Raw genomic sequence first — 115343 nt, forward strand, 5'->3', positions numbered from 1 at the left:
CTTTCGTTTGATAATGAGAATGTATTTTTACGTTTTCACTATAGCAATGAGGACAGTTTTTCTTGAATAAGGCATCCTCTTTATCTTGGCACAAGCCAACATCATTCAGGATTTCCATAGAGCTTTTCTTTAATGTTGACATTGTTTTCTGTTTCCTTCTTCTTTGATATAATGACAATAATAATAGTATAATAAAAACGGGCCGATGTCTAGTCTTAAACTATTTTCCTATTTTCTCAAAGCCTTACACCATAACTTTTTCCAACTTTGATCAGACGATACCAGTTCCGCCACATCAAAACTGGCTATTAACGTTTGAGTGCCGTGACGAATATATTCAAATTCTCGACATTGAATCTTCCCCTGAGACATCGGAAGGTCTGGTGCTTTCCGCTCTAATGCTTGAATTCCCGTCATTTCATCTAGAGAAATAGTCTTTTCTCCCTTTTCCTCTCCTAAAATTGCACTCTCATAGGCTTGGCAGATATCATTCACTTTTTCCCCAAAATTTGGGTCAGGGGGGGGGATTCAGCCAGTATCCTGACTGATGGGGTTTAATATCTGCTTCTTCCCATAATCTTCCTACCTGTCGAGGAGATATACTTTCCACTATTCCTTGCTTTACTAATTCCTCGGCTAATTCTCGTCCTGTCCAGTGACTTATCGGACGCTCATAATTCGGCACTGGTATCGTCTAGCTAGAAGCTACAAACGTTGCAATACGAGAGGTTCAAGAAATCAGGCGAATTTGGAGTAAGTCCTCCCAAGTTAACCCCTTTTCAATTATACCGAGAGCTACAGCAGGAACTTCTCTAGTCGTAAAATGGCTGCGAACAAAGTTATGAACCATCCAGAAAATATCTAGGACTCGCTGTAATCCCACAACCGATTTAGCATAAGTATTTGTACGACGACGAAAGGCGGCTAAATAGCGTCGGATAGCACTATTAAATGCCTCAACGTGGTTGGCATGGACGTCCTTTTCTTCTGGTTTTTCTGTTGTCTCTGGATGTTCTGGTTTCGGAGTTTCTACTTTCTTTAGTTTACCCTCAGAATCTCGACGTTTACTACTCTTATTTTTTAGTCTTACTACAAGACCCTTCGGTAATACTTTGGTGGGACGACCTCGCTTTCCAGTCCTTAATACTTCGTGACAAATATCAAATGGCAGTTGACTATATCGCTTTTCTCCATCTGTAAATAGGGCTTGCTGAAAAAGTCAAAAAACGAAAGAAATGTGGGTTAGGGAAGTATGGACTGAAAAAGCATAGATAACTTATCCTTATGGAAACAAATCAAAATACAGATTTTGTTTAATCTATTGTTCCTTTCTGTCTAAAAAGGTCAACACAAATCACTCCTCACAAAAGAGAGGAAAATTAACACCATTTTTCACAAGAAAAACGACTCTACAACTTTTTACTTTTTGTCTTCTGAAGTAGAGTAGAAAGATTCATTACCAAAAAGTTCATCGCAATTACCGTTTCCGAGGTCTCAGGTAGTTTGGCCATCACTCGACCAAGACTAAATTTCCTCTTTCCCTGTCCGAATTTACCCTCAATGGCATTACGCACTCTTTCATCTGAGCGTGCCTCTTTCTTTTTTTCTTTGCTCACCTCTTTCGGCGGTCTTCCCAATCGGGGACCACTCATTCTTATATCCCTTTCTTTACAATAAGCTCGATTCGCTTTTGTTCGATAGATTTTATCCACATGAACCGATTCCGGATAACATCCTGTTTCCCTTTTATATTCTTCTATTCGCGCTTGTAAATCTCCCGATTCGTTGTAATTATCCCAACTTAATTTGTCTAAGAAGACAAAGCCATTCACATTACTTGCCGATATTTTAGCTCCAAACTCTACTGCTTTTCCCGCTTTTCCACGCACTATTGGACGCACGTGAGGTTGGCTTACACTCACAATTCTGTTTTCTACTTTATTTGTCTTTTTTTCATACATTTCTAACTGTTGCTCATACACTTTTCCTATCGTTACAAGCTCTTCTTGCTCTTTTTTCGTTAGTTTTTCTAACTTTGCTCCCTCTTCTATCATTTTTTCTATATCAGACAAGTTTCTTTTTATATATCCTAGTTGTTTTTTTGTTCCTTTTCTTCTTTCTTTTTTTGACACACGACGTTTTTTTGCTATGGCTAAGTACTCTTTTCTTGCCACTTCCCTATAAGTCCTCGGCTTTTCTTTCCTTTTCTCTTTTATTTCTTCATACAGCTTATCTATTATTTTTTCTGTTTTTTCTCTGGCATCATTCAATATTCCTATATCCGTTGGATATTTTATATCTGCTGGTGTACAAGTCGCATCTAACAATAACTTTCCTTCATTTTCTTTTTTTTCTGACGCTACACCCGTCGCTTTTTTTTCTATTTCTTTATTAATTTTATTTATTAATTCCATTCCTATTTTTTTACGAAAATGAACCATCATTGACGCATTAAATGCTTCTTTGCTACTATAGCTTTCCATTCCTATAAAGTACTGTAAATAAGGGTTCTCTTTTATTTGTTCTACTGTTTCTCTGTCACTTTTTCCTGAAATTTCTTTGATAATTAATGCTCCTAATGCCATTCTAAATGATTTGGCTGGGGCTCCTTTTTTTTCTGTGAAGTTTTTTGCATATTCTTCCTCATATTCTTCCCAAAGAATCATTTTTGACATTTCTATCCAACGATTTTCTTCGTCTAACTGCCCGCCGAACAGATTTTTCAAGTTTTCTGGTGTTTCAATTGAGTACTGTTGCTTTCGGTACATCTGCTTTCTCTCTTCTTAATGCAATGGTTTTGAGGCATTCTACCCTATTTTCGTGCATTCTAGCGGTTCTTAATTCGCCTACTATTTTTCTCCGTAAAGGTTTCAGCTTTTTTCAGCAAGCCCTAAATAACTGGAGAGATTCTGCACTCCTTTCAAATAATTCCGCTACCGTCATCATTGCTTCTAGAAATAATTTCTGCTCTTTTCGACCACATTTTAAATGCCAAATAAAGCGGCTAGCCCTGTCCATGAGCACGATTGTCCACCCCTCAGAGGCACTTGCTTCTTTATTTTTTCCAACTTTTGTGTATAGTTCATCCCCTTCTATTACTAATTTAACAAATTCATTTACTAAGGCGTATAAAAATAATGTCTCTTGTAATCCTGATAATTTCTTTTCCCAATTCAATATTGTTGTTTTCGCGTAGCCGAATACTCGGGCTGCTGCATTTAATCCTATTCCTTCCATTCTGGCTTTTAATACTTTTACAATTTCACTTAATGGGGTTTCTAAGCCAGCGATTACGCTACCATAAGTCTCAGCAAAACAAGAACTACATTCTTGACAAATGAACATTTTACGTTCCCCGTTACCTTTCGTTTGATAATGAGAATGTATTTTTACATTTTCACTATAGCAATGAGGACAGTTTTTCTTGAATAAGGCATCCTCTTTCTCTTGGCACAAGCCAACATCATTCAGGATTTTCATAGAGCTTTTCTTTAATATTGACATTGTTTTCTGTTTCCTTTTTCTTTGATATAATGACAATAATAATAGTATAATAAAAACGGGCCGATGTCTAGTCTTAAACTATTTTTCTATTTTCTCAAAGCCTTACACCATAACTTTTTCCAACTTTGATCAGACGATACCAGTGCCCATAATTCTTTGGGTCATCACAGGCTAATTTGAACAACTTCAAGATTTGTTCGCGTTTAAACTTGGCGGGTGCTCCACTACGTTCAGCATCTTTGATTCTTTCTGTTATTTCTATTTCACTTTTCTGTCCTGCTATCCATCTTTCTCTCCATTGACTTGCCATTTTTCGGCTGATTTTTAATTTTCTAGGGCGTGTCATCAATCAGCAAAAATAAATTCAGAACGATTTTGCGTCGTTTCAGCGATTCACCAAATTGTCAAGAATTGTAAAGTCCTCTTGGTGTAAGGTTTTCAGAGCTATCAAGTTTTGAATTTGGAATTGCTGGTCATCAATCAGGGCAAACGCATCTTATTTTTGAATGATAGGCTAGGTAAAGGTTTCAGCAATCATTATTGATTTTTTATGAAATGCTAAAAGGCTTGTCAAATAAAGAGTCTAGAATTTTGATGCGTTTGCCCTGATTGATGACACGCCCTAGTCCTTAATTGCATTTTGTAAAACATCATTAAATTTATCTGCTGATGCTTGAAGTTTCCGTCCACTAAAATTGGGGTCTTCCTGGGATAGCCGATATTGTAAGGCAAAATTAAGCAGAGCTAATCTCCGTTCTAAGCGATCTTGAGCTGTCCTTTTAAGCTCTGTTTTGTCTGTACTTAAAGACCATTTTTCATTTTTATAGATAAGGCCACGTGCAGCCAAAAAACGATGAAATGGCGGGTTTTCATTCAGCTTATTTAGACAATCACTATCATCTCCACAGTAATTTATAAACAACTTTTTAAATTGCTTCTTATTTGCGATGTCGGCAACGGACTGCCGATCCTCAGTGGCTAGGAAACGGAGCAAAATATCTGTCAGAGATAAGGGACGATTGTTCTTTAATAACTCATCATAACCAAGATCATTAATTGCTTGTTGAAAGCTAGTTTCTGGCTTAAGGGTTTTAACATCTTCCTCAATTTGCTTGTACGAATCTTGCATTAGCTCACGCTTTTTGTCTATTTCTCTATTGATCTTTGCCATTGCCTCAGCCATCGCAGTGGCATTTTGACTAGATAGCTGAATTCCCCACATCTGCATATTGATACCAGGACGAGGAAGATCGAGCAAAGCTAGAATTTGCTTTAATGTATTTTTCTCAACATCAGGGCCATAAAGAATGACACTATCTTTTGAGACTTGTTGAATAGTTGTACACGAAAGAGATGCTGCCGTTTTAATGTCATCTAGCAATTTGACTACTGCTTCAGATTGTCTAAAATAAGACAAAGGTAAGTTTTCAGCGCGTTTAACCTTATCTGCACAAGGATCCTTTGGTGATGAAGCAGGGGGAGGTGGAACAACCTTAAATTCAATAGAACCAGTCTGTGCCTGGGCTGATAATTGACCCACAAGTAACGCCGCACTAAGACCAACGGCAAACGGACAAACTAACTTTTTCATAGATACTCCTGTGAATAGCCGTTCTGTTTGAACTATACTGAACACGGTCACAAGTTGCGAATTTTAAAAATAAGAGATAATATAGTAAAAATAGAAAAAGTAGTCAAGAGGCTGAGAAATGATTAAGTTAGAATTTACGGAAGAAGACAAAAGACTGTTGTCTTACGGTCGGTTTAATCACCCGCATCCTAGAGTACAGCTAAAGATGGAAGTTTTATGGTTAAAAAGTCAGGGATTATCTCATCAAAAAATTGCTCAATTCGCAGGAGTTTCAGTAAATACGGTGACAAGCTATATCCGTGATTATCAAGAGGGCGGGATAGAAAAACTAAAAGAAATAAAATTTAATCGCCCGAAAAGCGAGTTAACAGAGCATCAAGGGACAATTGAGGCATATTTTGAGTCAAATCCACCAGCAAGAATAAATGAAGCAGTAAAAAGAATAGAAGAATTAACGGGAATAAAAAGAAGTCCAACGCAAGTCAGAAAATTTTTAAAGTCAATAGGAATGAGGTGTCTAAAGGTGGGAACAATTCCATCAAAAGCAGATGTAGAAGCTCAGGATAGCTATAGAGAAAAAGAGCTAGAACCAAGGCTAGAAGAGGCAAAAGCAGGAAAAAGGGCAGTTTTCTTTGTAGATGCCTCTCATTTTGTAATGGGAGCATTTGTAAATTTTATATGGTGCTTCAAGAGGATTTTTATTAAGTCACCATCAGGGAGAAAACGTTTTAATGTGTTAGGAGCATTAAATGCAATTACCCATGAAGTAATTATGGTAACGAACAGTTCTTATATTACGGGAACTCAGGTTTGTGAACTCCTAGAAAAGATAGCAGAATTAGGACTATTAATACCGATTACGTTGGTATTAGACAATGCTCGTTATCAAAAATGCCGAATTGTGCAGGAGTTGGCAGAATCATTAGGAATAGAGTTACTGTACTTACCTCCTTATTCTCCTAACTTGAATTTAATTGAAAGACTGTGGAAGTTTGTGAAGAAGAAGTGTTTATACGCAAAATATTATGAAGATTTTACGCAGTTTTCTGCAGCAATTTCAGGATGTCTTGAAGATGCTAACGTAAAATATAAGGAGGAGCTTGATTCTTTGCTCACCTTACGATTTCAACGCTTTGATAAATCTCAGATTATGAACGTTTGAAGTATAAGAACACATTAAGGTGAATAAATTGAAAAAACAAGCGAAAAAAGTCTGGTTTTCTGTTGAAGCAAAAATAGGAAAAAGTCTGATTAAGCCCATATTCCGTACTATTTAGAAGAAAATAAATAATTTAAAATTTACACGCTATATGCAGGCATCATTAGCCATCACAACACTAGATATAGACGGAGAAGGAAAGACTATAGTAGTGCGTTTATCAGTGCTTTTGTGCTGCATAAAGAGGCGTACTTTTGTTGATCAGCAGATTGTGATTCCTGAAACCTTTGTGGGGAAGCACTTCTGCTAATCTAGACTTATTCGTATTTATTAAAATTCTTGTTGCCAAGTACGGAATGTGGGATTAAAGATTAGTTGTCCAGAACTAATTAAAGCCAAAAGCTGACTAAATCATCAATACAACTCTTGCTTAATCTTGAGGCTAAAACTGTAATGGCTCCCTTGAAATTTCCTCCAACCCTGCCGAATTGAGAAAATTAGTCCAAATATCAGTTAAACCATTATCCTGGGGCTTAGTGCGTCGGACTTCCGCTAAAGCCGCGATCGCATCGTACCAAATTCCCTGTTCGCCATACCAGGCAGCTTGCTCTAAAATGGTTCCTTTTTTCAACGGTTGCATCGGCGCAATACGACGTACCCAAGCCGCGATCGCCGGATCATTAGGACTTGGTCTGGCTCCACAAATTAAGACCACTGCCCATTGATAAGTCTTGCCGATTTCTAGAGCAGGGCCAGTAGCAGGTAACTGAAAGCCAACCACACCAGAATCTTCAGGCGTTGGTAAATAGATCTGGGCGTGATCTTTTATTCCTGCCTCCCTGATGCTCAAGACAATCTGTTTTGCAGTGGTTTTAGGTAGATAAATCCAAAAAGTAGGACGTTCTGCGAGGGTTAATCCTGTATTAGTATTGGGAACCAGGGCCATCAGCGATCGCTTGGCTGTTGTTTCACTCAACAAGGGATCCTGAGGACAAGATCCTCCTCTCGATCCAGCCCCAGTCGTTTTATGGGGTTCTTGAGCATCAGCAGGCGGTTTGAAAAAGATGGTTGGTAAAGGCCCATCACTTCTAGTCAAGCCCATAGGAGTTTGAGCATTGCTTAACAGAATCCCCGTTATGAAGAGAGCGATCACTATCAACTTAAAGAAATAACGATTATTTAACATATTTATTTCTCCCCAAATTTATAACCACTTTATATATTACCTAGGGCTTGCTGAAAAAAGCTGAAACCTTTACGGAGAAAAATAGTAGGCGAATTAAGAACCGCTAGAATGCACGAAAATAGGGTAGAATGCCTCAAAACCATTGCATTAAGAAGAGAGAAAGCAGATGTACCGAAAGCAACAGTACTCAATTGAAACACCAGAAAACTTGAAAAATCTGTTCGGCGGGCAGTTAGACGAAGAAAATCGTTGGATAGAAATGTCAAAAATGATTCTTTGGGAAGAATATGAGGAAGAATATGCAAAAAACTTCACAGAAAAAAAAGGAGCCCCAGCCAAATCATTTAGAATGGCATTAGGAGCATTAATTATCAAAGAAATTTCAGGAAAAAGTGACAGAGAAACAGTAGAACAAATAAAAGAGAACCCTTATTTACAGTACTTTATAGGAATGGAAAGCTATAGTAGCAAAGAAGCATTTAATGCGTCAATGATGGTTCATTTTCGTAAAAAAATAGGAATGGAATTAATAAATAAAATTAATAAAGAAATAGAAAAAAAAGCGACGGGTGTAGCGTCAGAAAAAAAAGAAAATGAAGGAAAGTTATTGTTAGATGCGACTTGTACACCAGCAGATATAAAATATCCAACGGATATAGGAATATTGAATGATGCCAGAGAAAAAACAGAAAAAATAATAGATAAGCTGTATGAAGAAATAAAAGAGAAAAGGAAAGAAAAGCCGAGGACTTATAGGGAAGTGGCAAGAAAAGAGTACTTAGCCATAGCAAAAAAACGTCGTGTGTCAAAAAAAGAAAGAAGAAAAGGAACAAAAAAACAACTAGGATATATAAAAAGAAACTTGTCTGATATAGAAAAAATGATAGAAGAGGGAGCAAAGTTAGAAAAACTAACGAAAAAAGAGCAAGAAGAGCTTGTAACGATAGGAAAAGTGTATGAGCAACAGTTAGAAATGTATGAAAAAAAGACAAATAAAGTAGAAAACAGAATCGTGAGTGTAAGCCAACCTCACGTGCGTCCAATAGTGCGTGGAAAAGCGGGAAAAGCAGTAGAGTTTGGAGCTAAAATATCGGCAAGTAATGTGAATGGCTTTGTCTTCTTAGACAAATTAAGTTGGGATAATTACAACGAATCGGGAGATTTACAAGCGCGAATAGAAGAATATAAAAGGGAAACAGGATGTTATCCGGAATCGGTTCATGTGGATAAAATCTATCGAACAAAAGCGAATCGAGCTTATTGTAAAGAAAGGGATATAAGAATGAGTGGTCCCCGATTGGGAAGACCGCCGAAAGAGGTGAGCAAAGAAAAAAAGAAAGAGGCACGCTCAGATGAAAGAGTGCGTAATGCCATTGAGGGTAAATTCGGACAGGGAAAGAGGAAATTTAGTCTTGGTCGAGTGATGGCCAAACTACCTGAGACCTCGGAAACGGTAATTGCGATGAACTTTTTGGTAATGAATCTTTCTACTCTACTTCAGAAGACAAAAAGTAAAAAGTTGTAGAGTCGTTTTTCTTGTGAAAAATGGTGTTAATTTTCCTCTCTTTTGTGAGGAGTGATTTGTGTTGACCTTTTTAGACAGAAAGGAACAATAGATTAAACAAAATCTGTATTTTGATTTGTTTCCATAAGGATAAGTTATCTATGCTTTTTCAGTCCATACTTCCCTAACCCACATTTCTTTCGTTTTTTGACTTTTTCAGCAAGCCCTACTTAAGGCCAAGGTCAGTAACGGATCTTTGGAGTAGAGTCCAGCATAGTCACTAATTTGATCCGTTCCTGTACGGAGCGAAAAAAGAATAATACAAGTGAAAGCTCCCAGGTTCATGAACAGGTAAATTAGCAGGTAAAAGACCATACTGGCATACCCTTCATCGGTTCCTGCCGTTAAACCAATCATCACAAAACCGGCTTGGCCAATGGAGGAATAGGCTAACATCCGTTTCATGCTGGTTTGAGCCAAGGCTACCACGTTACCGAGGATCATGAAAAATTAGCCTAGTGGTCTGTCAATTTTCTATTTGTGGATAAAGACGCTTGAGACGGATACGAGCCTCAGCCGTCGTGAATTGCCAATCTACCGACTTTTGGGAATGATTGCGCTGAGTGTACCAAGCCGTTGTTTCTTGCTCTAAAGTTTCCCGATCTGGAATTCGACGAGCTAGGCATTGCCGAGTCATTGCGGACAGCTCGTTTTCAGCAATATTAAGCCAACTGCCATGTTTTGGGGTATGGTGAATTTCCAACCGTTCGACTAGACGACGAGCCGTGGAAGGCTCAAATGCTTCATATAGTGAGGCAAGTTTGTGAGTATTTAGCTGATCACATACTAAAATGACTTTGTCGTTATCAGCATAGTCGTTATCGAGTAAATTCTTAATTTCTGTTGCCCAGTCAACCGATGTTCTACGTTCACTGACAACTGTCTTTCGCCACCCAGACAAGGGTTCTGTAAACATAAAGATATTGGCTGTTCCATTGCGTTCATATTCGTAATCATGCGCCTCTGGCTGTCCAGGTTTGGCTGGTAGAGGAAGGCGGGTTTCTTTGACCAATTGTATAGGTTGCTCATCCATGCAAATCACTGGACAATTGGGGTCATAGGGTCGGTGATAAATTTCTAGAACATCTTCCATGTTAGACACAAATTCGGCACTCTTTTCTGGTGGAATCACGTACATCTGTCGCAGATGAGGTTTTAGTTCGTTTTTTTTAACACTTGACGCACGGTTTCGTGACTAATTGCTGGCACAATTTCTAACTCGACCGCCTTGTCGGCTAGTAACCTCAATGTCCAACGGGCTTGACCAGCAGGCGGTTCTCCACAACGTAAGGCGATTAGTTTTGCTTCTACCTCTCCATCAATAATCGGTTGACGAGGCGGCGTTTTGCGGGGCTTGCGGCTTAATGCTGACTCCACACCTTCATTGACCAATCGCTCCCTGAGATTGGCGACTGTGTTACGGTGACAACTAAAGGCGGCGGCAGCTTCCTCATCCGTCCATCCTTGTCCATTCACATCAATGTTTAACAGAATATTGGCGTGCTTAATTTTGTAAGCCGCTCCCAGGGCGAACGCATCTTATTTTTGAAAGGTAGGCTGGATAAGGGTTTCCGAGAGCATGATTGATTTTTTATGAAACGCTGAAAGTCTTATCAGATAAGGAGTCTAGAATTTAGATGCGTTTGCCCTGAAGCCGCTCCTTTGCCGATGGATACCAAATCTTTTAGGGTCTGACGTTCTTCTTGACTTAATCGGACAATATAGGTCTTGAGCATGGTTACTTATTACGATATCTGTTGAGGTAATGAATAGCCTCTCCATTTTCCTTCAACCCATATCCCGTACTAATTTTGAAAAAATAAAAATAGATTCAAAAATAGCAACAGAATAGTTAAAATAAAAAAGCTAACAAACCGAGGAGAAAATGACCCAATTAAACGTTAAAAATCTCGACCATTTAGGAATAATCGCGGCCGTAGTTGATGAACTAGGTCTAGTGGATTATATCAATGAACAGTTACAAGAAAATGACCGTGCGAAAATCAGTGCGGGTCTGGTGGTTAAAGCCATGATTCTCAATGGCTTAGGATTTATTAATTCTCCCTTGTATTTATTCAGGGAGCATCTCACCTTTGCAATAAGTAGAAATACTTAACGAGGTAAATGAAAGAGTCAAAAAAGGTAATCATTTAAATAGGAACAGCGATGACGAAGGACTTGTGGTACATTGTCAGAATTCCAACTCGCACCAGTAATTTTAAGACGATGACCAATTTGTTTAACTTGAGATTCGACAGAGCCAGAGCCAATGGAAATGCCCTCTGCCTGCAAATAACCATAATTGACAATCCGATGTTTATGCTTGTTTAAATAAATGATAAAATTCTCAGCTTGAGGCTCTGACCATCCCTCAAAATAGGAGATAGCGGCATCCACTTCACCCGTCCAAAGAAAAGACTTGACCTCCTCAATTCGCTGGAATGACCCCCCAACTTTATAGAGGTTTTCAATTAAGTGATACCAGTCCAAAATTTCAATTCGCTCATGTTTCTGTCCTATCTCACGAAATAAGTTCCAGATACCATCATGTCCATCTCCCAAACAAATTAAAGGCTTAGCCAAAATTTGAGAATTAACCAAATCTAATAAAGCCGAGTTATCTTGAAAAAAGGCAGCTACCCCCAATTGATGAAAACTGACTCCTTTATAATCACGCCAAATTAAGGGTTCTCCCTTGGGAGTTCTGAGTCGTACCTTCCCACCATCTATGCTAATTTCTTCGACTTCTGTGTTAGAGCCCGTATTCCGTACTAGTTTTGAAAAAATAAAAATAGATTCAAAAATGGCTACAGAATAGTTAAAATAAAAAAGCTAATAAACCCAAGAGAAAATGACCCAATTAAACGTTAAAAATCTCGACCATTTAGGAATAATCGCGGCGATAGTTGATGAACTAGGTCTAGTGGATTATATCAATGAACAACTAGGAGAAAATGACCGTGCTAAAATCAGTGCGGGTCTGGTAGTGAAAGCGATGATTCTCAATGGCTTAGGCTTTATCAACTCTCCTTTATATTTGTTCAGTCGTTTTTTTGAAGATAAACCAGTAGAACATCTTTTAGGAAAAGGAATAAAAGCCAGCGACCTGAATGATGACCGTTTAGGGAGAGTCTTAGATTTAATCTTTATGGCCGGCATCAGCCGTTTGTTTCTCGGAATTTGTCTAAAAGCCGTAGAAATCTTCAAAATAGTGATGAAAAGTTCCCATTTAGACTCCAGTTCATTATCGGTACAAGGGGAATATAAATTATCGGTGGAGAGAGAAGACAAAGAAAGCCAAATAATCCATATCACTCATGGCTATTCAAAGGATAAGCGACCAGACTTGAAACAATTTGTCTTGAATCTAGTCTGTTGGGGGGATGGCGACATTCCCGCTTTTCTCGAATTAGGAGATGGCAATCAAAGTGATAAAAAAGAGTTTGCTAAACTCTTGAAAAAGTTCAATGAGCAGTGGCAATTCGATGGTTTGTATATAGCAGATTCAGCCTTATACAGTGCCGATAACTTGCAAAAGTTAACCGGCATATACTGGTTATGTTCTGTGCCGAAAACGATTAGAGAAGTGCAGGATGCGGTCAGTCAATTAGCCTCGGAGCAATTCATCACAACTGATTTAGAGGGCTATCGTCTTACCTCCTTAGAAAGTGAATATGGGGGAGTCAAACAACGTTGGATAGTGGTAGATAGCGAGCAAAAAAAAGCTTTAGACCTCAAACAACTGACGAAGAAGACAGAGAAAGCAACGGCTCAAGCTCAAAGACAATTAGAACAATTACAGCGTCAGGAATTTGCTTGTCGGGAGGATGCTTTAACCGCCCTGAGCCGATGGGAGAAGAGTTTAGAATGGCATCTTCTTCAAGACCTAACTGTCGTCGAAAAATGTCATTACGGTCATCGAGGTAAACCCCGTCCCCATGAACAGCCCATTCGTCGTAGCTATCATGCCCAAGCCACTTTCAGCCTCAATAGTGCGAAAGTTCAAGCTTCAGAGCGGGCAGCAGGACGTTTTGTCTTGGCGACGAATCAGCTAGATGGAGACTCTTTGAGCGATGAGCAACTGCTTGTCCACTACAAGCAACAGCAAGGGGTAGAGCGAGGTTTTCGCTTCCTTAAAGACCCTCTGTTTTTGGCGTCCAGTGTTTTTCTCAAAACCCCTGAGCGGATTATGGCATTGAGTTTCATCATGGTGTTGTGTTTACTGGTGTACAGCTTGGGACAACGTAAACTGAGACTGGCTCTGGCAGAGCAGGAGGAGACTGTGCCTAATCAGTTGGGAAAGCCGACTCAGCGTCCGACACTGCGTTGGATTTTTCAGATGTTGAGAGGAGTTCATTGGGTTGTACTGGATAATTGTCCCCAAATAATCAATCTAACGCTTGAGCGAGAGAGGATTTTGCGCTTTTTTGGGGCTACTACTTGTCAGTATTATCTTTTGTCATAATGACTTTTCTTATTTTCTTTGTTCTTTTTTTATGTACGGAATGTGGGCTTCAAATTCACAATCTTTAGCTTGACAGACCACTAGGGCAGTAAAAATCACTTTCCATTCATCGGTGATTACCCCAAAGGCGGTGACTAATAAGCGAATGGCGATCGCAAATCCGGCCGCTTTGGAACCGACCGACAGAAATGCCACCACCGGCGTGGGTGAACCTTCATAGACATCAGGAGTCCATTGGTGAAAGGGAACCGCCGAAATCTTAAAAGCAATCCCCGCAATCACAAATACGAGGGAAATGGCTAATCCGAGGGATTGACCCCCATTTACTGCATCCGTCAATTGGGCCGCGATCGCCTCTAATTGGGTTTCTCCTCCCGACAGACCATAGAGCAGAGAAAGACCGTAAAGAAAAATAGCGGAACTAGAAGCCCCGATTAACAGATACTTTAAAGCCGCTTCATTGGAACGAGGATCACGCTTCATGTAACCCGTCATCAGATAGAACGAAATACTCCGCATTTCCAAGGAAACAAAAATCATCACCAATTCGTTTGCGGCACTGAGAAACATTCCCCCCAACGTCGCCGTGAGCATAATGGCGATAAATTCAGCCAAAGAAGTTCCCGTCTGTTCCACATAACGCACTGACATTAAGATAGTGACCACTGCCGAAAGAGCAATGATCGCCCGAAAAACAATACTGAGATTATCCCCATTAAAGGCTCCCAGAAAACCTATCGGGTCTGCACTATCCCAAGCAAAATAGAGCGCGACAGTAGCTGCCAATAGTCCGGCGATCGCATCCTAAAGTAAAAGTAAAGATAGTTTAATTTTAAGATAATTTCTGTTAGGCTTAGGGAGATTGGCTTAAATAAGGATCAATAATCTCAATTTTGCTCCGTAATTTTATTAAAAAATGCTTCATCAGTCTTGTCTTTTTATCGCTAAATAATAGAACTTAAATCTCTATCAATAATCTAATCTCCCTACTTATTGTTTCAGTATTATGTGTTTAGGAATACCAGGTCAAATTACCGAAATTATCAATCAGGACTTTCAATTAGCCCTAGTAGATATTGCCGGTGTCAAACGGGCGGTGAATATTGCCTGTATTGTAGATGAGCAACATCCCATGGAAAACTGTGTTGGGGATTGGGTCTTAGTTCATGTCGGTTTTGCCCTTAATCGTTTGGATGAAGAAGAGGCCGCCGCTACCTTGCAATTATTAGAACAGTTAGCCGAACTAGAGGAATTTGCCGCCGATGAAGTATTTGCATGAATTTCGAGATCCTCAAAAAGCCGAAGCCCTACTGACTCAAATTCGACAGTTAACGATCGCCCTGGCTCCAACCCATCCGCTTAAAATTATGGAAATTTGTGGGGGTCATACCCATGCCATTTTTAAATCAGGATTGGAATCCCTATTACCTGCCGAGATTGAGTTAGTGCATGGCCCAGGCTGTCCCGTTTGTATTATGCCTAAAGGTCGTCTAGATGAGGCGATCGCCCTGGCTGAAAATCCCCAGGTTATACTGACCACCTTTGGGGATGCCATGCGGGTTCCTGGCTCCAAACACAGTTTATTGCAAGCCAAGGCCCTCGGTGCCGATATTCGCTTAGTCTATTCCCCCCTAGATGTCCTCAAATTAGCTAAGGCCAATCCAAACCAGGAAATCGTTTTCTTTGCGATCGGTTTTGAAACAACGGCTCCCAGTACCGCCCTCACGGTTTTGCAGGCAGAAAAAGAAGGGGTTAAAAACTTTAGTTTATTTTGCAATCATGTTCTGGTGATTCCAGCCCTAGAAGCCCTATTAAGTAATCCCGATTTACAATTAGATGGTTTTGTGGGGCCGGGTCACGTCAGTACTATTATTGGCACGACTCCCTATCAAGTCATTGCCCAAAAATATCATAAACCTCTCGTCATTTCCGGCTTTGAACCCCTAGATATTTTGCAATCGGTTTGGATGGTCTTACAGCAATTAGTAACCCACCGTTGTCAAATCGAAAATCAATATACTCGTCTTGTTCAAGATCAAGGCAATACGGTCGCGCTGGCGGCGATGAATCAAGTGTTTGAAGTGCGAGAAAGTTTTGAATGGCGGGGCTTAGGCGACATTCCCCAATCTGGTCTAAAGATGCGTCCCCGCTATGCCGATTTTGATGCCGAAGCTAAATTTTCCGTTCCCCATCTCTCGATCGCCGATCATCGGGCTTGTCAGTGTGGGGAAATTCTGAAAGGAGTTCTCAAGCCTTGGGAATGTAAGGTTTTTGGCACTGCTTGTACACCAGAAACCCCCATTGGAGCCTGCATGGTTTCATCGGAAGGAGCCTGTGCTGCCTATTACAAATATGGCCGTTTGGCTAAGGGCGATCGCCAATCAGTGCATAAATCTGTCACGTCTCTTCGTTGAAGTTCTGGCTGGCCGGAAAAAAAGGGCTTCACCAATCACCTCTTAATAAGGTATGATGAGAAATTGTGAGTTTTTACTAAAGCGATGAGCCTAAAGCCATGAGCGCACAACTGATCATTAAGTCCATCGAGGCGGAATATCTGAAAACCGATCTGCCCATTATTCACGTTGGCGACACCGTTAAAGTGGGAGTCAAGATCGTCGAAGGTGGAAAAGAGCGTATCCAGCCCTACGAAGGCACTGTCATTGCCATGCGGAATGGCGGTATCAATGAAACCATCACCGTGCGGAAAGTTTTTCAGGGCGTTGGTGTAGAGCGGGTCTTCCTTCTCAACTCACCTCGTATCACTGATATTAAAATTATTCGTCGCGGTAAGGTTCGGAGAGCTAAATTGTATTATCTTCGCGATCGCGTCGGTAAAGCAACTCGGATTAAACAACGTTTTGACCGGGCCCTCTAAAAAATCCAACGACGGCGCACGGACATTAGTGACGAATTAAGTTATTATGATTAAGGAGTTGGGAAAATTCCCTTCTATAACTGCTTAGACTGTGCGTCCTTAGTTCAGTTGGTAGAACGCAGGTCTCCAAAACCTGATGTCGGGGGTTCAAGTCCTCCAGGGCGCGTTGACCACCAATAGCCCTATAGTTCAGTGAATCGGCTCAATACAGCCCAGAGAGTGATCTTGGTTCTGTCGCGACGATATCCTGATATATCACCAGATAACTTCATTTGGAGTGAGAGGTAATACTGTGGCGAAAAAAGAAGCAACCAAACCGGATGTCTCAGATGTGAAAACGGCGATCGCTGGCAATCAGCTTGGCAGTTTTGTTTCGGAGACAAAAGAGGAATTAGCCAAAGTCGTTTGGCCCGCCCGTCAACAACTAATTAGTGAGTCCGTTGCCGTTGTTTTGATGGTAACGCTAGTCGCTACGGTTATCTATCTGGTGGATCACTTCTTCTCGTGGATAGCCAAGCAACCCTTTCTTTTTGGGTAATCCCTGCGATCTAGTGGAGCATTAAGAATATCGAAATGAGTTTTGATGACGATCAATCCCTAGCTGCTGCCCCTCCTCAGGAGAAAACTGCGAAAGCAGCCCGATGGTACGCAGTTCAGGTTGCCTCTGGCTGTGAAAAGCGAGTGAAAGCGAACCTAGAGCAACGTATTCATACCCTGGACGTAGCCAATCGGATTCTACAGGTTGAAATCCCCAAAAATCCGACGGTCAAAATTCGTAAGGACGGCTCTCGTCAACATGGCGAAGAAAAAGTCTTTCCGGGTTATGTTCTAATCCGCATGATTATGGATGATGATGCCTGGCAGGTCGTCAAAAACACCCCCCATGTCATCAACTTTGTAGGGTCTGAACAAAAACGACACTACGGAAGAGGGCGGGGTCATGTCAATCCGCTTCCCCTCAGTATGGGAGAGGTTGAACGCATTTTTAAACAATCAGAAGAACAGGAACCTGTTATTAAGATTGAAATGCAAGTGGGAGACAAAATTATGGTTCTCTCCGGGCCTTTTAAAGACTTTGAAGGGGAAGTGATCGAAGTCAGTCCTGAAAGAAGTAAGCTTAAAGCCTTACTATCCATTTTCGGTCGGGATACCCCTGTCGAATTGGAATTTAACCAAGTGGAAAAACAAAATTAGCAATTAGCAATGGCAAAGAAAGTCGTCGCTCAGATTAAATTAGCCCTGAAAGCAGGTAAGGCCAATCCGGCCCCTCCCGTTGGCCCCGCGTTGGGTCAACATGGGGTCAATATTATGGCCTTTTGTAAGGAATACAATGCTAAAACAGCCGATCAAGCTGGCATGGTTATTCCGGTAGAAATCTCTGTTTATGAAGACCGTAGTTTTACCTTTGTTTTAAAAACACCCCCTGCCTCGGTTTTGATTCTGAAAGCAGCCGGTGGGGACAAAGGTTCTAACGAACCTAACAAGAAAAAGGTAGGAGCCATCTCTCGTGATCAATTGCGAGAAATTGCTCAAACCAAAATGCCCGATCTTAATGCCAATGATATTGAGGCAGCCATGCGGATCGTGGAAGGAACGGCCCGAAATATGGGCGTTACGATTAAGGACTAAAACGAGTTAGCAATTGATAGTTGATAGTTAGCAATTAATAATTATTAATTATTAGTGACTATGGGAATCAACGGATCAATACTGACAATAGTTTAAAGTTTGAAACAAAAATTATTTAGGGGAGAAGTTATTAGCTTCGTTAATACCCAAGGAGAGTAAATCCGATTCATGTCTAAGAAGTTATCGAAACGTTTCGCTACGGCTTTGGCGAAAGTGGATACAAAAAAAGCCTATGACCCGATCGCAGCATTAACGCTCTTGAAGGAGACCGCCACTGCTAAATTTGATGAAACAGTAGAGGTTCATATTCGTTTGGGTATTGACCCTAAATATACTGACCAACAGTTAAGAACAACAGTTTCTCTCCCCAAGGGAACGGGCCAGACAGTGCGAGTAGCTGTTATTGCCAGGGGGGAAAAAGTGGCAGAGGCCAATGGGGCCGGGGCTGATATTTGTGGATCTGAAGAATTAATTGACCAAATTCAGGGGGGCATGATGGACTTTGATGTTCTGATTGCCACCCCCGATATGATGCCTAAAATTGCTAAGTTGGGTAAATTACTAGGCCCCAGGGGCTTAATGCCTTCTCCGAAAGGGGGAACCGTTACGGCGGATGTTACTAGTGCGATCGCCGAATTTAAAGCTGGAAAATTAGAATTTCGGGCTGACAGAACGGGCATCGTTCATGTTATGTTTGGAAAGGCCTCTTTTTCTGTGGATGATTTGCTGGCAAATCTGAAAGCATTACAGGAAACTGTTGACCGCAATCGCCCTTCTGGGGCCAAGGGCCGTTACTGGCGATCCATCTTTGTAGCCGCTTCGATGGGCCCTTCTATCCAAGTTGATATCAACGCATTGCGTGACTACAAACTAGCAGAAAGCTAGGTGTGATTCTTAAACCCAACATTGGCTCTTACCAATGACCGCAGGGGCAACTTGCTTAAATTTGCCTGCCGAGGTTGAAGCCTGAATTCGGTTTTGGATTGTTGCTTTGGACATTTTGGTGTCTCCTGTGATAATTCGACCGTTCTTCAGCCCCGGCGATCGCTTAGGGGTTTTTGTTGTGGGTCAATTGCCGATCAATCCCAAACTGAAGGAGGTGAAAACCGCATGGGAAGAACCAGAGAAGATAAAAATCAGATTATTGCCGAAGTCAAGGAATTGATCGAGTCATCCCAAATGGCGATGGTGATCGATTACCAAGGCTTAACTGTCGCGGAAATTTCTGATCTACGGAACCGTCTGCGCCCCCTAGGGGGAACCTGCAAAATTACCAAAAATACCTTAGTCCATTTGGCTATTGATGGTAATCAGGAATGGAAGCCAATGCAGGAATACCTAAAAGGCACTTCTGCTCTATTACTACTCAAAGATGACTTTGGCGGAGCCATCAAAGCGTATAAAAGTTTCCAAAAAGAAACCAAGAAAACCGAATTGCGGGGCGGTGTCTTAGAAGGTCGTATCCTGACCAAGGCCGAAGTCGAAGCGATCGGGGATCTACCTTCCAAGGAACAGTTAATCGCTCAAATTGCTGGCGCGCTCAATGCTGTCACAGCCAAAATTGCGATCGCTATCAACGAGGTTCCCGCTTCGATTGGACGGGGTATCAAAGCTTATTCTGAAAAAGAATAGGAAATAGTTAAGAGGGAATAGAGAGTAGTTAAGAGAGAATAGGGAATAGGGAATAGTTACTGCTTAATTCTTAGGGTAAATCTATTCACTATCAACTATTAATTATTCACTATCAACTATTCACTATCAACTGTCCATTATTCACTGTCAACAATTTAAGGAGTTTTCCGCATGTCTGCTGCAACCGATAACATTTTAGAACAATTAAAATCTCTCTCCCTCTTAGAAGCGGCTGAATTAGTTAAGCAAATCGAAGAAGCTTTTGGCGTAAGTGCTGCTGCCCCTGTTGCTGTGGCTGCTGTTGGTGGCGGTGCTGCTGCTCCAGCTGAAGCGGTAGAAGAAAAAACCGAATTCGACGTTGTTCTCGAAGAAGTCCCTGCTGACAAGAAAATTGCCATTCTTAAGGTCGTTCGTACCATTACAGGTCTGGGTCTAAAAGAAGCTAAGGATTTAGTGGAATCTACCCCCAAAGCCGTTAAAGAAGCCACTGGTAAAGATGATGCAGAAGCTGTCAAGAAACAACTTGAAGAAGCGGGTGCCAAAGTCAGCGTGAAATAATTTCGCCTTGAACGTTTCAACTTTTAAGCAGATCTGATAATAAAGGTCTGCTTTTTTCTTAGGAGCTTAACCAGGAAGTTAAACCCCTTACCTGAAGATTTTGAATGTCATCACCCATAATGTCTATTATGATCAATTGATGACTAGGCTAATCTCATCGCCTAAATGGCTTAGAAATTGGCGTATTAACCATGGAGGCAAGCATGAAGCATCTTTTTAGAAAACTGGCCGACAACTTCCGAGATGAAGTTTTCTTAGAACGACTTCACTTTTTTGAAAAGCTAGTTGCGAAGATATTAACGATTTGTCTGGTTGTTATTGTTTTTGTTTCATTATTTGATCTAATTAAGATATTAATTGTCGAATTTGCCAACGAACCCTTTGGTTTTTTCAATAAAAGCTTGATCGAGTTATTTGGATTGATTTTAAATATCTTAATTGCCTTAGAATTACTGGAAAATCTGACCGGTTATTTGAAGAAAAATGTTATTCAGGTAGAATTGGTAATTGTCACTGCCATCATTGCCCTGGCAAGAAAGGTTATCATTTTTGATTTTACTAAATATGGGGGAATCGAATTAATTTCCCTCGGATTTGCGATTCTATGTCTAGCGGTTAGTTATTGTCTCCTCAAACGATTTAGTCGCTAGTGTTGGGTCAAGATGTAAGGGAAGAAGAAAAATGAAAATCTGGGGGGTACGAACTACTCGATTATCCCCAGAAACTGTTACAATGAGGCGTTTACTATTTATCCATCCCTATGACTGCGTCATCCCGCTCCTCTTCTGCTGGTTTTTCCCACGATGATTTTGCCAAAGCCTTGGAAAAGCATGATTATCACGCAGATAAGGGACAAATTGTCCGAGGCAAAGTATCTCAGCACACTTCCGATGGAGCCTATGTAGAAATTGGTGGTAAATCCCCTGGTTTTATCCCCCTGCGAGAAATTGGCCTGCATGAGATTGATAATCTAGCGGAAGCTCTCCCTTTAGAGACAGAATGGGAATTTTTAGTGACCAGTGAACAGAATTCTGAGGGGCAAGTACAATTATCCCGTCGTCAGTTGCAGTTACAGCAGGCCTGGGATGAGATTAGTGAAGCAGCAGAGTCTGGTAAAGCGTTACAAATTCGGATCACGGGTATGAATAAGGGAGGGGTTACTGGTGATGTAGCAGGGTTAAGAGGTTTTATTCCGCGATCGCATTTAGTAGAAAAGAATGACCTGGATAGTTTAATGGGTCAACTACTAACAGCCAATATTTTGGAAGCCAATCAGGAAACAAATAAGTTGGTTCTATCTCAGCGCAAGGTAATGCAGGCCCAGGCCATGACCACAATCGCCAAGGGAACCCTCTGTGCGGGACGAATTGTCAAACTACAGCCCTATGGTGTATTTGTTGACCTGAATGGTGTCACTGGATTACTCCACATTACCCAAGTGAGTGGCACTCGCATTGAAGCCCTAGACAAAGTTTTTCAGTATGGGCAGGAAGTTCAAGTGGTTGTTTTGGATATTGATGAGTTTAAAAATCGAATTTCCCTCTCCACTAAAATTCTTGAAGCTTATCCGGGGGAACTACTGGAAAATTTTGAAGCAGTTATGGACAACGCTTCAGAACGATTTGAACAAGCTCAGGCCAAGTTAGCAGAAATGGCCTAAATTCGGTCGATCACCAATACCTCTGAATTAATATCTGAACTCATGTTACCCTTAAGGAAATTCCACCCACCAAGATGGAATCCCTAATTGAAATTCAGTTCTTCAGCTATGTATTTTAGGTTTTCCCAGGATATTGAAGCACTACTCAATCATGTTGCCCATCATTCCCTAACCCTAAAGGATATTCTGGCTGTCACCGCAGAGCGAGGTTTTTGTTTAATTATTGCCCTTCTCGCACTGCCTTTTATTTTTCCGATTCCCCCTGGGCTGACAGGAATTCCAGGGTTAGGCATCTTGCTGTTATCACTACAGATGCTAGGGGGTTATCATCGCCCCTGGTTACCCCAACGAGTTGCTAATTTTCCCTTTCCCCAAGGCATTGCCCAACAATTACTCCGCCAAGTCAAATCTTTAACCCGTATTTTAGAAAGAATTACCCGTCCTCGGTTATTAAGCCTGGCGGGTAATCCCTATATGTGGCGCGTTAATGGCCTTATTATTGCCTGGTTAACGATCCTATTAATGCTACCTATTCCCTTTACCAACCCGCTACCCGCGATCGGAATTTTGTTGTTAGCGGTGGGGATGTTAGAAATGGATGGCCTCTTGATGTGCGTTGCCTATGGTTGGACGGTGGTCATTACCTTGGGCCTTTTCCTGATTGGCTCTAGTCTTTGGGAGGCGATCGCCCATTACTGGCATTAGCGTTTTGAGCAAATTAGGTGTTGGAATATTGAACAACCGCTTGTAGGCTGACCAATTGGCTCCAGGTGAGATCGGAGTCTTGATAACCCCAGGGATTGCGAAGATGGAATTGTCCGGTCGTGCTGTTGTAAGCCGTAATGGTGTAAGCATGGCCATTGACCACTAAACCACCGCCATCACCATAGACGAAACCAGCCGTGAGAATTTGATTAGAGTTGACTAGGTTAATCAGCGAAGTCTGAGTCATCGACGTGGTAGCAGAAAGGGTTTGAGAAGTAGTAGATAACCCCGTTACTTGCTGAATCACCAGATCCATCCAGCCGCTTTCAATCGCTGCATAGGAATTAGTGTTGTAGTAAGCATTATAGTTAGGGCGACTCCAACCGGATTCAGCTAATTGAGCATAGGCCTTTTCAGCCAGGGCGACCCATAGTTCATTACTGGTATTGGTATAGTTACTGCCATAGCTGGCATAGACAAACTTACCATTACTATCCGTCGGTAAATAGCGATCAACAGTAACATAGTCGTTAACTCCATTTTTCAAAAACTTCACGGTAAAGGTATTGTCCCCATTGTCGATGAACATATCTTGAATGTAGGACGGTTTTTCCTGAGCAATGGAAGAAAGGGTGGAGAGATAATAACAATCTCCTACCATGCCCTGTTTGATGTCATTGACATTAACACCGTTTTGGAAAAGTGACCCCTGAGCATACTGATAGCTATAGCTGGTGTCGGGGCAATCTGTACCCAAAAACCATTTATCTACCAAATTTGTCATCTGTGCATCAGTACTGCCTGCAAATAAATTGCCGACACCGGAAGTCGTATTGGCAGTATTGCCGTTAACCAGATTATTAGATAGAACATAAACAAAATCCTGCATTCCTAGCAGTTGTTTACCATTAGTGACCAACGCTTTCAAATCAGTGAACTCAGTGCCATCCACCAAACTGTTGTCCTTGGCACTATTAAACAGATCAATCATGTCTTGACGAGAGAGACTGCCATCGGTGGTTAGGTTACTGCTTAAACTGCTCAGTTCTAGATCTTTAATATTTTGGCTGCACCAATCGGCTAAGGTTGTTACACTAAAACTACCGGAATTTGTATTATTTGCTTCATTACTTTCTGAGACTGTACTGCCACTATCAGCCTGGGCAAAGAGATAATAAGCTCCTTGATTTAAGCTACTGGCTAAGGTCAGGGAGACGGAACGATTGGTATTCGCTCCTGCTGCTAGGCTAGAAACGGTATCCGTTCCAAGAACTGTATCAGCCCCATCTAAAAGAGTATCCGTAGAAAGATAGAATTTAGTTAAATTGGAGGCCGCAGAGGCATTACCGAGATTCGCGATATTATAGTTCAGACTTAAAGATGTTCCACCAACAAGAACACTACTGGGGGCGATCGCATTAATGGTTAGATCGGCCTTGGCAGCGGCATTAATCGTAATGGCTTTGCTAATTAAATTATTACTTTCGTTCGATTCAATAACTTGATTATTACCATCGGCCTTGGCAAAAAGATAATAATTGCCTGGGGCTAAACTACTATTGACCGTCGCTGAAAAGCTAATATTTTTAGATTTACCTGTGGATAAGGAACTAACGGCACTGCTTCCTATGAGGGTATCGGCAGCGTCCAAGCTATTATCGGTGGAAAGATAGAATTGCGTATTATTCGAGGCGGCGGTTGCATTACCTTGATTATTGACTGTATAACTAACGCTAAGCGTGCTACCCGCATTGACCGAGGACGAGGAAGAGAGAGAACTGATCATTAAGTCAGGAATACTGTTGGCGGCGGGTGCTTTGACTTGAACATTCGCACCAATAGACTGAGCAGAAAGACCTGTGATACTATCTGCTGAGTTGAGATTCCTAGGACTGCTACCTGGCACACTCTGATCTGAACCGAAACGATCCAATCGATTATGCACACTGACGCTTGTAGGAGCGACGAACTCACCTAAGTTATCTCTTTGCCCACCATTCAGCACTAACTCAGATTTGGAGTGAATACCCTGTAAGGTATCTTTCCAAAGAGAGAGACTATCTTCAAGACTGGCGAAGGAAGAAACAATGGGAGAAGTCGATTCAGTGAACATAATTTTAACCCTTTAACTTTTTAAGTAGCTCCTAGAAACAGTGTCAAATCATCTTATATTTTAATCTGACAGGTGAAGATCAGAGATAAAGCCGTCGTTGTGTTTGAGATTAATTAGCAATCTTGGTAAATTTTTTAAGTAGCGTGTAATATTGTTACTGTTATGTATATCTTTGTTTGTAAAAGGTATTTTGAAGGGAATTGCCGGTTGAGAAATAATGTAAAAAAATAACCCTATCCTTGATCATAGAAATAATAGGTAAGTGCTTCAAAACGTCATCCTAAAGTCAACTTCATTCGGTACACTTAAGTTTTATCACGGTCTATTAGCAGAAACCGACTGTAGGTTCCCGTAATTTTTTCTCGTTTTTCTAGAAATACTCCGTATTTTTCCTGAGCCACCCTCAAAAAGTTGCTAATCTACGTTTTTGGATCATCTATTTTTTGATCTCAATGGTTCAGTAAATAAGCTTAATACAAACTGTAAATTCCCGTAATTTCCACTATTTTTTCTAGGGATACTCCGTATTTTCCTTGATTGATGGCGATCGCTGTATTCCTTTGAAACTGAATGCCCTTGATCAGCGGGTAGTGATTCGATAGTAGTGGTGGCAGCTTAAGCCTTTGCTCAGTAGCTAGACAAAATTAATTACATAGTTGGTTCCAACTTCTCTTAAGATTTTTTCCAGACATTCTACAAAAGTTTTCCAGTCTTTGTAAGCGTCTAGGGGGAGCCACTCATACTTGATGAACCGCCATAAAATTTCAATGAGATTCAACTCTGTGGCTCTTATCACACTATTAAGAATGGTTCCGCCCATCATGGTAAGCCCAAAAATCTATGTAAAGACTGTGGTCGCCAGTTTGTTATTAACTCTAGTCAGAAGAGAGTTTCAGAACAGACAAAACCATTAATTAATAGGCTCCTACTAGAGCGAATTTCTCTACGGGGAATTGAAAGAGTCACAGGAGTAAGTTGGTCATGGTTACAGAATTATGTTAATGATAAATTTGCTGCGGTACCTCGTCAGATAAGCGTTTCAGAAAAAGCGCGAGGAAAATTGACTATCGAATGTGATGAGCTTTGGTCATTTGTTTTCTCCAAAGAAAATAAGTTTTATGTCTGGTTAGCTATAGACAGAACAACAAGAGACATTGTTGGTTGTTATATTGGGGACAGAAGCCGTGCATCAGCCAAAAAACTTTGGGCAAGTTTGCCTGCTGTTTACCGACAATGTGCCGTTGCTTACACGGATTTTTGGGTATCTTATGAGAAAGTTATTCCCAGTAAACGTCATCGAGCAGTCGGTAAAGAGACGGGACAAACTAATCATGTTGAAAGATTAAATAATACCTTTCGACAACGAATCTCTCGACTGGTGCGAAAAAGCCTCTCTTTTTCCAAAAATGTGGAAAATCATATTGGGGCAATTTGGTACTTTATACACGACTACAATGCCCAATTAGCAAAGGCTTAAGCCGCCACCACTACTATCGAATCACTACCCAAATGGAAACTAGCTCAGACTCTACTTGTGTGTACACACTTGGTCTATGGGGGGAAGTCCGTTTTGCTTGAGGGAATACATCTTATATCTCAATGGCGATTGCCTTATCTTTTATTTCGAGTTTTGTAAAGTAATGTAACAAAGTTGTTAAGCTCTATTGCAATGTCAACAAAAGAGGCGCGATCACCTTTCTTTCCACTAGAAAGCTGTGATACCATGCGATTCGTACTCACTTACGATTTTAAGAGAATTTAGGAGAAAGACTTTGGTACTACGGGTAGCAGTTGTCGGAGGAGGCCCCGCTGGTTCTTCCGCAGCCGAAATTTTAGTCAAAGCGGGAATTGAAACCTACCTGTTTGAGCGCAAACTAGACAACGCCAAACCCTGCGGTGGTGCTATTCCCCTCTGTATGGTCAGTGAGTTCGAGCTTCCTCCTGAGATTATTGACCGTCAGGTTCGGAAAATGAAGATGATCTCGCCTTCCAATATTGAGGTAAATATCGGTCAAACCCTCAATCCTGATGAGTATATTGGAATGTGCCGTCGGGAAGTTTTAGATGGGTTTCTCCGCGATCGCGCTGAAAAGCTAGGCACGAAGGTGATTAATGGCACGGTCTATAAGCTCGATATTCCTAGCAACGATACGGCTCCCTATACCTTGCACTATGCGGATCACAGCAATGGTTCTGCCGATGGAGAAATGAAGTCTCTGAAGGTAGATTTGGTGATCGGTGCGGATGGGGCTAATTCTCGTATTGCTAAGGCCATTGATGCGGGTGACTATAATTATGCGATCGCTTTCCAGGAACGCATTCGTTTACCGGAAGACAAGATGGCCTACTACGAAGACCTAGCTGAAATGTATGTCGGTGATGATGTTTCTCCTGACTTTTACGCTTGGGTTTTCCCCAAATACGACCACGTTGCGGTGGGTACGGGAACCATGAAGGTCAACAAGGCAAAAATCAAAGACCTCCAGCGTGGTATCCGTGAGCGGGCAGCCAAAAAACTAGAAGGTGGCCAAATCATCAAGGTTGAAGCCCATCCTATCCCCGAACATCCCCGTCCTCGTCGAGTAGTGGGTCGTGTGGCTCTGGTGGGTGATGCGGCGGGAACTGTCACCAAGTCTTCGGGTGAGGGCATTTATTTTGCGGCAAAATCAGCGCGGATGTGTGCGGAAACGGTTGTCGCTACCAGTAATAATGGTCAACGGATTCCGACGGAAGCTGATCTCAAAACCTATATCAAGGAATGGGATAAGCGGTATGGCATCACCTATCTGGTGTTAGACATTCTGCAACGGGTTTTCTATCGCACCGATGCGACCCGCGAGGCGTTTGTGGAAATGTGTGCCGATATTGATGTTCAACGTTTAACGTTTGACAGTTATCTGTATAAAACGGTTGTGCCAGCTAATCCGTTGGTGCAAATGAAGATTACAGCGAAAACGATTGGGAGTTTGTTACGCGGCAATGCGTTAGCTCCCTAATTAGTTAATTTTCGGTAAGATGGAAGGGTGGGTTTCGGCCCACTCTTTTTGATAAAATTCTAATCTTCTTATCTGTCTTATTTATTTTGATGAAACCTTAGAAGATTTTAAGGATTATTTGTAACCTAGCTTTTTGTATTTTTAAAAATTTATAAGGAGAATTAATTATGTCTCAAACTATTGGACAAAATTTTTTACAAGATAGTGAAAATTTCTCTGAATTGGAGTTATTATCATTACTTTCTAAGTTACCTAATTCATTAAAATTAGAAATTTTACATTACACAGAATTTTTAGTGAATAAATGCTCCGAAAATGATAGTACAAAAAAGCGTAAGGCTGGTTTACTAAAAGGAAAAATTTGGATGTCAGATGACTTTGATGATCCTTTAGAAGAATTTGAGGAGTATATGTAATATGAAATTTTTACTAGACACTCATGTTATGCTTTGGTTTTTAAATGATGATGCAAAATTAGCACCAGAAGTTCGAGATAAAATTGAAAAGTGTAATCAAGTTTTTGTTAGTATTATTTCTCTTTGGGAAGTTGCCATAAAACTTAATATTGGTAAGCTAAAGCTAAAGTTAGATTTTCGAGATTTATCTAAGGCTTTAGATGATTCAAATATTATAATATTAAATGTTATTGTGAGTGATTTTTCCGCTTATATTAATTTGCCTTTACATCATAAAGACCCATTTGATCGAATTTTGATTTCTCAAGCGATTAACCGTTCTATGACACTGGTAAGCCAAGATTCTATATTTAATCAGTATCCTGTTAAACTATTAGAGTTATAAAAAAGCTAAAATTTTTACTTTTTGTTGTATGATTTTTGAGGGGAAACTAAACAAGTATAACTCACCCGAAGACTAACTCCCTTTATACAGATTTTTTTATCGGAGCTTAACAATGCAATTTTTGTAAACGCTTTTTTTACGAAGTGGCTAACACGGAAATAGAAATCTGTGTTGATGATAAAGATAAATATCCTGTGCGCCATAATACTTATTGGAATATTTATTGTTCACGAAAAGAAAATTCCTGATTCACTTTATGATTGCATATTCGTGAATTTTGGGTAAAATGGAATGGTGGGTCTCGGCTCACTTATTATTTTTATTTTCTTTCTAAATCTTTAAATTATGCGAATTAAGCCGAAAGATATTGAAATTGATCCTAACCTTCCTAAGTATCCTTTTGATAACGATCTGTTAGACCGCGAGGAAGAAATCGAAAATTTAACTCAGATTATTTGCAAGCTTGAAGCGCCTTTAGTCTTAGCGGTTAATGCTCCCTGGGGGACAGGAAAAACCACGTTTATTCGGCTGTGGTGTGCTTATTTAGAACAACAAAGTTTAGATTTTATTTGTTTTAATGCTTGGGAAACCGATTTTGCAGAAGATCCCCTAATTGCTTTAATATCTAAATTAGATAAATGGGTTACTAATAATGGAAAATCTCAGAATGCAAAATGGGATAAGTTTAAAAAAGATATATTACCTAAAATTCTAAAACGGTCTCTAATTGCAGGTGCAAAAGTGGCTACTGTTGGAGCTTTAGATATGGAAAAAGACTATGAAAAAATTATCGCTGATTTCTCAGGAGATATCACAGGAGATTTAATAGATAAATTCAATGAAAAGTCTCAAGCAATTACACAATTCAAGGATGTAATTAAAAAAATTCTGGATAAATTACCAAAGGAACAAAAAAATCTAATTATCTTTATTGATGAATTGGATCGCTGTCGTCCAACCTATGCAATTGAGTTACTAGAAAGAGTTAAACATTTATTCGATATTGAAAGATTAGTTTTTATTCTTTCTACTGATCTAGGGCAACTTTCTCATAGTATTTGCGCTGTTTATGGAAATAATTTCGAGTCTAAAAAATATCTCAAACGTTTCATAGATTTAGATTATTCTTTAAAAGAACCTGATCTTAAGAAATATATTGATAGTCAATTTAAAACATTACAGATTAATACAAATTATTACGATCTTGTTGGTTTAACCCTCTGTATTACAAAAATATTTGGGTTTAAACTGAGAGATATTAATTTTTTAGTGACAAGAATGAAATTGCTATTTCTTCCTATGTCTTCAAATCAATTTGAACCAATATATATAACCCTCATTGCTCTAAAACATTCCAACGAATCTCTCTACCAAGAATACATACTCAATGCTGAAACATCAAATAAAATAATTACCTTGCTGATTGAAGGAGTATCAAAAAATAAAGATTTACATTTTGATTCTGGAGTCCTAATTTCAATATTCTCATATTTCATAATTTTTGAAGAAAATCCACAACAAGAGAAAGAATTAGTTGATAAGTGCGAACTATTTTTGTTATCATTAAATAAAGAAAATAATAATAGCTATTATCACTCTGAAGAAATAGCTACTTATGTTGGTCGTCTAAGAAGCGAGTTACGCTGTTATACTCTTCGTCGTTACAATGTCATGAGAACAATCATCAGACATATTGAGTCATTGAATCGTATCAACATAAATTAATTGAACTAATTTGTAAAATTTAGGCGTAGGGTGAGCTAGAGAACCGTAACCCACCATAAAATTAATTTATACAATCGACCTTTAAAATAAACAAATGTAAAAAATCTTCAAGAAATTCGACAACATTAAAATGTTTAACTGTCATATTTGCTATTCAGAAGAATCTCATACCGAATATGTTAACGAGATTTTTGAAATTGACAGACAGTTTCATCTAGTCGAAAATATTCCCGCAACCGTTTGTTCTCGTTGTGGTGAAGAAATCTTTAGCAATGAAACCACAGAAACTATTCGAGTTATGTTACACAGTCAACAAAAGCCCTTAAGGGCGATCAATAAATAAACAAAAACCCTTAAGAGCGATCGCAGTTGATGTTTTTGCCTATCCTGTCCAAATCTAAAATAAATTCAAATGATCAAACTTTATACACAAATTGCTCTTACAGAAGATCTACCTAACTATGGACTAAAAAAAGGCGATACCGCTATGGTTATCGAACATTATCCAATGCCTGAAGGCCAAGAAGACGGCTATAGCTTAGAAGGCTTTGATATTCCTATTTCAGGCATAACGTTGGAAGTTAAATCCTCCCAAATTCAACCCACAAACTTTAATTTTTAACCAATAAAACTACACCATGAAAACTTATCCCACCTTTCAAGAAGCCCTAGATACCGTAGAATCCCTAACCATTGATGAACAAACCATGCTCATCGAAATTATCCAAAATCGTTTGAGACAACAACGACGACAAGAACTTATAGAAAATGTTACCCAATCCGAACAGGATATGCTCAGGGAAATTTTCATCGCGGCCCAGTAGAAGATTTAATGATAGATTTAGAAGAAAATCAAAACCTCAAAAATTTAAGTCCTTTTACTTGTTCCCTACCCCGACCCTCGAATTTTGATCATTTCCTCCGAATTAGTTTTAGTAATTCCTAAACTACCCAATCTAGCCGATAGTTTGCTCTATTTGACCTATCTTCAAGAAGCCGTTAATTACTTCCAATCGGAACACAAATAATACACTAAACTGGTACACAATTTGCCCACTTTAAGCCGCCACGATTTAAAGTGCATGGTGATTTTACTCAAAGCTCTATAACAACGGACTTAAGCCCCTTGCCCCTATACGTTATAAGTTTAGAAACGGCTCACAGCCAAATCTCAACCATAATCATCAATCACTGACTTTTTCGGCTTAAACTAGGAAGAAACTCAGTGTTTATTGCCAAACTATTACCATGACTACCCATTTTATTACTGCTGAAATCGATCTCAATAATGCCACTATTCCCTTGCAACAGGCTATTAACGAAGAGTTGAGTAAACAGGGAGAACCCCTACGCTGGGCCATTACTGAAGTAAATACCATCACCCAAACGGCTCAGATTGAAGCCATTGTCACCACTGGCCAAGTTCAATCCTAATTCAATGACAAGTTATAACGTTGCTCTGATTATTCCGACGGGTATTGGTGCGGCTTTAGGCGGTTATGCGGGGGATGCTTTACCGATCGCCAGGGCTATGGCTCAGATCTGCGATCGCCTGATTACCCATCCCAATGTGATGAATGGAGCGCAACTCTATTGGCCGATTAACAATGTACTTTATGTAGAAGGTTATGGCCTGGATCAATTTGCCCAGGGGGTTTGGGGACTGCAACCGACTCAACCCAGCCAGCCGAACCGCATTGGTCTGATTTTGGATCAAGGGATTGAATCCGATCTGCGATCGCGGCATCTTCAAGTAGCCGAGGCAACCAGGGCCACGTTAGGACTAACCCTAACCGATTACGTGATCACCGATGCCCCTTTAGCCGTTGAACTGAGAACCTCACCATCGGGGGCCAGTTGGGGAACCATTGGGAATCCCGATAGTTTATTACGAGCCGCCGAAAAATTAATTACTCAAGCCCAGGCAACAGTGATCGCGGTGATTGCTCGTTTTCCCGATCAGGTGGATCAAACGGTTCTGGATAATTACCGTCATGGTTCAGGGGTTGATCCGCTTTCAGGGGCCGAAGCCGTTATTTCCCATTTAATCGTGCGGCAATTCCAAGTTCCCTGTGCCCATGCCCCTGCCCTCAGTCCCTTACCCCTCGATCCCACCATTTCTCCCCGTGCGGCGGCCGAAGAAATTGGTTACACCTTTCTGCCCTGTGTATTAGTCGGACTCAGTCGCGCCCCGCAATTCGTCAAGTCCGAGCAGGGAAACAAGGATACACTCTGGTCAAAGCAGGTTAATGCTTTGGTGATTCCCGCTAGTGCCTGTGGTGGAAGTGCTACCCTGAGTTGGGGGCAAATTCAGGCTCCATTCGCCCCATCACCTTTGATCATTGCCGTCAGCGATAATCAAACCCAGATGCAAGTCCCACCTGAAGCTTTGGCAATCAAAGCAATTAGGGTAAACTCGTATTTAGAAGCCCTGGGCGTTTTAGTGGCCCATCGGGCTGGTGTGAATCTTGATTGTTTTCATCCTACCTTTTCTACAATGCACTGTTTAAGCTAATTTAAACTAAATCTGTGACCCAATCTAACCCGTCTAATTTTGATCCCTTGACCCGCACCCAAATTCTGATGGTCATGGGCATAACCGCCGTTATTCTGCTAGTGATCGCCAAAATCTGGCAGAAGTTAGGAGAAATACCCCTCCTCAGATGGCAAGTAACTTGGCAAGCGGGACTAGAAGGTCTAGGGTTAGCGGCGGCGATCGTCTTAGCCAGTGGTATTATCTATCGACTTTGGCCCGCCTATCGTCACAGTGCGGATGCTTATTTAGAGTTAGTCATTAAACCCTTAGTCTGGCCCGATCTAATTTGGCTGGGACTATTGCCCGGCTTAAGTGAAGAACTCTTATTTCGTGGCATTATGCTCCCGGCCTTAGGTTTAAATTTAACTGCCGTTATTGTTTCCAGTCTTGTTTTTGGCGTATTGCATTTAAGCGGGTTGCAACAATGGCCCTACGTCATTTGGGCAACGATTGTGGGCTTTGCTTTGGGTTATACGGCCTTGGTAACGGGCAATTTAATGGTTCCTATTGTGGCTCATATTGTGACCAATTTAGTCTCTAGTAGTCTCTGGAAGCTCAATCAAGGGCTGAGAAAGCCGCTCTTATGATGAAAATTTTAATACAATGAGAGTTAATTTTTGCAAAAATAGCCTACCTTTAGAGGCTCCTAGTTTTTCCCATTGGTTTGGGACAAATGTGCGGGGTTACGATGTGTTCTCTCGTACGTTATTCGGTAGTCAAGCTGCCCTACAGGTTGTTCTTTTAGCCACCAGTTTATCAGTCTTTATCGGGGTTCCCTTGGGTTTAATCAGTGGTTATTTAGGGGGGAAAGTTGATAAATTATTACTCTTCTTAATGGATACGATTTACACCCGGCCTGGCCTCTTGTTATCCATTACCCTGGCTTTTATTTTGGGACGCGGTATTCTCAATGTGGCGATTGCCCTCCATTAGACACAAGTTATTAGTACTGCTTACCAGAGATTATTCTGTCAAAGATTATTAGAAAAATATTGCTGATAAAGGGGACAACTTGGTTTGGCCTCCTCTCCTGTAAGAAGAATTAACCCCATACTCTCCAAACGATACGTCACCATTGGTTCTAAGGTAATCGCTTGCGGACTATTGACAACTGCTTTCATGCCAGCAGCCAATTCAGGATGAGCTTGTAAACTATTCCAGTAATGACGTAGATGATGGCTATAAATACCGCCTTGGGTCGGAGCTTCCGCTAATAATTGGCTTGGTGTTAGTTGTTCCGTTTTTAACGTTTCTAGGGCCAAACGCAGCAGATAGGGATGCCCCCCCACGAGGCTAATCAGAGCTTCGATAAACCCTTGTAACTCAGTTTGTTGGCCTTCCGTAAAACCGTAGGATTGCAGTAAAAGATTAACCTGAGCTAAATTAAAACCCGTTAACTTAATCTGTTTGCCCACATTAAAGGGAGATTGGTTTGAGTCTAATTTGAGATAAACTTCAGTGGAGTTAGCAATAATCAGGCGCAAATTCTGCCAAATGGGTAAACTATTGCCTTCTTCATGCCAATAACGCAACATCGGAAGGAAATCTTGAGCAATATCAGGATATTCAAAGATTTTATCTAAATTGTCTAATCCTAAAACGAGAGGCTGGGAAAGTTGTTCCAAAAGATAATTTTGAAAATAGGTTTTACAACTAACGAGACTGCCAAATAGGTCTTCATCCCAATAGTCGTCTAGTTGAGGTTTCAGTTTTAATTCACGGCTAATATTGGCACAAAACCAACGCAGAAATTTATCTAAACTGCTGAACATAGCACTCTCCGCTACTTGGAAGTTTAAATAGACACTCTGTAAATTAGCCGTTTCAGCTTGGGAGAGAATTAATTTTAATAAAGCGGTTTTGCCCATTTTTTCTGGGGCTTTGATATGCACTAATCCGCCTGGCTTCAGAATGGATTGTAGGCTTTCCTGTTCAATGGGAGGACGCGGGATATATAGGTTAGCATTCCCATTAAGATTGGTTGTTAAAACAGAATTCGGAATGACCGTTGAGGCGGGAGTACGAGCCTGCTGCCACTGGGGATATTGAACTTCTTTAAACCATTCTCGCAAGATTTGAAATTTTCCTGGCCCTTTACTACTGGGATCAAGTTCAGGACAGCCTTTAGGTTTATCTTTAGCAAAATAGCCATAGATCTGGGTCATTTGCTTTTTATAGGTTTCGTGACTAGCGGCCTCGGCTAATTCCCAAATTTCTGTGTCAGATTTTCGCCAGTTTTCGTAGGCAAAACGGGTTAAAAAGACTTCTTTGTTTTTGCCATGAATGTCGTAATCCTGGGCGATGTCTTGTAAGAATTGATCCCAGCCGGATGGTTTCATGTTCTTTACGATTTAACTAAGCTTGATCAATTTCTGCCAAAATGTCCAAGGATTCTTGACAGAGTTTTTCATGGAAAGAGCCATTACTAGCAAAGATGCCTCCCCACTGACGGACATCGCCTCGATTGTAGGTGACAGGTTCGCCATTAAAGTAGGTGAATTTTCCGCCAGCTTCTGTCAGGATCAGTTCGGGTGCAGCAAAATCCCAGTCTTTAGCGGCCGATTTACCCGATAGGGAAATATAAATATCTGCTTGCTTTTCTAGGATAGCCACAATTTTACAGCCCACACTACCGACATAGTGGCGATCGCTGAAGGGAAGACGCTCAATTAGATCCTGAAAACGTTGATCGCGGTGGGTACGACTGACAACCAGAGTCAGGGAATCAAGAGTCGGTTGGGGGAATAGCTCAATTTTCTGCAATTCTCCCGATTGAGTTTCTACAAAAGTGCCTTGACCTTTCACAGCGAAATATAACTTTTCAGCTTCAGGAACTCCGACAACGGCAAGAACGGGGTGTTGTTGATAAGCCAGGGCAATATGGAGGGCGTATTCTCCGGTGCGATCAATAAAATCCCTGGTGCCATCGAGGGGATCAATAATCCACACCCAATCCTGGGGCAAAGGTTCGCTTCCTTCATGGGTTTCTTCACTAAGATAGCCAAATTGTTCTAGCCCAAAAGCAGCCTGGAGTTTTTCTAAAATGTACTGATTGGCGGCCTTATCGGCGGCGGTGACAGGGCCGTCTTTTTTATTTTCCTGAACATCGAGGTTAGCGGCAAGACTACCGTGATAGTAGGAACGCAAAATCTCCATAGCTCCCCAGCCCACACTACGGACAGTCGGGATCATGACGGCTAAATCGATGGTGGTATGAGTCACAATAATTTCCTAATATTTCCTAGAGATGAGAGGTTAAGGACAAAGATTTTCAAAAAATGCTCAGTCTATAATATCACCCCATCTAAATGGGTCTGGGTCAAAATGGTCTGTTGTAGGTTTGCTCCATTCAGATTGGCCCCACTCAAGTTCGCTCCGGTCAAATCAGCCTGACTGAGATTAGCCTGTTCTAGATTCGCCCTAGTCAGATTAGCATAACGAAAATTAGCCTTCTTCAGATTGGCCCAACGCAAATCTAAGCGATCGCCGTCAATATAGCTAAAATCGGCTTCTAGGGCATAGGCTTGTTGAAAATGGGCCCGCACTAATTTGGCTTGACATAAATTAGCCCGATAGAGATAAATTCCCTGGGCCTCTGCTTCCGTAAAAATACTTTGACTCAGATCGGCTTGATTAAAATTGGCTTCCTGTAAGGCCGACTCACTGAGATTACTGCGTTGTAACAGGGCGCGACAACCGTTAATCCGTCGCAGATTCGCTTGACGAAGATTGGTCGCAATCAGATTGGCTTCACTGAGATCCGCTTCACTGAGATCGGCAAAACGGAGATCCGAGCCGATTAAATTAGCTCTTTGTAAATTAGCGTAGGGAAATTTGGCCTGGACAAGATTGCAATTAGTAAATTGAATGCCAGCTAAATTGCTATGGCTAAATTGATAACCGTGAAGATCCACACCGCTCTGGTGCAGGGGAATTACCTGGCGATCGCCGCGATCTAGATCACGATAAATCAAACTTTTGCCATTCATGATCTCCATTCTTTTAATGTGAATTGCAGCTTAGAACGCGCTTTGTAGTGATTTTGACTCTATTATAGGAGCAAGGGGTAATGCTAATCTCTGAAGTGAATTACTTTAATTCATTAAAAAGTTTAATTAAAAAGAGTTAATTAACGGCCCTCAGACATCGAATAGAGTATATCGCCTTACTCCCCCAGTCTCCCCCTCTCCCAGTCTCCTCTATGGCATTAATTCAATGGTACCCTGGCCACATTGCCAAGGCTGAACGTGAACTGAAAGAACAACTCAAAAAAGTGGATGTGGTTTTAGAAGTGATCGATGCCCGTATTCCTTTGGCTTCTCACCATCCCCAAATTATCGAATGGATCGGCAGCAAACCCCGTCTTGTCGTGCTCAATCGGGTGGATATGATCCCAGAAAAACTGGGCAAGGAATGGTTAAGCTGGTTTCGGAACCAGGGAATTGAGGCCTATGGGGCCAATGCCAAACAGGGAGAAGGGGTGAAAGCGATTAGTAAAGCGGCTCAAGCAGTGGGGATAGCCATTAATGAAAAACGGCGATCGCGGGGAATGCAACCAAGAGCAGTACGGGCCGTGGTGGTGGGTTTTCCTAATGTGGGTAAATCGGCTTTAATTAATCGCTTACTAGGGCGCAAAATTGTGGTCAGTGCTAGAAGGGCGGGGGTAACGCGACAACTGCGCTGGGTTCGTATTTCGGATACTTTAGAACTATTAGACGCACCAGGGGTGATTCCCCTTAAACTGGAAAATCAAAATGACGCGCTAAAATTGGCCATTTGTGAAGATATTGGAGAAGCTGCCTATGAAAATCAACTTGTTGCGATCGCCTTTATTGACTTATTATTCTCCCTAAATTTATCAGCTTTTCTAGAAGATCGTTATCAAGTGCCGCCCCAGGAAATGACCGCCGAATCTTATTTACACCAGTTAGCCAGCGATCGTTTTCAAAATGATTTAGAAAAGACTTCTCGGCAACTACTCAATGATTTCCGTAAGGGTTTAATCGGCACGGTTCCCTTAGAGTTACCTTTCTAGGCAAATTATAGTAAGTCTCATAAAAACCTTATTTTTAATAAAACTTATCATCTCTCCCCTTGCATTTTATCTCGATTTTGATAAACTTTAAAAAAGGCAAATAGAGAAATCAGGATCAGTTGTTATGAAAATCAAGTCAGCCGTCATAAATCTAAGCTTAGGTTTTTTAGGGAGTTTACTGGTTAGTAATTTCCCTCAATATTTAGGATTTAATCCTGAAAAAGCATCTGCTCAAACTCCTTCCTGTCCGCTTTCTGCGGATATTGCTGTTACCTTTCTTAACTCTGAATGTAAGGAAGTTGTATTAGACAAGCCCCAGAATTTTTATCGTTATTTCGGTAATAATGTTTCCAAATATGGCAGGTACTTAACCAGTAATCAATACACAACAAACGTAGATGTAATCAGAAATTTAGCCCTTGATCAAAGTTGGCAACCTCCTAATCCTGCCAGTATGAAAGTGACAGTGACCTTACCGGCTGGAACAACTGTTTATCAGGGAATTGTTGCTCCTCAAAACCCAGCATCTTGTTATCCAGGTGGCGGACAACAGACCTTTATTAAAGATTCAAGAGATCCTAATATTAAATGGTCTGATGGTGAAAGTATTACTGTAAAACCGTTTAGTTGTCCTTAGAATTACCAGAATTCGTTTTACGCAAATTTTATGTCAAGTAAAAAATCAGAATTTATTGGTTTGATTGACTCTGCCATTACCCTATCTCAAGAACTTTCTTTAGAAGAGGAACCTAAACGTTTAGCAACGGTGGTTGATGTCCTTCAACGGCTCAAGCATCAGGTATTGGAGGATAAGTTAGAACCCTCAAAAGGCGTTTTAACCTTGGGGTTATCCCGTGAAGTCGCTGATTGGATTGGGTCATTAGATTCGCCCTTGCTAAAGGCAGTCGGTCTGATCGAGCAGTATTATCAACAATATTTTTAGGTTAATTGACGATATTTTGAACGTTGCTTATTTGAGAGGTTAACAAATTGAATTTACAGCCCTAAAAACTACCTGAGTTAAGGATTTTCCAAAATTAAGCAACGTTTTCTATTTCACTAATCTCCTATTTTCTTCAGGCGATCGCTCTCTGGCATAATAACAGTCAAAAAGCTCGTCGTCTGAACCAACAATAACTTTCCCATGATCAATGAAGCTGTCTCTCAAAAGCTCAAGGAATTTGTCAACTATTGTCACCAGTATATCAAAGGTGATGAAAAAGGCGATGCTCAAGTCTTTTTAGATCGTCTCTTATAGGCTTTTGGTAACGAAGGCGCGAAAGAAGTTAAGGCAGAATACGAAAAACGGATTGCCAAAAGTAGTCAACAAGGACGAACTGGCTATGCCGATTTTGTTTGGCCCTCTCGTGTCTTAATTGAAATGAAAAAACGGGGAGAAAATCTGGATAAACACTATCCTCAAGCCTTTCGTTATTGGACTTATTTAGTACCTGATCGCCCACGTTATGTCATTTTATGTAACTTTGATCAATTTTGGATTTACGATTTTAATCTACAAGTTGATACCCCTGTTGATATTATTGCCCTGGAAAATTTACCTGAACGGGCTAGTGCTTTTCGCTTTTTAGAACCGGCTAATTTTCCTCCTATTTTTCGCAATAATCAGGTCGAAGTAACGGAAAAAGCCGCGAGCCGTATGGGGCAATTATTTAAACTATTAAAAGCGCGTCAAAATCAAAGTAAAGTCTTTGATGAATTGATGGCCCAACGCTTTGTTTTGCAATGTGTTTTAGCGATGTTTGCCGAAGATCGTAAATTACTCCCGAATGATTTATTTGTGGATTGTGTGCAAGCTTGCATGAAAGGTGAAAGTTCCTACGATGTTTTAGGGGGTTTATTTCGCGCCATGAATAGTGCAGGTATTACTCCAGTCGGTCGCTATAAAGGAGTAGATTATTTTAACGGTGGTTTATTTGCAAAGATTGAAGCAATTGAGTTAACAGAAAAAGAATTAGAGTTATTAAATGCAACTGCCTTACAGGATTGGAGCAAGGTTCGACCCGCTATTTTTGGTAGTATTTTTGAAGGAACAGCGAATAGTCAGGAACGTCATACTCATGGTATTCATTTCACCTCAGAAGTGGATATTATGAAAATTGTCCGTCCAACCATTAGTGAATATTGGGAGGATAAAATTGAAGCGGCTAAAAACCTAGAAGAATTAAGTCAATTAGAACAGGAATTAAGAAGTTATCGAGTCCTTGATCCAGCTTGTGGTTCGGGTAATTTTCTCTACATTGCCTATCAGGAACTAAAACGTATTGAACGGCTTTTATTTGAAAAAATCGCTTTAATTTCAGGGGATAATCAGCAACAAAAAATTGGCGTTGTGACACCGATTCAATTTTATGGCATAGATATAAATCCCTTTGCGGTGGAGTTAGCACGAGTAACGATGATGATTGCCCGTAAAGTGGCCATTGATCGCTTTGATTTAACGGAGCCAGCTTTACCATTAGATACTTTAGATCAAAATATTATCTGTAAAGATGCTTTATTTACTCCCTGGCAAACGGCGGATGCGATTATCGGTAATCCTCCTTTTTTAGGTGGTAAAAAACTGCGATCGCTGTTAGGTAATAAATATACCGAAAAAGTTTATAAAGCCTTTCCTGAAGTGGAAGGACAGCCTGATTTTTGTGTATTTTGGTTTAGGAAAACAACTGATTACTTAGGCGAAAAAACGCGAGCAGGTTTAGTGGGAACCAATTCTATCACCCAGGTTTCAGGACGAAGGGCCAGTTTAGATTATGTGGTTAATCATGGAGGCATTATTCATAGTGCAATTTCTACTCAAGAATGGTCGGGAGAAGCTGCCGTTCATGTCAGTATTGTTAATTGGTCGAAGCAACAACCGAAACGTAAGGTTTTAGATGGTCTAGAAGTTGCAACCATTTCTTCTTCCTTAAAAAATGAAATATCCATAGCCAGTGCTATGCAGTTAAAAGCAAATGAAAATATGTCTTTTGAGTCCTGTGCGTTAGGAGGAAAAGGATTTATCATTTCGGAAGAAGAAGCTCAGGAATGGATCAAAGCGGATGCAAAAAACTCGAAAGTGCTTAAACCGATGATTGATGGGAAAAACTTAATTCATTTCTATCAAAAAAAAGATTGGGTAATAGATTTTAATGATATGTCTATTGAACAAGCTTCACTGTATAAATTACCATTTCAACGGGTGAGAGAAAAAGTTAAACCAGAACGGGATAATAATCGTCGCAATGCCCGAAGACTTAACTGGTGGCAGTTTGGTGAAAAGAGACCCGCCATGAGAAAAGCTTTAGAAAGTTTAGACTTCTATTTTGCCTTACCTAAAATTGTCAAATGGGTTATGTTCGCTCGTGTTAATATTAATATTCTGCCCTGTGAAGCCAATATGGTCATTGCCTCGGATGACTTTTATTTACTGGGAATTCTTACTTCTCAGATTCATCAGTTATGGGTTAAAGCTCAACGCTCAACGCTTAAAAGTGATACTCGCTATACTAATACAACTTGTTTTGAAACCTTTCCATTTCCCCAAAATGTTAAATCTAATTTGATTGAAAAAATTCGCATAAAAGCTCAGGAATTAGATCAGTATCGCACTGAACAGATTGAACAAAAACGATGGAGTATCACGAAACTCTATAACGAATATTTTCACGAACCTGCTAGCCAACTTTATAAACTTCATCTCCAACTTGATCGCCTAATAATGGAAGCTTATGATCTGACAACAGAAAATGACATTTTAGCAGAACTTTTAGCTTTAAACTTAGAACTTGCTGAACGAGAAAAACAGGGAGAAACGATCATTGGAGCCAAAAATTTTCGACATTTTAGCCCAAGTTAGACCGCTCTGGGTTAAATCCTTTACACTAAAAGAGTTTCGATCTGTTAAGCCTTGTGTGATAATTTTCCCCTATAAATCTATGTGTTGCCGATCATTACCAGAAACCGTTGGTAGTAGCGGTTTTTGAACTGTTGGATATTTTGCAAGCGGTATCTTTAAGACCTCAGAGTGTCAACGGTTCTTAGCAGATCATAAATTTCATCGGTGTAATTATAAAACTCGGTTTGTCGTTTAATTTTATAATTGCGATCTTCGGGTAAATTAATGGTTAATTCCCGTTGGACGGTTCCTGGTCTAGCACTCAACACATAAATACGTTGGGCTAAAAAGACGGCTTCGTCAACATCGTGGGTAATCATTAAAACGCTACACTTGATTTTCTGCCAAATTTCAATTAAATATTCGTGCATTCTCTCTTTGGTTTGCACATCTAAAGCCCCAAAGGGTTCATCCATTAATAAAATTTTCGGATGACAGGCTAAGGAACGAGCGATCGCCACCCGTTGTTTCATTCCTCCTGATAATTCTTTGGGGTAAGACTGGGCAAATTGAGTAAGGCCAACAATATTCAGATAATAACAGGCTAATTCCCAGCGTTCCTTTGTGGATAATCCCTGTAGTTTTAAGCCAAATTCAACATTTTTCTGTACCGTCATCCAGGGATACAGCGTATAACTTTGAAAAACCATACCGCGATCGGCCCCTGGCCCTTTTACTTCAATGCCATCAACGGTAATTGTGCCAGAAGTCGGTGTATCTAACCCTGCAATCATTCGCAACAACGTTGATTTTCCTGAACCAGAAGCCCCGACCGCGCAGACAAATTCAGCACTATCAACGTGCAAATTAATATCTTTTAAAGCGACAATAGGGCCTCGTTTAGTCGTAAAAATTTTATTGAGTTGGCTAATTTCTAAGTGCATAATGTTCTTTTCCTATCGGGTGCGACCTTTAGTTGATAAAAGCTGTTGTAATCAGGGTTCTACAGGGAACCCATATTGATCAAGTTTTGCCCAAAATTGACTCCATCGTTCCTTGGTCAATACCAAAGCTCGTAGGCTCAAAATAATTCCTGCTCCTTTTTCCTTCCATCGCATCCCTGAACAACATAATCGTTGTTTGACCAACGTCTTACAAGCTGCTTCCGTAACACCTGAACCAATCGGATACTTTTTCTCTATGTATTCAGCATAATCCATTTGATGCTGATGATTCTCGTAATAAGTAATCGCCGCTTGTAGTTTCTCGGTAAGATTCTTAGAATGACTTTTTTCTTCTTTGACTTCTTTCATCAGATTTAGCAGTTCTCCTGCTTTTCCTTTTTCATGCTTGAGTTCTCGACAATTTTCAGTCAACCATTCTTTTTGTTTTGACACGGTATTCGGATGCAACGCTTCTGCCAAGGCACCTAAGTAACCAGAGGCATGATAGAAATCTAATATCTGTTCTTCCGTTTGCTTTTCTAAAAACTTCCAATTTGATTCTGCCCCGTCTGCTATCCCGACCAATGTTGCCTCTGGATAACGGTTTTTCGCTCGCTCAATTTCTCTTTCTAATCTTTCTAGAAAACTCTTTTTTCCATACTCTGGTGCCGCACCTAGATAGATTGTATGTTGACGTTCGCCTTCACTATCGTATAGGGAAACGGTTCCCACCATTGCTTCACGGTAGCCATCCTCACACATCAGCATACAGGTTCCATCTAATCCTATTCCCACTGTTGCAATTTGGCTATCCTCCTTGGGCGGGGCATAACTCCACGCTTCTTCTTTTGCCTGTACCACACTTCCTACTGCTTCACTCAATCTTTGGATATAGGATAGCGCTACTTTTCTACCATGATTTTCTAATAAATCATTTTTCACCTCTTTGCCTGCCATCCCTGACATTTTTGAGGATACCTGTTTTGCCAATAATGGCGTTGATGTTATGATTATCCTTGCTTCTCTTTCTAAGGGGCAATACGTTTTTCCTCAAAGGTGAACGCTGATATACATGACGATTCACTATAACCTCACCATAAGGTGTTTGATATTCTTTCGGTTGCTCTCCCTTACTCTTCCAGATTTCTTCACCGATTTTTAAGGGTGAACCATCTGTATCTAAATATTTCAAGGCTTCTTTGCTGGCGATGCAACCTACTTCGTTTAAGCCTTTTTGAATATTTATTTCTGTATCCAACATTGAACGACTTAGTTCTAATGTTAGTTCTATTTTTATCTTTGAACCCTCTACATTAATTAGTTTTGCTGTCATCATTGTTTCCTCTTTGTCACTTTTCATCCCATGTTAACACTTTTCTTTTCCTTCATCAACTAAAGGTCACACCCTTCCTATCATTAAAAAGCAAAATGAATTAAGATAATTTTTGTAGGGACATAATATATTATGTCCTGGATATTTTAAATTAACGAGTAATTGACCATTTACAAGTCCACCGTAAAAGCAAACGAAAACTCAAATCAAGACCAAAACCAATAATTCCTAAAACAATTAAACAGGCAAAAATTTCATCAGTTCTGAGAAATTTCTGTGCTAACAAAATACGTTTCCCTAAACCATTATCTGCCGCAACTAATTCTGCTACCACCACTAAATTCCAAGCCGCCGCCATATTGACACGAAAGGTATCAATAATATTAGGAATAATATAGGGAGTAATGACTTTAAATAAAACCTGTTTTCGAGTTCCTCCCAAAGTATAAGTGACTTCGATAAGTTCACGGGGAATAAATTTCACTGCATCCATAATCATCAGGGTATTAAAAAAAATCGTCCCGATAAAAATGAGCATTACCTTGGATGTTTCTCCAATGCCTAGATAAATCACCAACAAGGGAATAAAGGCGGGAGCAGGCATATAGCGTACAACGCCAATAATCGGTTCCATTAAACTGCGAATACTGGGAAAAGTTCCCATTAAAATGCCCAGGGGAATAGCAAATAATCCTCCCAGAAAAAAGCCCCCAACTACTCGTAAAAAGCTGGTGACAGTATCTTGAATTAAAAAGCCCTGTTGTGCCAATTTTCCTAAAGCTTGAATAACGGCTAAAGGAGAGGGTAAAAATACCGATTCAATGCCCGCAAAACTAGAGATCAGTAACCACAGAATCAAAGGGACAAGAATGGAGGAACCCATTAAAATCCACTTCAGGGATTCAGGAATATCATCTGTGATCCGCCAAAAAGTTGTTGGAGTGAGAGTTTTCTGTGTTGTGGTCATGGGATTTTAAAAGAAAAGAATAATTTTGATCACTCGTATCACCCAGTTAAAATAAGTTTCTTAAATTCAGTATTTCGTAGGGACATAATATATTAGACTTCTTGCACAATAGCTTTTGATCCCCCTAAATCCCCCTTAAAAAGGGGGACTTTCTTGAATCTGCAAGAAGTCTATTATATCCCCCACAAATATTTAGTTTCTAATCCACAAAATAATAGATATTTTATTTAAGTTTTCTTATCTTCTTTTGCCAATGCTTTGACAAATTGTGGGTCTAAAATGGTAGTTAGATCAGGGACTTTTTTGATAAAGCCAACTCCTTTCATAAATTCCGCCATTTTTTGAGCAGCAAAGGGCATATTCTTCATGGTTTTGCCAGGGCTAAAGGCTTCCAGATTTTGTTTTAAGGTAAAAAATTCAGTTCCTTCTTTATACAAGGCTAATTCCTCTAAGCTGATGCCTGCTCGCTTGGCCATAATTTCATCGGCTTTTTGAGGATTTTTGACCATAAAATCTCGAACCTCAAACCAGGTTTTTACAAGGGCTTGAACCTGTTCTGGTTTTTCTTTGACTAATTTGGCACTGACCACTAACAGATCGGGAATGGCCCCAGGAAAGGCTTTAGAACTGATTAATTCTTTAGAACCTTTTCGTTTGAGAGCCGTTGACCAAAAGGGTGGAAAGGCTCCCACTCCATCCACTTTTCCCGAAGCAAAGGCAGCGGCGGCGGCTCCTGTTTCCATCGGCACAATTTGCACGTCTTTACGGCTCATTCCCTCTTTTTCTAGAGCTAAACTGAGGAGAAAATCATCGACAACACCCTCTTCCACAGCGATTTTTTTACCTTTTAAATCTTTAATGGTTTTAATCTCTTCTGTGACAATAATTTTGTCATTTCCCGATGAATTATCATTAACTAATACAGCAACTTCACCATTGACAGCATCCCCCGCAAAGGCGATCGTATCGTTGAGGGTTTGACTATTACCATCCAGTTGACCTGCGGCCAATGATTGTAAGGATTCCAGATAACCATCAAACCATTTCATCTGAACATTAACGCCGTTTTTAGCAAATAATCCTTCTTCTTCGGCGATCGCCCAGGGCCACCACCCCGCCCAGTTACTATAACCAATGACAATGGGAGGAGTATTACTCACAGAACTACTTGCATTGGGAGTTTGTTGAGGAGCTTGATTACAACTAACGGTCAGTAGTAAGCTACTACAAAAAACGAGAATTAAGGAGAAAAAGTTGCGCCGTTTCATAGGGAATCGTTTTGGGGAATAGCTAATAATAAAACAGGAATAAAATTTTAAAACTGTTACTGATTAACAATTCAATAATATCGGGGCGTTGACTTGGCTTTTTACCCAATTTAACCAGGCTTCTAAGCCTTCCCCTGTTTTAGCGGAAAGGGGAATAATAGTTACATCAGGATTCATGGAACGAACATTTGCTTCTAAACGTTTTAAATTAATCTCTAAATAAGGAGCTAAATCTAATTTGGTAATAATCAAGCAATCGGCTTCTTGAAACATAATCGGATATTTAAGCGGTTTATCTTCTCCTTCGGTAATGCTTAACAGAGCGACTTTGGCGTGTTCTCCTACTTCAAATTCGGCTGGACAAACTAAGTTACCCACATTTTCCACAAACACTAAATCAAATTCTTTGGGGTTGTAATTTTCTTTTAAACGATGGATTCCCCCTGCTACCATTTTGGAATCTAAGTGACAGGAACGCCCCGTATTAATGGCAATCACAGGAACGTCATATTGTCTTAGGCGATCAGCATCCAGTTCAGTCGTCATATCCCCTTCAATGACGGCCATTTTTAATTGATTTTTTAAAGCTGCAAGGGTTTTTTCTAAGAGGACAGTTTTGCCTGCGCCAGGACTACTCATCAGGTTTAAACAAGTAATGCCCCACTCATCAAAATGTTCGCGGTTGTGATCAGCTCCTGCTTGATTGGCATGGAGAAGATTCATTTCCAATACTGCGTCAAAGGTTTGGTGCATTTTAATTGATAATTGATAGTGGATAATTGATAATTAGACTGGTAGGGGCGAATTGCGTTCGCCTAACTCTGAGAATGAATTGCGATCGCCCAACTCTGTTTAAGAAATTAAGGAATATTCAATGTGATCAATTTTTAATTCCCGACCTGAGCGAATATCCTCCATTGGCGATCGGCAGGTTGGACAGGAATATTGCAAACCAATTTGGGGTTTATAGTCTTGTTTGCAGGAATGACAATAGGCAATTAGGGGAATATCTTTAATCACTAATTCAACGCCTGCAAGAAAAGTGTTTGAGGTTTGGACTTCAAAGGCAAATTGTAAACTGACAGGTTCGACACAGGTAAATTCACCGACCATCAGATGAATTTTCTCAATTCTGGGCTTTTCGGGTTGGCTATCATACCAATCTCTAACTGTCATAATTAACGCTTTGGTCATATCAGTTTCGTGCATGAATTTTTACTTTTGATTCATCTGAGTTCTGGGATCAACATCAGTAACTGTAATCTTGAGTACATCTACTTCTTTTTCTTGCAAAGTTCCATTTTTATCCTTGGAAATTGCGCGAATAATCACTTTCATTTCAGGGAGGTTTCCTTTGTCATACTCTTTAAGTAAATATCCTAGATACTGACCAACAGCTTTTTCAGCTTGTTTTTTTGTTTTCCAAAGTCGTGCTATTTCCAATACATTGGTAATGTCAATGTATTCATCCTCTACTCCGTCATCAATAACAGTTTTGGATACATAACCATTGACTTGGGGAAGAATGACCAGTGCATACCCAAGAGTTTTGTTGGCTTGAAAGCCAAATCCTTTAGCCATAATTTCACTCCTACATTGATTTTTACCTATATATTTTCATAAATATAAGGTCTAGTTAAATCCAAGGTTCATCAACGGCCATATTGGCTTCAGGATGAATATAATAAGGCTTTTCTTTGCGCGGTAATTGCCCTGAAATAACCAAATGAGCCATTGCATCACAGATCACACGAGTGGCCATTAAAGAAGTCATATCGCTAATATCATAGGGAGGAGAAACTTCCACCACTTCCATGCCACAAATAGGAGCTTTTTGGATAATTTTTCCTAATAAAGCCAACGCTTCACGGGGTAACAAACCACCTGGTTCTGGCCAGCCTGTCCCAGGGACAAAACCCGCATCAATGCAATCAATATCGAAGCTAATCCAAACGCAATCCGTACCATCTAAAGCCCGTTCTAAGGCGAAATCGGCGGCCGCATCAATGCCCTGTTCTACAATATCGGTGACGGTCAAAATATTGGTTGCTCGCTCGCGGCAAACTTTAACGCCTTGACGGGGAACTTGCCAACCCCCAATCCCCAATTGCACTAAATTTTTGGCAGGAGCATTTTTCATATTTGTGGCATGAAACCAGGGACAAGTGTGCATCCGTTCATCTAAGTCTGTTTCCTGGGTATCCACATGGCGATCGAAGTGAATAATACCGACTTTTTTATCCCCTAAATGCCGACAAATACCGCGCACGGTGGGAAAACCGATGGAATGATCACCCCCTAAAATAATCGGAAATGCGCCCGAACTAAAGACATGGGCAACGCCTTTTGAGATTTGATCAAAGGACTTTTCGTTATTAGCCGGAATGGTGAAAATATCGCCCACATCACAGAGGGTAATTTGCTCCCGTAAATCCACTCCTAATTCAAAATTGTAGGGTGTATAAAGAGCGGAAATACGACGAATTCCCTGGGGGCCAAAACGGGTTCCAGGTCGGTAAGTTGTCCCTGAATCATGGGGAACACCCACGATCGCCACATCATAATTGCCCACATTCCGCACATCTTCCAAATAGGGAGCCTTCATAAAGGTATTAATCCCTGCATAGTGGGGTAATTCGCCCCTGGAAAATGTCGGGATACTGCGATCGCGGATACTGTCAGCCGCTTCGAGACCGTAGGTTAACCCCTGGGAAACTTCCTGTTGCCAACCAGTCAGGGGTAAATGGCGTTCTTTTTCTAATGCCTGTTGAGCCTCAGTTAAATGAGGGGGTTGAAAAGCAGATTGCTCGGACATCATTTTACCTCAAAATACAACAACCCAGGAGCCTTCAACAACACCGCATCAAAACAGTGATTATCAAAGTCTCCCGGGCTTTTATCCCGCCGTGTAGCCAGCTTGGATCAGAAATACTTTAAAAACAAGACTAGCCTGCTTCTCTCGGACCTGTCATTTAAGACTTTAGCTTAAATCGGAACCCTAGATGCAATTCTCCTGAAAGTAAACGATTTTCGTGAAAAAAACAGTATCATAGACGACAAGTCGCTACGTATTTTCCATGCTATAATCCTCAAAAAAGCATTACTTCTTAAGCATATTCTCTCTAGCAAATTTTCCAACAGTATGAAGTCTCAAATTCTTTTGTTAGGTGCTCTCACCACTCTTACCTTAGGGAGTATAGCGGCTCCGAGCCATGCAATTAGTCTCATTGATAACTTCCCTCAAACCAATGACGTTCGTAATACGACAATAGATACTACTGGGAATACTGCGGTTTCCTTTACCATTCCCGCCGGTAACACTAATTATTTCCTTAATTTTGTCACTTTGCGTTTAGGTGGTAATTCTCCAGCGGATACGCCAGTTCTAACCATTCGTCAAGGTGGTGCACTCAATCCTAGTACAAAAGTAGTGGCAAATTTCACGAACCCAGTTGGCCAGGGAACACCAATCGTTAATTATAACTTTACGCCGACTACTAGCTTTACATTTCTGGCAAACACCCGATATTGGTTATATTTATCCGCTAGTACAGGAAGTTTTACCTGGAGGGGATCTAGTGATGGAACGAACAACACGCCTAGTGGTATCGCTACCTTTGGAGCCTATCGTGTGACGACTGATGGTGGAGCGACCTTTTCGGGTAGCACTGTTCGCAACACTTTTGGGATAGATGTTACGGCAGTTCCTTGGGAAACGAGTGATGCGGTCTTGCCCCTGAGTATCATTGGCTTTGGTTTAGTAGCCGGAGGAAAACGTTTTCTTGCGCTAAAGAAAAGTCAGAAATCCTAAGTAGCCACAGACATATGTAGCGGCAGGTACAGAACTGCTGATATTTGTGATCAGAAGCCTCTAAGGTAATAGAGCTTAAGTACTGGTAATGGAGTTGTCACTGGTACTTAAACTTTAAAAATGAAAGAAAATAGAGCGAATCGATACTTTGTAATATTATGTTTGTGTAAGTCCTGATACTAAGACTTACCTTTTTTCGTTGGGCATCTTTTTTTGCAAACACTATTTCGGGTTGTTACTCATACAATGAACATGAAAAAAATTAAAAGGAAGATTAATCTCTTCTTCTCAAATTTGTCAACGAATTTTAGCTTTTTGTTCGGTCGAGTTAGTCTAAACATGGCCCTTGGGAATAACAAGGAACGTCATTTAATTGGCATATTACCCATTGTTGGCTACGCTATTGTTGCGATGTCATTCGTGGATTTTGTCTCTGTTCTTTTTCCCCTCCAACTGCAAAACCCTGATTGGGAACTCAAGACTATCAGTACTTTTGTTGAGCAAATCTGGGCTTTTTTGATTGGTTTAGGATTTATTTTTACTCGTTACTTCCAGGAAAATCAAGGGGATATTCGTTCTGTAGAACTCTTTTTTCTAAGGTTTATTCGTTGGTTTATATTAATAATGGCGATCGCTTTGTTGCTGATGATTCCCCTCGTTCTATTGGATACTCATCGATTGCTATCATTTTTTAATGGACAAATAAGCACACAAAAGAATAACGCTCTTAAACAGGTTTCTCAGTTGGAAACAAGTCTTGCCCAAGGAGATAATCCTGATCAAGTAAGATCTTTTGCTAAAGCTCTCAATTTTCCTCCAGAAGTCTTAAACTTACCGGCTCCCGAACTTCAAAAAATCATTAAAACCAATATAGCCGATGCCAAAACCAAAATTACGCAAGAAGCAGCTCAAACTCAAAAACAGCAATCTATAAATACATGGAAAAGTAGCGTCAAAAGCATTATTGGTATAATAATTACTAGTTTGACTTCTATCATTATTTGGCTCAAAATAGGCAAAGCTTTTAAGTAACCTGTTACAGATGAGATTGATCGCGCCTATATCTATTTTCATTGAATAAAATCTATGATTGAAGTAGATAAAATACTTTTTTGTCACTTTCCCATGAAACGTTAATATTGATCAATAATCCTCATTGACTAGGAATTACAGCCTTTATGACCGTTGCTACCCCTGAATTTTGCCAAGGAATCCAGTATTTTGCCCCCAATTTGTCCGATTTCGACCGTTTTGGACAAGAACCAGCGATCGCCGTTAACCAAAAAGCCATCACTTCTGCCAGCGATCCCCAAGCCGTTTATCAAACCTTATTAGCTGCCGATGCTCTACGGTATTTAACGCTGCAAACTACAGCTAGTAAGGAATCGGGACACCCAGGCGGTTTTGCCAGTATTGCCGACGCGATCGCAGCCTTGGTGATGTTGGGCTACAAAAATACGGTGACAGAGGTTGGACATCATGCCCCAGGCTTCTACAGCAATATGTTTCTGGATCGCTCCCTGGAAGCTATGGGCATTAAAACCGTCAAAGAAATGGGCGATCGCTTTCGGGAAATGCACGGTCTTTTAGGACATTTATCGGGACAAATTCCGGGTTTATTAGCACCGGCGGGGCCGTTAGGTCAGGGTCAACACTTTGCCATGGCGGGAGCAAAATTACACCCAGGCGTACTCTTTCCTGTCACCATTGGCGATGGCGGTTTAGGGGAGCCTTATATCATGAGTAGTTTTGGGCATTTCCATACAGCCTATCCCGAAATTACTAACTTTTTGCCTATCTTAGTTTGGAATGGTTACAGTCAGGAACATCACAGCATGGTTTCGACTAAATCTAATGAAGAAATGATCAATTATTGGCGAGGAAATGGTTTTGAAGAAATTATTTTTGTGAATGCCAAAGACTATGACGATGCGAATCAAGTAGGGGATTATGTTGATAGTACTAAGTTTTCTTTTGCAAAACGTCTCGAATTTACCCAGGCGATTTTAGAAGCCACCGACAAAGCCGCCAAATCTGCATTAGGTGGTAAATTAACGGTCTTAATTGTTAAACAATTAAAAGGGGCGGGAGTTCATAAACGAGGAGCGCAATCCCATAATTTATACCCAGGCGATAATTTAGAAAAGGATTACATTATTTCTGCCTTAAAAGAACGAGCTTTATCTCCTGAAGCTTGGCAATTAGTTCGTACCAACTTTGAGCGATCGGCGGGTGGCCCTGCATCCCAAATTGTTGTCACCGAAAAAGAATTACCTTTACCTGAGTTAAGCACATTACCTTTAACAGAATTTGCCGTAAAAGGCGATAAAAAAGTCGCCACAACCGCGATGGGTGAATTAGTGGTTCATGTGGGCAAAAATGACCCCAATTTTGTGGTAACAAATGCCGATGGTAACGCCGCTTCTGCCATTAATAATATTAATGTGGGTTTAAAAATTGTCCATCCCACAGTTGATGATACCTATTTTCAAGGGCCAAAGGGTCAAGTTTATGAACCGTTAAGTGAAGATGCCTGTGCAGGATTAGCGGTCGGATTAGCTCTGTTTGGAGCCAGGACTTTGTGGTGTTCCTACGAATCTTTTGCAATTAATGGTCTTCCCATTTGGCAAACCGTAACTCAAGCGATGGCTGAATTACGTCGTCCTACCCCTTCAACGATTACCCTATTTACCGCCGGAGCCTTAGAGCAAGGGCGTAATGGTTGGACACATCAACGACCTGAGATTGAAAATTATTTTGCCGCTATGATGCGAAATGGCAATATTTTCCCGCTTTTTCCCTGTGATGCCAATAGTATTCAAATCTGTTATCAATGGGCTTTACAAACGAAAAATAAAGGCATTACCATTACCGCTAGTAAATCTCCTTTACCGATTTACACCACCTTTGCACAAACCCGTGAAGCCTTACAAAATGGCGGTGTAGTCTTACACAACAGCGAAGGTAAGAAAAAAGTGGTTTTTGGGGTCATTGGTGATATGACTTTAATCCCCGTTTTTGAAGCTGCTACCCGTTTAGAAACCCAGGGATTTGGTGTTAAAGTTGTCTCAATTATTAATCCTCGTTGTCTCTATCGTCCTCACGATGTTTTGGCGGAATCTTGCTCAGAAAGTGATACTCATTTCTTAGATAATGCTGGTTTTGAAAATCTCTTTGGTGGTGATGCCTTAATTGGGGTAAGTGGCGGAACCAGTGCCATGTTAGAACCGTTATTATTGCGTTCTACGGCTCCCCGTGATGTCTTTGCTTGGAAGCGAGGTGAAACTACTGCCAGTGCTGGTCAATTGATGGGTTACAACGGTTTAACGGCTCAGGCTTTAGGCGATCGCGCTTTGCAATTGTTAGGTTAAAGTTAGCAAAATGGGAGATTGATGATTTTTCTCCCTATTCTAAATATTTGTCCCCTAACTATACTAAACACGGTCATAGGTTGTGAATTTTAAAAAGAAGAGATACTATGACTAAAATAGGAAAAATGATTCAAAGGGCTGAAAATTATTAAGTTAGAATTTACCGACGAAGACAAAAAACTTTTGTCATACTGGAGATTTAACCACCTGCATCCCAGAGTACAGCTAAAGATGGAAGTTCTATGACTAAAAAGTCAGAAATTATCCGATCAAAAAATTGCCAAATTAGCAGGAATTTCGGCAAATACGGTGACAAAATACATCCGAGATTATCAAGAAGGTGACATATGATAAACTAAAAGAAATAAAATTTAATCGCCCTGAAAGTGAGTTAAAAAAGCATCAAAAAACAATTGAGGAATACTTTGAGCTAAATCCACCAGCAACAATAAATGAGGCTAGTTCCGCAGAAGTTTGTGTCTAGGAGAAAGAAGGGGACGACGACCGTTAAGAGAAGCCGCAATCAAGAGATTCCGTAGCCAATGCTCATGGTAACGAAAACCATTGAGACTCTCAAAGGGAGAAAGTTGTCCCTGCCTCTGAAGACGAGTTTTACGACAATAAGGACGAAAATTCCACAACAAAGCAAGAGAACGAACCGTTAGTCTCGCCGATGTTAAATTGCCGTGAAAATATTGCATGGACTAAACCACTATACACTGAAAGTGCATAGGTTTGATGGGGACTGAAAGTCCCATATCTTAGCTTCGTTATTATACTTTGCACGGTCATAACTTACATTGTTCGTAACTATAATAATGGGGAGTACGATAAAGGCTTAAATTATAGCCGTGTGAAGTATAGCTTACTGAACAACTTCAGCTTCATTTTATCTAAAATTCTAATTCGAGCCATATCTAACCTTAGAAATGTGTAGCAGCTAAAGCCTTGCACTGAAAGTGCATAGTTTTGGACTAGCGTGTTTAGGATAATAAAGGGCTTTTTCTGCCAATTCCACCCTTTCACTCATATACGGCATCACAAAGTCGAAATTTGATAGGCTTCTTTATTGCTCTTTAATTTTATTCGTTTTGTTGTCAGCTTCTGACGCTTTGAGTTAACCAAACCTTGTAATTTATAGCCTTTCTCCATTACTTCGGGGAATATTTCTGGATATTTCTCCCTCATTTTATCTAGTCGCGCTGACGCGCTAAAGGCCGCCAAATGCGGTGTAAATTTGGCGGTAAAGAAGCAAATATTGACAAGCCTCCTGCCGAGTGGCTACAGACTATGGAGGCTCTATGTCGGTTCCTACGTTGGTCTCCACCAGAGCGTATTGTCCTGATTATCGCAGATTCCTGAATGAGTTTTCCAACCGACATATCGGGGGAAGTACAGAGCTTGGCGACTACCAGAATAGACTTTTGAAGGTCTAGGACTTCACTACAACACTCCCTTGACTACGAGAAACGAACTACATAGGGCTTGCTGAAAAAAGCTGAAACCTTTACGGAGAAAAATAGTAGGCGAATTAAGAACCGCTAGAATGCACGAAAATAGGGTAGAATGCCTCAAAACCATTGCATTAAGAAGAGAGAAAGCAGATGTACCGAAAGCAACAGTACTCAATTGAAACACCAGAAAACTTGAAAAATCTGTTCGGCGGGCAGTTAGACGAAGAAAATCGTTGGATAGAAATGTCAAAAATGATTCTTTGGGAAGAATATGAGGAAGAATATGCAAAAAACTTCACAGAAAAAAAAGGAGCCCCAGCCAAATCATTTAGAATGGCATTAGGAGCATTAATTATCAAAGAAATTTCAGGAAAAAGTGACAGAGAAACAGTAGAACAAATAAAAGAGAACCCTTATTTACAGTACTTTATAGGAATGGAAAGCTATAGTAGCAAAGAAGCATTTAATGCGTCAATGATGGTTCATTTTCGTAAAAAAATAGGAATGGAATTAATAAATAAAATTAATAAAGAAATAGAAAAAAAGCGACGGGTGTAGCGTCAGGAAAAAAAGAAAATGAAGGAAAGTTACTGTTAGATGCGACTTGTACACCAGCAGATATAAAATATCCAACGGATATAGGAATATTGAATGATGCCAGAGAAAAAACAGAAAAAATAATAGATAAGCGATATGAAGAAATAAAAGAGAAAAGGAAAGAAAAGCCGAGGACTTATAGGGAAGTGGCAAGAAAAGAGTACTTAGCCATAGAAAAAAAACGTCGTGTGTCAAAAAAAGAAAGAAGAAAAGGAACAAAAAAACAACTAGGATATATAAAAAGAAACTTGTCTCATATAGAAAAAATGATAGAAGAGGGAGCAAAGTTAGAAAAACTAACGAAAAAAGAGCAAGAAGAGCTTGTAACGATAGGAAAAGTGTATGAGCAACAGTTAGAAATGTATGAAAAAAAGACAAATAAAGTAGAAAACAGAATCGTGAGTGTAAGCCAACCTCACGTGCGTCCAATAGTGCGTGGAAAAGCGGGAAAAGCAGTAGAGTTTGGAGCTAAAATATCGGCAAGTAATGTGAATGGCTTTGTCTTCTTAGACAAATTAAGTTGGGATAATTACAACGAATCGGGAGATTTACAAGCGCGAATAGAAGAATATAAAAGGGAAACAGGATGTTATCCGGAATCGGTTCATGTGGATAAAATCTATCGAACAAAAGCGAATCGAGCTTATTGTAAAGAAAGGGATATAAGAATGAGTGGTCCCCGATTGGGAAGACCGCCGAAAGAGGTGAGCAAAGAAAAAAAGAAAGAGGCACGCTCAGATGAAAGAGTGCGTAATGCCATTGAGGGTAAATTCGGACAGGGAAAGAGGAAATTTAGTCTTGGTCGAGTGATGGCCAAACTACCTGAGACCTCGGAAACGGTAATTGCGATGAACTTTTTGGTAATGAATCTTTCTACTCTACTTCAGAAGACAAAAAGTAAAAAGTTGTAGAGTCGTTTTTCTTGTGAAAAATGGTGTTAATTTTCCTCTCTTTTGTGAGGAGTGATTTGTGTTGACCTTTTTAGACAGAAAGGAACAATAGATTAAACAAAATCTGTATTTTGATTTGTTTCCATAAGGATAAGTTATCTATGCTTTTTCAGTCCATACTTCCCTAACCCACATTTCTTTCGTTTTTTGACTTTTTCAGCAAGCCCTACTTAAACAGGTCTCGATCCGCATCAAAGAGACATGGCAAAAGGCTAGAGTTCTTTCAACAGGAGGCTAATAAACTTATTAAGCACCTTTACGGTCTCCTTGTAATACTTGGATTGTTCCCCAACCGACAAAATCTTCATCCCAAGAACCCGATCTCGAAGCTGATGTAGCAGATCACGATCAAGTTGCTTAATACCTGAAAACATATCTAGTTGTTGAGGATTTCCATGATTAGAGAAAGAAGTCTTACCCTCCATGTCCGATAGCTGAAGTCGCAATACTGCCATCTCGTCTTTCAGTTTCTCGTTTTCTTTTTCCAAACTCTCATGTAATACATGGTTTAATGCAAAATGTTCAATCAAATCTGCCCTTGTAATACGCTGTTTGTCGGCTATATTTCCTAGCATTTCCCATGTTGAATCTGTCGCCCGAATGCTTCTGACAGGACGAAGCTCATTAGACTTTTGAATAAATTTACCGTTGTCACCACGAATGCGGGTCATACCGAGTAATACATGAAAGTCAGAGGATTGATTACCGAAAGGATAGCACTATCCATGTATTACTTGATTATTTATTATTTTTCATCTTCAAGATAGAACCGTCCTCGTCTAGCTTGCTCTAAGCGATACCTTGCAAAACTTATTTTTTCAGTAAAGTCAATTGGATTTGGAACATGGTTCGGAGGCAAAACTTGCTTGGCGGCCATTTTTATGGCGTTTATGGGGTGCATCCCGTTTTCTATGTTGTTTGCTGCTGTCTGACAAATCGCAGCATAATCAGCCAAATCAGTAATAGGAAAATAATCACGAAGTAATTCATTTTCACTAACAGGCTTACCTAAAGAAGACTCCAGCCTTTGCCTCATGTCAGAAGCCTTCTCTCCTGTAAGAACAAGATTGACTTCGTTGTGGACTCGTCCAAAGAATATCCCTGTTTCTTTAGAACGTGGGTTGTATTGGTTGGATGCCTCTAAAAACGACTTTACCTGATCTGTCAGTGCTGTCCTGCTAGAATTTTTCAATTTATCACGCATAGCAATCCTGTCTATATCTGCTTCCATCTGAGCAGGAGTATAGCCAGAACCCAACCAAGAATGAATCCAGTCTTCTACGAACAAAGAAAAATCATCGTTGACCCACATCGTAAAACGAACAGCAAGACGGGGATGTATCCATGTCCCCTGATATTTGCCACCTTGCTTTACCTCTATTAATTCCGTTACAGGAATTCCTGTAACGAGAGAAAGCTTATTGATGGCGGACTGTGCCATTTTTGTTTGTAGCCAATTGGACGTATCTTTTCTCTCTCCCGTTATCTCCAGATGTGCCTTACATATCTGGGTTGCATTGACATATCCATCTGTTTCTCGCTGATATATGGCAATTCCCTCAATTTTGCGCTCTATAGTCTTAATTCTAGTGTTCATACTCTAAATTCCTTTGATTAACTGGTCTTTATAAGCTTCAGAGATAATTCTTTCCGTTAATTTATCTGGCTTAATCTCATAACCCAAAAATAGTAGATCACTGAGAAATATACAGGACTTGCCATTCTTTGTGAAAACTGACACCCCTGACAAATCAATGATTTTTGTCTCTGTAACACAATCATAGTCGCTTGCGTCTAATCGCCTAGCGAACTCCAAAATATCATTAGCGAGTGAATCGGGAACCCTGATAACTCTTGTTTTCCCGTGATTCCACTTAAACTTTCCTCCTGCGCCAACACGCTTACCACCTCTAGGCATTTTCTTTCTCCTATATTGACTATGTTACACCATCATTATCATAAGTAATGGAAAATGTCATGTAATACATGGTAAAGTATAGCAAAAATTATCCATGAAATACATGGATAAAGCCAGTGTTATACTCTGAACGGGTTAGAACTTAACTTTTTCAAAATGGCTAAAAGCCTTATTAGCAATGGATTTTAGTCCTTTTTTATAAGTCCATTTTTTAGCCGTTTAGAGTATAGAAAGAGTCATGTTTTAGTGGTGTTAGGTGGTGTCGTCATATCCCTTTTCGGGAATCTTACAGACAATCCCTATCGCGGTCGCCGTAACCATGACATATTTTTTGATTTTCCTATTCCATCGAAAATAGAGAGACGGGCCTTCAGTCTCTTCCGTTGATTCCTCATCATGGCCAATTAAATCCTCTGGCTCCTCTTCTAATTCTCTGAAATAGTCCCGAAGAACACCGCCAACCCCGACTGCTCTTGTACCATGTACCTGTTTAACATACTCCAAAAACCAATCACAATCAGCCACAAGGTCACTTTCCTTGCACTGGTACTTTAAGATTTCCGCAATCAACCCCACTGGTGAACTTTCAGCCTGAACAGCTTTTACGTCCAGAATTGGAGAATAATCAACTCGAAGGCATTGCTTCCATAAAGCGATCCAATCAGTCTTGGATAGATAATCTTCCTTGTAATAGCTATCCTTCAACAGGATTAGACAATGGAGATGAGGATGTGCTGATTGCCCATCGCGTCCCCTTGTAATCTCAACCGACTTTATCCAACCTATCCCAGGGAATGCCTTCAACTGGGTTAACCGTCTAAAAGACTGATTAAGATGATGCAATGTCTCTCTTAAATCGGTCAACTCACAATTTTTCATGGTCAACGTCAGAAAAATCCAACGCCCATCAGGATAATCAGTAACTACCTTTGGTAGATTCTCGTAGGCTTTTGCCTTCCAACGGAGCGATCGTCTCCACTGACAGATCGGACAATGGCGAACCCGACAGAATTTAGCAGAAGCCAACTTTAACCTCTGTTGACCTGTCTTATTATCGGGAACCAGTTTGAATTCTAGTAATTGAGAGCAAAGGGAAACCCTCTCGGCGTGAGAATCCATTCCCCCTTGCTTGTAATAATTAGGGCTTGCTGAAAAAGTCAAAAAACGAAAGAAATGTGGGTTAGGGAAGTATGGACTGAAAAAGCATAGATAACTTATCCTTATGGAAACAAATCAAAATACAGATTTTGTTTAATCTATTGTTCCTTTCTGTCTAAAAAGGTCAACACAAATCACTCCTCACAAAAGAGAGGAAAATTAACACCATTTTTCACAAGAAAAACGACTCTACAACTTTTTACTTTTTGTCTTCTGAAGTAGAGTAGAAAGATTCATTACCAAAAAGTTCATCGCAATTACCGTTTCCGAGGTCTCAGGTAGTTTGGCCATCACTCGACCAAGACTAAATTTCCTCTTTCCCTGTCCGAATTTACCCTCAATGGCATTACGCACTCTTTCATCTGAGCGTGCCTCTTTCTTTTTTTCTTTGCTCACCTCTTTCGGCGGTCTTCCCAATCGGGGACCACTCATTCTTATATCCCTTTCTTTACAATAAGCTCGATTCGCTTTTGTTCGATAGATTTTATCCACATGAACCGATTCCGGATAACATCCTGTTTCCCTTTTATATTCTTCTATTCGCGCTTGTAAATCTCCCGATTCGTTGTAATTATCCCAACTTAATTTGTCTAAGAAGACAAAGCCATTCACATTACTTGCCGATATTTTAGCTCCAAACTCTACTGCTTTTCCCGCTTTTCCACGCACTATTGGACGCACGTGAGGTTGGCTTACACTCACAATTCTGTTTTCTACTTTATTTGTCTTTTTTTCATACATTTCTAACTGTTGCTCATACACTTTTCCTATCGTTACAAGCTCTTCTTGCTCTTTTTTCGTTAGTTTTTCTAACTTTGCTCCCTCTTCTATCATTTTTTCTATATCAGACAAGTTTCTTTTTATATATCCTAGTTGTTTTTTTGTTCCTTTTCTTCTTTCTTTTTTTGACACACGACGTTTTTTTGCTATGGCTAAGTACTCTTTTCTTGCCACTTCCCTATAAGTCCTCGGCTTTTCTTTCCTTTTCTCTTTTATTTCTTCATACAGCTTATCTATTATTTTTTCTGTTTTTTCTCTGGCATCATTCAATATTCCTATATCCGTTGGATATTTTATATCTGCTGGTGTACAAGTCGCATCTAACAATAACTTTCCTTCATTTTCTTTTTTTTCTGACGCTACACCCGTCGCTTTTTTTTCTATTTCTTTATTAATTTTATTTATTAATTCCATTCCTATTTTTTTACGAAAATGAACCATCATTGACGCATTAAATGCTTCTTTGCTACTATAGCTTTCCATTCCTATAAAGTACTGTAAATAAGGGTTCTCTTTTATTTGTTCTACTGTTTCTCTGTCACTTTTTCCTGAAATTTCTTTGATAATTAATGCTCCTAATGCCATTCTAAATGATTTGGCTGGGGCTCCTTTTTTTTCTGTGAAGTTTTTTGCATATTCTTCCTCATATTCTTCCCAGGGAATCATTTTTGACATTTCTATCCAACGATTTTCTTCGTCTAACTGCCCGCCGAACAGATTTTTCAAGTTTTCTGGTGTTTCAATTGAGTACTGTTGCTTTCGGTACATCTGCTTTCTCTCTTCTTAATGCAATGGTTTTGAGGCATTCTACCCTATTTTCGTGCATTCTAGCGGTTCTTAATTCGCCTACTATTTTTCTCCGTAAAGGTTTCAGCTTTTTTCAGCAAGCCCTAATTAGAGATGATGTCGGCATTTTTCCGATGCTTATCCCAAGGCTTATCTTTTTCAGAGAGGGATTCTAAGAATGTATATCCATCTTGATGAATAAAAGATACAATGGGAACATTAGATTTTTGACCGATATTGAGTTGGTCAGGCGCAAAAACTCCGAGTATTTGGTTGGCGTAAGATACCTTCTAGGATACTGGAGTTTTTTGCTATTTGAGATTAATTATTTTGAAGTGCAGGGGATACGGGCAAAACCTCGATCAACGTTATCCCTTAATGATTCTAGTATTTTTGGGGCTTAATGAGAATTAAGCCCCACTTATTGCTGTGACTAATTACACTTCCTAGTCATCTCCTTTTTGATTTTTTATATGGTATCATTACTTTTGATTTAGGCTATTATAGCACTTGTCTGTATAGGTAATTAATTTTGCATGACTACTTACAAGTCGTTTCTAACCTCAGAATCTCAACTCATATCCTTTTCTGTCAAGGGTTTCTATCCTTCTTCTGACAAGCCTTTTAGCCTTTTCTCTCCCATGTTTTGTCAGTCAATCAGCCCTCTATCTGTTGCAAGTATTGGTTTATAGTATTTTTATAACCGTAATGGGATGGTTTTATTTTGCTAGTTTTCAAGGCAATGTGACCACATCTGCGACTAAACTAAAAACCTGAAAATCTAACAATCTAACAAGAAATTTAAATAGTATTTATGCACAAAATTCCCGTCACGGTGGTTACTGGTTTTCTAGGGGCTGGTAAAACCACGCTAGTTCGTCACCTATTACAAAATAATCAAGGTCGCCGTATTGCAGTTTTGGTCAATGAATTTGGCGATGTCGGTATTGATGGCGAATTATTGCGAGATTGTCAGATCTGTGAGCAAACGACAGAAGAAAATACTCAGAATAGCCCAAGTACTCAAATTATTGAATTAACGAATGGTTGTCTTTGTTGCACCGTCCATGAAGAATTTTTTCCGATTATGCAAGAATTACTGCAACGGCGAGAACAACTGGATTGTATTGTCATCGAAACCTCTGGGTTAGCCTTACCCAAGCCTTTAGTTCAAGCTTTTCGGTGGCCAGAAATTCGCAATGGGGCAACCGTCGATGGTGTGATTACCGTTGTGGATAGTCAAGCTTTGGCCAATGGTAATTTAGTAGGAGATTTAACGGCGATTAATGCTCAACGTCAAGCCGATCCTAGTTTAGATCATGAAACGCCCCTAGAAGAGTTATTTGAGGATCAATTAGCCTGTGCCGATTTAGTGTTATTAACGAAAACTGATTTGGTGAGTGATGAACAATTAAATCAAGTTAAAACCTGGTTATCCCAGGAACTCAGACCTGGTATCAAAACTCTGACCTGTCAGCAAGGAGAACTCAATCCTGATATTCTCTTAGGGTTTAATGCGGCGGTGGAAGATAATCTTGAAAATCGTCCGAGTCACCATGATCACGAAGCAGAACACGATCACGATGATGATATTCATTCTGTGCAGTTTATTCAAAACGAAAGTTATGATCCCCAAGTGTTAATTTCCCGTCTAGAGCAATTAGTTCAAGAACAGGAGATTTATCGAGTCAAGGGGTTTGTGAATGTGGCTAAAAAACCGATGCGTTTAGTGTTACAAGGAGTCGGCGATCGCTTTGAGAGTTTCTATGATCGTTTATGGAAAAAAGAGGAAACAAGACTGACCCAACTTGTGTTTATTGGCAAAAATCTAGAAATTGATCAAATTACAGCCTTTCTCAAGTCGTCCGGTTAAATCGAAACCGTTTAAAAATGATAGAATAGAAAAAATTGATGTTCAATAATGATGAACGCGCCCCAACCTATACCCATTTCTGTACAAAAAGCATCTGCTGAAACTTTGCTTGCTGTAAATTTTTCGTTGATTATGCCTGATGTTATCACAGAAGTCTTATCATCCCTTTTCACAGGAAAAGCTATCAACGAATTATTTACAGGTAGAATTTTTATGGAAAAACGAGAGGATCTCGAAAGCTCCAGGCAAGGCGAATCAGGGTACCGGTTAAATCGTAAATAGAATTGGTAATCACGGAAGCGACTATCGGCTCAGATTGTCGGGGTTTGAAGGTTAAATCCCAATATTTCCGTTGGGTTAGCGAAATCATCTCAGCAGCAAATCTACGGCGATCGCTCTCCGCAACCAGAACAATTAAGGGTTTTCCTAGGAGAAATTCGCGGCCCATATTAAAAAAACGGGTTACTGCTTGATTGGCCTCTTCAATAATGCCCTGACGATTGGTGACAAGATAACATTCAGGAGCTAATTCAAATAAATTTTGGTAATGTAATCGTTCCTGTTCAGCCTTTTCCTGATTATCAATGAGCATTTCATACTGAACCTGAAGTTCCTCTAGGGTAACGGCTAATTCCTCTAACACGATTCCCAAGATATCAGGACTCAGTAAAAGCTCGTCTTTGCGATGAGCTAGAATCTCGACTCGTTGTTGAGCCAATTGCAATTTTTGTTGACTGTTAATGGGGAAGATCATGACGTTATTTCCTCAACGAATAAAATGACACCTAAACATTCCTGATCAATCGCAATCAGAACATTAAAACTAATCTGATAGTCTAAGGTTTGACCACGACGATTCATCGCCTTGACGATAATATTTGGTTGTTTATTCACTCCATTGAGACAATTACGAATCGATTCTCCTAGTTGATCAACGGGTAAACCAATTTCTAAACTGGCTAAGGACTGACCCTGTACTTCTTCCGCTCGTAATCCCCAAAACTTTTCAGAGGCTTGGTTCCAAATCAGAATATTAAATTGCCGATCCACAACAATCACACCGGCTGTCAGACTGGCTAAAATAGAATTCAAAAAAGCATTAGATTTATCTAACTCTAGGGTGCGATCGCGGTGCTCTCGATTGATATTGTGTAGTTCTTCATTGGTAGATTGCAGTTCCTCATTCATGGTTTCCAATTCTTCATTGGTGGATTGCAGTTCCTCATTGGTGGTTTCCAATTCTTCATTGGTGGATTGTAGTTCCTCATTGGTGGTTTCCAATTCTTCATTACTAGATTGCAATTCTTCATTGGCGGTTTCTAGCTCATGATTGGTTTTTTCTAATTCTTCCCGTAGCGTCTGATAACGGCTCACCTCGGTAAAGTTAATACTAACACCGATAATTTCTTGATCATCCTGTTTTAAGGGGATAATCTCTACATCAAAATAATGTTGATTGCCATCTACCAAAAAATGAGAGACATTTTCAACTTTGACGGCAGCATAATCTCGATAAGCTTTTTCAATCAGCGATCGCAATTCCAGGGGACGATAGGAAATTTCTAAATTTTGCAGAGGAGTGCTAATTTGGGGAAGGGATAATTTAAACCAATTTTGGGCTAATTGATTAATCCGAACTAAATTATTATTTTTATCAATAAGAATCTGGGCAATTGGAGCCTGATAAAAAGACAAATCTCTGAGTAAGAACTGAAGGTTAATCAATGTTTTCTTTTCTTCTACGGGACGATAATTAAGGGAAATAATTTGCGAGCGATCATAATTTTTAGAAAGACAAGTAAAAATTCGATGTTGTAAATTAACTGGAGCAAAGAGATTTCCCTGATTTAAAAGCATTTCTGCCTTCCCTAAAAAGAGAATCCCCGTTGAATTTAAGGCAAAATGAAAGCGTTTCAGAATCCGAGCCTGGGTTTCGGCATTAAAATACATTAAGGTATTACGACACACTAACAGATCCAGCCGAGAAATAGGCGCATCTCGACAGAGATCATGGCGACCAAAAATGACAGAACGACGCAAATCTGGACGAAAAATATAGTGTTGATCACTCACTGGTTCAAAATATTTCGATTGAATCGCTTCTGGCAAATTTTCTAGCTTTTGAAACCGATAACAGGCACGGCGAGCTTCACCCAGAGCTTCTTCATCCACATCAGTGGCATAGATTTTGACCCGTTGTCGAAAAACTTCAATGCCTAAGATCTCCGTTAAAATAATTGCTAAAGTATAGGCTTCTTCCCCTGAAGCACAACCCGCACTCCAGATACGAATAGGCTCTTGTGGGTTTTTCTGATTAATGAAGGTGGGAAAAAATTGGTTCTGTAAATAAGACCAGGCGGCTTTATCTCGAAAAAAACTGGTGACATTAATCAGAATCGTATTAAAAAGTGTCGTAAATTCTTCGGGATGAACTTGAAGATAGTCGGAATAGTCACTGAAACGGTCTATTTGCCGCATCTCCATTTGTTTTAAGATACGGCGTTTTAGGCTGGAGGGTTTATAGCCGGTAAAATCAAAGCTCCGTGAATAACTGAGATAATCGAGGAGAGCGGTAAAGGCAAGGTCTTCATTGGGATCTTCATTTTTATTACCAAGAGATTCCAGTTTATTTTCAGGATCCTCAAAGCAGTCTTCTGTCATGGTGTTAACTCCGGCAGGGTTAATTGAATAAGGGTTGCAGCAATCTCCGTTAACGGCACAATCTGATCTACAATATCAGCTTCAATGGTCGCCTTAGGCATTCCTGAAAATTCGCAGCTTTCTTCACTTTGTGCCAGAATCATTCCTCCCTGAGCATGGATTAATTGTGAGCCAAGCAGTCCATCTGTTCCTGTTCCTGTTAACACCACCGCGATCGCCTTATCCTGATAAACTTTAGCGATCGACTCAAATAACACATTGGCCGAAGGACGCAGAAAACGAACCTCTGGAGATTGGCTTAAGGTCAAGGTTTTCTGATCTGTGACTAATAAATGATGATTAGGGGGCGCAATATAAACATGGCCAGCCAGGGGGCGATCGTTCTCTTCTGCTTCTTTAACCTTTAAGCTCGTACAACGACTGAGAATATGGGCCAATAAGGAAGAATGTCGAGGATCAAGGTGTTGAACAACAACGATCGGCACAGGGAAATACTCAGGCAAGTGGGCCAGAATTTCCGACAGAGCTTTAAGGCCACCTGCTGAAGTCGCTAGGGCAATAATCTCAAAAGACACTTGGAGTCCTCTTGAATAGAGAGATACCAATCAACAGATAGTACAAATAGCGATCAATAATTAGGGCTTGCTGAAAAAGTCAAAAAACGAAAGAAATGTGGGTTAGGGAAGTATGGACTGAAAAAGCATAGATAACTTATCCTTATGGAAACAAATCAAAATACAGATTTTGTTTAATATATTGTTCCTTTCTGTCTAAAAAGGTCAACACAAATCACTCCTCACAAAAGAGAGGAAAATTAACACCATTTTTCACAAGAAAAACGACTCTACAACTTTTTACTTTTTGTCTTCTGAAGTAGAGTAGAAAGATTCATTACCAAAAAGTTCATCGCAATTACCGTTTCCGAGGTCTCAGGTAGTTTGGCCATCACTCGACCAAGACTAAATTTCCTCTTTCCCTGTCCGAATTTACCCTCAATGGCATTACGCACTCTTTCATCTGAGCGTGCCTCTTTCTTTTTTTCTTTGCTCACCTCTTTCGGCGGTCTTCCCAATCGGGGACCACTCATTCTTATATCCCTTTCTTTACAATAAGCTCGATTCGCTTTTGTTCGATAGATTTTATCCACATGAACCGATTCCGGATAACATCCTGTTTCCCTTTTATATTCTTCTATTCGCGCTTGTAAATCTCCCGATTCGTTGTAATTATCCCAACTTAATTTGTCTAAGAAGACAAAGCCATTCACATTACTTGCCGATATTTTAGCTCCAAACTCTACTGCTTTTCCCGCTTTTCCACGCACTATTAGACGCACGTGAGGTTGGCTTACACTCACAATTCTGTTTTCTACTTTATTTGTCTTTTTTTCATACATTTCTAACTGTTGCTCATACACTTTTCCTATCGTTACAAGCTCTTCTTGCTCTTTTTTCGTTAGTTTTTCTAACTTTGCTCCCTCTTCTATCATTTTTTCTATATGAGACAAGTTTCTTTTTATATATCCTAGTTGTTTTTTTGTTCCTTTTCTTCTTTCTTTTTTTGACACACGACGTTTTTTTGCTATGGCTAAGTACTCTTTTCTTGCCACTTCCCTATAAGTCCTCGGCTTTTCTTTCCTTTTCTCTTTTATTTCTTCATACAGCTTATCTATTATTTTTTCTGTTTTTTCTCTGGCATCATTCAATATTCCTATATCCGTTGGATATTTTATATCTGCTGGTGTACAAGTCGCATCTAACAATAACTTTCCTTCATTTTCTTTTTTTTCTGACGCTACACCCGTCGCTTTTTTTTCTATTTTTTTATTAATTTTATTTATTAATTCCATTCCTATTTTTTTACGAAAATGAACCATCATTGACGCATTAAATGCTTCTTTGCTACTATAGCTTTCCATTCCTATAAAGTACTGTAAATAAGGGTTCTCTTTTATTTGTTCTACTGTTTCTCTGTCACTTTTTCCTGAAATTTCTTTGATAATTAATGCTCCTAATGCCATTCTAAATGATTTGGCTGGGGCTCCTTTTTTTTCTGTGAAGTTTTTTGCATATTCTTCCTCATATTCTTCCCAGGGAATCATTTTTGACATTTCTATCCAACGATTTTCTTCGTCTAACTGCCCGCCGAACAGATTTTTCAAGTTTTCTGGTGTTTCAATTGAGTACTGTTGCTTTCGGTACATCTGCTTTCTCTCTTCTTAATGCAATGGTTTTGAGGCATTCTACCCTATTTTCGTGCATTCTAGCGGTTCTTAATTCGCCTACTATTTTTCTCCGTAAAGGTCTCAGCTTTTTTCAGCAAGCCCTAATTATCAACTAAGTTGTTCACTATCTAAAACATCTATAGGAAAGGAGCTTAAGCCTCTGTTTACAAGACTTTCAGCAGAGAATCATGATGTAATTTAAATTCGTAACGGCTTATCAACTATCAACTTGTTAGGAGAGATTCCTGACTTTCGTACTCACCAGCTAAATGGGTTTGATATATTAATAGACAGAGGATGGCTGCTAAGTCTGTCCAAAAATGACAGAACTCACCTCAGTATTTCATTTAAACCGAAGTTCACAAAGCTTATTTTAAATAAATTTAATTATAAAGAGGGGGGATAGGGCCTACATTGCGTTATGAGAGGCCTGGCAAAGAGAGATCTTAAAATTTAAATTTGTTTAGCCCAATTGTATCATTAATAATCAGAATTGACAAGTTGTTTACTGACAAAATCAGCTATTCTAATGGACAAAAAACTTTACACTCAAAGCATTCAACTCGTTTTGGAGCTTATTGTCGATTATTAAAAACACACAACATCGCAAAAACAGATGGGGGTGGAGAGACTCGAACTCTCACGAGCTTATAAGGCTCAACGGATTTTAAGTCCGCAGCGTCTACCATTCCGCCACACCCCCGTTTCCTTTTTTAACATCGGTTTTTTACCGACGATTTAACATCATAGCATGGGTGGCTCTAAATACAAATCTCTCCTGGAAAAATTTGTGGATAATCTAGCGCAGCAGAAATTGCAGTGCCAGGGAAGCTACCCCTCGGACGATCGCATCTAATTGAGGAGTGCCGGCCCCATTGGCGCGGGCATCTTGCATTGCTTGTAGATTTTTCAGAAAATTTTGGGCCGTATCATAACCATCGGTATTTTTCTCCTCCTCAAACAATTTGGAAGCATATTCGACATTTTGTTTAGCCGCCGTTTCATCTCCCATTTTTAACAAGGCCAAGCCGCGTCCTAGATAACCCGGCGCGAAATGGGGATCTAAATCCAGAGCTTTGTTGTAATTGCTCAGAGCCGCCTTAAAATTTCCCTTACGGCTTTCCAATAACCCCCAACCGAAGAAGAGTTCGGGCGTTCCGGCATTGGTCGGCATTCCCACCACTCCCTGGACAAAGGCAGAATCCAAATTGGTAGCAGTCAGATTGGCATTGGTTAAATAGGCTCCTCGCAGATCTGTGCCATTCATGATCGCGCCCCGCAAATCGGCTCCGGTTAAATTCGCACTGTTAAAAGATGTTCCACTCAGATTCGCTCCCGTGAGATTGGCCCCACTCAAATTGGCCTGACTGAGATTGGCCCCCGCCAAGTTGGCCCCCGCTAAATTAGCCCCCGTTAAATCGGCAAATACCAGCCCAGAACCACTTAAGTCGCACATAGGACATTTTTTTGTACTCAGTAATTGCGCCAGTTGATTAATATTTTCGGCGATCGCCGGAGCAGCAAGCAAAACCAATAGCCAAAAACTGGTTAAAGTACGAAGGGAAATAGACATAGGATTCACCAGGAACTCCATTTATTCTAGTCAATTCTCATAGCCCGATCAGACGGTCATCAAACCTCAACTCTTGCTCATCTCAAATCAGGAAGAAACATTTACACTTACAAAAAGGCGATATACTTACCCTACTCACAGTGTACTTGTCTTAAGCTTTTAGGGCGACCATCTTTTTTTTGAATGCTTATTGGTGTTTTAGCCATTTTATCGGCCTCAGCAGCCGCCGGAATGCGGATTGCCCTACCACTCCTGATGATTGGCCTTTTACAGGATGATCTATGGTCAAACGTGCCAATTTTAGGGCGTATTAACCCAAGAATTTTAATTGCCATTCTAACCAGTTGGTCTTTATTTGAATTATTTGCCTCTAAACGACTACTCGGCCAGCGAATTTTGCAGATTATCCAACTCTTATTTAGGGCTTGCTGAAAAAGTCAAAAAACGAAAGAAATGTGGGTTAGGGAAGTATGGACTGAAAAAGCATAGATAACTTATCCTTATGGAAACAAATCAAAATACAGATTTTGTTTAATCTATTGTTCCTTTCTGTCTAAAAAGGTCAACACAAATCACTCCTCACAAAAGAGAGGAAAATTAACACCATTTTTCACAAGAAAAACGACTCTACAACTTTTTACTTTTTGTCTTCTGAAGTAGAGTAGAAAGATTCATTACCAAAAAGTTCATCGCAATTACCGTTTCCGAGGTCTCAGGTAGTTTGGCCATCACTCGACCAAGACTAAATTTCCTCTTTCCCTGTCCGAATTTACCCTCAATGGCATTACGCACTCTTTCATCTGAGCGTGCCTCTTTCTTTTTTTCTTTGCTCACCTCTTTCGGCGGTCTTCCCAATCGGGGACCACTCATTCTTATATCCCTTTCTTTACAATAAGCTCGATTCGCTTTTGTTCGATAGATTTTATCCACATGAACCGATTCCGGATAACATCCTGTTTCCCTTTTATATTCTTCTATTCGCGCTTGTAAATCTCCCGATTCGTTGTAATTATCCCAACTTAATTTGTCTAAGAAGACAAAGCCATTCACATTACTTGCCGATATTTTAGCTCCAAACTCTACTGCTTTTCCCGCTTTTCCACGCACTATTGGACGCACGTGAGGTTGGCTTACACTCACAATTCTGTTTTCTACTTTATTTGTCTTTTTTTCATACATTTCTAACTGTTGCTCATACACTTTTCCTATCGTTACAAGCTCTTCTTGCTCTTTTTTCGTTAGTTTTTCTAACTTTGCTCCCTCTTCTATCATTTTTTCTATATCAGACAAGTTTCTTTTTATATATCCTAGTTGTTTTTTTTGTTCCTTTTCTTCTTTCTTTTTTTGACACACGACGTTTTTTTGCTATGGCTAAGTACTCTTTTCTTGCCACTTCCCTATAAGTCCTCGGCTTTTCTTTCCTTTTCTCTTTTATTTCTTCATACAGCTTATCTATTATTTTTTCTGTTTTTTCTCTGGCATCATTCAATATTCCTATATCCGTTGGATATTTTATATCTGCTGGTGTACAAGTCGCATCTAACAATAACTTTCCTTCATTTTCTTTTTTTTCTGACGCTACACCCGTCGCTTTTTTTTCTATTTCTTTATTAATTTTATTTATTAATTCCATTCCTATTTTTTTACGAAAATGAACCATCATTGACGCATTAAATGCTTCTTTGCTACTATAGCTTTCCATTCCTATAAAGTACTGTAAATAAGGGTTCTCTTTTATTTGTTCTACTGTTTCTCTGTCACTTTTTCCTGAAATTTCTTTGATAATTAATGCTCCTAATGCCATTCTAAATGATTTGGCTGGGGCTCCTTTTTTTTCTGTGAAGTTTTTTGCATATTCTTCCTCATATTCTTCCCAAAGAATCATTTTTGACATTTCTATCCAACGATTTTCTTCGTCTAACTGCCCGCCGAACAGATTTTTCAAGTTTTCTGGTGTTTCAATTGAGTACTGTTGCTTTCGGTACATCTGCTTTCTCTCTTCTTAATGCAATGGTTTTGAGGCATTCTACCCTATTTTCGTGCATTCTAGCGGTTCTTAATTCGCCTACTATTTTTCTCCGTAAAGGTTTCAGCTTTTTTCAGCAAGCCCTAATTAATGCTCCTAATGCCATTCTAAATGATTTGGCTGGGGCTCCTTTTTTTTCTGTGAAGTTTTTTGCATATTCTTCCTCATATTCTTCCCAAAGAATCATTTTTGACATTTCTATCCAACGATTTTCTTCGTCTAACTGCCCGCCGAACAGATTTTTCAAGTTTTCTGGTGTTTCAATTGAGTACTGTTGCTTTCGGTACATCTGCTTTCTCTCTTCTTAATGCAATGGTTTTGAGGCATTCTACCCTATTTTCGTGCATTCTAGCGGTTCTTAATTCGCCTACTATTTTTCTCCGTAAAGGTTTCAGCTTTTTTCAGCAAGCCCTATTTACGCCTCTGGTCGGCGCATTGATGGCAATAACCGTCACGAAACTGATTCACTTTAGCTTGCAACCTCTCTGGATGGTTGGGCTATTAGGGGGGACATTTGCGCTTGTCCTGAAATTGGTGCAAGTGGGTTGGTTTTTTCGTCTGCGAGGAATTCCGCCCTGGGTCACGCTTTTGGAAGATATTCTCTGTGTGTGTTTGGTACTATTTGCCTTTAAAGCCCCTAAAAATGGGGGATTAATTGCCATGCTGTTGCTATGGATAGCTATTCGCAGTTCTACCGCTTGGCGAGCCTGGTACTTACAGTCGCAAAACGATTCTAAACTTCCGCCTGATTAGCTTCTTTCCCAATTGACGGAAATTTTCTGGCAACATCTATACATCTATCAAGCCTTAGGTTAATAGCGAAAAACAGAGATCTGGTCGTAAATTCTGGGCCCTGCGGAGATAGGAATGGTAAATTTCTGCTTGCGGTTTGGGTGTATTGACCTGAATGAGAACACGAATACACAACTTGAGGCTATCTTTCACTTGCATTTGCTGGACATCGAGTAACGGTACATGATTCCAGTTCGGTCTTTCCCTGGCGATCGCGGCCGGAAAAATAGCATCTAGATCGGGGGTAACAGAAAAAATGACACTGACAATCTCTTCGGGATCAAGTTGGTTTTGGGTTTCAATGGCATCCAGTAATTCACTGACTGCATCGTGAATCGCCGCCACTGTATTTTCAGAAACGGTTGTTGCCCCGCGAATTGCGCGTGTTTTCCAGTCCACAAACCCTATCCTCCGACCAATAAATCTGCGATGACTTCACGTTTACTAAGCATATCACTGGAATGGAAAGGGCAGAAATGCAGAATCTGACTAGGCTGACTTAAATAGCAGATTGAGATTGAATTAACGATTGAATTCGGTAGAAATCTTCCCTGGCTTTAAAATCTTCTAGCCGTTGAGTAACTTTACCTTGCTCAAATAATAAGAGTGTCGGCAAGCTTCTGAGGCGATAGGTATGGGCTAATTTGAGGTTGCTATCCGCATTAACATCCACCAGCCTGACACAATCCCCACATTCGCCCTTCAGTTTCCAGAGGAGTGGATTGACAAAATGACAAAGTCCGCACCAAGGGGCCCAAAAGTACACCAAAACGGGTTTTGGGGATTCTAAAACAGTACTAGCAAATGTCTTTTCACTAATAGATAACATTTGATCTGATCCCGATCGCTTACCTTATTACTATGTTATAGCCCATGGGGATCAGTCTGACCACCAATAAAAAGCCTCCTGAAAATTCAGAAGGCCAAGGTATAAAGTTCACTGTTGACAAAAAAGTTGGGACGAAAAAATCTTGATCTAGCCGATAAAAGGCGTATGACTAAAACCGAATAGGGGTGCATGGCTGAAACAGAAAGCCCAGATTCCGCCCGTAAAAGCGATCGCAATCAGTAGATTGGTAAAGAAGCGACCAAATTCAGGGTTGAGTCCTAGCTCTTTATCTTCCTTGCCTGCCGTAAAGAAGAGTGACCAAGCTTGGTTGCCATTGATGGTTTTGAAACTGTTGAAATCGGAGCGGAAAATAACCGGAGCAAAGAGATCTTTGTTGGTGTAGATATCATAATCAGCGTTCATAGGGTATCTCCGAACTTAATTTATTTATGTAAGATGACGATTTAGTGAGAAAAATGAGAAAGTCGCGTTGAACATTCTCAGAAAAGCCTTGAACAGAGGGTTAATAAGGTTTCTGAAGATGGGATAGCTGCCCAACGCTCCTAGATTTAGAGACTGGTTAACCAACCAATCACACCGTGACCAGTTAAAACTTCCATGCCTAAGAGCGCGACGAAACCAATCATGGCAAAGCGTCCGTTCATTTTTTCGGCATATTCTGTCCAGCCAGCTTGTACAGTGTCGTCCACATAGACCTTGGGTTCAATAGCAAAGTTGTTTAAACGGTTGTCAGAATCGAGTTTAAATCCGCGAGCAGTCATGGCTGTGTTTCCTTTTCTTTCTGTATGTAAACTAATGTAACACAATGTTAAGAATTATGACAACCCTATTGACAAAAAAAGACGGTCGTGAAAACCGTCCTTCCTCAAGTTAGGCAATTAATACCCTTTTATTGGTTCTTGCCGCCAGCGTTGATAGAGACGATAGACAATTTTTTCCATCTCAATCCAGATGAAGATCAGAGCACTGAATCCAAAGCAAACCAATAGCTCATTGAGGGGTAAATACTGGGTTCCAAAGAATTGTCTGAGGGGTTCGACATAAATTAACAGTAGTTGCAGCAAGGAAGTCGCAACAATCGAGATGAGCAAAAAGGGATTGGAAAAGGGGTTCATTTCAATCGTCAGACGATGCACTGAACGAATCGCCAAGGCATGACCCATTTGGGCCAAACAGAGGGTAGTAAAGACCATTGTTTTCCAGCGATTAGGGGCGAGGGTGCCATTGAGGGTATGTTCCTGGGTGTAACCGTAGGCCCAGACCATTAAGAAAATGGTGACGATCGCTAAAATTAAACCTTGACGAATCATGTAAGCTCCCAAGCCCCTGGCAAAAATGCTTTCTTGGGGATCCTGGGGCGGTTGTTGCATAACGGTGGGTTTGCCTGGTTCCACAGCTAGGGCCAAAGCCGGAACCCCGTCAGTGACTAGATTCATCCAGAGAATTTGCAAGGGGGATAATGGCACTCCTCCCAAACCAATGAGGGGCGCAGCAGCAATGGTTAAGACTTCTCCGATGTTACTGCCCAGAATATAGCGAATAAAACGACGGATATTAGTATAGACAACCCGACCTTCTTCCACCGCAGCGACAATGGTGGCAAAATTATCGTCCAGTAAAATCATATCGCTGGCTTCTTTACTGACATCCGTTCCGGTAATACCCATCGCCACGCCAATATCGGCCTGTTTCAGGGCTGGTGCATCATTCACCCCATCCCCCGTCATGGCCACCACCTGATGCTGACGACGCAGGGCTTGAACAATTTGCAGTTTGTGTTCAGGGGAGACACGGGCATAGACCCCGACTTCTTGAACCACTTTTTCCAATTCACTCGCGCTGTACTGTTCTAACTCTCGACTGGTTAACACCTGGGAACCTGGTTCAGCAATCCCTAAATCCTCGGCGATCGCTAAGGCGGTGAGGGGATGATCTCCGGTAATCATCACTGGACGAATACCGGCTACTCGACATTTAGCCACCGCCTCTCGAACCTCTGGTCGGGGAGCATCTAACATTCCCACTAAACCTAACCAAGTTAAGTCCCGTTCCGCTTGATCATCACTGATTTTGTGGGGGATCTCATTCAGGTTTTTCGTGGCAAACCCTAATACCCGTAGCCCTTTGCCTGCCAGTTGATTGTTCTTTTCTAAGATGCGGGTTCGTTGTTCGGCACTCAACTCTAAAACCTGAGAACCCACTTGAATGTGGGTACAGCGTTCGAGGATTAATTCTGACGATCCTTTGACAAACATGATCAGTCCCTTTTCGGCCTGGATTAAACCCTGTTCATCCTCAACCACCACGCTCATGCGTTTACGTTCAGAGGAAAAGGGAAATTCGGCCACACGGGGAAAATATTGTTCCTGTTCATGTTTGAAAATACCGGCTTTACCCGCGACTACCAGTAACGCGCCTTCGGTGGGATCGCCCAGAATGGCCCATTCCCCATTTTCTTGTTGTAAAACTGCATCATTGCAGAGCATACAGGCTTCGAGCAAGGCTTGAATTTCTGGCTTTGTTTTGGGATCAATGCTTTCGGTTTCGGAGACTTGAAATTGACCGACGGGGTTATAGCCTTCTCCGGTCACTTTGAGATCGCAGCGATCGCTGGTAATCGTCTGAACAACCATTTTATTTTGGGTCAGGGTTCCCGTTTTATCGGAACAGATGGTGGTGACAGAACCCAAAGTTTCGACCGCACTGAGTTTGCGAATCAGGGCATTGCGTTTCGCCATCCGTTGAGTTCCCAGGGCCAAGGTTACGGTGATGACGGCGGGTAAACCTTCAGGAACCACTGCCACCGCCATACTTAAGGAAACCTCGACCAATTCCATAAAGAGATTGGGGCGTAGGATCGTGCCAAAAATAATGACGATCGCCACCAAGATTAGGGAACCCGTGACTAGAACATTACCCAATTGGGTCATGCGTTTTTGGAGAGGGGTAGGTTCGGCCTCGACAGACTGAAGCGCGGAGGCAATTTTTCCCAATTCTGTCCGCATTCCGGTTTCTGTGACGATCACCGTGGCTCGACCCTGAACGACTTCCGTTCCTGAAAAGACCAGGTTAAAGCGATCGCCGACGGGACTATCGGCCGAGAGAATTTTATTTTCTTCTTTAGTGACGGCCTCTGCTTCCCCCGTTAAGGCCGATTCCCGTATTTGTAAATTAGCGGTTTCTAGGAGACGACCATCGGCGGCAACCTTAACCCCCGCTTCTAGTTGCATCACATCTCCTGGCACCACTTCTTTGGCATCCACTTCGCTCACCTTGCCTTCTCGGATGACACGGACTTTGGAAGAGGCCAGATTCTTGAGAGCAGCGAGGGCTTTTTCGGCTCCACTTTCCTGGACATAACCCAAGATACCGTTTAAAAGTACTACGGTGAAGATGGCCACTGCATCCTTGGGGAAAATAAATTTTCCTAACGATTGAGCTTGATGAATATCTAAAGCAGCAGAGATGATGGCAACGGCGATCAGCATCAGCAGCATAATGTTTTTGAACTGATCTATCAAAATGTCCCAGGAAGTTCGCCCTCCCGTTTCTACCAATTCATTGCTGCCATAGGCTTTGAGATTTTCTTCCACCTGTTGATGGCTTAATCCCTGACTGCGATCGCTGTTTAATTGTTCAACAACTTGATCCGCCGTCAAGGTTTGCCAGGCAATGGAAGGATTTGGGGTCAAGGTAGAAGGAGAAGGCATGATGGGAACTCCCGACTAGATTGGCACTAAAAAATAGTATTGTTGCTTAATAATAATACTCCTTTGGGGATCGCTAGGGAAAATAATACAAATCATTACAGTGGGGAGCAGGCGAGGGCATCTTGTTGTATAGGGCCAATCTCTGCTTTAATGAGTTCTTCTGTTTTGTCTGGTTTTATTCTTCTCACCGCTATGCTTGTTAATGCGCTTGCTTTGCCTCCCTACCTTGTCAGAAAAGCAGAAATTCAAACAGTTAGTCAAATTCTGGACGAAGATGGCGATCTGATGGTGGCGGGAGTATCGGGCAGTGGACGGCGATCGCTGATTCAGTGGGCAGCCCAACAGGTAGGAGCCAGGGTAATCAATATTGACTGTTTACGCGCTACGACTTCTTCCCGCTTTTTGACTTTGTTAGCAGAAGGATTATTAGGGGTTTTTGTTACGTCCCAGGAACTGAACCTAATTGAACAATGGACAAAGGAACATCCCCTCAAACTAGAGAAAATCCCGATTCATCGTTCTAGTTTGGTCTGGAAAGCGGGTATGAAGGAAGAATGGGGCATTTTTCAGTCTCTCTTAACCTTGCCCCAGGTGATGGCAGAACTTTTGGACTGTCGAGTGGTGTTTGTTTTTCAGAATTTTCCTCATATTCGTTCCTGGGATCGCTCAGGAGAATGGGAAGCCTATCTTCGCCAGGAGGTTAAACGGCAAAGTCGAATTAACTATGTGATTATTGCCACTATCCCCGAACCCTGGGCCGATGACAGTCATTTGCAGGTCATGACCCTGGCTCCTGTGCCCCGTTTGGAACTTCAAGATTGGAGCCAATCCGTTATGGCAGCTAAAAGTCTTCAGTTTGATCAAGCCGCGTTGGAATTGTTTTTAGATTATATGCAGGGCCACTTAGGGGATGCGATCGCCCTAGCCCGTCGGATTGTTTTGGAATATCAGGTGGGAGTGCTGGAAGGTTATCAAAATTTAGCCTCTTATAGTCAAAATGGACTACATCCCGCCCACACCATTCAGATCCATCATGTTCGTCACAGTATGCTGGCACTGATTGAAGATCGTTCCCTCACCTTTGAGTCCTTGCTGTTACTCTTGCCACCGATTCAAGCGCGGGTTCTCGAAAGTTTAGCCATTGATCCGACGGATAGCCCCCATGCCAAGGATTATGTACGAATTCATCAACTTTCCAAGGGCGGGGGTCTTCAGGGGGCACTGTCAGGATTGGAACAAAAGGGGTTAATTCATGGCCCCAAACTGGGCTATCGGGTGGCAATGCCGCTATTTGCTTTTTGGCTCAAACAACGATTGTCTTGAAATTTGTCTTATTCAAGCGATCGCTCTCACTAGCACAAAGGGTTGAACAATCAGGGTCAGAAATTGTTTTTCGGGTTCTCCGTTCCAAGTATTGAGTTCGTCAGGGGAGGGTTTATGAATCAGCAGTTCACTGATCCAGTTTTGAACCGACTGTACATTGTCTTCGGCGATCGCCACTCCCACTTCGAGTAGATCGAGTGCCCCATCAACCACGATCACGGCATCACGTTTGGCATGGGGAATGAGGGTTTCCCAATCCATCGGGGCTAATTCTGTTGCTAGTTGTGTTTGGATATCTGACATGGTTAAAGACCAGAAATCTTGAATTTTACTTAAAAACTTGACATGAAAAGCCATAATACTTCTTTAACGCTACTGCGACTTAAACAATTCCTTGCTGTAAATTTTTCGCTGATTATTTCTAATGCAATGGCGGAAGTCTTACTGTATCGTGACCCAGGATAGGACTATCAACGAATTATTTACAGGTGGAATATGACAACTGTTTAAAATTAAATTACTAAGTAACTGGTTTCAATTAAATTGAACATAGACTTTGGGCCTGATCCCCCCTACCCCCCTTGATAAGGTAGGTGTCCGTAGAACGGGGGGATCTTATAGATTTTAAGACCTACCTACTTACTATTAAAATTACCAGTAAAAGAACTCAATGACAGAACCTTTGCAGCCTCAATTTATTGAAGTCCTCACCCTCATAAAAACTGCCCAGCAAAAGGTCATCGCTACTGCAAACCAAGAACTGATCAAACTATACTGGAGCGTCGGTAAATACATCAGCGATCGTTTAGCCAATAGCGAATGGGGACAAAAAGCGATCGAGCAACTTGCAACCTTTATCCAAACTCAAGAACCCAGTCTCAAAGGATTTGCAAAGCGTAATCTCTACAGAATGCGCCAATTTTATGAAACCTATCCAAATCCAGAAATTGTGTCGTCACTGCTGACACAATTAAGCTGGACTCATCATTCTATCCTCATTTCACGCTGCAAGACTGAATCCGAGCGACTTTTTTATCTTGAACTCGCTGCTACCGAATGTTACAGCACCCGTGAACTTGATCGCCAAATCAATAGTGGTATTTTTGAGCGTACCCGTCTCGCCGATGCTAAACTTTTGCAAATTGCCCACCCTAAACCACTCGCTGGAATCTTTCGAGATAGTTACGTCCTCGATTTTCTCAACCTGCCATCTAATCACTCTGAGAATGAGCTAAAAGCATCTCTTGTCGCTTATCTCAAAGAGTTTATCCTAGAACTTGGTCGAGACTTCACTTTTCTTGGAGAAGAATATCGACTACAAGTTGGCAATAGCGACTTTTTCATCGATCTACTTTTCTATCATCGTGAACTTCAAAGCCTCGTTGCTTTTGAACTAAAAATCGATAAATTTCGACCTGAATACCTTGGACAACTTGAGTTCTACCTCGAAGCCCTTGATCGCGACATCAAAAAAATTCATGAAAACCCCAGTATTGGTGTTCTGCTTTGCCGTGACAAAGACGATGAAGTTGTCGAATATGCTCTCAGTCGATCCATCAGTCCTACGGTTGTTGCAGAATACGAAATTAAACTCATCCCGAAAGAACTTCTGCGAAGAAAACTGAATGAATTCTATGAATTACTCGCGAACAAAAAGGAATAATAATGCTGACTAAAATGCAAAAATATTTCGCTCTCAATCTTTGTTTGCGTGAGGTAAGGTCTAACACTGCGTTGGAGCCGACTTCTCAAAAGTGATCTTTAAAAGTCAAGCTGATCTATGGCCACTCCCACTTCGAGTAGATCGAGTGCCCCATCAACCACGATCACGGCATCACGTTTGGCATGGGGAATGAGGGTTTCCCAATCCATTGGAGCTAATTCTTTTGCTAGTTGTGTTTGGATATCTGACATGGTTAAGACCAGAAATCTTGAATTTTACCGAAAAACGGCGTTGCTTCATCCACTTCTGGGAGACTTTGAACCTCGAAAGATACCGATCTCCCCAAAAAATTGGGGGGCGGGGGGGCAAATCTCCTAATCTAAAAACTCAAAGCCTTACATAGCAAGCTTTTCATCTTCTCCCCCCTTATCAAGGGGTAGGGCTGATTCATTCTAACAAATCTCAATCAATCAAATCCTTATCTGGCAAGGTTTTAAGGCGATTTCTCAGAATAAATATCTGAAAATTTTTAAAAATACCTTACTTTGCTTACCCCATAAGCGATTGAAGAGAGACAAAAAAGGAATCAAACCAGAGAATGAATCAGCCCTACTTATCAAGGGGGGCTGGGGGGGATCTAAACTCAGCAAAGGTTGCAGGGACTTCTGCGTAATGGGTAGCTTACCAAGAGGCAGGGGGAATTGATCGCAAAATTTATCTTTAATTTAATTGCAACCAGATACTTAATCCTATAGCATGAAATTGTGCTTAAAAGCTTTTATACTAGTTTATAATTGTTTTTCTTTATCTCTCCCAAATCGAGGTTAGTAAGGCTATGGCTAATAAATCTTGGAAAACGGCGGTTGATGGTAGTTGGAGTGTTTCAACCAATTGGAACCCCAGTTTACCGACCTCAGTAGATATTGCTTTGATCAATTTGGCTGGGGTTTATACTGTCACCCTCGATATTGATCAAGTATTGGGTGGCTTAACCTTGGGAGGGACAGCCAGTGGAACGCAAACGTTAGCCATCGCGAGTAATACCTTAACGTTGAATGGGGCCAGTACGGTTGGGAATAATGGGGTTTTAGCGTTAAGTGGTGGCACTATTACGGGAACGGGAGCTTTAACAGTTTCGGGGACAGGGAAGTTAAATTGGAGTAGCGGGACTATCAGTGGAACAGGGAAAAAGACAATTAGTGGAGCCTTAAATCTCAGTGGTTCTCGATACTTAGATGGAACAACCTTAGAAACCAATGGTGCAACCATTTGGACAGGAGCAGGTTATCTTTACGGTTACAATGGCGCGATTTGGAACAATACCAGCACAGGCACGATTGATTTACAAGGTGATGGCGATTTTTACCTTGCTTCAGGTACTCCTAGCTTCAATAATGCCGGAACCTTCACTAAATCTAATGGAGCAACTAATGGTAGTGATTATTCTTATTTCGATGTTGCTTTCAACAATACAGGCACAGTTAATGTTAAGAAAGGAACCCTAACTTTAGCAGGTGGTGGTGCAAATACTAAAACTTTCAGTATTGATACTGGCGCAACTTTAAAAATATCTGGTGTTGACTATAACTTTAATACAGGCAGTAGTCTTACTGGAGTTGGTAATTTGGTAGTAGAGAGTGCGGCCCTTAAATCGAGTTCAGGTTTCAATAGCACAGCCGCTATTTCAGTTAATTCTGGAACGCTAGATATTGGCGGTGCTTCTACTTGGTCAGGCTCCTTGGCAATTATGGGAGGCAGTACAGTAAAAATAGCAGCAGCATCTACTTTTTCAGGAGCAGTGACATTAACTGATGGGACTCTCACGGGAACAGGTGATTTAACCCTCTCTAATCAACTAACTTGGAGTGGTGGGACTATCAGTGGAACAGGAAAAAAGATAGTTAGTGGAGCTTTAAATCTCAGTGGTTCTCGATACTTAGATGGAACAACCTTAGAAACCAATGGTGCAACTATCTGGACAGGAGCAGGTTATCTTTACGGTTACAATGGCGCGATTTGGAACAATACCAGCACAGGCACGATTGATTTACAAGGTGATGGCGATTTTTACCTTGCTTCAGGTACTCCTAGCTTCAATAATGCCGGAACCTTTACTAAATCTAATGGAGCAACTAATGGTAGTGATTATTCTTATTTCGATGTTGCTTTCAACAATACAGGCACAGTTAATGTTAAGAAAGGAACCCTAACTTTAGCAGGTGGTGGTGCAAATACTAAAACTTTCAGTATTGATACTGGCGCAACTTTAAAAATATCTGGTGTTGACTATAACTTTAATACAGGCAGTAGTCTTACTGGAGTTGGTAATTTGGTAGTAGAGAGTGCGGCCCTTAAATCGAGTTCGGGTTTCAACAGCACAGCCGCTATTTCAGTTAATTCTGGAACGCTAGATATTGGCGGTGCTTCTACTTGGTCAGGCTCCTTGGCAATTATGGGAGGCAGTACAGTAAAAATAGCAGCAGCATCTACTTTTTCAGGAGCAGTGACATTAACTGATGGGACTCTCACGGGAACAGGTGATTTAACCCTCTCTAATCAACTAACTTGGAGTGGTGGGACTATCAGTGGAACAGGAAAAAAGATAGTTAGTGGAGCTTTAAATCTCAGTGGTTCTCGATACTTAGATGGAACAACCTTAGAAACCAATGGTGCAACTATCTGGACAGGAGCAGGTTATCTTTACGGTTACAATGGCGCGATTTGGAACAATACCAGCACAGGCACGATTGATTTACAAGGTGATGGCGATTTTTACCTTGCTTCAGGTACTCCTAGCTTCAATAATGCCGGAACCTTCACTAAATCTAATGGAGCAACTAATGGTAGTGATTATTCTTATTTCGATGTTGCTTTCAACAATACAGGCACAGTTAATGTTAAGAAAGGAACCCTAACTTTAGCAGGTGGTGGTGCAAATACTAAAACTTTCAGTATTGATACTGGCGCAACTTTAAAAATATCTGGTGTTGACTATAACTTTAATACAGGCAGTAGTCTTACTGGAGTTGGTAATTTGGTAGTAGAGAGTGCGGCCCTTAAATCGAGTTCGGGTTTCAACAGCACAGCCGCTATTTCAGTTAATTCTGGAACGCTAGATATTGGCGGTGCTTCTACTTGGTCAGGCTCCTTGGCAATTATGGGAGGCAGTACAGTAAAAATAGCAGCAGCATCTACTTTTTCAGGAGCAGTGACATTAACTGATGGAACTCTCACGGGAACAGGTGATTTAACCCTCTCTAATCAACTAACTTGGAGTGGTGGGACTATCAGTGGAACAGGAAAAAAGATAGTTAGTGGAGCTTTAAATCTCAGTGGTTCTCGATACTTAGATGGAACAACCTTAGAAACCAATGGTGCAACTATCTGGACAGGAGCAGGTTATCTTTACGGTTACAATGGCGCGATTTGGAACAATACCAGCACAGGCACGATTGATTTACAAGGTGATGGTGATTTTTACCTTGCTTCAGGTACTCCTAGCTTCAATAATGCCGGAACCTTTACTAAATCTAATGGAGCAACTAATGGTAGTGATTATTCTTATTTCGATGTTGCTTTCAACAATACAGGCACAGTAGAAATCAAGAAAGGCAAATTAAACCTAGCTGGGGGTTATACCCAAACGGCAGGAACGACTCGCTTAAATGGTGGCAATCTTGCCTCTAGCTCTTTCGATCTCAAGGGCGGAGTTCTTACAGGCGCAGGAACCATTACAGGAAATGTTAATAACACTGGTGGTCAAGTTAACCCAGGGAATACCGTTGGCACTCTAGTTATTGATGGAAACTATAGCCAAAGCGGTACAGGGCTGCTCAACTTCGACCTAGCCAGCGCGTCAAGTTTTGACAAATTCAATGTCACAGGAGAAGGCACTTTTGGCGGAACCCTGAAAGTATCATTAGGCACAGGCTACACTCCCACAATTGGCACAAAATATACCGTTTTAACCTACGGTACAGCCACCGCTAAAACCTTTAATACCGTTCAAGGCATTGACCTCAGTACCTCTCTTGCCTTAGCTCCCACTTCTACGGGCAATAACCTGATCCTCGAAGTTGTGGATAAAGTTCCTGATCTCGGAGCCGTTAGTTTTGGCAATACCAAATCCTTCACCGATGCGGTTGGAGATAGCGACTTATTTGACTTCTATCGCTTCAATGTCTCTGCGGCTGACACAGTACAACTTAAATTAACTAACTTGACCGCTAATGCCGATATTTGGTTAGTGGACGGTTTGGGTCGTACCCTTACCCAGGGAACCCAGACAGGAACCGCCGATGAAGTGGTTAGTTGGGCAGTAGATGCAGGAACCTATTTCGTCAAAGTCTTCCGACCTGCGGCTGGCAATAACACCAACTACACCCTACAGGTAGCAACTACCAGTATCCCAGCCGTCATTACTGTTGCCGCTACAGATGCTAGTGCAGCCGAAACCGCCACAGGAGTTACTCCCAATCCAGGGACATTTACCCTCACTCGGACAGGGGATTTAAGCCAAGCTATTACCGTCAATTACACCCTGGCCGGAACTGCAACCAATGGAACGGATTACACCAATCTCCCCCTAACAGCCAATTTTGTCGCCGGAGCCAGTACTGCTCTGGTCACAGTGACACCGACAGATGATGCTCTCGCTGAAGCGACGGAAAATGTAGTTCTTACTCTCGCAACAGGAACAGGTTACAGCTTAGGGACGGCGATCAATGCCACCGTCAATATTGCCGATAATGAAACTCCTGTCGTTACCATTGCCGCTACCGATGCCAGTGCAGCAGAAACCGCTACAGGCGTTACTCCCAATCCAGGGACTTTTACCCTAACGCGCCTTGGCAACCTAGCCAGTGCCTTGACAGTGAACTATACCGTAACGGGTAGTGCAACCAATGGAACGGATTATACAACCATTCCTTTAACAGCTACTTTTGCCGCCGGAGCCAGTACTGTCCTGGTCACAGTGAACCCAACAGATGACAGCCTCGCAGAAGCGACGGAAAATGTAGTTCTTACTCTCGCAACAGGAACAGGTTACAGCTTAGGGACGACAACCAGCGCAACAGTCAATATTGCCGACAATGAAATTCCCTTAATTACCGTTGCTGCTACAGATGCTAGTGCAGCCGAAACCGCCACAGGGGTTACTCCCAATCCAGGCACTTTTACCCTAACCCGCCTTGGCAACCTAGCCAGTGCCTTGACAGTGAACTATACCGTAACGGGTAGTGCAACCAATGGAACGGATTACACCAATATTCCTCTGACTGCGACATTTTTGGCAGGTGCAAGTACGGCTGTTGTAACAGTCACACCGACAGATGACACTCTTGCCGAAGCGACGGAAAATGTAGTTCTTACTCTTGCAACAGGAACAGGTTACAGCTTAGGGACGACCACCAGCGCGACAGTCAATATTGCTGATAATGAAACCCCAGTTATTACCGTTGCCGCTACCGATGCTAGTGCAGTCGAAACCGCTACAGGCGTTACTCCCAATCTAGGCACGTTTACCCTAACGCGATTAGGAAATCTAGCCAGTGCCTTGACAGTGAACTATACCTTAGCGGGAACGGCTACCAATGGAACCGATTACACCACAATTCCCCTGACAGCTACTTTTGCAGCCGGTAGCAATACTGCTTTAGTTAGTGTTAGTCCCATTGATGATAGTAGCTTTGAAGGAACGGAAACCGTTATTTTAAACCTGGGAACAGGAACGGGTTACACCCTCGGCACAACGGCTAGTGCAACCGTTAATATTGACGACAATGATACAGCCGGCTCAGCCGAGATTACGGTTAGTGCGACAGATGCTAGTGCAGCCGAAACCGCTACAGGGGTTACGCCTAATCCAGGTACCTTTACCTTCGCTCGCACCGGCAATACGATTAGTGCTTTAACGGTAAATTATACTCTCAGTGGTACGGCGATCAATGACAGTGATTATACTAGCTTGGCTGGAACGGTAACTTTTGCCGCTAATGCTAGTACTGCTACTGTCAATGTTAATCCCCTGGATGACACTATTTTTGAGACCAGTACCCCTGAAACGGTCATTTTAACCCTAGCGACAGGAACAGGTTACACCCTGGGCACTGCAAAAACGGGAACAGTAAGTATTACCGATAATGACAGTCAACCAATTATCAATCTCAGTGCCAGTCAAACGGTAGTCGAAGGTTTTACCAGTCCCCAAACCGTTAGTTATACGGTGACGTTAGCTAATGCGAGTAGTCAGGCTATTACGGTGAACTATGCCACTGCCAATGGAACAGCCCTGGCTGGCTCAGACTATACCAGCACATCGGGAACCTTGACCTTTAATGCGGGGGTGACGAGTCAAGTTATCAATATTCCCATCCTCAATGATTCCCTGAATGAAACCAATGAAACCTTTACCTTAAGCCTGACCAGTCCGACTAACGCTACCCTTGGAACTAGCACTGTTACCACCACCATCACCGATACCTTGACGGCTTCTGTTACGACGACTTTACCGGCTAATGTTGAAAATTTAACTTTAACAGGTACTGCTGTTGCTGACGGGACAGGGAACGCCGGGGCTAACGTGCTGACTGGCAATAGTGCCAATAATATTCTTGCGGGTCTAGATGGCAATGATACCTATGCTTTTGTTGCTAATAGTCTTTTAGGAATAGATACGATTAACGAAACGGCTACCGGGGGAACAGATACCCTAGACTTTACGGGAACCAATGGCCCCATTCGACTTAACCTGGGTGTCACGACCAATCAAACGGTTGTAACCAGCAATCTAACCTTGAAATTATCGGCGATTGATGGGATTGAAAATGTTTACGGTGGTAATGGCAGCGATCGCCTGACGGGAAATAATCTTAGTAATGCACTCTATGGTAATGGTGGTGCAGATTCGTTGAGTGGTGGCGGTGGCGCAGATTCTTTGGTCGGAGGGGCCGGAGATGATCTCCTCGGTGGCGGTGCGGGCAATGACAGTTTTGTCTATAGCACAGGTAAAGCTTTCCTCAATACTGATCTAGGATTGGATACCTTGCTAGACTTTACGACCACTGCTGATAAGTTGGTTCTGAGTAAAGCGACTTTTACAGCCCTTACTAGTGCGATCGGCAATGGTTTTAGCCAAGGCACAGAGTTTGCCATTGTAGATGATGATGCTTTAGCGGGGGGCAGTAGCGCGTTTATCGTCTATAGCAGCAATAGCGGTAGTCTTTTCTACAACCAAAATGGTAATGCCAGTGGGCTGGGAACGGGAGCCGAGTTTGCTGTCTTGTTCGGGATTCCGACCTTAAGCAGTGGAGATTTTTCTCTAGCGGCTTAGTCCGGTTACTCAACTTGGACTGGAAAACCGTACCTTGATTGTCTTAGCACTCACACACCAAGAGTGCTAAAGTGCAATTGGAGTGATTACAAACTCGCAAAACCCATCCCATTTTAAGGACTATGGCAAAGATTATCTCGTTTAAAGATGAGTCCAGACGGGCATTAGAAGAAGGTATTAATACGCTTGCCAATGCAGTGCGGATTACCCTTGGCCCTAAAGGGCGTAACGTACTACTCGAAAAGCAATATGGCGCGCCTCAGATCGTCAATGATGGTATCACCGTTGCTAAAGAAATTGAATTGTCTGATCCCCAGCAAAATACGGGGGCACGTTTAATCCATGAAGTTGCCTCTAAAACCAAGGAAATTGCCGGTGATGGTACTACCACTGCTACAATCTTGGCCCAGGCTTTAGTCAAAGAAGGTTTACGGAATGTAACCGCAGGAGCGAATCCAGTTGCTCTACGTCGGGGTTTAGAAAAGATGACAACCTTCCTGGTGGAGGAAATCAAGGCTCTGGCTAAACCGATTGAAGGAGATGCGATCGCTCAGGTGGCCACCGTTTCCTCTGGAAATGATGCGGAAGTGGGTCGCATGATTGCCGATGCAATGGATAAAGTGACCAAGGATGGAGTCATTACCGTTGAAGAATCCAAATCCCTCAGCACCGAGCTAGAAGTGGTTGAAGGGATGCAAATTGATCGCGGTTATATTTCTCCTTACTTCATCACCAATAGTGAACGGCAAATCGTTGAATTTGAGAATCCGCTCATTTTAATTACTGATAAAAAAATTAGTGCGATCGCCGAATTAATTCCCGTATTGGAAAGTGTGGCACGCTCCGGTCGTCCTCTATTAATTATTGCCGAAGACATTGACGGCGAAGCCTTAGCAACCCTGGTCGTGAACAAAGCCAGAGGGGTTCTCAACATTGCTGCCATTAAAGCTCCCGCCTTCGGCGATCGTCGTAAAGCCGTGTTACAGGACATCGCCATTATTACCGGCGGCAGTTTAATCTCAGAAGAAGTGGGTCTAACCTTAGATAGCGTCACTTTGGATCAACTGGGCCAAGCCGTGAAAGTGACCATCGAAAAAGATAACACCATCATTGTTGCGGGTGCCGATAAACGAGCTTCTGCGGCGGTACAAAAACGTCTAGCGCAACTGAAAAAAGAATTAGCCCTTACCGATTCTGATTACGACTCCGAAAAAATCCAAGAGCGCATTGCTAAATTGGCAGGGGGTGTCGCGGTGATTAAAGTCGGTGCGGCCACTGAAACTGAACTCAAGGATCGCAAATTACGGATCGAAGACGCACTCAATGCGACCAAAGCGGCTGTTGAGGAAGGGATTGTGCCTGGTGGTGGTACAACCCTCATTTATCTGGCTTCCAAGATTCCCGCCTTTAAAGCAACTTTAAGCAACGATGAAGAAAAAGTGGCGGCGGATATTATTGCCAAAGCGTTAGAAGCTCCTCTCTTCCAACTGGCCCATAATTCTGGGGTAGAAGGTTCTGTGGTGGTCGAAAAAGTCAAAGAAAGTGATGCCAATATTGGCTACAACGCGGTCACTGGCATTTTTGAAGACATGATCAATGCGGGAATTATCGATCCCGCCAAGGTTGTCCGTTCAGCACTACAAAATGCAACCTCGATCGCTGGCATGGTACTAACTACCGAAGCTCTGGTAGTCGAAAAACCGGCTCCTGCTCCTGCGATGCCTGATATGGGCGGCATGGGCGGCATGGGCGGTATGGGTGGCATGGGCGGCATGGGTGGCATGGGTGGCATGGGCATGATGTAGTTTGATAGATCGTTAAACAGCGATCGCTCGGACTATCCCCAACCCAGGTTATCCAGTCCATCGGACTCAAACCCTAATATCCTCTAACCGACATTCCGCAGGTTGCCGCCACCTATAGAGTAATTAATTTAAACTACTCTATTCATAGTGCATCAGAACAAATTAACGTCATACAGAAAGAGCATTTATTTGTATTTATGCGCTATCTGTAGCGTTTGCGGAATGTGGGCTCTAAATCACCAAGACAAGGGATGCTTTTTATCCTTTGTCTTTAATTTTGTTGTACGGTCACAAAGGCGATCGCCCAGCAGGGCAAACGCATCTAACTGGATCGCCCAGTGGTTGATAACTTGCAAAAAGTGGAGGATAGAGTATAGTTTTGTGGAAGATTCTGTCCCGTTATTATTGAAATCAGGAATGAAGCGCATGAGTAAGTTTGTCCATTCACGACGAATAAAATCCCCGATCGCCTTAAGCTTAATGATCACCAGTCTCAGTCTCAGTTTTTTAACAGCCTGTGGTGAGCAAACCAATCAAACCACCAATCCTTCTCCGACTACCGCCACAAGTCCAACGGAACAAGCCAGTCAAACTAATGGGGAAGAGGGTTTAAAACTAGGGGCTTTACTACCAGCCACCGGGGATTTATCTTCCATTGGCCAGAATATGCCGGTCGCTGCAAAATTAGCTGTCGATACGATCAATGATTGTGGGGGCGTGAATGGCAAACCAGTCACTTTAGTGATTGAAGACGATCAAACCGATCCCACCGCCGGAGCCGCCGCCATGACCAAACTAGCTGAAGCTGATAAGGTCGCAGGGGTCATTGGTTCCTTTGCGAGTAGCGTTTCTAGCGCAGCAGTTCCCATTGCTGTTAAAAATAAGGTGATGTTAATCTCCCCTGGAAGTACCAGTCCCGTCTTTACCGACCAGGCGAAAAAAGGTGATTTTCAGGGTTATTGGGCTAGAACAGCCCCCCCAGATACCTACCAAGCCCAAGCTTTAGCTTCCTTAGCCGCCAAAAAGGGGCTGAAAAGAGTGGCAACCGTTGTGATTAACAATGACTATGGAGTCGGTTTTGAAAAGGTCTTTGTGGAATCCGTTGCTAAAAGTGGTGGAACCATTGTCGATAAAGATAAACCCGTTCGCTATGATCCCAAAGCCGCGACCCTAGACACTGAGGCCGGTCAAGCTTTTGCCAATAAACCCAATGCTGTGGCGGCTGTCCTCTATGCCGATACGGGTAGCGTTTTATTGCAAACGGCCTATAAACAGGGATTAACCAAGGGCGTTATTCTGCTCTTAACAGACGGGGTTTATTCCGATGATTTTGTGAAGAAAGTTGGTAAGGGAGCCGATGGCAAGTCGATCATTGCTGGTGCATTGGGAACAGTCCCAGGGGCCAATGGTAAATCCCTAGATAATTTTACGAAAATCTGGAAAGAAAAAACAGGGAAAGATGTGACCGCTTTTGTTCCCCATACCTATGATGCAGCAGTTTTAATGATGTTGGCTGCCGAAGCCGCTAAGTCCAATACGGGAGAAGGGATTAAAAGTAAGATTCGGGAAGTATCGGCGGGGAAAGGTGAACCTGTTACCGATGCTTGCAAGGCCCTAGCTTTGGCGAAGGCTGGTAAACCTGTTAATTACCAAGGAGCTAGTGGCAATGTGGATATTGATGCCAATGGTGATGTGGTCGGTAGCTATGACGTGTGGACAGTGGAACCCGACGGCAAACTGAAGGTCATTGATAAAGTCATGCCCCAATAGCTCAATAGTAATTTACCCAATTGTAGATGGGTCGTCAGAGCGATCAGGTTGGCCCATTCTACTTTTGTCATAGTATCGTCGGTTAACGAATAGTTAGTTAAGGGTGAATGACCATTCAAAATCCCCGCGCTAAAAGGGTGGCAAACAAAGGAATTAGAACCAATCCTATTAATTCACCTCTAATCATCCAGCTGAGTATCTGTACTTGGGATAATTCTAAGCTGGGTGGTTGGCGATCGCGTAAGGTCTTAATCCAACTAATAAACAAGAAGGTCGGATAAAGAGACAATAGGCCCACAATCACAAAAATACCAACTTTGGTATAAAAGATAGGACTACTCAGGTAATAATCTTGACCTTTGCCAAAATAAAGGACGCGCAAAATCCCCGTAATCAAAACGGTGGTAGCGGATAGGCCATAAATTGTATCAGCAATCACTAATCGCCAAGCATCTTCTAAGCTGATGTCTTTCTTTAAGGTTTGGCTTTCAACGGCTAAGGCTCCAAATGCCAACATAAAACTGAGATAGTGTACGTAAGCTGTAGCGGCACTTTCCCACATCATTGTTATTTAGGGTATTCAGGGTAATTTATAGCCAATCGATTGTATCAGCTTCAGAGAGAAATGACTAGGCAGCAACTAATTCCTTCAGTATTTTTGCTTGTCACGACACTTACAGCTATGATAGCCATTCCCTTCAGAAGTCGCTTTAAGGTTATAGGAGTGACGCATCATATACCATCTTGTCTTGTATAGCCATAAAGGCATCAAGTGAAATGATTGTTTGGCAGACGTTCTAGCTGATCATCTTTGCTCCGACTTTCTTAAAATAATTAATGGTACGTTTTGAGGTGATCGGACGTTTTTTCTAATACTAAGTCGGTTTAACGGGTGAAAAATAACAAAAATATAAACATTTTGCCTTTTTGATATAAGTCCTGCTAATCTCTAGGGCTAAAAATTTGGCTTTTGAGGCAGTAGATCGGGATATTGTTTTTTCTTATCAAAATAAGATTAATTGATTACAATTTCAGAGCTTTAGTCTTCTCCAAAAAGAGCGATCGCTACACGACCTTTCCGTATTTATACTTAGGAGACTATTTTTAGCCAGTTCCTAAAGTGTCACGCTAAGGACTGAGTCTAAACAAGGTTTGCTCAAACACACTCACAAGCAAGAAGAATGTATTAAAGGAAATTTAGTGGAATTTTCAAAAAACAGATCATCATATAGATTTTCGCTAACAAAAGTCAATAATGTTTTGAAATTCTGATTGAATTGGCTTGTTTTGATTAGGAATATCGTGATCCCCAGCCAAAACCCCATGCTAATCTGTAGCAATCTGATACAAAAACATTCTTTTGTACTTTTCTGTACTTAAGGACTTGTGAATCTTACGTGTGGGACATTCAACCATTAGATCAGCTTTGGATTCAGCAATTAGTTAATCTGATCAGCTCAAGAACCATTGCTCCGATCATTCAGGTGGTTGTCTGGACAAGCCCACGGAAACCTAACACAATCGCTTATGAATAGAACAATCTTGAGTGGATTAGCCGCCGCAGCCCTGACTACAGCCGTTGGAACAACCTTGTTCCTATTTAATGGACTTCAAGGAACCTTGGCCTCTAGCCCGGAAACAAAAACCACTCCCGAAGAAACGACAATTAGGCCAGAGAATAATATTCAGTCCACTGCTCCTACGTTCATTGAAAATACTGTCACACCAAGGATTCTCACGCCTCAAAATCAACAAAGTTCGACTGCTCCCATTGCTGATATTGTGTCCCATGCCTGGCAAGACGGTCGATTAGCCGTGATCTTGCGAGTTAGAAATATTCCGGTTATGGCATTCCTAGGGACATCTGAAGAACTGAAAGCCTCCGCCAATAGTCAGCCAATTACGACCCCAGAGAGTGTGATCGGACGTTCTAGAGTGATCCTTGATCGCCTTAATCAGTTAGCTCAAGATCCTAATTTTGATGCAGCAAGCATTATCGTTGACTACGATAAAAAACAACGCCTTTACTCAATCCAAGTCAGTAACGAAGATTTGATTCGCCTCGATCCTCAAAATACCGTTTTGCCGGATGCCAAGCCTGGAATATCTTTCTCAACCCGCCTAGCCGGTAAAAACGCGCTACAAATAGCTAATCGGTTACGCCGATTGATGGGCGATGCACCGCCTCTAACAAATTTTGCAACAGCCCCTTTGAGAAATAGTCTCGAAACGTTGAACAACCTGCCTGACAATACCCCTCCCCTCAGAACTCGAATTAAAAGTGGCATTGCTTCCTGGTATGGCCCTGGCTTTCACGGTCGTCGTACTGCCAATGGAGAACGATATAACCAAAATAGTCTTACCGCAGCCCATAAAAGTTTGCCCTTTGGGACTCAGGTATTGGTCACTAACCTGGTGACCGGACGTTCTGTCATGGTTCGGATTAATGACCGCGGCCCCTTTGTTCGGGGACGGGTGATCGATCTGTCGGCTAGTGCTGCCAGGGCGATCGGGGTTTACAGTCGTGGGACCGCTCCCGTTGCGCTGGAGGTTGTTAGTCGTTAAGATTTTGAATCCTAGTCATTTTGTGAGAATTTGAGTCCTAATGAGCCTTATCTGCTCTTGAGTACCTAGTTTTCGGATTGTCGGTCATCCCCCTTTTTTTCAAGGGAATTTTTTCGTTTTTTTCGGAATAGAAGAACCTAAAGATTAACCATTCTCAATCTTCAATCATCAGTCGATTCAAGGGTTTCAGGGAACAAACTAGCAAAAAGCTTTATAATGACAATCAGATTTGTCCCGTTTTTTAAATCCGTCTTGGGGTTCAGTTTGTTTTCTTCAGTGGAGTAACTGTAAATCTGTGTTTGTTCTTAATGGTTACGAATATCTGCTCGGCTTTCTCTTTGTCTGTAGTTTAGTGCCCATTCTGGCCCTAACAGCCTCCAAACTGTTGAGACCTCGTGGTGGCGGCCCCGAACGACGAACGACTTACGAATCCGGGATGGAACCCATTGGCGGAGCTTGGATTCAGTTCAATATCCGTTACTATATGTTTGCCCTGGTCTTCGTGGTATTTGATGTGGAAACGGTGTTTCTCTATCCCTGGGCAGTTGCCTTTAACCAGTTAGGATTACTGGCTTTTATCGAAGCACTCATCTTTATCGCAATTCTGGTCGTTGCCCTAGTCTATGCTTGGCGCAAAGGAGCTTTAGAGTGGTCATAATCAAAAAAATTTCTGCTAACCTTTATCTTGAATCTTGATTATCCTGTCAGCACCCCGCACTAAAGTAGCGGCGGCTCTCATGCCCCAAAGCCTTAGTTAGCTGACTAGTCTAAGTAGGGCTTGCTGAATAAGTCTGCAAATCGAACCTAGATGCCACAGGGCGCGAAAAATGGTGACTTCAGAAATCAGTTTCCGATTTTAACCCACAATTTTCTAGCAAAGTGCATGGATTTTGAGCCTTCAAATGCCATAAGCTTGCACCTAATCGTGTTCAAAATGGCTGAAAAGCTTATCTGATAAAGGTTCTGCCTTTATTCGGCAAACCCTAAGTACCTTGCGTACTACGTCATTTAAGTCACGATACCTACGAAGGCTTTCCAGTTTGTAGCTCTATCGTCTAACTTTAAACATTTTTACGAGGGGTAAGAACGTGAGTTGGACCTAACAAGCTTAAATAACCTTGACGAGGAAAACATTACCCAAGAAATTGGAGGCTCTTCGGAGCAAAACCATTATGCGTACAGAGTTGCCACACCTGAGATAGTAATTGTCCTATCGAAAGTGCATTACAAAAGCACCCCATGTCAAGTAACTCCAAGGCGGTAATGGGTTCTAACTACCTCACGGCGACTCAAAGTTGCTTGAGTCGTTTTTCCTCCACGCTCTAAAGAGACACTGTTTCCAAACATACCAGGTATTTTTTATGAGTCCTAGTCCTTCTAACCTTACGATGCCAGAGTCAGCCGCCACCGCTAAAATCCTGAATCCCATTAGCCGTACCCAGGTGACTCAGGACTTATCAGAAAATGTTATTTTAACAACGGTCGATGACCTCTACAATTGGGCCAAGCTTTCAAGTTTATGGCCGCTTCTCTACGGAACTGCCTGCTGTTTTATTGAATTTGCAGCCCTCATTGGTTCTCGTTTTGATTTTGACCGTTTTGGTCTGGTTCCCCGCTCTAGTCCCCGTCAGGCCGATTTAATTATTACGGCCGGAACAATCACCATGAAGATGGCCCCAGCCCTCGTCAGGCTTTATGAAGAAATGCCTGAGCCTAAATATGTGATTGCGATGGGGGCTTGCACTATAACGGGGGGAATGTTTAGTAGCGATTCCACTACGGCTGTTCGAGGTGTTGACAAATTAATTCCTGTGGATGTTTATATTCCAGGTTGTCCTCCTCGCCCTGAAGCTATTTTTGATGCTATTATTAAACTTCGGAAAAAAGTGGCCAACGAGTCTATTCAAGAAAGGGCTTCTGTCTATGAGCAAACCCATCGCTATTACAGTACCACCCACAATATGCGATCTGTTGAACCGATTTTGAACGGGCAATATCTACAAATGCCGACTCGTCAAGCTCCCCCTGTGGCATTAACAGAAGCGATGGGCATTCCCGTCTCGCCTGCTTTGGCAACCTCTCAACAACAAAAGGAGCAAGTAAATCGTGGCTGAAGAAACCCTATCTGAAAATTCCTCTGAAGACCTTGCTGGAACTGCTCTCGTGCCAGCCGGGCCGGTGTCTAGTTGGCTAACTGAAAACGGCTTTGAGCATGATATTTTGGCGGCTGATCATCTAGGGATTGAGATGATTCAAGTCGAAGCAGATCTTCTACTGCCCTTGGCAACGGCTCTCTATGCCCATGGATTTAATTATCTGCAATGTCAAGGGGCCTACGATGAAGGGGCGGGCAAACCGCTTGTCAGTTTTTATCATCTGGTGAAGGTCAGTGATAATGATGGGCCAGATGGAACACTTCGCGCTAGTCTCTCAGAAGTTCGTGTGAAGGTATCTGTTCCTAGGGACAATCCTCGCATTCCTTCTGTTTATTGGATCTGGAAAGCAGCGGACTGGCAAGAACGAGAGTGCTACGATATGTACGGTATTATCTACGAAGGTCATCCTAATCTCAAGCGTATTTTAATGCCGGAAGATTGGATTGGCTGGCCGCTTCGTAAGGATTATATTTCTCCTAATTTTTACGAACTACAAGATGCTTATTGATTGAGATAGGCGATCGCCCCTGATCTGAAACTACTTCCCGTTTTGATTTTTTGATTGTTTATAGGACAGCAATTCCAAATTCAAACGGTAACATAGGATACTGACACGATCTTGTTTTTATGTATATAAGAGATATTAACCCACATTCAGCACTTCTCAATATATCTTTTTATTTCTTAACCCACCCAAAAGCCTTTTCACGAAAACCTTCATCTGAGAACTTCATATTGATAAAGATTCTCAATTATCAGTTTTTCTGAGAATTTTAGTTACAATTCATTACAACCAAGAATTGAGCGGCATTCTGTCCGAATCTTTACGGTGTAAGGGTTACAAGCGATATATTGCTAGAACTTATCGATCAAGTGTTAAGAAGTGCTGAATGTGGGCTACTTAGGTTAAAAAATTATTGACCAAAAGTCGGGAGAATTAATTTCCTGACTTTTTTGCAAAAAAAATTTCAATAAAAAATAACTTGGCCCAACAACGATCTGTTAGTCCAAGCACATTCACCAACTATGAACAAATTTAGGAATTGGCAGATGATTCCGCTTTTTTATTTTTGTCCAACATACCATACTTCCGCATAAAGCGATCAACCCGTCCTTCTGTATCAATGATTTTCTGAGTGCCGGTATAAAAAGGATGGTTCCCTGACCAAATTTCCACATGAATTTCAGGTTGAGTAGAACCAACGGTTAAGACGACTTCGCCGTTACAAATGACCTTGGCTTCGGGATACCAAGTAGGATGAATATCCGCTTTAGGCATAAAAATTGTTCTCCTTGCAATCAAATTTTAATATCAACACAATGTTTTTAGGGGCGCAAGTCTCGCGCCCAAACGAACTGAAACTCCTAACGTTTCGAGTATTGGGGAGCTTTACGGGCTTTGTGTAAACCGTATTTTTTCCGCTCTTTAGCACGGGGATCACGAGTAAGATAGCCTTCTGCCTTGAGAGGTTGACGATTTTCAGGCGCCAATTGACAGAGGGCGCGAGCAACACCAAGTTTCACCGCATCGGCTTGACCCGTTAGACCCCCACCATGAGCATTGACTAAAATATTGTACTCATTTTCTAACCCTAAGGTTTCCAATGGAGCCTTCAGACTTTGTAGGTAGTTGGCAATACGATTGAAGTAAATTTCGCCAGGACGGCCATTGACCACCACCTCTCCTGAGCCAGGGACAAGACGAACTCTAGCGATCGCCGCTTTCCGACGACCTGTACCCCAATAAACAACTTTGTTTTTAGATTCAGTAACAGACATTTTTAGTTAACCGCAGGAATGGTGTTGACAGTGAGAATTTCGGGTTGCTGGGCTTGGTGAGGATGGTTGGGGCCCGCATAGACTTTCAGCTTGGTAAAAAGCTTACGACCCAAGGCATTTTTGGGTAGCATTCCCTTGATGGCCTGTTCAATAATTCGCTCCGGCAGACGGGCTTGCAACTTGCCAAAGGTTTCCTCCTTCATCCCACCAGGACGACCTGAATGGCGACGGTAGAGTTTTTGTTCGCGTTTTTTGCCGGTAACGTCAATTTTCTCAGCATTAACGACCACAACGAAATCCCCTGTATCCATGTGGGGCGTAAAAGTGGCTTTATTTTTACCTCTTAAGATCGAAGCAACTTCAGTTGCTAAACGGCCCAAACGTTGGTCGGCCGCATCAATCACGTACCATTTTTGGTCAAGGTTTTCCGTGGTCGGTAGGTAGGTTTTGTTCATGGGAGTTTTCGTAAAAATTATTCTTTTTCGTTAGATAACGGCTAACGTGGGATTAAAGGTAAACAGGGGATGGCTATCAAACCAGAGAGCCGGATCAAAGGGGCATTCTGGATAACCGACTCGTAATAAACAGAGTCCTTTGGCTGGGGCAGCATACTTAACGGCTTCCCGTTGTTGATTAACCCAGATTTCGGTGAAGTTATCCGGCGATCGCTTGCCACTACCGACCTCCACCAACATCCCCACCAAGAGGCGTACCATTCCGTAGAGAAAACCATTGGCTTGGATTTCTAGATAGAGCATGGGGCCTTGACGGCGACATTCGATGGCCTGTACCTCTACCCAAGCATGACGGCGACGAGAACCGGCCCGTTGAAAGGCAGACAAATGATGTTTACCTAACAAGGGAGTCAAGGCAGCCTCAATAAGGGTTTCTTTTAGGGGTGCATGATAATAGTGCCAACTAAATGGCTGGACAAACAGGTTAGGCCAGGGATCAGTATAAATCGTATAGCGATATCGTCGCCACAGGGCCGAAAAACGAGCGTGCCAATGGTCAGTAACGGCAGCCGATCCTCGAATAAAAACGTCCTTAGGCAGTTTTGTATTTAAAACAGCGGCCCATTTTTCGGGAGGAATCTTACCGACAGCATCATCAAAGTGAGCAACCTGAGCAGCAGCATGAACCCCTGTATCAGTCCGCCCTGCCCCATGAAGGACAACGGCATAACCTAACACCTCGGCGATCGCGTTTTCAATATCTGCCTGGACAGAACGATGAATCGCTTGTCGTTGCCAACCGTGAAAGTTTGTACCCAAGTATTGAATGACCAAAGCAATTCGTTGAGGGACGGCCATTAACTGTGGTTCCACCTGATGCCTCGATCACCGTTTAAACCAGTTCAATAATAGCCATTTCGGCATTATCACCCCGACGGCGTAGAGTACGAACCACTCTGGTATAACCACCATTGCGATCTTTATAGCGTTCCTGAGCCTCGGCAAATACCGCATGAACGATTTTTTTATCGTAAATATAGCCCAGAGCTTGTCGTCTAGCCGCCAAAGAACCGTCTTTAGCCAGGGTAATAATATGATCCACTTCCGCTCGTAGAGCCTTAGCTCTTGCCTTAGTGGTTTTAATTTGTCCATAACGCAGTAATTCCGTCGCCAGCGATCGCAATAAAGCTTTTCGTTGGTCGGCGGGTTTCCCCAATTGGGGGACTCGACAGCCGTGTCGCATAAGTAATTCCTCCTTAATAATAACTTAACGCCCTAGGGCCGCTAAGGTTTGGCTTTTTCCTGAGGAAGGGTAATCCCCAGACGTTTTTGTAGGGCTTCGATCACCTCCTCCGCCGACTTTGCCCCAAAATTTTTGATTTCGAGCAAATCTTCTTGGCTATAGTCCAGTAGATCAGCAACCGTATTGATTTGAGCGCGTTTCAGACAGTTATAGGCCCGCACAGAAAGTTGGAGTTCCTCAATGGGAATTTGACTTTCAGGGTTTACTTCATCCTGATAGTCACTCTGACTGGTTTCCAATTCATTTAAATCTTTTAAGGGAATAAACAAATTCGCAATCAGTTCCGAAGCCTCGGACAAAGCTTCCCTCGGATGAATACTGCCATTTGTCCAAATTTCTAATACCAGTCTGTCTTTCGGCCCCGCCCCATCAGCCCGAATATCTTCCACCGCGTAATTGACCTTGGTAACAGGCATAAACACCGAGTCAATTTGCAGAAAATCTAGGGATGAAGTGTCATCCTTACTGCGATCAATGGCTCGATAACCGGTACCCCCGTTCAACCCGAAATTCCATCTCTAGTTTTGCCCCCTCTACTAGGGTAGCAACGTATTGATTGGGGTCAATCACTTCGATCTCGGACGGAACATCAAAATGGGCCGCCGTAATAGTAGCCGGCCCCATCGCCACTAAACGGCCAATTTGGGGTTGATCAGTATAACTTTTGAGGACAATTTCTTTCATGTTGAGCATGATTTCTAAAACATCCTCTCTGACCCCTGGTATGGTCGCAAATTCATGATTCACCCCTGCAATACGAATTGCAGTGACAGCGGCTCCAGGAAGATTAGACAGTAGTACTCGTCGAAGAGCATTGCCCACCGTCGTTCCCTGTCCTCGATCTAGAGGCTCTAGCACGAATCTGTTGTATTGACTTTGATTTTTTTTGGTGGTGGATTCCACACATTCAATCTGAAACTGCGCCACAGTCGTGACCTCCCTTCTCATTCCTTAGCCCTGTTAGTTATCCATTGGGGTTGATGATCCCCGCAAAGTCTCGAAATTTTTAGGCATCTTGTCCCTAAAAAATTGTTTGAGGCTCTACTGGATTAAACTCTCCGCCGCTTCGGAGGACGACAGCCATTGTGGGGAATCGGGGTAACATCCCGAATCACAGTGATTTCCAGTCCGGCTCCCTGAAGTGCTCGGATAGCTGTTTCTCGGCCAGCCCCTGGCCCACTGACCATGACTTCAAGTTGTCTCATGCCCTGATCCATTGCCCGTCTGGCGGCATTGTCTGCTGCGGTTTGAGCGGCAAAGGGGGTTCCTTTTTTAGCACCTTTAAAACCACTAGATCCGGCCGAAGCCCAGGAAACCACATCCCCTCTAATATCGGAGATAGTGACAATTGTATTGTTGAAGGTGGATTGAATGTGAGCGACACCACTGGGAACATTTTTTTTCTGTTTCTTGGGGCCGCTTTTTTTGGTTGGTCGCGCCATAGCTTTAGCTTGAACTCTCTGCTTAATTCAATTGCAATTGGAAAAAGATTATTTCTTGGCTGGGGCTTTTTTCTTCCCAGCTACCGTTACCCGACGACCTCGACGAGTCCGTGCATTAGTACGAGTTCTCTGTCCTCGAACAGGTAAACCCATACGATGACGACGGCCCCGATAGGTACCGATATCGGCCAACCGTTTGATGTTCATTGCTTCCCAACGGCGCAAATCCCCTTCAATTTCATAGTTGGCATCAATATAGGCCCGTAAAGCGGCAGCATCTTCGTCGCTTAAGTCTCTGGTTCTAGTGTCAGGATTAACTCCTGTTTCCGCTAGAATTTTTTGAGATCGTGATAGACCGATACCGTAGAGATAGGTTAGTGCGATTTCCACACGCTTATCCCTGGGCAGGTCAACACCAGCTATCCTCGCCACGTTGTTTCTCCCTCTAATCTGTTTAATTTGGTGGTTTTGGTTTAGACTTGTTTCATGAAGGTTGGATTGATTGTTAACCCTGACGTTGTTTATGCTTGGGGTTGGAACAGATCACCATCACGCGGCCCCGTCGTCGAATGACGCGACACTTTTCACACATTTTCTTAACTGACGCTCTAACTTTCATGCCGATTAGGTTTTGGCAAAACACTGCAAGCTTTTTATTATAGCAATAAGTCAGAACACTGTCAGCATTTTTCTAGCGATTTTTAAAAAAAGTTAGCAAACTTTAAGTTTAAGAACAATAGGGTTTGATTATTTTTTATTTTTGAGACGATAGGTGATCCGTCCTTTGGTGAGGTCGTAGGGGGTGAGTTCTACTTTGACGCGATCGCCGGGTAAAATTTTGATGTAATTACGGCGAATTTTGCCTGAAATGTGGGCCAGGACGTTGAAGCCATTGTCCAAATCGACTCTAAACATGGCATTCGGCAAGGATTCCATCACAGTTCCTTCCATTTCGATGAGATCTTGTTTAGCCAATCGGGGGATAACCTCCTTATAAAATGAACAAGCCAAAACGAGACGGCTAGAAGACCGCCTTAGCATATATTAGCAAACTTTGAGCATGAACCAAGATGAACATTCAAGAATTTCCCTCCAGATTTTCGGAGATTTTCTGTCGAACCCAATTAACAATCACTTCTACATCGTTAACTAATCGTTCGATTTGTTCACGGGACAGTTCGTCTTTCGGTAGTTTAATTCGCTTTTCCTCTAGTTTTGGATAGAGGAGTTTATTTCTTGCTGAACCGATTAACAGATTTAATTGGCGTAATGTGGCCCGAATTTCAACTTCTTCAAGATTGTTGGCATATTCTCGAAAAATAGCTAATTTTTGAAGATGACCAACTCGTTGTCCGTGGGGTCTTGATTCTTTAACAGCCAAGGCTGAAGCACTGGATTCGTAGGCATGGTAACAACAGAAGCCAGCCATTTCATGAATATTTCCCTCTAGGAGATTCCTTGCTGCTAGGAGGTTTCTTTCCGCAACTTCTTGATAGGCTTCTTGCATTCTCATTGCTTTAATTTGAATACAATAAACAGCCTGAATTGGCTAAATCACCTCGTATCTCTGCGGAGAGTAACCGAAAATCTTGAGGAGTAAGATGAGGATCGATCATGGCAAAAATATTATTTTCACCGTAGGCTTTTCCTAAAATTTTAGCGAGTATTTCTATGGCTCCAAAGGAGTTACCTTCGTGGTAAAAGGTTTGAATGGTAATGGATTCAGGTTTATATCGCCGTGTCCAAGGGGATTCGGTTCTCATTTTACCAGGAGCGATCGCCACGACCAGAGAAATATTATCGGGATGACTTTCTAGTAATGCTTGAGAAGCCGCCGTTAGAAATTTTTCTACTGTGCGATTACCAAATTTAGGTTTTCTCTCTTCTTCTAGCAGACTGTAGGGGATAACTTGTTGAACAGAAACAGGAGCAAGTGTTAAGGTCGTCATGGTCATCCCCTGAGATGGTAAAGATTATTTCAGTATAATCAATCTTAAGCTGTTACCAGTGCTTTTAAAGACTCAGCCACTAGTTCAGGAGCGCGATCGCCGTCAATAATTTGTAATTTGCCCTGCTCTTGGTAGTAAGCAATCAGAGGAGCCGTTTTTTCTTGATAAACCACTAAACGATTGCGAATGGTTTCTTCTGTGTCATCGGCCCGACCTCGCAGTAATAAACGTTGAATAATAGTTTCATCGGCCACATCTAGGTTAATCACCCATTGGGTTCGATGCTCAATTTCCACCAATAATTGATCCAAGAATTCCGCCTGGGGAACATTGCGGGGAAAGCCGTCTAAAATCCAACCATTTTCTGCATCAGCTTGACTTAAACGTTCTTTAATTAAACCTAGGATTAATTCATCAGGAACCAATTCCCCTTTATCCATGTAATTTTTGGCTTTTTCTCCCAATTCTGTCTGATCGGCGATCGCCTGACGTAGCATATCCCCTGTAGAAATGTGAGGAATATTGAGATTTTCTGCTAAAACCTGGGCTTGAGTTCCTTTTCCAGAACCTGGCGCACCTAAAAACAATAAACCATTGCTATTAGACATGATCTTAAATCCCTCAATTGAAAATAAATAACGTAAAAAATTTTATCCCCCTAAATCCCCCTTAAAAAGGGAGACTTGTCACCGAAAATCCCCTGAAAAGAAGACTTAAATTGACAGGAAAACAAAAAGGTAAATTTGAATACCATTCTAACAAAATTCCCCCCTTTCAAAGGGGGGCTAGGGGGGATTCCGTAGAAGACATAAACTTGCAATTAGTCCTGTTTGATCATTCCCTCATAGCGTTGAGAGATAACATAGGTTTGGATTTGTTTGGCCGTATCAATGGCAACCCCAACCAGAATTAGCAAAGAGGTCGCTCCTAAACCGCGAAAGGTGGTTACGCCCGTTGCTCGTTCTACAAAAATCGGAACGGTGGCCACAATACTGAGAAAAACGGCTCCCAAAAAAGTCAGACGATTGAGAACCCCCCCCAAATATTCTTCTGTCTTTTTCCCTGGCCGAATACCCGGAATACTCGAACCCATTTTCTTTAAGTTTTTCGAGATATCCTCTGGATTAACAATCAAGCTGGCGTAAAAATAACTAAAAAAGAAAATTAACACTGAATAGACAATGGTATAGGCCCAAGTTCCTGGCTGAAGAGCATTGGTAATTTGTACGAGGGACTGAGAGACTACACTTAAATTTTCTTTATTATTAAAAAATCCAGCTAAGGAAGACGGCAGAATTAAAACAGCAGAGGCAAAAATAATCGGCATTACCCCCCCTTGATTCAGACGAAGCGGTAAGTAGCTGGTTCTTTCTCGATAAAGTCTTTTTCCCACCTGACGACGGGCAGAAATAATCGGAATGCGGCGTGTTCCCTCTTGAACAAAAACAATAGCCACGATCATGACCAGGAAAACTAACAGCAGGACAGTAACCTGCATAATTGCCTGTCTTCCGCCGGTTTGAGCATAGTCAATCGTATTACCCAAGGTTGTAGGTAAGGTAGCGACAATATTGACGAAAATCAATAAAGAAGCTCCATTGCCAATGCCTCTCTCGGTAATAATTTCCGAAAGCCACATGACAAATAGGGAACCTGCCGTTAGGGCTAGACTAGTTTGAAAGACAAAAAAGGGTGAATAATTGACGGCGTAAGGACGCAATAAACCAATAGTTAAACCCACACTTTGAATGACAGCCCAACCGACTGCCACATAGCGGGTATATTGGGAAATTTTTCGTCGTCCTGCTTCCCCTTCGTTTTTTTGCAAATCCTCTAGGGCTGGAACGGCTGATGTGAGCAGTTGAATAATGATCGAGGCATTAATATAAGGTAAAATTCCCAAAGCAAAAATCCCGATGGTAGATATCCCACCACCTGTAAAGATGTCGAGAAATCCCAACACGGGACTATTGGCGATCGCCTGGGCAAAAGCAGCGCGATCAATATCGGGAATTGGAATAAAAATGCCTAAACGGACTAAAATCAGAAGCCCGATGGTAATCAGTAGCCGCCCCCGCAGGCCAGCCGCTTGAGCCATTTGCAGAAAAGTTTCCTGGGCTGTTGGCGATTTATCTCGACTAACGACCATAGTTTTTCTTTTTTAACAGTTAATAGTTATCAGTCTATCAGTTGCCAATGGTCTATTCACTAACGACAGTGCCACCGGCCGCTTCAATTTTCGCTTTAGCACCAACAGTACAAATTGCTTTAACGGTTAGGGCGACTTCTAATTCTCCATGACCGAGGATTTTCAACGGGCCATCATTGGTTGTCACAATACCAGCCGCCATTAAGCTTTCGAGGGATACTTCTGTCTGAGCAGGAAGCTCTGCCAATTTGCCAACATTAATCACGGTATATTGCTTCGGATTAACCAGAGGAAAATGTTTTAACTTGGGCAAACGGCGATAGAGGGGCATTTGTCCCCCTTCAAACCCAGCCTTAGTTCCAGTTCCAGAACGGGATTTTTGTCCCCGCATCCCAAAACCACAACTGGCTCCTTGACCAGCAGAGATCCCCCTGCCAACACGACGACGACGCTTTTTCGACCCCTCTTTAGGAGCCAGTTCATTTAATCGCATAATAGTTATTTGTTGCTAAAGGACTGACCATTGACGTTGCCTATCAGGTCAAAAGAGCGGTTCTTCCATTTTGGGACAATGCCGAAAACCAGAGGTGAGCCTTCCCTTTCGGTACTGATGGCAATTAAGTATATAGATGCTCCAGAGGTAATCCCCGTTCTTCGGCCACTTCGGAAAAACTTCTCAGCAATTCCAGGGCATTAACGGCGGCTCTGGCATTATTTAGGGGATTGTTAGAACCTAATTGTTTGGCCAAAATATTTTTGACTCCAGCTAGTTCTAAGACAGTGCGAACTGCTCCCCCAGCAATTACCCCTGTACCGGGTGCGGCGGGACGAATAATAACGTTGGCTCCTCCCGATTCTCCTTTGGTGAGATGGGTAATGGAGTTGGCTTTGGTCAAAGGCACATCAATAAGTTGTTTTTTGCCATCGGCTACGCCTTTACGAACGGCTCCGATCACATCTCCGGCTTTACCGACTCCGACTCCGACTTGACCGTTTTCATTGCCGACCACGACGATCGCTCTAAAGCTGAGTTTTTTACCGCCCTTAACCACCTTACTCACCCGACGAATTTGGATAACCCGTTCTTGCCAGTTGGTTTCTTTGGCCTTGGTGCGGCTACTCTTACGACGCTTTGCCATAGTTTTTCCCTTGATTTTTTGGATAGTTTCTTAAAAGTTCAAGCCACCGACTCTAGCTGCATCTGCTAGGGCTTTAACCCGACCGTGATACAAGTTGCCCCCGCGATCAAAGACCACCTCGTTAATGCCAGCCGCGATCGCCCGTTTGGCAATGAGTGTCCCGACCGCCGCTGAAGCAGTACAATCGGAGCTTGATTCTAGGGATTCTTTGAGATCCGGATCTAAGGTCGAAGCCGCGGCAAGGGTATGTTGGGCCACATCATCGATCACCTGAACGTAAATATGGTGATTGGAACGAAAAACTGCCAAACGAGGGCGTTGGGCCGTTCCAGCCAGCTTGTGCCGAATGCGTCGATGACGACGTTGTACTAAATCTTTGCGTGAAAGTTTCATTGTTTATTTCTTCCCTGTCTTACCAGCTTTACGTCTGACAAATTCACCCAAATAACGAATTCCTTTGCCTTTATAGGGTTCAGGAGGACGAACAGAGCGAATTTTAGCCGCAACGTTTCCGACTAATTCCTTATCAATGCCACTGACAATGACTTGGGTATTGTTTTCGACCGCGACTTGAATCCCCGATGGCATATCCAGTTCTACGGGTTTGCTGTAACCAACATTGAGGATAATTTTGTTGCCTTGAGCCTGGGCACGATAACCAACCCCTTGAATATCTAAACGACGTTCAAAGCCATTGGAAACTCCATCCACCATATTGGCAACCAGAGTACGAACTAATCCATGACGTTCTCGAGCGGTACGAGATTCATCTTGACGAACGACAGTAAGTGTTTCGCCTTCTTGAGCAATGATGACTTTATCCGGTAATTGACGTTCTAGGGTTCCTTTCGGCCCTTTAACGGTTAGGTATAACCCTTGAATATCAACGGTGACTTTTGCCGGAACGGGAATAGGGCGTTTGCCAATACGAGACATAATTTTTCTGATTAGATGTTCATACTTTCTCTAGTGAATAGTGCTGAGTAAATAGGAAATAGCGTTTTAAAACCATCGACTATTAACTACTAACTATTAACTACCAGATGTAACAGAGGACTTCTCCCCCAATGCCCTGACGGCGAGCTTCTCTGTCAGTCATAATGCCCTGGGAGGTAGAAACAATGGCAATGCCAATACCGCCTAAGACCCTGGGAATATCTTTACTGGGAGAATAAACTCGCAATCCGGGTTTACTCACTCTTTGTAAGGTGTTGATCAGGGGTTGACGATTCTTGCCCTTATATTTCAAGGTCAGAACCAGGAATTTTTTTACGCCTTCGCCCACTTCGGTAAAGTCTTCAATAAAGCCCTCACTTTTCAGCACCTGGGCAATACTGCGGGTCATTCTGGTGGTTGGAACCTGGGTGGTCGGGTGTCTCACTGCACAGGCGTTACGGATGCGAGTGAGCATATCGGAAATTGTATCGTTAGATGCCATTATTCCTTAGATTGTGTCTCTATCATGGATGATTTTTAATTGATAGTTGATAGTTGATAGTTGATAATTAGTTTTGATAATTAGAGAACCGAGAAAATTAAAATTTCTGAAACTCTATCTAAAGCTTAATTATCCATTATCAATTTTTCATTATCCATTATCAATTAACTATTGATTTCGGAAGGGCATCCCCATCGCTTTGAGTAAGGCCCGACCTTCTTCATCGGTCTTGGCGGTGGTGATGATTGAGATATCTAAACCGCGAATTTGATCAATGCTGTCGTAGTCAATTTCAGGAAAAATTAATTGTTCTCTGACACCTAAGCTGTAGTTACCACGACCGTCGAAGCTCTTATCGCTAATGCCACGAAAGTCCCGGATGCGGGGCAGGGCCAGATTAATTAATCGGTCTAGAAAGGCATACATTCGCTCAGAACGGAGTGTGACCATCACCCCAACAGGCATTCCTTGACGGATTTTGAAACCGGCGATCGCCTTTTTAGCACGAGTAACAACGGGTTTTTGTCCAGTGATCTTACCCAGTTCGACGATTGAAGATTCTAGGGCCTTGGCATTTTGAGATGCTTCCCCTAAACCTCGATTAACGGTGATTTTGATCACTTTGGGGACTTCATGGATGTTTTTGTAACTAAACTCTTCTTTGAGCTTAGGAACAATGGTGTCTTGATAAACAGTTTTGAGTCGTTGCGTCATAGTTTTAAATCAAGTTCTCTGGGCTTGGTCAGAGAGTTAATAATTAATAGTTGATAGTTCAATAGTTAATAGTTGGTGGTTAAACGCTATTTCCTATTCACTAAACACTATTTCCCTACTTATCGAGGATTTCTCCTGTTTTTTTCAGCATCCGTACCTTGCGACCATCATCGGTAAAGGTATAACAAATGCGGCTGGCGATTTTCTCTTTATTGGAATAGAGCATCACTTTGGAACTATGAATGGGAGACTCATAGGTCTTAATTTGACCCGATTCTCCTTCCTGTTGAGGCTTGACGTGCTTGGTACGGATGTTGACTCCTTTAACCACGACCGTGCTGTTAGCCGGAACAGTTTCCAGAATTTCTCCAATTTTGCCTTTGTCTTTACCAGAGATAATCTGTACTGTATCCCCTTTTTTAACATGCATTCTGTAGCGTTTAGGTGCAACAGTCCGCTTGGTAGCGTTGGCTCTCATTAGAGTACCTCCGGGGCAAGGGAAACGATTTTTGTATAGTTTTTGTCCCGTAATTCGCGGGCCACTGGGCCAAAAACCCGTGTTCCTTTGGGATTACCGTCATTGTTAATAATGACGGCCGCGTTATCGTCAAAGCGAATTGCCATACCACTGTCCCGATGAACAGCTTGTTTGGTACGAACGATGACCGCTTTAACCACGTCTGATTTTTTAACGGGCATATTGGGAATAGCATCTTTGACAACGGCGATGATTTGATCTCCGATGCCCCCGTAGGTGCAGTTGCCGGTTCCCAAAACCCGTAGGCACATTAGCTTGCGAGCACCGCTATTGTCAGCGACATTCAGGTAGGTTTGTTGTTGAATCACGGTGATTACCCAAAAATAACTAGGATTGATGACTCAGAATTTCCTTAACAGCCCAACGTTTAGTTTTGCTCAAAGGCCGCGTTTCCTGAATACGGACGCGATCGCCTTCTTGGCATTGATTTTCTTCGTCGTGGGCTTTAAACTTGGTGGTTTTGACGACGATTTTGCCGTACTTGGGGTGGGGCGATCGGTTTTCGACAGCAACTACAACAGTTTTATCCATTTTGTTACTGACAACGACTCCCACTCTTTCTTTAACTGCCATAGGGAATTATGCCTCGCTATTAGCTGAAAGTTGACGTTCCCGCTCTACAGTTAACAACTGGGCCAAACGGTGACGGGTGTGTTTGAACTCATGAGACTTTTCCAAACGGCGGGTTGCCTGTTGAAAACGCAACTCAAATAATTTACGTTTAGCCGCCAGAATTTCCTCGGCTAATTCTTCGGCATTGAGATCTCTAGCCTCTTGGATTTTAGGGAGAGCCATAGCTTAAATGTACTCCTCGTCGCGGGAAATAAACTTGGTTTTAATTGGTAATTTTTGAGCAGCTAGGCGCATAGCTTCTCTGGCAATTTCCTCAGTTACCCCTGCCAGTTCAAACATGACCCGACCAGGCTTGACTACCGCAACCCAATATTCGGGGGAACCTTTCCCTGAACCCATCCGTGTTTCGGCGGGGCGCATGGTGACCGGTTTGTCAGGAAAAATCCGAATCCAGATTTTTCCACCCCGTTTGATATAGCGGGTCATGGCCCGACGGGCGGCTTCGATTTGACGAGAGGTAATCCAACAGGGTTCGGTCGCTTGTAAGGCGTAATCACCAAAATTAATGTTGCTGCCTCTTTCAGCCAAGCCGCGCATCCGCCCACGCTGCTGCTTACGAAACTTTGTTCTTCTAGGACTTAACATGATTAATTCAGTTAATAGAGTTTATTCAGAACGGTCTTCAAAGTTTTGACGGCGAGATTTCCGACGGGGCTGGGCAACGGGAGCCGGAACAGGTTTTTCTTCTTGTCCTGGAATAATTTCTCCTTTGAAAATCCAAACCTTAATGCCCAAAATACCGTAGGTGGTTTTAGCGGTGCGGTAGGAATAGTCAATGTCGGCTCGCAGGGTGTGGAGGGGAACTCGCCCTTCCCGAACCCATTCTGTCCGAGCAATTTCGGCTCCGTTGAGACGGCCACTCACTTGAATTTTAATTCCCTTGACTTCAGCACGTTGGGCTCGTTGAATGGCTTGACGGACAACTCGACGAAAGGAAACCCGACGTTCTAACTGCTGGGCAATATATTCCGCAATTAAAGCGGCATCGGCATCCACACGGGCAACTTCAATCACGTTGATACGGATCTGACGGTTGCCCCCCAGCATGGTTTGAAGTCCAACGCGGAGTTGTTCAATGCCCGAACCCCCACGACCGACGACCACGCCAGGTCTAGCGGTATGAATTGCCAATTCGATCTGATCGGCTTTGCGCTCAATGCGAATATCCGCGATGCCCGCATTACTCAGATTTTTTTCGACGTATTGTCGAATGCGGTGATCTTCTTGGAGAAGTTCAGGATAACGCTTTGCATCGGCATACCAACAGGATTTATGTTCTTTGGTGATACCAAGGCGAAAGCCCACTGGATGTATTTTTTGTCCCATTGTTTTTAGCTTTGCTTTGCAGGTAATCGATTCTGAGTTATCTGTCTGTCTGGGGCGCGACTGCAACCGTAATGTGACAGGTTGGTTTGCGAATTTGGAAAGCTCTACCCTGGGCGCGAGGTCGAAACCGTCTTAGGCTAGGGCCGCCATCCGCAAAGGCTTGACTGACCATTAAACTGGCCGGATCGAGTCCCTCATTATGCTCTGCATTGGCAACGGCGGAACGCAGGGTTTTAAGGACAGGTTCACAAGCTTTGTAGGGCATGAACTCTAGAACAATGAGAGCTTCACGGTAGGAACGCCCCCGAATCTGATCGAGAACGCGACGCACTTTGTAGGGGGACATCCGCACGTAACGAGCGATCGCTTTTACTTCGGCTGTCGTATCTATCGCCATAGTGTTTTACCTCTTGACTTTATTTGCGACCGGCTTTTTTATCGCTCTTGGAATGGCTGCGGAAGGTACGAGTTGGAGCGAATTCTCCTAACTTGTGGCCGACCATCTGTTCCGAAACGAAGACGGGGACGTGTTGTTTGCCGTTATGGACGGCGATCGTGTGACCTACCATATCTGGCAAGATGGTCGAAGCCCGCGACCAGGTTTTAATGACTTGTTTTTCGCCTTTGACATTCAGCTTCTCAATTTTTTTGAGGAGGCTAACTGCCACGAATGGCCCTTTTTTGAGAGAACGACCCATAGGAAAGTACGAGTAGTGATATTAGATGGACAGAATCTATTTGGTACGACGGCGCACAATTAACGCACTGCTGCGCTTTTTCTTATTACGAGTCTTAGCACCCAGAGCTGGTTTACCCCAAGGTGTAACAGGGCCAGAACGTCCAATGGGAGCCCGGCCTTCTCCTCCACCATGCGGGTGATCGACAGGGTTCATCACACTACCACGAACGTGGGGACGACGACCTAGATGACGGGTTCGACCCGCTTTACCGAGGGAGAGGTTTCGCACCTCTGCATTACCAACCCGACCAATGGTGGCGTAACATTCTTTTCTGACCATCCGCACTTCTTTAGATGGCAATTTAAGCGTTACGTAATCTCCGTCCTTGGCAACGACCTGGGCAAAACCACCGGCCGCGCGTACCATCTGACCACCTTTACCAGCGACGAGTTCAATATTGTGAACTTCAGTACCAAGGGGAATCCGGCTTAAAGGCAAAGCATTTCCGATTTCAAAGGGGGCATTTTCGCCAGCAATAATAACTGTGCCAACGGCTAAGTTAGCAGGGGCGAGAATATAACGTTTTTCTCCATCTTCATAGAAGAGCAGAGCGAGGCGAGCATTGCGGTTGGGATCGTATTCGATCGCCGCGACTTTGGCAGGAATATTACGTTTATCTCGACGAAAATCAACAATCCGATAAAGACGTTTATGACCACCACCACGATGGCGACTGGTGACAACACCGCGATTATTCCGACCTTTTTTATTATGTTTGTAGGTCGTAAGTGACTTTTCCGGCTCACTTTTCGTAACTTCCGAGAAGTCGGAGACACTGGCCTGCCGAGTTCCGGGAGTTAAGGGCCGATAGGAACGGATACCCATAGTTTTTGTTAATCAGTGATCAAGGGTCTGTTGATTAGGGTGTGGACTTCAACTTGGCTCAGTCAACTATTTACGGTTGCTTGAGTTGCCGCCAAAGCCAAAATCCTAAACTTCTGGGAAGAGACTAATCGAGTCGCCTTCTTGAAGGGTGACAATCGCGCGTTTGAATTGGGGTTTATAACCCAGAAAACGACCTACCCGCTTGGTTTTACGGGGTAAACGAGCCGTATTCACTTTGGTGACTTTTACCTCAAACAACAACTCGATCGCCGCCTTAATTTCCGGTTTAGTGGCTTTCGGTAATACATCAAAAACGTATTTGTTGTCTTCTAATAAAAGCGTTGCTTTTTCAGTAACAATGGGTTTAACGATCAGATCAGCTAAACTACGAGGATTAAATTTAGTCACTATAAACCTCCTGGAGTTTTTCTAGGGCATCGGAGGTGGCCACAATTTTATTCGCAACCATAATGTCGTAGATATTTAAACTGTCGGCTCTCAGTACTTTTAAGAAGCAAAGATTACGAGCAGATAAATACAAATTATCGGGAATTTCTGCCACAATCAGTAGGGCTTGTTTTTCACCAGTAATTCCCCAGCGTTGTAAGGCCGCCGCCAAATCTTTGGTTTTGGGTTGGGTTAATTGGTCAGCAAAGGACTCTACTACAATTAAATCGTCCGCCCGACCAGCGATCGCGGTTCTGAGAGCCAAACGACGTTCCTTGCGGTTCATCTTGACCTCATAATCCTTGGGTTTAGGGCCAAAACTGACACCACCACCCCGCCAGAGAGGAGAACGAATCGAACCAGCCCTGGCCCGACCAGTTCCTTTTTGCCGCCAGGGTTTACGACCCCCACCCCGCACCTCAGCACGGGTTTTCGTCGAAGCATTACCTTGACGCGCATTAGTTTGTTGACGAATGACAGCCCGATGGACAATGTGGGCCGCATTTTCTTCTTTGGCTACTTTGAGGGAGAGGGACGCTTCGCCAACCTCTTCCCCTTGCCAATTTTTAACGACACAGTTAACCATAGTAATTACGTTGATCGGTGATCCGTTTCAGGGATTATTTTCTGCCAACTTTTTTGGCGGGAGTAATATTCAAAAGTGTGCCAGACTTGCCTGGTAATGCACCTTTGATCAGCAAGAGATTGCGCTCTGCATCAACTCTAACTACGGTTAAGCGGCGAATGGTGACTTGGGTAGCCCCATATTGCCCAGCCATCCGTTTCCCAGGATAGACACGTCCAGGCGTTGTTCCTGCTCCCGTCGAACCAGGTAAGCGGTGGTTTTTAGAACCGTGAGTCATGTTACCGCGTTTGAAGTTATGGCGTTTTTGATAACCCGAAAAACCTCGCCCGATCGTCTGACCCGCCACATCGACTAAATCTCCTACATTGAAGAGATCAGCTTTTAGGGTTTGACCTAAGCTATAACTAGCCGTATCTTCCGTGCGATATTCCGTTAAGTGACGCAAGGGAGGAGCTTCTGCTTTGTTTAGATGGCCCCGTTCGGGTTTGCTCAGAGCTTTTTCTTTAACTTCTAAATACCCAATCTGGATGGAACTATAGCCATCGGTTTCAGGGGTTTTAACTTGTGTAATAGGACAGGGGCCAACTTGCACAACAGTGACTGGGATGGCTGTCCCGTTTTCTGGATCAAAGATCTGGGTCATACCCAACTTTGTCCCTAAGAGACCGATAGACACGGTTTAACCCTCTACTCCTAAATTAAAGTGTATGGTGTTGCTCACCCAGGACGAACTTCCCTAAATCTCCCTAAGAAAGGAGAAGCTGCTAAGATTGCATAGGCGTTGGTTGTCCTAAAATGAACTGTTGATCAAGTCCTTGCTTGATCTGCTGTTAAAACTACTAGTGGTAGGGAGAGTTAGTCCTACATGGTGGTTAAACAGTTTGCCGTTGCTCCTGACAGACTTAAGGAATGATTTCCTCAGTTTCCCCAGGGGGCTTGCGTCCAGTGGTTTTTATGTCGAGTCGCTTTGAATAACGCCTTTTGTCCGCGATCTCTAACTATAGGGGTAAGGGGCTCATGCTGTCAACTATTTTTTTAGATGTTTGAGAAGGGATCGTTCTCTCTGGGAAAAGATAGATTACAATGATTGTATTAGTCTGATCTACAAAATGAGTGATGCCAACACCGACTATCATCGAAACTGATTTGCGCGAAGTTCTAGCCGAAATGAATAAGAAGCTAGATACAATTTCTGCTGACATGAACAGAAAATTAGAGACTATTTCTAAAGATGTCAATCAAGTACAGATTCGATTGGCGACCGTAGAAACCAAAGTTGATAACATAGAAAAACGGTTAGATTCTATGGATAAACGATTTGACAAAATGGAACTTCAGATTGAAAAGGTAGAAAATAATCAAGGTAAACAGGTTTGGGCTTTGATTGGGATTTTGTTTACGGCGGTAGTGGCAACGTCTATTCGTTTTGTTTTAACGGCTTTGCCCCAGAGTTAAAAAGAAAGACTGATCGCTGTAATCTAAAATAATCGTATTCAAAGTATGAATCATGGGTTGTGTAACTTCATTTAAGAGAAGGGATAGGCGATCGCACTTGTTTTTGGTAACTGGCACTAGGCTTGAATCCTAATCATAAAATAATTTGTAATGATGGCTAATACCAATGATTTGAGGTAAAAGTGAAGTAAGCATAAAGATTCTTATTCTCCTTGCCAATGGTTAGCAACTCTAGATTACAGTTTAGGATATTCTCCTTATCCTCAATTGAGTTTGATTATGAGTGACCCTGGTTTAACACCAAGTTTTATTTCACCAGCAATTTCCCTAGAGAATCTACCACTTTCCAAGACGTTAAAGCTGGGAGTGATGGCTTCGGGGAGTGGCAGTAATTTTGAGGCTCTGATGGCGGTGATCAATCAGGATCAACTCAATGCCCAGGTACAGGTTGTTATTTACAATAATCCAACTGCTAAGGTGAAGGAAAGGGCCGAACGGTGGCAAGTTCCAACCGTACTGTTAGATCATCGTCTTTTTAATAGTCGAGAATCGCTCGATCAGGCGATTGTCACCACCCTGAAAGATTACGCGGTGGATTGGGTGATTATGGCCGGTTGGATGCGGATCGTTACCCCTGTTTTATTAACCGCTTTTCCGCAACGGGTTCTGAATATTCATCCCAGTTTGTTACCTAGTTTTCGTGGGGTTAGGGCCGTGGAACAGGCTTTGGCGGCGGGTGTAAAGGTGACGGGTTGTACGGTACATTATGCTAGTGCAGAAGTGGATAGTGGCCCCATTATTGCCCAGGCGGTGGTTCCTATTTTACCTGATGATACATCCGACGGTCTTCATGCTCGTATTCAGGTACAGGAACATCAAATTTTTCCCAAAGCGATCGCCTTAGCCGCCTATTTAGCAGAACAAAATATTTAGCATGATTGATCCACCGTTGCGTCTCTCCCAGGGTCATTTACAACTTCTGGCAACCTGTCCCCCCCAGTTTCAGCGTCTTTATCTAGAACAGTTAACTACGCCTATTCCGCCAGAACAGCAGGAAAAATTGGATTGGGGCGATCGTTTTCACCGCCTCATGCAGCAATGGGAATTAGGTTTGCCGGTTGAGATCTTGCTAGACCAATACCCCGATCTGGCCGCTGCTTTTTCTGCCCTCATTAAAGCTGTGCCTGCTCTCCAA

116 protein-coding genes, 2 tRNA genes, 14 pseudogenes and 1 riboswitch (2 of these 133 cut by a window edge) are annotated in these 115343 nt (G+C 42.0%); of the genes and pseudogenes, 52 read left to right on the forward strand and 80 right to left on the reverse strand.

What is annotated here, in order from left to right; translation table 11 throughout:
* The 8 genes and pseudogenes from KA717_28555 to KA717_28590 form a co-directional block, all read right to left on the reverse strand.
* Nucleotides 1-142: the 5' portion of a hypothetical protein gene (locus tag KA717_28555; GenBank protein ID UXE59672.1), read on the reverse strand. 74 nt of this gene lie to the left of the window's left edge; 142 of the gene's 216 nt are visible here — the first part of the coding sequence; its start codon is at nucleotides 140-142; its stop codon lies off the left edge, out of view.
* Nucleotides 143-228: 86 nt separating this feature from the next.
* Nucleotides 229-495 carry a hypothetical protein gene (locus tag KA717_28560; GenBank protein ID UXE59673.1) on the reverse strand — a complete coding sequence of 89 codons (267 nt, stop codon included), beginning with the start codon at nucleotides 493-495 and terminating at the stop codon, nucleotides 229-231.
* A 19-nt stretch (nucleotides 496-514) separates the two neighbouring features.
* The gene (locus tag KA717_28565; protein UXE59674.1) at nucleotides 515-685 is read right to left on the reverse strand and encodes a hypothetical protein; all 171 of its coding nucleotides are present in this window, start codon (nucleotides 683-685) and stop codon (nucleotides 515-517) included.
* Between the two features lie 45 nt (nucleotides 686-730).
* Nucleotides 731-883, reverse strand: a complete 153-nt coding sequence (locus tag KA717_28570) for a hypothetical protein (protein UXE59675.1) — start codon at nucleotides 881-883, stop codon at nucleotides 731-733.
* 547 nt (nucleotides 884-1430) lie between these two features.
* Nucleotides 1431-2768: pseudogene (locus KA717_28575) on the reverse strand (IS5 family transposase).
* Between the two features lie 112 nt (nucleotides 2769-2880).
* Nucleotides 2881-3504 (reverse strand): hypothetical protein, encoded by a 624-nt coding sequence (locus KA717_28580; GenBank protein ID UXE59676.1) that lies wholly within the window; start codon nucleotides 3502-3504, stop codon nucleotides 2881-2883.
* Nucleotides 3505-3598: 94 nt separating this feature from the next.
* Nucleotides 3599-3814 (reverse strand): hypothetical protein, encoded by a 216-nt coding sequence (locus KA717_28585; GenBank protein ID UXE59677.1) that lies wholly within the window; start codon nucleotides 3812-3814, stop codon nucleotides 3599-3601.
* Nucleotides 3815-4126: 312 nt separating this feature from the next.
* Nucleotides 4127-5095 carry a hypothetical protein gene (locus tag KA717_28590; protein UXE59678.1) on the reverse strand — a complete coding sequence of 323 codons (969 nt, stop codon included), beginning with the start codon at nucleotides 5093-5095 and terminating at the stop codon, nucleotides 4127-4129.
* 118 nt (nucleotides 5096-5213) lie between these two features.
* Here KA717_28590 and KA717_28595 point away from each other — a divergent pair, with 118 nt between their 5' ends.
* Nucleotides 5214-6257 carry an IS630 family transposase gene (locus tag KA717_28595; GenBank protein UXE59679.1) on the forward strand — a complete coding sequence of 348 codons (1044 nt, stop codon included), beginning with the start codon at nucleotides 5214-5216 and terminating at the stop codon, nucleotides 6255-6257.
* Nucleotides 6258-6696: 439 nt separating this feature from the next.
* Here KA717_28595 and KA717_28600 read toward each other — a convergent pair whose 3' ends face one another.
* The gene (locus KA717_28600) at nucleotides 6697-7233 is read right to left on the reverse strand and encodes a DUF928 domain-containing protein (protein UXE59680.1); all 537 of its coding nucleotides are present in this window, start codon (nucleotides 7231-7233) and stop codon (nucleotides 6697-6699) included.
* A gap of 373 nt (nucleotides 7234-7606) precedes the next feature.
* Between KA717_28600 and KA717_28605 the strand changes: the two are divergent.
* Nucleotides 7607-8944: pseudogene (locus KA717_28605) on the forward strand (IS5 family transposase).
* A 228-nt stretch (nucleotides 8945-9172) separates the two neighbouring features.
* On the opposite strand, the pseudogene KA717_28610 reads toward KA717_28605, so the two are convergent.
* The 3 genes and pseudogenes from KA717_28610 to KA717_28620 form a co-directional block, all read right to left on the reverse strand.
* Nucleotides 9173-9448, reverse strand: a pseudogene (locus KA717_28610) (NAD(P)H-quinone oxidoreductase subunit 2).
* 22 nt (nucleotides 9449-9470) lie between these two features.
* A complete protein-coding gene (locus tag KA717_28615; GenBank protein UXE59681.1) occupies nucleotides 9471-10142 on the reverse strand; it encodes an IS630 family transposase in 672 nt (223 codons plus the stop codon).
* 17 nt (nucleotides 10143-10159) lie between these two features.
* Nucleotides 10160-10480 (reverse strand): helix-turn-helix domain-containing protein, encoded by a 321-nt coding sequence (locus KA717_28620; GenBank protein UXE59682.1) that lies wholly within the window; start codon nucleotides 10478-10480, stop codon nucleotides 10160-10162.
* Between the two features lie 409 nt (nucleotides 10481-10889).
* Here KA717_28620 and KA717_28625 point away from each other — a divergent pair, with 409 nt between their 5' ends.
* On the forward strand, nucleotides 10890-11120 hold the full coding sequence (locus tag KA717_28625) for a DUF4277 domain-containing protein (GenBank protein ID UXE59683.1): 231 nt from the start codon (nucleotides 10890-10892) through the stop codon (nucleotides 11118-11120).
* Nucleotides 11121-11137: 17 nt separating this feature from the next.
* Here KA717_28625 and KA717_28630 read toward each other — a convergent pair.
* Nucleotides 11138-11752 (reverse strand): annotated as a pseudogene (locus KA717_28630) (ISKra4 family transposase).
* 103 nt (nucleotides 11753-11855) lie between these two features.
* On the opposite strand from KA717_28630, the gene KA717_28635 reads away from it, so the two are divergent.
* Nucleotides 11856-13469 carry an IS1634 family transposase gene (locus KA717_28635; GenBank protein ID UXE59684.1) on the forward strand — a complete coding sequence of 538 codons (1614 nt, stop codon included), beginning with the start codon at nucleotides 11856-11858 and terminating at the stop codon, nucleotides 13467-13469.
* 81 nt (nucleotides 13470-13550) lie between these two features.
* Here KA717_28635 and KA717_28640 read toward each other — a convergent pair.
* Nucleotides 13551-14303: pseudogene (locus KA717_28640) on the reverse strand (NAD(P)H-quinone oxidoreductase subunit 2).
* A gap of 172 nt (nucleotides 14304-14475) precedes the next feature.
* Between KA717_28640 and KA717_28645 the strand changes: the two are divergent.
* The 13 genes from KA717_28645 (at nucleotide 14476) to KA717_28705 (ending at nucleotide 22528) form a co-directional block, all read left to right on the forward strand.
* Entirely contained in the window at nucleotides 14476-14748 is a 273-nt protein-coding gene (locus KA717_28645; protein UXE59685.1) for a HypC/HybG/HupF family hydrogenase formation chaperone, read from the forward strand.
* Nucleotides 14732-15883, forward strand: a complete 1152-nt coding sequence (hypD, locus tag KA717_28650) for a hydrogenase formation protein HypD (GenBank protein UXE59686.1) — start codon at nucleotides 14732-14734, stop codon at nucleotides 15881-15883. Before KA717_28645 ends, hypD begins: the two co-directional genes overlap by 17 nt.
* Before the next feature lie 98 nt (nucleotides 15884-15981).
* Nucleotides 15982-16344, forward strand: a complete 363-nt coding sequence (rplS, locus tag KA717_28655) for a 50S ribosomal protein L19 (protein ID UXE59687.1) — start codon at nucleotides 15982-15984, stop codon at nucleotides 16342-16344.
* 93 nt (nucleotides 16345-16437) lie between these two features.
* Nucleotides 16438-16510 (forward strand) — tRNA-Trp (locus tag KA717_28660).
* Between the two features lie 165 nt (nucleotides 16511-16675).
* Entirely contained in the window at nucleotides 16676-16882 is a 207-nt protein-coding gene (secE, locus tag KA717_28665) for a preprotein translocase subunit SecE (protein UXE64804.1), read from the forward strand.
* Nucleotides 16883-16917: 35 nt separating this feature from the next.
* The gene (gene nusG, locus KA717_28670; GenBank protein UXE59688.1) at nucleotides 16918-17538 is read left to right on the forward strand and encodes a transcription termination/antitermination protein NusG; all 621 of its coding nucleotides are present in this window, start codon (nucleotides 16918-16920) and stop codon (nucleotides 17536-17538) included.
* Between the two features lie 9 nt (nucleotides 17539-17547).
* Nucleotides 17548-17973: a 50S ribosomal protein L11 gene (gene rplK, locus KA717_28675; GenBank protein UXE59689.1), complete on the forward strand. Its 426-nt coding sequence runs from the start codon at nucleotides 17548-17550 to the stop codon at nucleotides 17971-17973.
* Between the two features lie 168 nt (nucleotides 17974-18141).
* Nucleotides 18142-18858: a 50S ribosomal protein L1 gene (gene rplA, locus KA717_28680; protein UXE59690.1), complete on the forward strand. Its 717-nt coding sequence runs from the start codon at nucleotides 18142-18144 to the stop codon at nucleotides 18856-18858.
* A 225-nt stretch (nucleotides 18859-19083) separates the two neighbouring features.
* Entirely contained in the window at nucleotides 19084-19605 is a 522-nt protein-coding gene (gene rplJ / locus KA717_28685; GenBank protein ID UXE59691.1) for a 50S ribosomal protein L10, read from the forward strand.
* Between the two features lie 171 nt (nucleotides 19606-19776).
* A complete protein-coding gene (gene rplL / locus KA717_28690) occupies nucleotides 19777-20163 on the forward strand; it encodes a 50S ribosomal protein L7/L12 (GenBank protein UXE59692.1) in 387 nt (128 codons plus the stop codon).
* A gap of 203 nt (nucleotides 20164-20366) precedes the next feature.
* On the forward strand, nucleotides 20367-20813 hold the full coding sequence (locus KA717_28695; protein ID UXE59693.1) for a phosphate-starvation-inducible PsiE family protein: 447 nt from the start codon (nucleotides 20367-20369) through the stop codon (nucleotides 20811-20813).
* 110 nt (nucleotides 20814-20923) lie between these two features.
* Nucleotides 20924-21823 carry a S1 RNA-binding domain-containing protein gene (locus tag KA717_28700; protein ID UXE59694.1) on the forward strand — a complete coding sequence of 300 codons (900 nt, stop codon included), beginning with the start codon at nucleotides 20924-20926 and terminating at the stop codon, nucleotides 21821-21823.
* Between the two features lie 108 nt (nucleotides 21824-21931).
* A complete protein-coding gene (locus KA717_28705) occupies nucleotides 21932-22528 on the forward strand; it encodes an exopolysaccharide biosynthesis protein (GenBank protein UXE59695.1) in 597 nt (198 codons plus the stop codon).
* A gap of 13 nt (nucleotides 22529-22541) precedes the next feature.
* On the opposite strand, the gene KA717_28710 is transcribed toward KA717_28705, so the two are convergent.
* Nucleotides 22542-24641 (reverse strand): C2 family cysteine protease, encoded by a 2100-nt coding sequence (locus KA717_28710; GenBank protein ID UXE59696.1) that lies wholly within the window; start codon nucleotides 24639-24641, stop codon nucleotides 22542-22544.
* A 772-nt stretch (nucleotides 24642-25413) separates the two neighbouring features.
* Here KA717_28710 and KA717_28715 point away from each other — a divergent pair.
* The 11 genes and pseudogenes from KA717_28715 (at nucleotide 25414) to KA717_28765 (ending at nucleotide 33626) form a co-directional block, all read left to right on the forward strand.
* Nucleotides 25414-26118 (forward strand): IS1 family transposase, encoded by a 705-nt coding sequence (locus KA717_28715; GenBank protein ID UXE64805.1) that lies wholly within the window; start codon nucleotides 25414-25416, stop codon nucleotides 26116-26118.
* 295 nt (nucleotides 26119-26413) lie between these two features.
* Nucleotides 26414-27637 carry a geranylgeranyl reductase gene (gene chlP / locus KA717_28720; GenBank protein ID UXE59697.1) on the forward strand — a complete coding sequence of 408 codons (1224 nt, stop codon included), beginning with the start codon at nucleotides 26414-26416 and terminating at the stop codon, nucleotides 27635-27637.
* Between the two features lie 167 nt (nucleotides 27638-27804).
* Entirely contained in the window at nucleotides 27805-28053 is a 249-nt protein-coding gene (locus KA717_28725) for a DUF2281 domain-containing protein (GenBank protein ID UXE59698.1), read from the forward strand.
* Nucleotide 28054: 1 nt separating this feature from the next.
* The gene (locus tag KA717_28730) at nucleotides 28055-28438 is read left to right on the forward strand and encodes a type II toxin-antitoxin system VapC family toxin (GenBank protein ID UXE59699.1); all 384 of its coding nucleotides are present in this window, start codon (nucleotides 28055-28057) and stop codon (nucleotides 28436-28438) included.
* A 345-nt stretch (nucleotides 28439-28783) separates the two neighbouring features.
* Nucleotides 28784-30163: a KAP family NTPase gene (locus KA717_28735; GenBank protein ID UXE59700.1), complete on the forward strand. Its 1380-nt coding sequence runs from the start codon at nucleotides 28784-28786 to the stop codon at nucleotides 30161-30163.
* Nucleotides 30164-30575: 412 nt separating this feature from the next.
* A complete protein-coding gene (locus KA717_28740) occupies nucleotides 30576-30785 on the forward strand; it encodes a DUF4926 domain-containing protein (protein UXE59701.1) in 210 nt (69 codons plus the stop codon).
* 16 nt (nucleotides 30786-30801) lie between these two features.
* The gene (locus KA717_28745; protein ID UXE59702.1) at nucleotides 30802-30987 is read left to right on the forward strand and encodes a hypothetical protein; all 186 of its coding nucleotides are present in this window, start codon (nucleotides 30802-30804) and stop codon (nucleotides 30985-30987) included.
* A gap of 424 nt (nucleotides 30988-31411) precedes the next feature.
* Nucleotides 31412-31597: a hypothetical protein gene (locus tag KA717_28750; protein ID UXE59703.1), complete on the forward strand. Its 186-nt coding sequence runs from the start codon at nucleotides 31412-31414 to the stop codon at nucleotides 31595-31597.
* 4 nt (nucleotides 31598-31601) lie between these two features.
* Nucleotides 31602-32678: a DUF3326 domain-containing protein gene (locus KA717_28755; protein UXE59704.1), complete on the forward strand. Its 1077-nt coding sequence runs from the start codon at nucleotides 31602-31604 to the stop codon at nucleotides 32676-32678.
* Nucleotides 32679-32692: 14 nt separating this feature from the next.
* Nucleotides 32693-33286, forward strand: coding sequence for a CPBP family intramembrane metalloprotease (locus KA717_28760; protein ID UXE59705.1), 594 nt, complete (start codon nucleotides 32693-32695; stop codon nucleotides 33284-33286).
* A 46-nt stretch (nucleotides 33287-33332) separates the two neighbouring features.
* Nucleotides 33333-33626: pseudogene (locus tag KA717_28765) on the forward strand (ABC transporter permease).
* Nucleotides 33627-33670: 44 nt separating this feature from the next.
* Here KA717_28765 and KA717_28770 read toward each other — a convergent pair.
* From KA717_28770 to KA717_28780, 3 genes are all read right to left on the reverse strand, one after another.
* Nucleotides 33671-35038, reverse strand: coding sequence for an AAA-like domain-containing protein (locus KA717_28770; protein UXE59706.1), 1368 nt, complete (start codon nucleotides 35036-35038; stop codon nucleotides 33671-33673).
* Nucleotides 35039-35054: 16 nt separating this feature from the next.
* Nucleotides 35055-35921 carry a 3'(2'),5'-bisphosphate nucleotidase CysQ gene (locus KA717_28775; GenBank protein UXE59707.1) on the reverse strand — a complete coding sequence of 289 codons (867 nt, stop codon included), beginning with the start codon at nucleotides 35919-35921 and terminating at the stop codon, nucleotides 35055-35057.
* A gap of 65 nt (nucleotides 35922-35986) precedes the next feature.
* Nucleotides 35987-36673: a pentapeptide repeat-containing protein gene (locus KA717_28780; GenBank protein UXE59708.1), complete on the reverse strand. Its 687-nt coding sequence runs from the start codon at nucleotides 36671-36673 to the stop codon at nucleotides 35987-35989.
* A gap of 227 nt (nucleotides 36674-36900) precedes the next feature.
* Here KA717_28780 and ylqF point away from each other — a divergent pair, with 227 nt between their 5' ends.
* The 4 genes from ylqF (at nucleotide 36901) to KA717_28800 (ending at nucleotide 41590) form a co-directional block, all read left to right on the forward strand.
* Complete coding sequence (gene ylqF, locus KA717_28785) at nucleotides 36901-37734, forward strand: ribosome biogenesis GTPase YlqF (GenBank protein ID UXE59709.1); 834 nt, start codon at nucleotides 36901-36903, stop codon at nucleotides 37732-37734.
* A 124-nt stretch (nucleotides 37735-37858) separates the two neighbouring features.
* Complete coding sequence (locus tag KA717_28790; GenBank protein ID UXE59710.1) at nucleotides 37859-38371, forward strand: hypothetical protein; 513 nt, start codon at nucleotides 37859-37861, stop codon at nucleotides 38369-38371.
* A 30-nt stretch (nucleotides 38372-38401) separates the two neighbouring features.
* Nucleotides 38402-38677, forward strand: a complete 276-nt coding sequence (locus KA717_28795) for a hypothetical protein (protein UXE59711.1) — start codon at nucleotides 38402-38404, stop codon at nucleotides 38675-38677.
* A 438-nt stretch (nucleotides 38678-39115) separates the two neighbouring features.
* Entirely contained in the window at nucleotides 39116-41590 is a 2475-nt protein-coding gene (locus tag KA717_28800; GenBank protein UXE59712.1) for an N-6 DNA methylase, read from the forward strand.
* Nucleotides 41591-41745: 155 nt separating this feature from the next.
* Here KA717_28800 and KA717_28805 read toward each other — a convergent pair whose 3' ends face one another.
* The 8 genes and pseudogenes from KA717_28805 to KA717_28840 form a co-directional block, all read right to left on the reverse strand.
* Complete coding sequence (locus tag KA717_28805; GenBank protein ID UXE59713.1) at nucleotides 41746-42513, reverse strand: ABC transporter ATP-binding protein; 768 nt, start codon at nucleotides 42511-42513, stop codon at nucleotides 41746-41748.
* Between the two features lie 51 nt (nucleotides 42514-42564).
* Nucleotides 42565-43846 (reverse strand): annotated as a pseudogene (locus KA717_28810) (ISKra4 family transposase).
* 151 nt (nucleotides 43847-43997) lie between these two features.
* A complete protein-coding gene (locus tag KA717_28815) occupies nucleotides 43998-44813 on the reverse strand; it encodes an ABC transporter permease (protein ID UXE59714.1) in 816 nt (271 codons plus the stop codon).
* Between the two features lie 227 nt (nucleotides 44814-45040).
* Complete coding sequence (locus tag KA717_28820) at nucleotides 45041-46081, reverse strand: ABC transporter substrate-binding protein (GenBank protein UXE59715.1); 1041 nt, start codon at nucleotides 46079-46081, stop codon at nucleotides 45041-45043.
* A 63-nt stretch (nucleotides 46082-46144) separates the two neighbouring features.
* On the reverse strand, nucleotides 46145-46834 hold the full coding sequence (hypB, locus tag KA717_28825) for a hydrogenase nickel incorporation protein HypB (protein ID UXE59716.1): 690 nt from the start codon (nucleotides 46832-46834) through the stop codon (nucleotides 46145-46147).
* Between the two features lie 99 nt (nucleotides 46835-46933).
* Entirely contained in the window at nucleotides 46934-47290 is a 357-nt protein-coding gene (gene hypA / locus KA717_28830) for a hydrogenase maturation nickel metallochaperone HypA (protein ID UXE59717.1), read from the reverse strand.
* Nucleotides 47291-47296: 6 nt separating this feature from the next.
* Nucleotides 47297-47662, reverse strand: a complete 366-nt coding sequence (locus KA717_28835; GenBank protein UXE59718.1) for a hypothetical protein — start codon at nucleotides 47660-47662, stop codon at nucleotides 47297-47299.
* Between the two features lie 55 nt (nucleotides 47663-47717).
* Nucleotides 47718-48896 (reverse strand): agmatinase family protein, encoded by a 1179-nt coding sequence (locus KA717_28840; protein UXE64806.1) that lies wholly within the window; start codon nucleotides 48894-48896, stop codon nucleotides 47718-47720.
* A 68-nt stretch (nucleotides 48897-48964) separates the two neighbouring features.
* A riboswitch (guanidine-I (ykkC/yxkD leader) is annotated at nucleotides 48965-49094 on the reverse strand.
* 129 nt (nucleotides 49095-49223) lie between these two features.
* On the opposite strand from KA717_28840, the gene KA717_28845 reads away from it, so the two are divergent.
* The 5 genes and pseudogenes from KA717_28845 to KA717_28865 all read left to right on the forward strand — a co-directional run bounded on the left by KA717_28845 (nucleotide 49224) and on the right by KA717_28865 (nucleotide 56204).
* Nucleotides 49224-49892 (forward strand): hypothetical protein, encoded by a 669-nt coding sequence (locus KA717_28845; protein UXE59719.1) that lies wholly within the window; start codon nucleotides 49224-49226, stop codon nucleotides 49890-49892.
* 213 nt (nucleotides 49893-50105) lie between these two features.
* Nucleotides 50106-50924, forward strand: a complete 819-nt coding sequence (locus KA717_28850) for an HpsJ family protein (GenBank protein ID UXE59720.1) — start codon at nucleotides 50106-50108, stop codon at nucleotides 50922-50924.
* Between the two features lie 146 nt (nucleotides 50925-51070).
* Nucleotides 51071-53263, forward strand: a complete 2193-nt coding sequence (locus tag KA717_28855; protein UXE59721.1) for a phosphoketolase — start codon at nucleotides 51071-51073, stop codon at nucleotides 53261-53263.
* Nucleotides 53264-53407: 144 nt separating this feature from the next.
* Nucleotides 53408-53734 (forward strand): annotated as a pseudogene (locus tag KA717_28860) (helix-turn-helix domain-containing protein).
* Nucleotides 53735-54867: 1133 nt separating this feature from the next.
* A pseudogene (locus tag KA717_28865) lies at nucleotides 54868-56204 on the forward strand (IS5 family transposase).
* A gap of 272 nt (nucleotides 56205-56476) precedes the next feature.
* Here the strand turns inward: KA717_28865 and KA717_28870 are convergent.
* The 5 genes and pseudogenes from KA717_28870 to KA717_28890 all read right to left on the reverse strand — a co-directional run bounded on the left by KA717_28870 (nucleotide 56477) and on the right by KA717_28890 (nucleotide 60888).
* Nucleotides 56477-56935 carry a hypothetical protein gene (locus KA717_28870; protein UXE59722.1) on the reverse strand — a complete coding sequence of 153 codons (459 nt, stop codon included), beginning with the start codon at nucleotides 56933-56935 and terminating at the stop codon, nucleotides 56477-56479.
* A 74-nt stretch (nucleotides 56936-57009) separates the two neighbouring features.
* The gene (locus tag KA717_28875; GenBank protein ID UXE59723.1) at nucleotides 57010-57861 is read right to left on the reverse strand and encodes a KilA-N domain-containing protein; all 852 of its coding nucleotides are present in this window, start codon (nucleotides 57859-57861) and stop codon (nucleotides 57010-57012) included.
* Between the two features lie 3 nt (nucleotides 57862-57864).
* Entirely contained in the window at nucleotides 57865-58182 is a 318-nt protein-coding gene (locus KA717_28880; GenBank protein UXE59724.1) for a hypothetical protein, read from the reverse strand.
* A 252-nt stretch (nucleotides 58183-58434) separates the two neighbouring features.
* The gene (locus KA717_28885; protein ID UXE59725.1) at nucleotides 58435-59343 is read right to left on the reverse strand and encodes a protein rep; all 909 of its coding nucleotides are present in this window, start codon (nucleotides 59341-59343) and stop codon (nucleotides 58435-58437) included.
* Between the two features lie 207 nt (nucleotides 59344-59550).
* A pseudogene (locus tag KA717_28890) lies at nucleotides 59551-60888 on the reverse strand (IS5 family transposase).
* 832 nt (nucleotides 60889-61720) lie between these two features.
* Here KA717_28890 and cobW point away from each other — a divergent pair.
* Nucleotides 61721-62779, forward strand: a complete 1059-nt coding sequence (gene cobW, locus KA717_28895) for a cobalamin biosynthesis protein CobW (GenBank protein ID UXE59726.1) — start codon at nucleotides 61721-61723, stop codon at nucleotides 62777-62779.
* 211 nt (nucleotides 62780-62990) lie between these two features.
* Here the strand turns inward: cobW and KA717_28900 are convergent, their stop codons facing one another.
* From KA717_28900 to KA717_28925, 6 genes and pseudogenes are all read right to left on the reverse strand, one after another.
* Nucleotides 62991-63533, reverse strand: a complete 543-nt coding sequence (locus KA717_28900) for a PAS domain-containing protein (GenBank protein UXE59727.1) — start codon at nucleotides 63531-63533, stop codon at nucleotides 62991-62993.
* A complete protein-coding gene (locus KA717_28905) occupies nucleotides 63530-65440 on the reverse strand; it encodes a PAS domain S-box protein (protein UXE59728.1) in 1911 nt (636 codons plus the stop codon). Before KA717_28905 ends, KA717_28900 begins: the two co-directional genes overlap by 4 nt.
* Nucleotides 65437-66015 carry a chemotaxis protein CheB gene (locus KA717_28910; protein ID UXE59729.1) on the reverse strand — a complete coding sequence of 193 codons (579 nt, stop codon included), beginning with the start codon at nucleotides 66013-66015 and terminating at the stop codon, nucleotides 65437-65439. Before KA717_28910 ends, KA717_28905 begins: the two co-directional genes overlap by 4 nt.
* Before the next feature lie 290 nt (nucleotides 66016-66305).
* Nucleotides 66306-67643 (reverse strand): annotated as a pseudogene (locus tag KA717_28915) (IS5 family transposase).
* Nucleotides 67644-68281: 638 nt separating this feature from the next.
* Nucleotides 68282-68367: transfer RNA gene (locus KA717_28920), tRNA-Leu, on the reverse strand.
* A gap of 96 nt (nucleotides 68368-68463) precedes the next feature.
* Nucleotides 68464-69237 carry a pentapeptide repeat-containing protein gene (locus tag KA717_28925; GenBank protein UXE59730.1) on the reverse strand — a complete coding sequence of 258 codons (774 nt, stop codon included), beginning with the start codon at nucleotides 69235-69237 and terminating at the stop codon, nucleotides 68464-68466.
* A gap of 183 nt (nucleotides 69238-69420) precedes the next feature.
* On the opposite strand from KA717_28925, the gene KA717_28930 reads away from it, so the two are divergent.
* The gene (locus KA717_28930; GenBank protein UXE59731.1) at nucleotides 69421-69669 is read left to right on the forward strand and encodes a DUF4126 domain-containing protein; all 249 of its coding nucleotides are present in this window, start codon (nucleotides 69421-69423) and stop codon (nucleotides 69667-69669) included.
* Nucleotides 69670-69885: 216 nt separating this feature from the next.
* Here KA717_28930 and KA717_28935 read toward each other — a convergent pair.
* Together KA717_28935 and KA717_28940 are read right to left on the reverse strand one after the other, a co-directional pair.
* Nucleotides 69886-71224, reverse strand: a pseudogene (locus KA717_28935) (IS5 family transposase).
* Nucleotides 71225-71348: 124 nt separating this feature from the next.
* Nucleotides 71349-71552 (reverse strand): annotated as a pseudogene (locus KA717_28940) (IS5/IS1182 family transposase).
* 149 nt (nucleotides 71553-71701) lie between these two features.
* Here KA717_28940 and KA717_28945 point away from each other — a divergent pair.
* Nucleotides 71702-72016: a DUF4126 domain-containing protein gene (locus KA717_28945; protein UXE59732.1), complete on the forward strand. Its 315-nt coding sequence runs from the start codon at nucleotides 71702-71704 to the stop codon at nucleotides 72014-72016.
* Nucleotides 72017-72070: 54 nt separating this feature from the next.
* On the opposite strand, the gene aroH is transcribed toward KA717_28945, so the two are convergent.
* From aroH to KA717_28970, 5 genes are all read right to left on the reverse strand, one after another.
* The gene (gene aroH / locus KA717_28950; GenBank protein UXE59733.1) at nucleotides 72071-72454 is read right to left on the reverse strand and encodes a chorismate mutase; all 384 of its coding nucleotides are present in this window, start codon (nucleotides 72452-72454) and stop codon (nucleotides 72071-72073) included.
* 100 nt (nucleotides 72455-72554) lie between these two features.
* The gene (locus tag KA717_28955; protein UXE59734.1) at nucleotides 72555-72821 is read right to left on the reverse strand and encodes a thioredoxin domain-containing protein; all 267 of its coding nucleotides are present in this window, start codon (nucleotides 72819-72821) and stop codon (nucleotides 72555-72557) included.
* Between the two features lie 210 nt (nucleotides 72822-73031).
* Nucleotides 73032-73307 carry a hypothetical protein gene (locus KA717_28960; GenBank protein ID UXE59735.1) on the reverse strand — a complete coding sequence of 92 codons (276 nt, stop codon included), beginning with the start codon at nucleotides 73305-73307 and terminating at the stop codon, nucleotides 73032-73034.
* 146 nt (nucleotides 73308-73453) lie between these two features.
* On the reverse strand, nucleotides 73454-73666 hold the full coding sequence (locus KA717_28965) for a chlorophyll a/b-binding protein (GenBank protein ID UXE59736.1): 213 nt from the start codon (nucleotides 73664-73666) through the stop codon (nucleotides 73454-73456).
* 117 nt (nucleotides 73667-73783) lie between these two features.
* Nucleotides 73784-76615, reverse strand: coding sequence for a cation-transporting P-type ATPase (locus tag KA717_28970; GenBank protein UXE59737.1), 2832 nt, complete (start codon nucleotides 76613-76615; stop codon nucleotides 73784-73786).
* A gap of 150 nt (nucleotides 76616-76765) precedes the next feature.
* Between KA717_28970 and KA717_28975 the strand changes: the two genes are divergently transcribed.
* On the forward strand, nucleotides 76766-77938 hold the full coding sequence (locus tag KA717_28975) for an ATP-binding protein (protein UXE59738.1): 1173 nt from the start codon (nucleotides 76766-76768) through the stop codon (nucleotides 77936-77938).
* A gap of 12 nt (nucleotides 77939-77950) precedes the next feature.
* Here KA717_28975 and KA717_28980 read toward each other — a convergent pair whose 3' ends face one another.
* The gene (locus tag KA717_28980; GenBank protein UXE64807.1) at nucleotides 77951-78241 is read right to left on the reverse strand and encodes a DUF2288 domain-containing protein; all 291 of its coding nucleotides are present in this window, start codon (nucleotides 78239-78241) and stop codon (nucleotides 77951-77953) included.
* A gap of 367 nt (nucleotides 78242-78608) precedes the next feature.
* On the opposite strand from KA717_28980, the gene KA717_28985 reads away from it, so the two are divergent.
* Nucleotides 78609-79601 carry a PDDEXK nuclease domain-containing protein gene (locus KA717_28985; protein ID UXE59739.1) on the forward strand — a complete coding sequence of 331 codons (993 nt, stop codon included), beginning with the start codon at nucleotides 78609-78611 and terminating at the stop codon, nucleotides 79599-79601.
* Between the two features lie 98 nt (nucleotides 79602-79699).
* Here KA717_28985 and KA717_28990 read toward each other — a convergent pair whose 3' ends face one another.
* A complete protein-coding gene (locus tag KA717_28990) occupies nucleotides 79700-79852 on the reverse strand; it encodes a DUF2288 family protein (protein ID UXE59740.1) in 153 nt (50 codons plus the stop codon).
* Nucleotides 79853-80436: 584 nt separating this feature from the next.
* On the opposite strand from KA717_28990, the gene KA717_28995 reads away from it, so the two are divergent.
* Together KA717_28995 and groL are read left to right on the forward strand one after the other, a co-directional pair.
* Nucleotides 80437-86934 (forward strand): hypothetical protein, encoded by a 6498-nt coding sequence (locus tag KA717_28995; GenBank protein ID UXE59741.1) that lies wholly within the window; start codon nucleotides 80437-80439, stop codon nucleotides 86932-86934.
* A 122-nt stretch (nucleotides 86935-87056) separates the two neighbouring features.
* Nucleotides 87057-88739 (forward strand): chaperonin GroEL, encoded by a 1683-nt coding sequence (gene groL, locus KA717_29000; GenBank protein UXE59742.1) that lies wholly within the window; start codon nucleotides 87057-87059, stop codon nucleotides 88737-88739.
* 236 nt (nucleotides 88740-88975) lie between these two features.
* On the opposite strand, the gene KA717_29005 is transcribed toward groL, so the two are convergent.
* Nucleotides 88976-89227, reverse strand: coding sequence for a hypothetical protein (locus KA717_29005; protein UXE59743.1), 252 nt, complete (start codon nucleotides 89225-89227; stop codon nucleotides 88976-88978).
* On the opposite strand from KA717_29005, the gene KA717_29010 reads away from it, so the two are divergent.
* Nucleotides 89220-90509 (forward strand): ABC transporter substrate-binding protein, encoded by a 1290-nt coding sequence (locus KA717_29010; GenBank protein ID UXE59744.1) that lies wholly within the window; start codon nucleotides 89220-89222, stop codon nucleotides 90507-90509. The genes KA717_29005 and KA717_29010 overlap by 8 nt on opposite strands.
* A 115-nt stretch (nucleotides 90510-90624) precedes the next feature.
* Here the strand turns inward: KA717_29010 and KA717_29015 are convergent, their stop codons facing one another.
* A complete protein-coding gene (locus tag KA717_29015) occupies nucleotides 90625-91026 on the reverse strand; it encodes a DUF2214 family protein (GenBank protein ID UXE59745.1) in 402 nt (133 codons plus the stop codon).
* 1010 nt (nucleotides 91027-92036) lie between these two features.
* On the opposite strand from KA717_29015, the gene KA717_29020 reads away from it, so the two are divergent.
* The 4 genes from KA717_29020 to KA717_29035 all read left to right on the forward strand — a co-directional run bounded on the left by KA717_29020 (nucleotide 92037) and on the right by KA717_29035 (nucleotide 95738).
* Complete coding sequence (locus tag KA717_29020) at nucleotides 92037-93074, forward strand: septal ring lytic transglycosylase RlpA family protein (protein ID UXE59746.1); 1038 nt, start codon at nucleotides 92037-92039, stop codon at nucleotides 93072-93074.
* 295 nt (nucleotides 93075-93369) lie between these two features.
* Nucleotides 93370-93732: a photosynthetic/respiratory NAD(P)H-quinone oxidoreductase subunit C gene (ndhC, locus tag KA717_29025; protein ID UXE59747.1), complete on the forward strand. Its 363-nt coding sequence runs from the start codon at nucleotides 93370-93372 to the stop codon at nucleotides 93730-93732.
* A 703-nt stretch (nucleotides 93733-94435) separates the two neighbouring features.
* Nucleotides 94436-95188, forward strand: a complete 753-nt coding sequence (gene ndhK / locus KA717_29030) for a photosynthetic/respiratory NAD(P)H-quinone oxidoreductase subunit K (GenBank protein ID UXE59748.1) — start codon at nucleotides 94436-94438, stop codon at nucleotides 95186-95188.
* Nucleotides 95181-95738 (forward strand): NAD(P)H-quinone oxidoreductase subunit J, encoded by a 558-nt coding sequence (locus tag KA717_29035; protein ID UXE59749.1) that lies wholly within the window; start codon nucleotides 95181-95183, stop codon nucleotides 95736-95738. Before ndhK ends, KA717_29035 begins: the two co-directional genes overlap by 8 nt.
* Before the next feature lie 528 nt (nucleotides 95739-96266).
* On the opposite strand, the gene rpmE is transcribed toward KA717_29035, so the two are convergent.
* The 32 genes and pseudogenes from rpmE to rplC all read right to left on the reverse strand — a co-directional run bounded on the left by rpmE (nucleotide 96267) and on the right by rplC (nucleotide 113369).
* Nucleotides 96267-96509: a 50S ribosomal protein L31 gene (rpmE, locus tag KA717_29040; protein ID UXE59750.1), complete on the reverse strand. Its 243-nt coding sequence runs from the start codon at nucleotides 96507-96509 to the stop codon at nucleotides 96267-96269.
* Nucleotides 96510-96595: 86 nt separating this feature from the next.
* Complete coding sequence (gene rpsI / locus KA717_29045; GenBank protein ID UXE59751.1) at nucleotides 96596-97009, reverse strand: 30S ribosomal protein S9; 414 nt, start codon at nucleotides 97007-97009, stop codon at nucleotides 96596-96598.
* 2 nt (nucleotides 97010-97011) lie between these two features.
* A complete protein-coding gene (rplM, locus tag KA717_29050) occupies nucleotides 97012-97464 on the reverse strand; it encodes a 50S ribosomal protein L13 (GenBank protein ID UXE59752.1) in 453 nt (150 codons plus the stop codon).
* 30 nt (nucleotides 97465-97494) lie between these two features.
* Nucleotides 97495-98322, reverse strand: coding sequence for a tRNA pseudouridine(38-40) synthase TruA (truA, locus tag KA717_29055; protein UXE59753.1), 828 nt, complete (start codon nucleotides 98320-98322; stop codon nucleotides 97495-97497).
* Between the two features lie 34 nt (nucleotides 98323-98356).
* Nucleotides 98357-98707, reverse strand: a complete 351-nt coding sequence (gene rplQ / locus KA717_29060) for a 50S ribosomal protein L17 (GenBank protein UXE59754.1) — start codon at nucleotides 98705-98707, stop codon at nucleotides 98357-98359.
* 41 nt (nucleotides 98708-98748) lie between these two features.
* Nucleotides 98749-99694: pseudogene (locus tag KA717_29065) on the reverse strand (DNA-directed RNA polymerase subunit alpha).
* Nucleotides 99695-99816: 122 nt separating this feature from the next.
* On the reverse strand, nucleotides 99817-100209 hold the full coding sequence (rpsK, locus tag KA717_29070; GenBank protein ID UXE59755.1) for a 30S ribosomal protein S11: 393 nt from the start codon (nucleotides 100207-100209) through the stop codon (nucleotides 99817-99819).
* Between the two features lie 48 nt (nucleotides 100210-100257).
* Entirely contained in the window at nucleotides 100258-100641 is a 384-nt protein-coding gene (gene rpsM / locus KA717_29075) for a 30S ribosomal protein S13 (GenBank protein UXE59756.1), read from the reverse strand.
* A 73-nt stretch (nucleotides 100642-100714) separates the two neighbouring features.
* Entirely contained in the window at nucleotides 100715-100828 is a 114-nt protein-coding gene (rpmJ, locus tag KA717_29080) for a 50S ribosomal protein L36 (GenBank protein ID UXE64808.1), read from the reverse strand.
* Between the two features lie 128 nt (nucleotides 100829-100956).
* Nucleotides 100957-101184 (reverse strand): translation initiation factor IF-1, encoded by a 228-nt coding sequence (gene infA, locus KA717_29085; protein ID UXE59757.1) that lies wholly within the window; start codon nucleotides 101182-101184, stop codon nucleotides 100957-100959.
* A 103-nt stretch (nucleotides 101185-101287) separates the two neighbouring features.
* On the reverse strand, nucleotides 101288-101716 hold the full coding sequence (locus KA717_29090; protein UXE59758.1) for a HEPN domain-containing protein: 429 nt from the start codon (nucleotides 101714-101716) through the stop codon (nucleotides 101288-101290).
* A gap of 10 nt (nucleotides 101717-101726) precedes the next feature.
* The gene (locus KA717_29095; protein UXE59759.1) at nucleotides 101727-102158 is read right to left on the reverse strand and encodes a hypothetical protein; all 432 of its coding nucleotides are present in this window, start codon (nucleotides 102156-102158) and stop codon (nucleotides 101727-101729) included.
* Between the two features lie 44 nt (nucleotides 102159-102202).
* The gene (locus KA717_29100; GenBank protein UXE59760.1) at nucleotides 102203-102766 is read right to left on the reverse strand and encodes an adenylate kinase; all 564 of its coding nucleotides are present in this window, start codon (nucleotides 102764-102766) and stop codon (nucleotides 102203-102205) included.
* Between the two features lie 212 nt (nucleotides 102767-102978).
* Nucleotides 102979-104307 (reverse strand): preprotein translocase subunit SecY, encoded by a 1329-nt coding sequence (gene secY, locus KA717_29105; protein ID UXE59761.1) that lies wholly within the window; start codon nucleotides 104305-104307, stop codon nucleotides 102979-102981.
* Between the two features lie 52 nt (nucleotides 104308-104359).
* Nucleotides 104360-104800: a 50S ribosomal protein L15 gene (gene rplO, locus KA717_29110; protein UXE59762.1), complete on the reverse strand. Its 441-nt coding sequence runs from the start codon at nucleotides 104798-104800 to the stop codon at nucleotides 104360-104362.
* 124 nt (nucleotides 104801-104924) lie between these two features.
* The gene (gene rpsE / locus KA717_29115) at nucleotides 104925-105446 is read right to left on the reverse strand and encodes a 30S ribosomal protein S5 (GenBank protein UXE59763.1); all 522 of its coding nucleotides are present in this window, start codon (nucleotides 105444-105446) and stop codon (nucleotides 104925-104927) included.
* Between the two features lie 30 nt (nucleotides 105447-105476).
* Nucleotides 105477-105839 (reverse strand): 50S ribosomal protein L18, encoded by a 363-nt coding sequence (gene rplR, locus KA717_29120; GenBank protein UXE59764.1) that lies wholly within the window; start codon nucleotides 105837-105839, stop codon nucleotides 105477-105479.
* Nucleotides 105840-105842: 3 nt separating this feature from the next.
* Nucleotides 105843-106382, reverse strand: a complete 540-nt coding sequence (gene rplF, locus KA717_29125) for a 50S ribosomal protein L6 (GenBank protein ID UXE59765.1) — start codon at nucleotides 106380-106382, stop codon at nucleotides 105843-105845.
* A 100-nt stretch (nucleotides 106383-106482) separates the two neighbouring features.
* A complete protein-coding gene (gene rpsH, locus KA717_29130; protein UXE59766.1) occupies nucleotides 106483-106884 on the reverse strand; it encodes a 30S ribosomal protein S8 in 402 nt (133 codons plus the stop codon).
* 168 nt (nucleotides 106885-107052) lie between these two features.
* Complete coding sequence (gene rplE, locus KA717_29135; protein ID UXE59767.1) at nucleotides 107053-107598, reverse strand: 50S ribosomal protein L5; 546 nt, start codon at nucleotides 107596-107598, stop codon at nucleotides 107053-107055.
* A 115-nt stretch (nucleotides 107599-107713) separates the two neighbouring features.
* A complete protein-coding gene (gene rplX, locus KA717_29140; protein ID UXE59768.1) occupies nucleotides 107714-108076 on the reverse strand; it encodes a 50S ribosomal protein L24 in 363 nt (120 codons plus the stop codon).
* The gene (rplN, locus tag KA717_29145) at nucleotides 108076-108444 is read right to left on the reverse strand and encodes a 50S ribosomal protein L14 (protein ID UXE59769.1); all 369 of its coding nucleotides are present in this window, start codon (nucleotides 108442-108444) and stop codon (nucleotides 108076-108078) included. The genes rplX and rplN overlap by 1 nt, the downstream gene beginning before the upstream one ends.
* Nucleotides 108445-108463: 19 nt before the next feature.
* On the reverse strand, nucleotides 108464-108709 hold the full coding sequence (gene rpsQ, locus KA717_29150) for a 30S ribosomal protein S17 (protein ID UXE59770.1): 246 nt from the start codon (nucleotides 108707-108709) through the stop codon (nucleotides 108464-108466).
* Between the two features lie 6 nt (nucleotides 108710-108715).
* Nucleotides 108716-108931 (reverse strand): 50S ribosomal protein L29, encoded by a 216-nt coding sequence (gene rpmC / locus KA717_29155; protein UXE59771.1) that lies wholly within the window; start codon nucleotides 108929-108931, stop codon nucleotides 108716-108718.
* A 3-nt stretch (nucleotides 108932-108934) separates the two neighbouring features.
* A complete protein-coding gene (gene rplP / locus KA717_29160; GenBank protein UXE59772.1) occupies nucleotides 108935-109354 on the reverse strand; it encodes a 50S ribosomal protein L16 in 420 nt (139 codons plus the stop codon).
* Nucleotides 109355-109375: 21 nt separating this feature from the next.
* Nucleotides 109376-110095 (reverse strand): 30S ribosomal protein S3, encoded by a 720-nt coding sequence (rpsC, locus tag KA717_29165; GenBank protein ID UXE59773.1) that lies wholly within the window; start codon nucleotides 110093-110095, stop codon nucleotides 109376-109378.
* Nucleotides 110096-110132: 37 nt separating this feature from the next.
* Entirely contained in the window at nucleotides 110133-110492 is a 360-nt protein-coding gene (gene rplV / locus KA717_29170) for a 50S ribosomal protein L22 (protein UXE59774.1), read from the reverse strand.
* 19 nt (nucleotides 110493-110511) lie between these two features.
* Entirely contained in the window at nucleotides 110512-110793 is a 282-nt protein-coding gene (gene rpsS, locus KA717_29175; protein UXE59775.1) for a 30S ribosomal protein S19, read from the reverse strand.
* A gap of 36 nt (nucleotides 110794-110829) precedes the next feature.
* The gene (rplB, locus tag KA717_29180; GenBank protein ID UXE59776.1) at nucleotides 110830-111660 is read right to left on the reverse strand and encodes a 50S ribosomal protein L2; all 831 of its coding nucleotides are present in this window, start codon (nucleotides 111658-111660) and stop codon (nucleotides 110830-110832) included.
* A 105-nt stretch (nucleotides 111661-111765) separates the two neighbouring features.
* Nucleotides 111766-112068 carry a 50S ribosomal protein L23 gene (locus KA717_29185; GenBank protein ID UXE59777.1) on the reverse strand — a complete coding sequence of 101 codons (303 nt, stop codon included), beginning with the start codon at nucleotides 112066-112068 and terminating at the stop codon, nucleotides 111766-111768.
* Nucleotides 112061-112693: a 50S ribosomal protein L4 gene (rplD, locus tag KA717_29190; GenBank protein UXE59778.1), complete on the reverse strand. Its 633-nt coding sequence runs from the start codon at nucleotides 112691-112693 to the stop codon at nucleotides 112061-112063. The genes KA717_29185 and rplD overlap by 8 nt, the downstream gene beginning before the upstream one ends.
* 34 nt (nucleotides 112694-112727) lie before the next feature.
* Nucleotides 112728-113369: a 50S ribosomal protein L3 gene (gene rplC / locus KA717_29195; GenBank protein ID UXE59779.1), complete on the reverse strand. Its 642-nt coding sequence runs from the start codon at nucleotides 113367-113369 to the stop codon at nucleotides 112728-112730.
* 440 nt (nucleotides 113370-113809) lie between these two features.
* On the opposite strand from rplC, the gene KA717_29200 reads away from it, so the two are divergent.
* The 3 genes from KA717_29200 to KA717_29210 form a co-directional block, all read left to right on the forward strand.
* Nucleotides 113810-114148, forward strand: a complete 339-nt coding sequence (locus KA717_29200; protein ID UXE59780.1) for a hemolysin XhlA family protein — start codon at nucleotides 113810-113812, stop codon at nucleotides 114146-114148.
* Nucleotides 114149-114427: 279 nt separating this feature from the next.
* Entirely contained in the window at nucleotides 114428-115081 is a 654-nt protein-coding gene (gene purN, locus KA717_29205; GenBank protein UXE59781.1) for a phosphoribosylglycinamide formyltransferase, read from the forward strand.
* A gap of 1 nt (nucleotide 115082) precedes the next feature.
* Nucleotides 115083-115343 carry the 5' portion of a PD-(D/E)XK nuclease family protein gene (locus KA717_29210; GenBank protein UXE59782.1) on the forward strand. The gene runs 501 nt beyond the window's last position, so the window shows 261 of its 762 coding nt (coding positions 1-261); the start codon lies at nucleotides 115083-115085; its stop codon lies beyond the right edge, outside the window.

Source organism: Woronichinia naegeliana WA131, assembly GCA_025370055.1.
GTDB lineage: Bacteria > Cyanobacteriota > Cyanobacteriia > Cyanobacteriales > Microcystaceae > Woronichinia > Woronichinia naegeliana.

Coding starts and splice junctions, on each gene's coding strand:
- KA717_28800 (UXE59712.1), top strand. CDS start 39,116: ATGAAAAAACGGGGAGAAAATCTGGATAAACACTATCCTCAAGCCTTT.
- groL (UXE59742.1), top strand. CDS start 87,057: ATGGCAAAGATTATCTCGTTTAAAGATGAGTCCAGACGGGCATTAGAA.
- KA717_28790 (UXE59710.1), top strand. CDS start 37,859: ATGAAAATCAAGTCAGCCGTCATAAATCTAAGCTTAGGTTTTTTAGGG.
- rpmC (UXE59771.1), bottom strand. CDS start 108,931: ATGGCTCTCCCTAAAATCCAAGAGGCTAGAGATCTCAATGCCGAAGAA.
- KA717_28695 (UXE59693.1), top strand. CDS start 20,367: ATGAAGCATCTTTTTAGAAAACTGGCCGACAACTTCCGAGATGAAGTT.
- KA717_29095 (UXE59759.1), bottom strand. CDS start 102,158: ATGACGACCTTAACACTTGCTCCTGTTTCTGTTCAACAAGTTATCCCC.
- secY (UXE59761.1), bottom strand. CDS start 104,307: ATGGTCGTTAGTCGAGATAAATCGCCAACAGCCCAGGAAACTTTTCTG.
- nusG (UXE59688.1), top strand. CDS start 16,918: ATGAGTTTTGATGACGATCAATCCCTAGCTGCTGCCCCTCCTCAGGAG.
- rplF (UXE59765.1), bottom strand. CDS start 106,382: ATGTCTCGTATTGGCAAACGCCCTATTCCCGTTCCGGCAAAAGTCACC.
- KA717_28905 (UXE59728.1), bottom strand. CDS start 65,440: ATGACAGAAGACTGCTTTGAGGATCCTGAAAATAAACTGGAATCTCTT.
- KA717_28945 (UXE59732.1), top strand. CDS start 71,702: ATGGCAATAACCGTCACGAAACTGATTCACTTTAGCTTGCAACCTCTC.
- rpsE (UXE59763.1), bottom strand. CDS start 105,446: ATGGCAAAGCGTCGTAAGAGTAGCCGCACCAAGGCCAAAGAAACCAAC.
- KA717_28795 (UXE59711.1), top strand. CDS start 38,402: ATGTCAAGTAAAAAATCAGAATTTATTGGTTTGATTGACTCTGCCATT.
- purN (UXE59781.1), top strand. CDS start 114,428: ATGAGTGACCCTGGTTTAACACCAAGTTTTATTTCACCAGCAATTTCC.
- ylqF (UXE59709.1), top strand. CDS start 36,901: ATGGCATTAATTCAATGGTACCCTGGCCACATTGCCAAGGCTGAACGT.
- rplP (UXE59772.1), bottom strand. CDS start 109,354: ATGTTAAGTCCTAGAAGAACAAAGTTTCGTAAGCAGCAGCGTGGGCGG.
- KA717_28845 (UXE59719.1), top strand. CDS start 49,224: ATGAAGTCTCAAATTCTTTTGTTAGGTGCTCTCACCACTCTTACCTTA.
- KA717_29010 (UXE59744.1), top strand. CDS start 89,220: ATGATCACCAGTCTCAGTCTCAGTTTTTTAACAGCCTGTGGTGAGCAA.
- rplJ (UXE59691.1), top strand. CDS start 19,084: ATGGGAAGAACCAGAGAAGATAAAAATCAGATTATTGCCGAAGTCAAG.
- hypA (UXE59717.1), bottom strand. CDS start 47,290: ATGCACGAAACTGATATGACCAAAGCGTTAATTATGACAGTTAGAGAT.
- KA717_28900 (UXE59727.1), bottom strand. CDS start 63,533: ATGATCTTCCCCATTAACAGTCAACAAAAATTGCAATTGGCTCAACAA.
- rpmE (UXE59750.1), bottom strand. CDS start 96,509: ATGCCTAAAGCGGATATTCATCCTACTTGGTATCCCGAAGCCAAGGTC.
- rplS (UXE59687.1), top strand. CDS start 15,982: ATGAGCGCACAACTGATCATTAAGTCCATCGAGGCGGAATATCTGAAA.
- KA717_29200 (UXE59780.1), top strand. CDS start 113,810: ATGCCAACACCGACTATCATCGAAACTGATTTGCGCGAAGTTCTAGCC.
- rplK (UXE59689.1), top strand. CDS start 17,548: ATGGCAAAGAAAGTCGTCGCTCAGATTAAATTAGCCCTGAAAGCAGGT.
- rpsC (UXE59773.1), bottom strand. CDS start 110,095: ATGGGACAAAAAATACATCCAGTGGGCTTTCGCCTTGGTATCACCAAA.
- KA717_28595 (UXE59679.1), top strand. CDS start 5,214: ATGATTAAGTTAGAATTTACGGAAGAAGACAAAAGACTGTTGTCTTAC.
- rplA (UXE59690.1), top strand. CDS start 18,142: ATGTCTAAGAAGTTATCGAAACGTTTCGCTACGGCTTTGGCGAAAGTG.
- KA717_28815 (UXE59714.1), bottom strand. CDS start 44,813: ATGACCACAACACAGAAAACTCTCACTCCAACAACTTTTTGGCGGATC.
- KA717_28805 (UXE59713.1), bottom strand. CDS start 42,513: ATGCACTTAGAAATTAGCCAACTCAATAAAATTTTTACGACTAAACGA.
- rpsK (UXE59755.1), bottom strand. CDS start 100,209: ATGGCGCGACCAACCAAAAAAAGCGGCCCCAAGAAACAGAAAAAAAAT.
- rplM (UXE59752.1), bottom strand. CDS start 97,464: ATGAACAAAACCTACCTACCGACCACGGAAAACCTTGACCAAAAATGG.
- KA717_28870 (UXE59722.1), bottom strand. CDS start 56,935: ATGACCCGCATTCGTGGTGACAACGGTAAATTTATTCAAAAGTCTAAT.
- rpsS (UXE59775.1), bottom strand. CDS start 110,793: ATGGGTCGTTCTCTCAAAAAAGGGCCATTCGTGGCAGTTAGCCTCCTC.
- rplO (UXE59762.1), bottom strand. CDS start 104,800: ATGCGATTAAATGAACTGGCTCCTAAAGAGGGGTCGAAAAAGCGTCGT.
- rplQ (UXE59754.1), bottom strand. CDS start 98,707: ATGCGACACGGCTGTCGAGTCCCCCAATTGGGGAAACCCGCCGACCAA.
- KA717_28750 (UXE59703.1), top strand. CDS start 31,412: ATGACTACCCATTTTATTACTGCTGAAATCGATCTCAATAATGCCACT.
- KA717_28975 (UXE59738.1), top strand. CDS start 76,766: ATGAGTTCTTCTGTTTTGTCTGGTTTTATTCTTCTCACCGCTATGCTT.
- hypB (UXE59716.1), bottom strand. CDS start 46,834: ATGCACCAAACCTTTGACGCAGTATTGGAAATGAATCTTCTCCATGCC.
- KA717_28585 (UXE59677.1), bottom strand. CDS start 3,814: ATGGCAAGTCAATGGAGAGAAAGATGGATAGCAGGACAGAAAAGTGAA.
- ndhK (UXE59748.1), top strand. CDS start 94,436: ATGAGTCCTAGTCCTTCTAACCTTACGATGCCAGAGTCAGCCGCCACC.
- KA717_28965 (UXE59736.1), bottom strand. CDS start 73,666: ATGACTGCTCGCGGATTTAAACTCGATTCTGACAACCGTTTAAACAAC.
- KA717_28925 (UXE59730.1), bottom strand. CDS start 69,237: ATGTCTATTTCCCTTCGTACTTTAACCAGTTTTTGGCTATTGGTTTTG.
- KA717_29020 (UXE59746.1), top strand. CDS start 92,037: ATGAATAGAACAATCTTGAGTGGATTAGCCGCCGCAGCCCTGACTACA.
- KA717_28820 (UXE59715.1), bottom strand. CDS start 46,081: ATGAAACGGCGCAACTTTTTCTCCTTAATTCTCGTTTTTTGTAGTAGC.
- KA717_28770 (UXE59706.1), bottom strand. CDS start 35,038: ATGAAACCATCCGGCTGGGATCAATTCTTACAAGACATCGCCCAGGAT.
- truA (UXE59753.1), bottom strand. CDS start 98,322: ATGGCCGTCCCTCAACGAATTGCTTTGGTCATTCAATACTTGGGTACA.
- KA717_28745 (UXE59702.1), top strand. CDS start 30,802: ATGAAAACTTATCCCACCTTTCAAGAAGCCCTAGATACCGTAGAATCC.
- KA717_28855 (UXE59721.1), top strand. CDS start 51,071: ATGACCGTTGCTACCCCTGAATTTTGCCAAGGAATCCAGTATTTTGCC.
- KA717_28960 (UXE59735.1), bottom strand. CDS start 73,307: ATGAACGCTGATTATGATATCTACACCAACAAAGATCTCTTTGCTCCG.
- rpsI (UXE59751.1), bottom strand. CDS start 97,009: ATGTCTGTTACTGAATCTAAAAACAAAGTTGTTTATTGGGGTACAGGT.
- KA717_28930 (UXE59731.1), top strand. CDS start 69,421: ATGCTTATTGGTGTTTTAGCCATTTTATCGGCCTCAGCAGCCGCCGGA.
- KA717_28615 (UXE59681.1), bottom strand. CDS start 10,142: ATGTACGTGATTCCACCAGAAAAGAGTGCCGAATTTGTGTCTAACATG.
- rplL (UXE59692.1), top strand. CDS start 19,777: ATGTCTGCTGCAACCGATAACATTTTAGAACAATTAAAATCTCTCTCC.
- rplR (UXE59764.1), bottom strand. CDS start 105,839: ATGAAACTTTCACGCAAAGATTTAGTACAACGTCGTCATCGACGCATT.
- KA717_28880 (UXE59724.1), bottom strand. CDS start 58,182: ATGCCTAGAGGTGGTAAGCGTGTTGGCGCAGGAGGAAAGTTTAAGTGG.
- rplX (UXE59768.1), bottom strand. CDS start 108,076: ATGAGAGCCAACGCTACCAAGCGGACTGTTGCACCTAAACGCTACAGA.
- KA717_28875 (UXE59723.1), bottom strand. CDS start 57,861: ATGAACACTAGAATTAAGACTATAGAGCGCAAAATTGAGGGAATTGCC.
- KA717_28990 (UXE59740.1), bottom strand. CDS start 79,852: ATGTCAGATATCCAAACACAACTAGCAAAAGAATTAGCTCCAATGGAT.
- rpsH (UXE59766.1), bottom strand. CDS start 106,884: ATGGCATCTAACGATACAATTTCCGATATGCTCACTCGCATCCGTAAC.
- KA717_28980 (UXE64807.1), bottom strand. CDS start 78,241: ATGTCAGATATCCAAACACAACTAGCAACAGAATTAGCCCCGATGGAT.
- KA717_28710 (UXE59696.1), bottom strand. CDS start 24,641: ATGTTCACTGAATCGACTTCTCCCATTGTTTCTTCCTTCGCCAGTCTT.
- rplV (UXE59774.1), bottom strand. CDS start 110,492: ATGGCGATAGATACGACAGCCGAAGTAAAAGCGATCGCTCGTTACGTG.
- rpsQ (UXE59770.1), bottom strand. CDS start 108,709: ATGGCAGTTAAAGAAAGAGTGGGAGTCGTTGTCAGTAACAAAATGGAT.
- KA717_28725 (UXE59698.1), top strand. CDS start 27,805: ATGTCTCAAACTATTGGACAAAATTTTTTACAAGATAGTGAAAATTTC.
- KA717_28645 (UXE59685.1), top strand. CDS start 14,476: ATGTGTTTAGGAATACCAGGTCAAATTACCGAAATTATCAATCAGGAC.
- KA717_28995 (UXE59741.1), top strand. CDS start 80,437: ATGGCTAATAAATCTTGGAAAACGGCGGTTGATGGTAGTTGGAGTGTT.
- KA717_29100 (UXE59760.1), bottom strand. CDS start 102,766: ATGTCTAATAGCAATGGTTTATTGTTTTTAGGTGCGCCAGGTTCTGGA.
- KA717_29090 (UXE59758.1), bottom strand. CDS start 101,716: ATGCAAGAAGCCTATCAAGAAGTTGCGGAAAGAAACCTCCTAGCAGCA.
- KA717_28590 (UXE59678.1), bottom strand. CDS start 5,095: ATGAAAAAGTTAGTTTGTCCGTTTGCCGTTGGTCTTAGTGCGGCGTTA.
- KA717_28755 (UXE59704.1), top strand. CDS start 31,602: ATGACAAGTTATAACGTTGCTCTGATTATTCCGACGGGTATTGGTGCG.
- KA717_28625 (UXE59683.1), top strand. CDS start 10,890: ATGACCCAATTAAACGTTAAAAATCTCGACCATTTAGGAATAATCGCG.
- KA717_28970 (UXE59737.1), bottom strand. CDS start 76,615: ATGCCTTCTCCTTCTACCTTGACCCCAAATCCTTCCATTGCCTGGCAA.
- KA717_28730 (UXE59699.1), top strand. CDS start 28,055: ATGAAATTTTTACTAGACACTCATGTTATGCTTTGGTTTTTAAATGAT.
- KA717_28635 (UXE59684.1), top strand. CDS start 11,856: ATGACCCAATTAAACGTTAAAAATCTCGACCATTTAGGAATAATCGCG.
- KA717_28740 (UXE59701.1), top strand. CDS start 30,576: ATGATCAAACTTTATACACAAATTGCTCTTACAGAAGATCTACCTAAC.
- rplB (UXE59776.1), bottom strand. CDS start 111,660: ATGGGTATCCGTTCCTATCGGCCCTTAACTCCCGGAACTCGGCAGGCC.
- KA717_28840 (UXE64806.1), bottom strand. CDS start 48,896: ATGTCCGAGCAATCTGCTTTTCAACCCCCTCATTTAACTGAGGCTCAA.
- rplD (UXE59778.1), bottom strand. CDS start 112,693: ATGGTTAACTGTGTCGTTAAAAATTGGCAAGGGGAAGAGGTTGGCGAA.
- rpmJ (UXE64808.1), bottom strand. CDS start 100,828: ATGAAAGTTAGAGCGTCAGTTAAGAAAATGTGTGAAAAGTGTCGCGTC.
- cobW (UXE59726.1), top strand. CDS start 61,721: ATGCACAAAATTCCCGTCACGGTGGTTACTGGTTTTCTAGGGGCTGGT.
- KA717_28985 (UXE59739.1), top strand. CDS start 78,609: ATGACAGAACCTTTGCAGCCTCAATTTATTGAAGTCCTCACCCTCATA.
- hypD (UXE59686.1), top strand. CDS start 14,732: ATGAAGTATTTGCATGAATTTCGAGATCCTCAAAAAGCCGAAGCCCTA.
- KA717_28835 (UXE59718.1), bottom strand. CDS start 47,662: ATGGCTAAAGGATTTGGCTTTCAAGCCAACAAAACTCTTGGGTATGCA.
- KA717_28700 (UXE59694.1), top strand. CDS start 20,924: ATGACTGCGTCATCCCGCTCCTCTTCTGCTGGTTTTTCCCACGATGAT.
- KA717_28580 (UXE59676.1), bottom strand. CDS start 3,504: ATGTCAATATTAAAGAAAAGCTCTATGAAAATCCTGAATGATGTTGGC.
- KA717_28705 (UXE59695.1), top strand. CDS start 21,932: ATGTATTTTAGGTTTTCCCAGGATATTGAAGCACTACTCAATCATGTT.
- KA717_29015 (UXE59745.1), bottom strand. CDS start 91,026: ATGTTGGCATTTGGAGCCTTAGCCGTTGAAAGCCAAACCTTAAAGAAA.
- KA717_28735 (UXE59700.1), top strand. CDS start 28,784: ATGCGAATTAAGCCGAAAGATATTGAAATTGATCCTAACCTTCCTAAG.
- rplE (UXE59767.1), bottom strand. CDS start 107,598: ATGACGCAACGACTCAAAACTGTTTATCAAGACACCATTGTTCCTAAG.